Genomic DNA, 115343 nt, shown 5'->3' on the forward strand with positions numbered 1-115343 from the left:
GTGTTCAGCGCCAACAGGATGAGGAAGGAGAACAGCAGCATGCCGCCGGCCAGCCAGTGGGCCTGGGCGTACTCCATGGCTTCGACATGGTCGAAGATCTGCACGGAGACCACGCGGGTCTTCTCCGGGATGTTGCCGCCAATCATCAGCACCACACCAAACTCCCCCACCGTGTGGGCGAATCCGAGGATGGATGCGGTGACGAACCCCGGCCTGGCCAGGGGCAGCACGATAGAAAAGAAAGTGGCCCAGGGGCTGGCACGCAAGGTCGCCGCAACCTCCAGCGGCCGCGCACCGATTGCGGTGAAGGCGTTCTGCAAGGGCTGCACCACGAACGGCATGGAATAGATCACCGACCCCACCACCAAACCGGCGAAGGTGAACGGCAAGGTGCCGAGGCCAAGGCTCTGGGTGAACTGGCCGATGAACCCATGGGGCCCCATGCTCACCAGCAAGTAGAAACCGATGACAGTAGGCGGCAGCACCAGCGGCAGGGCGACGATGGCGGCCACCGGCCCCTTCAGGCGCGAGCGGGTACGTGCCAGCCACCAGGCGATGGGGGTACCCACCACCAGCAATAGCAACGTGGTGAGGGTCGCCAGTTCGAGGGTCAGCCAGATGGCGGCCAGGTCGGTGCGGTCGAGAGGGAAACTCATGGGTTGGCCGATTGATCAGTTTTCGCTGTGTTGCGAACTATATAGCGAAGCCCTGCGGCTAGCCAGAATCCGGCAACCCCTAGCCTGGCCCACTCCGATGCAGCGTGTTGTCCGCTTCGTGCAGCAGTTGTTCAAGGTCCTGGCCACGGGTGGACTCGGCATGGCCAATGCGCAGGGTCAGGCTCTGCTCCGCCGCACGATTGAAAGCCCCCAGACCGGCACGCAGGCGCTGCAGGACAGCCTGTGGATCGCCGTAACCGGTGGTGAGCACGAGAAACTCGCCGCCGCCGAGTCGCGCAAGCAGATCATCTCGCCGGAATTGCGTCCGCAGCATGCGCGCCGCCGTCAACGGCAGGCTCTCGCCCGATCCGCTGTCGTTGCTGCCCACTTGCAGGTGGAGCAGCAGGCAAGGCACATCGCGCTGGCGTGCAGTTTCCAGCGCCTCGGACGCATGGCGCAGGAAACCGAGGCGGTTATGCAGGCCCGTGAGTTCGTCAGTCATGGAGAAGCGCTGGATGTCCTGCTCGACCCGCTCACGCTCGCAGGCTTCGTCATAGAGCAGGCGGTTGGCCGCCACCAGGTCCTGGGTACGGGCGATGACCCGCTGCTCCAGTTCGTTGTAGAGCTGGACATTCTCCATGGCCACCGAGGTGGAATCCGCCAGGGCTTGCAGCAGGCCGACCTCGCGCACACTGGCGAGGCGCGGGGTGGCCCAGTAGGTGCCGATGGCTCCCACCGGGGCCATGCTGCGAATAGGCACCATGACCAGGCTTTTGACGAAGGTGGGGCGATAGGCGTCGTGGGGGATTCGCGGGTCAAGGTAGATGTCTTCGATCACCGCAGGCTCGCGGTTGATCATCGCCCAGCCGCTGATGCAGCTCTCCATGGGGAAGCGCAGGCCCTTCCACAAGGGAGAGATGGCGTCTTCGTCCTTGTAGAAGCAACGGTCGCCGTCGCGCAGGACGAAGGTGGCGCCGTCGGCCCCAACCAGTTCCCGCGCGGCACTGCGGACGATCTCGGCGATACGGTCGAGATCGCGGGCCAGGGACAATTGCTGAATGGCCCAGACCAGGCATTCGAGATTGCGTTCGTAGCTGACAGCGGAACCATCCATAGACCCACGCCTCCGGACCGGGACGACAGCGCCCCGGATTCATATCAGCACAGAGCTTCAGTCGTTGCGAGAGGGCGACAGCAATTCGATCTTGTAACCGTCCGGGTCCTCGACGAATGCCAGGATGCTGGTACCGTGCTTCATCGGGCCCGGTTCGCGGGTGATCTTGCCGCCGCGGGCACGGATGCCCTCGCAAGCCTTGTAGACATCAGCCACTTCCAGGGCGATATGGCCATAGGCGTTGCCCAGCTCGTACTTGTCCACACCCCAGTTGTAGGTGAGTTCGATCACGCTGTTGTGGGCTTCGTCGCCGTAACCGACGAACGCGAGGGTGAACTGGCCGTCCGGGTAATCCTTGCGACGCAGTAGGGTCATGCCTAGCACTTCGGTGTAGAAGGCGATGGATTTGTCCAGGTCGCCAACGCGCAGCATGGTATGCAGCAATCTCATCGTTACTTCCTCATTGGTTGCCCGTTTTTACAGGGCTCAAAATGAAAAACCCCGGCTCATGGCCGGGGTTCGTAGGCTCATGCCGAAAGCTTATCAGAACAGCTTGCGGCCCTTGCCAGCAGCGATGCGCATGCGCAGGGCGTTGAGCTTGATGAAGCCTGCGGCGTCCGCCTGGTTGTAGGCGCCGGCATCGTCCTCGAAGGTGGCGATGTTGGCGTCGAACAGGGAGTCGTCGGACTTGCGGCCAACCACGATGACGTTGCCCTTGTACAGCTTCAGGCGCACCACACCGTTCACGTTGGCCTGGGAGGCGTCGATCATCTGTTGCAGCATCAGACGCTCCGGGCTCCACCAGTAGCCGGTGTAGATCAGGCTGGCGTACTTGGGCATCAGCTCGTCTTTCAGGTGAGCCACTTCGCGGTCCAGGGTGATGGACTCGATGGCGCGGTGGGCCTTGAGCATGATGGTGCCGCCGGGGGTCTCGTAGCAGCCACGGGACTTCATGCCGACATAGCGGTTCTCGACGATGTCGAGGCGGCCGATGCCGTTCTCGCCACCGATGCGGTTCAGTTCGGCGAGCACCTGGGCCGGGGTCATGTCCTTGCCGTCGATGGCAACGATGTCGCCATTACGGTAGGTCAGCTCGATGTAGGTCGGGGTGTTCGGCGCGGCTTCCGGGGATTTGGTCCAGCGCCACATGTCCTCTTCGTGCTCGGTCCAGGTGTCTTCCAGCACGCCACCCTCATAGGAGATGTGTAGCAGGTTGGCGTCCATGGAGTACGGGGACTTCTTCTTGCCGTGACGCTCGATCGGGATGGCGTGCTTCTCGGCGTAGTCCATCAGCTTCTCGCGGGACAGCAGGTCCCACTCACGCCAGGGGGCGATCACTTTCACGCCAGGTTTCAGCGCATAGGCGCCCAGCTCGAAACGCACCTGGTCGTTGCCCTTGCCGGTGGCGCCATGGGAGATGGCGTCGGCGCCGGTCTCGTTGGCGATTTCGATCAGGCGCTTGGCGATCAGCGGACGGGCGATGGAGGTACCCAGCAGGTACTCGCCTTCGTAGACGGTGTTGGCGCGAAACATCGGATAGACGAAGTCACGGACGAACTCTTCGCGCAGGTCATCGATGTAGATTTCCTTGACGCCCATCGCCTGGGCCTTGGCGCGGGCCGGTTCGACCTCCTCGCCCTGGCCGAGGTCAGCGGTGAAGGTCACCACTTCGCAGTTATAGGTATCTTGCAGCCACTTGAGGATTACCGAGGTGTCCAGGCCACCGGAATAAGCCAGGACAACCTTCTTTACGTCCGCCATGCCATCAACTCCACGGGGTTGTACGAAAAACCCGTGATTCTACTGACCTTGGCGGCCAAATTACAGTGGGGCGACAGCTTATGACGACGAGGCGACAGATTCTGTCAGCGGCGCGACGAGCGGCTGGTTCAGGAACCCGCTGGCGGTTACGGCCTGGGGGCCTCGTCCTTGACGCCGGGAGTGGCCGCGGGCACGCCCGGCGCGGTGGCCGGGACACCTGGGGCGACAGCGGGCGTGGGCGTCTCTGCTGGCGCAGGAGCTGATGCCGTTGCGGTGGCTGGTGTATACGCGGGCAGCTCGACACGGGACAGCTGCACGGTGGCGCGCCGGTTCTTCGCACGATTGGCCGAGCTGTTGTTGGGCGCCAGCGGATAGCGCTCGCCGTGGAAGCGCATGACCATCTGCGCCTCGGGGAAGCCGTTGGCCTTCAGGTAGTCGAACACCGTCAGGGCCCGGCGGCGCGAGAGGTCGCGGTTGGTCAGGCGGTTGCCGCTGTTGTCGGAGTGACCGTCGATCTCGATGTGATTGACGCTGGGATCGGCCTTGATGAAGTCGAGGATGATATCCAGCCTGGCCCGAGCCATGTCGTCCAGATCGATACCGCCGCCGGGGAAGCCAACCTGCAGGTGCTTGACTTGGTCGAAGTTCACCGGCAGCAGTTTGGCGGTACAGGCCAGGTAGTCCTGGTAGGCCTGGTTGAACTTCACCGGCAGCAGACGCACTTCAAGGGCGTCACCGCCCTGCCGCGTGCGGTGGCGCACCGCCGGGCTGCGGCCCTCCAGCAAGCCTGTGAGCAGGCGCCCCGCCTGTTGCTGAGAGGTATTGAACGGCACCTCACCGCTGCCGACGCTGACCACGCCCAGATTGATGTCCCCCCTCCCCGGCTGCCAGGGAGCGGCGGCCGCCAGCAGGGTGGCGGAGCCGGTACCCATCCAGCGTTCACGGGCCTTCAGGCGGAAGGTGGCCTGCTCGCCGGCCCGCCGAACGAACTCGCCAGAGCCGAAGTCAGTGATGGGTTGCGACAGGCGGCACTCGAACTTGTCGCCATCGACCTTCCACTCCACCTTCTCCAGACGAGTCTGGAAAGTAATGGCCATGGCCGGCAGGCTGGCGAACAAGCTCAGGACGACGAGGTAGCGCTGGCGCACGGCGGGCTCCACGGGGAATTGCGGCGTTCCTGCTGGATATCGGTGGCGCTCGGCAAAACTTGAGCGCGGAATTGCTGGCGCACCCGCCCGAGGATCAAGCCCTGCGTGCCCCTGTAGGGCTTTTCCGGTAGCATGTCCGCCCAGTTCTGCCCGCCTGGAAGCCCCTCATGTCCGACCGTTTGACCCTCCTGCGTCCCGACGACTGGCACATCCATCTGCGTGATGGTGCCGTCCTGGCCCACACCGTTGCGGATGCTGCCCGTACCTTCGGCCGCGCCATCATCATGCCCAACCTGGTACCCCCGGTTCGCAATGCCGAGGAAGCCGATGCCTATCGCCAGCGCATCCTGGCCGCGCGTCCGGCCGGCAGCCGCTTCGAGCCGCTGATGGTGCTCTACCTCACCGATCGCACCAGCCCGGAGGATATCCGCGCAGCCAAGGCTTCCGGTTTCGTCCATGCGGCCAAGCTCTACCCGGCCGGCGCCACCACCAACTCGGACTCCGGCGTCACCAGCGTCGACAAAATTTTCCCGGCGCTGGAAGCCATGGCCGAAGTGGGCATGCTGCTGCTGGTCCACGGTGAAGTGACCCGCGGCGAGATCGACGTGTTCGACCGCGAGAAGGTGTTCATCGACGAGCACCTGACCCGTGTGGTCGAGCGCTTCCCGACCCTGAAAGTGGTGTTCGAGCACATCACCACCGGCGACGCGGTGCAATTCGTGCAATCGGCCTCAGCCAACGTGGGCGCTACCATCACCGCCCACCACCTGCTGTACAACCGCAACCACATGCTAGTGGGAGGCATCCGCCCACACTTCTATTGCCTGCCGATCCTCAAGCGCAACGTACACCAGGAAGCCCTGCTGGACGCCGCGACCAGTGGCAGTGCCAAGTTCTTCCTCGGCACTGACTCGGCGCCTCACGCCAAGCACGCCAAGGAGGCCGCCTGCGGCTGCGCCGGCTGCTACACCGCCTATGCCGCCATCGAGCTCTACGCCGAAGCCTTCGAGCAGCGCAACGCGCTGGACAAACTGGAAGCCTTCGCCAGCCTCAATGGCCCGGACTTCTACGGCCTGCCACGCAATACCGACCGCATTACCCTGGTGCGCGAGGAATGGACCGCCCCCGCCACCCTGCCGCTGGGCGAGCAAGTGGTCGTACCGCTGCGCGCTGGCGAGAAGCTGCGCTGGCGCCTGCTGGAGGAACAAGCGTGAGCGAGGATCTCTACGACGACGAACTGGATAGCAGCCTGCCTTCCGGCCCGCGCCACCCCATGGCCGCGCGCTTCCGTGGTTACCTGCCGGTAGTGGTGGATGTGGAAACCGGTGGCTTCAACGCCGCCACCGACGCCCTGCTGGAAATCGCCGCGACCACCATTGCGATGGATGAGCAGGGTTTCCTCTATCCGGACCATACCCACTTCTTCCGCGTCGAACCGTTCGAAGGCGCCAACATCGAACAGGCTGCGCTGGAGTTCACCGGGATCAAGCTGGATCACCCCCTGCGCATGGCAGTGAGCGAGGAGCACGCGCTGACGGAAATCTTCCGTGGCCTGCGCAAATCGATCAAAGCCAATGGCTGCAAGCGCGCCATCCTGGTCGGTCACAACTCCAGTTTCGACCTCGGCTTCCTCAATGCCGCGGTGAACCGGACCGCCCTCAAGCGCAATCCCTTCCACCCCTTCTCCAGCTTCGACACCGCGACGCTGGCCGGCCTCGCCTATGGCCAGACCGTGCTGGCCAAGGCCTGCCAGGCCGCTGGCATCGAGTTCGACGGCCGCGAGGCGCACTCGGCGCGCTACGACACCGAGAAGACCGCCGAGCTGTTCTGCGGCATCGTCAACCGCTGGAAGGAAATGGGCGGCTGGATCGACGACGACGATTGAGTCCCCGTCGAAATCCCAGACATGAAAAAGCCCGGCATGCCGGGCTTTTTCTTTGGCTTGAGAACCGCCAAACCTGATTCACGATTTCGCGAGCTAGAGAAGAGCAAGGCGAAATTGGCCGAGGACGCGGAGTTTACGAGCTGTAAATGAGCAGGCCGAAGCCATTTTCAACGCAGCTATTCTGACGCGCAGCAAATCGTGGACAGGTTTTTACAGGGAAGAAGCGTTCTCGGCCAGGTACTGGGCAACGCCTTCCGGAGAAGCGGTCATGCCCTTGTCGCCTTTCTTCCAGTTGGCCGGGCAGACTTCGCCGTGCTCTTCGGTGAACTGCAGGGCATCGACCAGACGCAGCAGCTCGTCCATGTTACGGCCCAGCGGCAGGTCGTTGACGATCTGGGAACGGACAACGCCGTTCTTGTCGATCAGGAACGCGCCACGGTAAGCCACGCCGTCTTCGGACTCGACATCGTAAGCCTTGGCGATTTCGTGCTTCATGTCGGCAGCCAGGGTGTACTTGACCGGGCCGATGCCGCCCTTGTCCACCGGGGTGTTGCGCCAGGCGTTGTGGGTGAAGTGGGAGTCGATCGATACGCCGATCACTTCCACGCCGCGAGCCTGGAACTCAGGAATGCGGTGGTCCAGAGCGATCAGCTCGGACGGGCAAACGAAGGTGAAGTCCAGCGGGTAGAAGAACACCAGACCGTATTTGCCTTTGATGGCCGAGGACAGGTTGAAGCTGTCGACGATTTCGCCATTGCCCAGAACGGCGGCAACGGTGAAGTCCGGAGCCTGCTTGCCTACGAGTACGCTCATTCCATGTCTCCTGGTTGTCATGAGTAAGTCAGTGGGGTCGGGAATCACAGCCTGGCCAGCCAATGTGGCGGCGCCGTGACACCCTCTCCCAAAAGGACGGGCAATCATACACTCGGCCGGAGGACCCGCCCACCGCTTTCGACTAGCGGGTCAACACACGCCGCCCTCCCGTCGAAGCCCCCTGGAAGGCCTCTGTTCCGGGCCTTTCAGACATATCTTTGACAATCATTCTCATTACTATTAGTATCCCTTTCATCCAACCACCCCCCCGAGTCTTGAGTCGCCATGTACGTCTGTCTCTGTCTAGGTGTCACTGACGGTCAAATTCGCGAAGCCATCTACGAAGGCTGCTGCAGCTACCGCGAAGTACGCAACACCCTGGAAGTGGGTACCCAATGTGGCAAGTGCGCTTGCCTAGCCAAGCAGGTCGTCAAGGAAACCCTGGCGGAGGTGCAGAGCAGCCAGGCCGCTCTCGCCTACCCCGCGGCATACGCCATCGCCTGACCGCTCGGCGGAAACTGGAAAACCGGACCTCAGTGTCCGGTTTTTTTGTGTCTATTTTTCAATTATTTAGACTTCAAATGTAGAAGTTAAACATTCTTATTTATATTCAAATTCATTTGCAATTCAAAGACTTAGATTTGACACACCAAGTTGCGAGGATCAGAATTCCTTAGTCATCCACTCTTCCTACGGCAGGACTCACATGAAAGGCGACAAGAAAGTCATACAGCATCTCAACAAGATACTTGGTAACGAGCTTGTTGCGATCAACCAGTACTTCCTGCACGCCCGTATGTATGAAGACTGGGGACTGAAAAAACTGGGCGAACACGAGTACCACGAGTCCATCGACGAGATGAAGCACGCGGACAAGTTGATCAAGCGCATCCTCTTCCTCGAAGGCCTCCCCAACCTGCAAGACCTTGGCAAGCTGATGATCGGCGAGAACACCAAGGAGATGCTAGCCAGCGATCTCAAGCTGGAACTGCACGCTGTTCCAGACCTTAAGACCGCCATCGCCTATTGCGAAAGCGTGGGTGACTATGGCAGCCGCGAACTGCTGGAAGAAATTCTCGAGTCCGAGGAAGAACACATTGACTGGCTGGAAACCCAGTTGGGCCTGATCGAAAAAGTCGGTCTGGAAAACTACCTGCAATCGCAGATGGACGAATAATCCAACCCAAATCAAAAAGCCCCGAAAATCCGGGGCTTTTTCATTTAATAGCGGGACGAAGTTAAAACCTGAAAAACAAGATCGAGCTCAATCAACAAATAGAACGGCGATATATAGCAAAAACTTCCAGCCATAAAAAAGCCCCGTACTCGGCGGGGCTCTTTCATTCAAGGACGGATCAGGCGCTGGCCTTGCTCACGGCTTCCTTGACCAGAGTCTGCAGCTCACCCTTCTCGAACATCTCGGTCATGATGTCGCTACCACCAACCAGTTCGCCGCCCACCCAGAGCTGCGGGAAAGTCGGCCAGTTGGCGTACTTCGGCAGGTTGGCGCGGATTTCCGGGTTCTGCAGGATGTCGACGTAGGCGAACTTCTCGCCGCAGGCCATCAGAACCTGCGCGGCGCGGGACGAGAAGCCGCACTGCGGAGCATTCGGCGAGCCTTTCATGTACAGCAGGACAGTGTTGTTGGCGATCTGCTCTTTGATGGTTTCGATGATATCCATTAGGCACCTCAGCTGAACGTTCCGACTGGCAAGTCGGCTGGATGGCGGCATTGTAACGGAAAGCCGAGCAGTGCGCTCGGGCTTCCCTTGCCTTCAGGCGGCCACAACTTCCACGGGAACGCCATTCAGCGCCGCGTTGCCTGACACCGCGTCCAGCTGGCGCTCGTCGGTCAGGTCGTTTGCGCTGGCGCCGGGCTGCTCGCTGGCAATGCCCATGCGCACCCCCGGCCGCGCATGCCCCCAGCCATGGGGCAGGCTGACCACGCCCGGCATCATGTCCTCGCTGGCGCCCACTTCCACTTCGATCACACCTACCCGTGAGCGCACCCTCACCCGCTGGCCATCCACCAGCCCGCGTGCCTCCAGGTCGCGCGGATGCATCAGCAATTGATGACGTGGTTTGCCCTTCACCAGTCGATGGTAGTTGTGCATCCAGGAATTGTTGCTGCGCACATGCCGGCGCCCGATGAGCACCAATTCGCCTTCGCCCGAAACAGGCTGAGCGACGAAGCGCTCCAGATCAGCGAGCAGGATGGCGGGAGCTGCTTCGACCTTGCCGCTAACCGTCTTGAGACGACCGACGAGATTGGGCTTGAGTGCCCCCAGGTCCACGCCGTGGGGATGCTCGCGCAGGCGCGCCACCGAGAGCTTGCGCTCGGAACGATCACCGTAAGGGCCGGCGCGCAGCCCCAGGTCGATCATCTGCTCCGGCGCCAGCGTAGGTTTCAGTTCGATGCCGGTGCGCGCGGCAAAGGCCTTGGCCAGGCCGACGAATATCTCCCAGTCATGCAGCGCGCCCACCGGCTTGGCTAGCACCGCGTCATTGAAGCGGGTGACGTTGCGCACGGCGAACAGGTTGAAGGTGGTGTCGTAGTGCTCATGCTCCAGGGGCGCGGTGGGCGGCAGGATCAGGTCGGCGTAGCGGGTGGTCTCATTGATGTAGAGATCGACGCTGACCATGAACTCCAAACCATCCAGTGCCTGTTCCAGCTGACGACCGTTGGGCGTGGACAGCACCGGGTTTCCAGCCACGGTCACCAGGGCCCTCACCTGTCCCTCGCCAGGTGTGAGCATCTCTTCGGCCAGCGCTGCCACTGGCAGTTCGCCGCCGTACTCGGGCAGTCCTGATACACGGCTCTGCCAACGGTTGAAATGGCCGCCGGAGGTCGCGGCAACCAGATCCACCGCCGGCTCGGTGCACAGTACGCCCCCTACCCGATCGACGTTGCCGGTGACCAGGTTGATCAACTGGATCAGCCACTGACAGAGGCTGCCGAAGGCTTGCGTCGACACGCCCATGCGGCCGTAGCAGACCGCACTTTCGGCGGAGGCGAAGTCCCGCGCCAACTGACGAATCTGCTCCGCCGGAATGCCGCAACGCTGGCTCATGGCCTCGGGCGTGAAACGAACGATCGCCTCACGCACCTGCTCCAGCCCTTCCATCGGCAGGTGGGTGGCTCGCCCCAGCCCCTCGTCGAACAGGGTATTGAGCAACCCGAACAGCAGCGCTGCGTCTTGCCCCGGGCGCACGAACAGGTGCTGATCGGCCATGGCTGCGGTTTCGCTTCGGCGGGGGTCGACCACCACCAACTTGCCGCCCCTAGCCTGCAAAGCCTTGAGGCGTTTCTCCACGTCCGGCACCGTCATGATGCTGCCGTTGGAGGCCAGCGGGTTGCCACCCAGAATCAGCATGAACTGGGTGTGATCGATGTCCGGGATGGGAATCAGCAATCCATGGCCGTACATCTGCTGGCTGATCAGGTGGTGGGGCAGTTGATCCACCGAAGTCGCGGAGAAGCGCCCACGGGTTCTCAGCAAGCCCAGAAAGTAGTTGCTGTGGGTCATCAGCCCGTAGTTGTGGACACTCGGATTGCCCTGATAGACCGCCACCGCGTTATTGCCATGGCGCGCCTGGATGTCGGCCAGCCGCTCGGCAACCAGCGCGAAGGCCTCATCCCATTCAATGGGCAGCCATTCGTTGCCCGCGCGGCGCATGGGCTGGCGGATGCGGTCAGGATCGTTCTGGATGTCTTGCAGGGCCACGGCCTTGGGGCAGATATGGCCGCGACTGAAGCGGTCCTGGGCGTCGCCCTTGATGGAGAGGATACGGCGGGTGCCGTCTGGCTGATCCTCGGTCTCGATGGTCAGGCCACAGATGGCTTCGCAGAGATGGCACGCACGGTGGTGGAGGGTCTTGGTCATGGCCTGGCCTCTATTCTTGCTCGAGACGACCGGTCGGGTCGCAAGCACAAGACTATGGGGCCAGAATCGCCGCTCGGCCAGCAGCGTCATTGCCGTGAATCGGCAGGCATCAGGCCTGCCGATTCACTGCCATGGCTTAACGGATCGACTTGATGGTGCCCTTGTTGCCAGTCACCTTGGCGGTCACCTTCTTGAACACGAAATAGTCCTGCACGCTGAGTTCATAACGCGGTGCGACGATCAGGTCGGCGCCCGACTCCTTGACAGCCTTGTAGGCAGCTGCGGATTTCACTGCGGAGATGGGGTCCGGACCGAAGGGCAGGCCGCCGCCCGCATCGCCGCCGTAGGCCACGCCGTCAGCGAACTGGGAGTCCCCGCCGAATTGCAGGAAGTGGAACAGGATGTTCACCTCGGACTGTCCAGTGATCTGCTCACCCACAGCTACGTCAGCCTTGAGGTCGGTCTTCACGCTGCCGTTCAGCGGCGAAGTCGGCTGGCTGACGTTGTAGCTGCTGCAGCCGGTCAGGGTAGCAATGGCGGCGGCCAGGGCAGCGGGAACAAGGAACTTCTTCATTGGAATCTCCACGAATCATTGAATGTCTGCGCGGCTCCGCTGGTATTCCGAATGCGGATGCCGGCCCCGGGAATCACCCGATTCCGGGGACGCGACAACCTACCAACCAACGCTGCAAAGCATCAGTTCATGCTTTCCGAAAAGACACTCAGATACTTTCCCGCCGCGATGTTCCTGCAGGTCCGAATGCCGCGCCTCAGTGCGTTGGCTCAGCCAGGCAGACACGGTTCCGACCGCTGTTCTTGGCGCGATAGAGTGCGGCGTCGGCCTGTTCCAGCAGGCGCTCGGGACGGTCGTCCAGCCCCGGCATCTGGCTATGCACCCCCACGCTCACTGTCACCAAACCAAAAGGATTACCGGAATGAACCAGGCCCTGCTCGTAGACGGCCTGGCGAATCCGCTCCGCCACCAGCCGCGCGCCGGTGAGGTCGGTATGCGGCAACAGTACGGCGAACTCCTCGCCGCCATAGCGCGCCACGGTATCGCCGGCACGCACCTTGAAACGTTGCAGCACGTCGCTCACCGCCCGCAGACAAACATCCCCGGCCTGGTGGCCATAGCGATCGTTGTAGGCCTTGAAGAAGTCGACATCGATCATCACCAGCGCCAGGGGAGTACCTACCGTGGCTGCACGATGGAATTCGACTTGCAGGGCCTGGTCGAACTGCCGGCGATTGGAAATCCCGGTCAGACTGTCGCGGTTGGCCAGGTGGAGCAGCTCACGGTTCTCCCGCGCGATACTCTGGGCGGCGACCATGCGCTTGCGTATCCGCGCCACCAACCCGCCACCGACCAGGATCAGGGCCAGCACCAGCACGGCTACCAGACACCCTACCATCGCGGCCTTGCGTCCCCATTCAGCCAGTACTTCGTGCCGGGACATGGAAACCGCCGCCACCAGCGGGAAGTGATCCAGGGCCCGGTAGGCATAGACCCTGTCCACCCCGTCGAGCACCGAAATGCTCGCCCCCACGCCCACGGGCGAGCGCTTGAGGTCGGACTGGAACATGTAGCTTCCGGCCAGGCTGTCGCCGGTTCCACCGGTCAGCTCAGGCCGTCGGTAGATGATGGTGCCGTCGTTCATGGTGATCACGATCGAGCCTTCGTCACCGATGTCGAAGTGCTTGTAGAACTCGCGGAAGTGATCGATGCGGATGCTGGCCAGCACTACACCGGCGAAACGGCCATCCTTGTCATTGAAGCGGCGCGATACCGGCAGTATCCATTCGCCGGTGGAGCGGCTGCGGATCGGGTTGCTCACCTCGGTGTCACGGCTCACCGAATAGCGGTGATGCTGGAAGTAGTCACGATCGGCATTGCTGACATCCAGTGCCGGGGGCGGGCTGGTGTAATGGATCCAGCGACCTTCGGCGTCGTAGACGAAGACCCCGCCCAATTGCGCAGCACGTTGCTTGTAGGTCACCAGCAGCTGATTGATGGCATCAGGGCTGTTCTCGCCCCGCTCCAGCAGGTTCACCAGGCCACTGAGAACGATATCGGCTTCCTTGATGGACTCTTGGGCATGCTGGGCAATGGAATAGGCAAGGTTGGCGTTGGCCTTGTCCGCCTCCCTCAAGTAGAGCTGCTTGGAATCGAGCACCTGCGCCAGGTTCACCAGGATGGCGCCCAACCCCGCGACCAGCAGCAGGGCGTAAGCCAGCCAGAGGGAACGTCGCGTTCCCAGATAACCCTTAGCAGGTTCCGGACCGTTCCCGACCATCCGCACACTCCTCACTGCCCGTGACTGGGAACACCTTAGACAAGCACCTGTGCCGAAACAATCTGGAATGATGGGCAATTGCCACCACCCTGGAAGCCGTTGTAAAACGTCGGGCCCGGCGCGAACGGCAGATTAGAGCGGCCCGCCCGACTGCACGGGAGCGTTGCAACGCATGCCGATCCGTCAGGCGCATAGCCACGAACGACGCGGCTTCCAGCGCATATTGGAAAAGCGCGACATTTCCTTATAAGATCGCGCCTTCCCCCTAAATCGTCGCCCCGTGCGGCTTCAACCGCCCGTCTCGCCAGCTTTGTTCCCGCAATACCCGGCCAGGACACGCGGCCAGTGGCAAAAGAAGAAAGGTAGTAACCATGAGCGCTAGGCATTTTCTCTCCCTGATGGACTGTACTCCCCAGGAGCTGAACAGCCTGATCCGCCGAGGCACCGAGCTGAAGGATCTGCGCAACCGAGGCGTGCGTTACGAGCCCTTGAAAAGCCGCGTGCTGGGCATGATCTTCGAGAAGGCCTCCACCCGTACCCGCCTCTCCTTCGAGGCCGGCATGATCCAGCTCGGCGGCCAGGCGATCTTCCTCTCGCCGCGCGATACCCAACTGGGCCGCGGCGAACCCATCAGCGACAGTGCCATCGTCATGTCGCGCATGCTCGACGCGGTGATGATCCGCACCTTCGCCCACAGCACGCTGACCGAGTTTGCCGCCCATTCGCGAGTGCCGGTGATCAACGGCCTGTCCGACGACCTGCACCCCTGCCAGTTGCTGGCCGACATGCAGACCTTCCTCGAGCACCGCGGCAGCATCCAGGGCAAGACCGTGGCCTGGATCGGCGACGGCAACAACATGTGCAACACCTATATCGAGGCCGCCATCCAGTTCGACTTCAAGCTGAACGTGGCCTGCCCCGAGGGCTACGAGCCCAATGCCCAATTCCTCGCCCAGGCCGGCGACCGCGTGAAGGTCCTGCGCGACCCGCGCGAAGCCGTGGCCGGCGTGCACCTGGTCAGTACCGACGTCTGGACCTCCATGGGCCAGGAAGAAGAAACCGCCAAGCGACTGGCGCTGTTCGCCCCCTACCAGGTGAACAAGGCGCTCCTCGACCTCGCGGCGGAGGACGTGATATTCATGCACTGCCTGCCTGCCCATCGCGGCGAAGAGATCAGCGTCGACCTGCTCGACGATCCGCGCTCTGTTGCCTGGGACCAGGCAGAGAACCGCCTCCACGCCCAGAAGGCCCTGCTCGAACTGCTGGTTGAACACGCCCACCACGCATGAATCGCGAAACTCTGCTCAGCCTGCGCAACCTCAGCTGCGGTTACCACGACCAGCAGGTTGTGCGGGGCCTGAACCTCCATCTCAACGCCGGAGACATCGGCTGCCTGTTGGGCCCCTCGGGCTGCGGCAAGACCACGACCCTGCGTGCCATCGCCGGCTTCGAGCCGGTGCTGGAAGGCGAAATCCAGCTGGCCGACGATGTCATCTCCCGCGCCGGGTTCACCCTGGCTCCGGAGAAACGGCGAATCGGCATGGTCTTCCAGGACTACGCCCTGTTCCCACACCTGACCGTGGCCGACAACGTCGCCTTCGGCATCCGCAAGGCACCAGACTGCGAGCGCACGGTCAGCGAGTTGCTTGAACTGGTGAAGCTGGGCCACCTGGCCAAGCGCTATCCCCACGAGCTGTCCGGCGGCCAGCAGCAACGGGTCTCACTGGCCCGGGCCCTCGCTCCGGAACCGCGCCTGCTGCTGCTCGACGAACCCTTCTCCAACCTCGACGGCGAGCTGCGTCGCCGCCTCAGTCAGGAAGTTCGCGAGATACTCAAGGCGCGCGGAACCAGCGCCATCCTGGTCACCCACGACCAGGAAGAAGCCTTTGCTGTCAGCGACCACGTCGGGGTATTCCGCAATGGCCTGCTGGAGCAGTGGGACACCCCCTACAACCTGTACCACGAGCCCCTGACGCCCTTCGTCGCCAGCTTCGTCGGCCAGGGTTATTTCATCCGCGGCCAGCTGATTTCCGCCGACGCGGTGAACACCGAACTGGGCACCATCCGTGGCAACCGTGCCTACACCTGGCCCCAGGGCTCGGCGGTGGACGTGCTGCTGCGTCCAGACGATATCGTCCACGCGCCGGACAGTGACCTGCGCGCCAAGGTGATCGGCAAGACCTTCCTCGGCGCCGCTACCCTCTATCGCCTGCAACTGGCCACCGGCAGCCAGCTGGAATCGATCTTCCCCAGCCATGCCGACCACCAGCCCGGACAAGAGGTCGGCATCCGCATTGCCGCCGACCACCTGGTGGTCTTCCCGGCACAAGGCAGCGTCGCCGCGCACTTCACGCCCCAGGAGTCCGGCGTACGCCGCATCAGCGGCGCGCTCTGAAACGAAGGAGGCCGCGTGATGCGGCCCCTTTTCGCTCATCCTGTCGGACTTCGAGCCGGTGGGCTGAAGCCCACAGCGCTGCCTCCAGCTACACCCACAACCGCCCGCTGGCCACCAGCACCGAGTGCCCCGCGATACTCACCCGGTCGCCATCCAGACGGCACCAGAGGTCGCCACTGCGGGCGGAGCACTGCTCGGCTCGCAGTACGCGCTTGCCGAGACGATTCGCCCAGTACGGGATCAGCGCACAGTGCGCTGCGCCGGTTACCGGGTCTTCGTCGATGCCGATCACCGGGGCGAAAAAGCGCGAGACGAAGTCATGCTTCATGCCCGGCGCGGTAACGATCACCCCCGACCAGGGCAGCTTCGCCAACGCCTTGAAATCCGGTTTGCACTCACGCACCGCCTGCTCCGACTCCAGCACCACCAGCAGGAAGTTGGCACCGAGCGCGTCCACCGGGGCGACGCCCAGGGCATGCTCCAGTTCCAGGGTCACTCCTACTTCCTGTGGCACCTGCACTGGGAAGTCCAGCGCCAGCCGCCCCTCCTCCTCACGGGTCACGCGCAGCTCACCCGACTTGCTGGTGAATTCCAGGCGATCACCCGGTTCCTGGTAGAGCTCGAACAGCACATGGGCGCTGGCCAGGGTGGCATGGCCGCAGAGTGGAACCTCCGCCTTGGGCGTGAACCAGCGAATGTGCCAGGCACTGCCCTCCTTCACCAGGAAGGCGGTCTCCGACAGGTTGTGCTCGGCGGCAATGCGTTGCATGAGCTGGTCGTCGAGCCAGGCGTCGAGGCGATAGACAATCGCCGGGTTGCCACCAAAGGCGCGTTGGGTAAAGGCATCGACCTGATGGAATTCCAGCTGCATGACAAACTCCTTGAAGTGGGAACGAGGCAATTCAGCCAGCCACCGGCGCCCCGCACCCCCGGAAGCGGCCAACGGTTATCAGGTATACAGCCCAGGTCAGTCTAGCGGAGGTAAGCCGTAGCGATGCGGCAGTTCGCTCATCCGGCCGGCCCCACGCAGGCGCTTGATTCCGTCTTCGAACATGGCCGAATGGCGGGCGCTGGTCGCTCGTGCTGACGCGAATGCCAGGCAGATCGGGATATCCGGCGAACGGCAGCCAGCCTTTACCAGCTTGCCCCTTCCCGAAGCGTTCCTTCAGGCGCCGCTGCGCACGCGCTGCACGGCATCCAGCCAGCCATCGTAGAGTTTCTGCCGATGGCCCTCGGCCATGCGTGGCACAAATCGCTGCTGACGATGCCAGTGGCTGGCCACTTCGTCCAGATCGCGGTACAGCCCGACCTGCAAACCTGCGAGATAGGCCACGCCCAATGCGGTGGTCTCGGTCACTTCCGGGCGCTCCACTGGCACCCCGAGGATGTCGGAAAGGAACTGCATCACCCAGTTGTTCTCCACCATGCCCCCATCCACGCGCAAGGCACTGGGCGCCGCGGCGCCATCCTGGGCCATAGCCTCCAGCAGATCGCGGGTCTGATAGCAGACCGATTGCAGCCCGGCGGTGACGATTTCCTTGATGCCGGTGTCGCGGGTCAGGCCGAAGATGGCGCCACGGGCGCGGGGGTCCCAATAGGGTGCGCCAAGGCCGGTGAACGCCGGAACCAGGTACACGCCACAAGCATCGCCGGTCTGTTCGGCCAGGGCTTCGGTATCGCGGGCGTGGCTGATCAGCTTGATGCCGTCGCGCAGCCACTGCACGGCGGCACCGGCCACGAAGATGCTGCCTTCCACCGCGTAGCTCACCTTGCCATTGAGGCGGTAGCCGACCGTGGTCAGCAAACGGTTGCGGGAAACCACCGGCTGGTCGCCGGTGTTCTGGATCATGAAGCAGCCGGTGCCATAGGTGCTTTTCACCATCCCGGGCTGGAAGCAGGCCTGGCCGATCAGCGCCGCCTGCTGGTCACCGGCCATGCCACGAACGGGAATGCTGGCGCCGAGCAGGCTCGCCTCGGTATCGCCGAACTCGGCGGCGCAATCGAGGACTTCCGGCAACAGGCTTGCCGGGATGTCGAACAGCCGCAGCAACTCTCCATCCCACTGTTGACTATGGATATTGAACAGCAGGGTGCGCGAGGCATTGGTGGCATCGGTGCGGTGCACCTTGCCGCCGGTCAGGCGCCAGAGCAGGAAGCAATCCACCGTGCCAAAACGCAGCTCGCCGCGCTCGGCACGCTCCCGGGCACCTGGCACGTTTTCCAGCACCCAGCGCAGCTTGGTGGCGGAGAAATAGGGGTCGATCAACAGGCCCGTACGATTGGCCACGTCCGCTTCCTGGCCGGCAGCCTTCAATTCGGCGCAATAGTCGGCGGTGCGGCGGTCCTGCCAGACGATGGCCGGATGGATCGGGGTCCCCGTCAGCGCATCCCAGACCAGGGTCGTCTCACGCTGGTTAGTGATGCCGATGGCGGCGATATCGCCTGGATTCAGGCCACTCTGTTCGATGGCTTCGCGGCAGACCTTGAGGGTCGTCAGCCAGATTTCCTCGCCGTCGTGCTCCACCCAGCCGTCCTTGGGAAAGTACTGCTTGAACTCCTGCTGGGCACGCGCCACCGGCAGGCCCTGGGCGCTGAAAACGATGGCGCGGCTGCTGGTGGTGCCCTGGTCGATGGCGAGCAGGTATTGGGCCATGGCAATGCTTCCTTGTTCTTGTTCCGGGCTTCTTATGGACGACCTATATCGGCGAAAACGCCTTGAGTATGGGCGGCCAGGGTATCGGCTGAGAGTTCCGCCTCCAGCCCGCGCCGGCCGGCGCTGACGTGGATGCTGTCGAAATTGCGCGCGGTGCTGTCGATGAAGGTACGCAGGCGCTTCTTCTGCCCCAGCGGGCTGATACCGCCCACCAGGTAGCCAGTGGTGCGCTGGGCCTGGTTGGGGTCGGCCATCTCAGCCTTCTTCGCGCCGGCGGCATGGGCCAGGGCCTTGAGGTCCAGGCTGCCCGCCACCGGCACCACCGCCACCAGCAGTTCACCTTTCTCCGTGGCGGCGAGCAGCGTCTTGAATACCCGTGCCGGGTCGAGATTGAGCTTCTCGGCGGCTTCCAGGCCGTAGGATGGCGCCTTGGGGTCGTGGTGGTAACTGTGCACCTTGTGCTCAGCCTTGGCTTTCTTCAGCAGATCGATGGCGGGCGTCATGTTCGATTGTGAAAATCCTACGACAGATTCGGCGTACCTTAACGGGAAAAGCCGTCGTTCGACAGCCCGCCGCTATAATGCCGCGCAAAACAAGGAGCCAGTATGAACCTGGGCCCACGGCAACAAGACATCCTCCACCTCGCCCGCGAGCGCGGTTACGTCAGCATCGACGAACTGGCCCAGGCCTTCGCCGTCACGCCGCAGACCATCCGCCGCGACATCAACCAGCTTGCTGAGCACGGCCTGCTGCGACGCACCCATGGCGGCGCAGCCAGCGAAGCCTCGAGCATCCAGAACACCGCCTACGCCATGCGCGCCGGACAGAACCGTGACGAGAAGCAGCGAATCGCCGACGCCGTGGCGGAGTACATCCCCGATCACGCCTCGCTCTTCATCAACATCGGCACCACCACAGAGGCTATCGCCCGCGCCCTCATGGGCCACAAGGGCCTGAAGGTGATCACCAACAACCTGCACGTGGCCGCGCAACTGGCCGACAAGCCGGACTTCGAGGTACTGGTGGCCGGCGGCACGGTGCGCAGCGACGGCGGGATTGTCGGCCAGGCAGCGGTGGACTTCATCCAGCAGTTCAAGGTGGATTACGCCCTGGTAGGCATCAGCGGCATCGACGAAGACGGCAGCCTGCTGGACTTCGACTACCAGGAAGTACGCGTGTCCCAGGCAATCATCGAGAACGCCCGCCAGGTCTTCCTTGCCGCCGATTCCAGCAAGTTCGGCCGCAACGCCGTGGTGCGCCTGGGCTCCATAACCGCCGTCGACCGGCTGTTCACCGACCACCAGCCCTCCCCTGCGCTGACCCGTCTGCTGGCCGAGCACAAGGTGCACGTCGAGCGCGTCTGACCCGCCTTCCCCTGTGTGAATTTTCCATGACCACCTGGCGCGAACTCGCGCATCGGGCTGGTCATATTGCGTTCGCTCATCTAGGCTATTTTCGAAAATGAACATTATAAGTTCGGTTTCGACCTTGGTGCCTGCCATGAACCACACCCACTCCCCCATTGCCGAGGTCTACGACCTCGCCGTCGTCGGCGGCGGCATCAATGGCGTCGGCATTGCCGCCGATGCGGCTGGCCGGGGCCTGTCGGTATTTCTCTGCGAGAAGGACGACCTCGCCCAGCACACGTCTTCGGCCAGCAGCAAGCTGATTCACGGCGGCCTGCGCTACCTGGAACACCACGAATTCCGTCTGGTGCGCGAGGCCCTGGCCGAGCGCGAAGTGCTGCTCGCGAAGGCGCCACATATCGTCAAGCCATTGCGCTTCGTCCTGCCGCACAGGCCACATCTCCGTCCGGCCTGGATGATCCGCGCAGGGCTGTTCCTCTACGATCATCTCGGCAAGCGCAAACGACTGCCCGCATCCCGCAGCTTGCGATTCGGTGCCGGCAGCCCATTGCGAGCGGAAATGACCCAGGGCTTCGAATACTCCGATTGCTGGGTGGACGACGCCCGCCTGGTGGTACTGAACGCCATGGCGGCCCGCGAGCGCGGCGCCCATGTTCACACCCGCACCCGTTGCGTCAGCGCCCGTCGCAGCAAAGGGCTCTGGCATATCCACCTGGAGCGTGCCGACGGCAGCCTGCTGTCGATCCGTGCCCGCGCCCTGGTCAACGCCGCCGGCCCCTGGGTGGCCCGCTTCATCGAGCAGGATTTGAAGCAAGTGACGCCCTATGGCATCCGCCTGATCCAGGGCAGCCACATCATCGTGCCGCGCCTGCATGACGGTGAGCAGGCGTACATCCTGCAGAACGAGGACCGCCGCATCGTCTTCGCCATCCCTTACCTGGAGCGCTTCACGCTGATCGGCACCACCGACCGCGAGTATCACGGCGACCCGGCCGAGGTGGCGATTACGCCGGAAGAAACCCGTTACCTGCTGGAGGTGGTCAACCGCCACTTCAAACGCCAGTTGACCGAGCAGGACATCCTCCACAGCTACTCCGGCGTACGCCCGCTGTGCAATGACGAATCGACCGATCCGTCGGCAGTGACCCGTGACTACACCCTCGCCCTCTCCGCCCATCCCGGCGACGCCCCGCTGCTCTCGGTGTTCGGCGGCAAGCTCACCACCTACCGCAAACTGGCCGAAGCCGCCCTGCAACAACTGGCGCCCTGGTTCCCCCTCGCCAGGGGCCCCTGGACGGCCACTGCCCCGCTACCCGGCGGCGAACAGATGGAAAGCCGCAGCGCCCTGGTGGAAGCGCTCTGCGCCAGCTTTGGCTGGTTGCCCACCCACATCGCCCGACGCTGGGCCAACCTCTACGGCAGCCGCAGTTGGCAGATCCTGCGTGGCGTGCACGAACTGGCCGACCTCGGCGAACACCTGGGTGCCGGCCTCCACACCCGCGAGGTGGACTATCTCTGCAAGGAAGAATGGGCGGTCAGCGCCGAAGACATTCTCTGGCGCCGCACCAAGCTCGGCCTCTTCATGAGCGCCAGCCAGCAGGCGCGCCTGGCCCACTACCTGAACCGGTCGCGGGCTGATGCGGCGTAGGCGGTACCGGGAAATCGCCCCGTGCACAAGGCCGATATCTTCAGCTCGATCCGGATCGTAGGGTGCGCTGTGCGCACCGATTCCGGGATCGGCTTCGGCACCCCGTCAAACCTCCGGTGCGCGCGGCGCACCCTACCGGATCGGCTTCATCCTGCTGCCCGGGCATTTGAATCGTCACAGATTGAAGGCACCCCGGTCACAGCTGCGCCACATGCCCCTCGGCGCGATGGGCCATCAGGTGCGGCAACACCGCCGACAACAGCGTCTCCTTGAAGGCTTCCTGGAAGCGATGGGCCAATCCGGGAATCAGCTTCAGTTCCGAACCCTTGATATGCGCCGCCACATGCACGCCGTGCATCACCGGCAGCAGCGGATCGGCCGTGCCGTGCACCACCAGGGTGGGCACCTGCAGGCGGTTGAGCAGGTCGACACGGCTGGGCTCGGCGAGGATCGCCAGCATCTGCCGCTGCACCCCTTCGGGGTTGAATGAGCGATCGTAGGCCTTGGCCGCCTGTTCCAGCAGCTGCTGCCGGTCATCGCTGACGTCGGGGCTACCGAGGGCAGCCAGCAGGTCGGCCTGCTGCTGGATGGCCACCGTCCGACTCGGCGCTTCGCGCCGGGACAGCAGTTCCAGCAAGGCCGGGCTCGGCGCCGGCAGGCCCTGGGCGCCGGAGCTGGTCATCACCAGGGTCAGGCTGAGTACCCGTTCCGGTGCCAGGTCGGCCAGGTGCTGGGCGATCATCCCGCCCATGCTGGCACCCAGTACATGGGCCTGCTGAATGTTCAGGGCATCCAGCAGGTGCAACGAATCGCGGGCCATGTCGCGCAGGCTGTAAGGCGCTGAAACCGCCAGCCCCAGGCGATAGCGCACCACGTCGTAGGGCAGGTTCGCCGAGGGTGCGGGGCCAGTCCAGGCCGACAGCCCGACATCGCGATTGTCGAAGCGAATCACTCGGAATCCACTCTCGCAGAGGCGCTGCACCACCTCGTCGGGCCAGTGGATCAGTTGGCCACCCAGCCCCATGATCAGCAGCAGCGCCGGGTCCTGTTCGCGCCCAACGCTCTGGTAGGCCAGACGCACCTCGCCCAGGTCGACGGTCTCTGTCGGCACGGCAACATCGCAGCGAGCGTTGGCGATAGCAAAGGAAGGCAGGCCGCAGATGAGCGCGGCGAGCAGGATCAGCACACGCATGATGGAAATCCAGAACGCAAAACCCCAGTTGAACGCGATTCTGATGAATTCCATCGCATCGCTCTGCCACAGAACCGTGACAATTTCATGACGAGCGCTGAACGGTCGTTGTCCCGCTCGGCTTCAGGCCAGTGAGAGCTTCAGGATGACCTGTGCCTCGCCGGCGCGAGTCACCCCTCGCCCTCTGGGAGAGGGGCGGGGGGAGAGGGTTGCGTCAGCGGGCATAGAGGTTTTGGGATGAACAGAGCGGCTTTCGCGCTACGCCTCAAACACCCACCTGACGCGCTGGCGCGTGGCTGCGCTGGGCACTTTCCCAGTTGGCGGCCAGCCCCACCGGCATATCCTCGGGCGCCATCGGCCGGCGGCCGCGCACCAGGTCCGAGGCGCGTTCGGCGAGCATGATGGTCGGTGCGTTGAGGTTGCCGTTGGGCTCGGTGGGGAAGACCGACGAATCGATCACCCGCAGGCCCTGGATGCCCCGCACGCGCAACTCGGAATCCACCACGGCCATGTCGTCCTCACCCATGCGGCAGGAGCCGCAAGGGTGCATGGTGCTTTCCATGTTGGCGCGCACGAAGGCGTCGATTTCCTCATCGGTCTGCACCTTGGGACCGGGCGCCAGTTCCTCGCCGCGGTAACGGTCCATGGCCGGCTGGCCGATGATTTCGCGGGTCAGGCGTACGCAGCGGCGGAAACCTTCGCGGTCCTCCTCGCTTTCCAGGTAGTTGAAGCGGATTTCCGGGTGCTGGTACGGGTCCGCCGACAAGGCGCGGACGTGGCCACGGCTCTTCGGCTTGTTGGGGCCGGTGAGCACCATGAAGCCATCCCCCTTGAACGGTTTGTCGCCGTCGTAGCGCATCGCCGCCGGCAGGAAGTGGAACTGAATGTCCGGCCAGCGCAGCCCCTGCTCCGAGCGGATGAAACCGCCGGCTTCGAAGTGGTTGCTGGCGCCCAGGCCATCCTTGAACAGCAGCCAGCGCAGCCCGATCAGCGCCTTGCCCAGCAGCCCCATCTTGCCGTTGAGGGTGATGGGCTGCTTGCATTCGTACTGGATGTAGATTTCCGAGTGGTCCTGAAGGTTTTCACCGACGCCCGGCAGATCGTGGCGAACCTCGATACCGGCCTTCTTCAGCACCGCCTGCGGGCCGATGCCGGAACGCTGCAGCAAGTGCGGCGAGCCAATGGGACCGGAGGACACCAGTACCTCGCGGTTGCAGCGCACGGTCTGGGTCTGGCCGCCCTGGTCGTACTCCACGCCGACGACCCGTTTTCCGTCGAGGAGCAGGCGCCGGGTCATGGCGTGGGTGACCACGGTCAGATTGGGCCGCTCCATCGCCGGACGCAGATAGGCGTTGGCGGTGGACCAGCGCACACCGTTCTTCACGGTCATGTGCATGGCGCCGAAGCCTTCCTGCATGTAGCCGTTGCAGTCTTCGGTTTTGATGTACCCGGCCTCGAAACCCGCCTCCACCCAGGCCCCGTACAGCGGGTTCTGCATGTTGTTGCCGTTGTTGGTAGCCAGGGGGCCACTGGCACCCCGGTAATCATCGCCGCCGAACTTGAAGGACTCCGCACGCTTGAAGTACGGCAGGCAGTTCCGGTAGCTCCAGTTCTTCGCCCCCAAGTTTTCCCATTCGTCGAAGTCATAGGCGTGGCCACGGATGTAGACCAGGCCGTTGATCGAAGACGATCCGCCGAGCACCTTGCCCCGTGGGCAGTGCAGGCGACGACCGTCCAGATGCGGCTCGGCCACCGTCTCGTAGCGCCAGTTGTACTTCTTGGTGTTCATCGGGATGGAAAAGGCGCTGGGCATCTGGATCAGCACGCTGCGGTCGCTGCCGCCGAACTCCAGGACCAGCACGGAGGTGCCGGCATCCTCGGTCAGGCGGTTGGCCAGGACGCAGCCAGCCGAGCCCGCACCAATGATGATGTAGTCGTATCTGTTAGCCATGATTTTTCTCACATTGAAGCTGGACGAGACCGTGGCGATTACCAGGCTTTACCCGTCGTGAAATGAGGCGCCTCTTTCTCGATCTGGCGAATGAGGGTTTCCTCCTTCGTCAGGTCGAGCGACAGGCACAGCAGGTAGTAGGCGACGCCGGAAACGATCAGGCCGACCAGCCACGCCATGTCCACACTGCCGATCATCCGGGCCAGCGGGCCGACGTAGACTTCCTCGGGACCGCTGAAGATGGTGAAGAAGGGAATCATCACCACGAAGCCGATCAGGTAGGCGATCAGCCCGCGGCTGCCCCAGCGGCCGTAGATGTTGTCGTGCGGCAGGAAGAAGTGCGGGATGGCATAGCGGCCCTTGCGCACGAAGAAGTAGTCGGTGAGGTTGACGGCGGTCCAGGGCACGAGGAAGTACAGCATCACCACCAGGTACATGTTGAGCATCGACAGGCCCGAGCCGGAGGCGTTGATGCTGATCGCCACGCCCAACTGCAACAGCACGACGAAGATGATCGCCAGGATGCGTACCCTCGCCGTGGGCTTGATCTTCCTGAACGAGTCCACGCCGGTGATGGTGGTGAGCTTGGCGCTGTAGATGTTCATCGCGATCACCGGCAGGAAGGCCAGGATGGTGACCGCCACCACCGCCGTCCCCAGCTGCGGGGCGAAACTGGCGCCGACACTGTTGAGCGCGACGAGTACATCGGTGGTACGCAGGTGCTCCGCCAGCCAGCCGCCGACCGAGATCATCCATGCCCCCGAGAGCGAGGCGCCAACGAACACCGCCGTGATCAGTTTTCCGCTCGAGGTGTTCTTCGGCAGGTAACGGGAGTAGTCCGAGACGTACGGCGCGTAGGCGATGTTGTAGCTGGCGGCCGCCGCGAACTGCGCGACGAAACCGGTCAGGGTGAATCCGAGCTTGACCGCTTCAGCGCCATCGTCCGGCAGCGGTGCGGACGGAACCCAGCCCAGCAGTACCGCCAGCGTCACCAGCCCGTAGAGCGGCAGCGAGAGGAACAGCGACCACTTGAAGGTCTTGTGCATCCAGTCATGGCCGAGGATGGCCAGGACCGTGGCGGGTACCGAAACGACCAGGGCGACGGTCATCGGGTCCCAGTGAAACAGGGCCTCCAGCCCCTGCATCATCAGCACCAGGTTGACGATGTTGAAGCCGGCGAAGACGAACAGTGTCGCCAGCAAGACCAGCACCACGCCGCGATAGCCGAACTGGGCACGCGACTGGATCATCTGCGGCAGGCCGAGATGCGGCCCTTGCGAGCCATGGAACGCCATGAACAAGGTGCCGAACATGATGCCCAGCGTACCGGCGATCATGGTCCAGAACGCGCTCAAACCCACGCTCGGGCCCACGAAGCCGATGGTCATGGTGAAGAAGGTGAAATTGCCGACGAACCAGAAGGGGCCCTGGGCGGACAACTTGTCGGTTCTCTCGTTTTCCTGGATGAAATCGATGGAATGCCCTTCGATTTCCAACCCGCGTTGTCCCTCGGTCGCGGACAGGCTTTGTGATGCTGATTTCATGGTATCTCCGCTCTTGTTTTCATATGGAGTATCACCAGGCTCCGCACCCAGGCAGCCCGTACGAGACGGCCTGGCAAGGCGGGTGCGGATCGATCATGCGGCGGCAGCGGGGACTGCCGACGCCTCAGCTGAAATCACTTAAGGAAGTGTGATCCACACCGCCTTGGTTTCCAGCAGGTAATCCAGCTGTTCCGACCCAAGGTCCTTGCCGTAGCCCGACTGCTTGTAGCCGCCGAAGGGCATGGAGGGATCGAGGGTGCTGTGGGCATTGACGTAGACGGTGCCCGCGCGCAGGCGCGGGATCAGGTTGTGGACCCGCCCGAGGTCGTTGGAATAGAGCGCTGCGGCCAGGCCGAACAGCGAGTCGTTGGCCAGCGCCAGGGCTTCGTCTTCGGTGTCGAAGGGCGCGGTGACCAGCACCGGGCCGAAGATCTCTTCCTGGACGATGCGCATGTCGTTGCGGCAGTTGGCGAAGACGGTTGGCTGGACGAAATATCCGGGACCTTCGACCGGCTCGCCGCCGTAATACAGCTCCGCGCCTTCCGCTTTGCCGACCTCGATGTACTCCAGCACCCGTTGCTGTTGCTGACGCGAAACCATCGGGCTGATGAAGCAGTCCGGGTCCAGGCCGGGGGCGATCTTCAGGGTTGCGGTGTAGGCGGCCAGTTCGCGCAGGAACTCGGCGTAGACGCTGCGATGGACATAAGCACGGGTACCCGCGTCGCAGACCTGTCCGGAGTTGAAGAACACCCCGTTGGCCACCGCCTGGGCCGCGGCCTTGATGTCGGCATCGGCGAAGACGATCACCGGCGACTTGCCGCCCAGTTCCAGGGTCAGGCGCTTCATCTGGTCCATCGCCGCCTTGCCCACGCCGCAGCCCACGGGGGTCGATCCGGTGAAGCTGAGCTTGTCGATACCTAGGTGGCTGGACATGGCCGCACCGACCACGCTGCCGCGCCCGGTGACGATGTTCACCACGCCATCCGGGATGCCCGCTTCCTGTAACAGCTCGGCGAAACGCAGGGCCGAAAGGGAGGTCAGCTCAGCCGGTTTCACTACCACCGTGCAGCCCACCGCCAGCGCCGCGCCCAGCTTCCAGGCCATGGTCTGCAGCGGGAAGTTCCAGGGCACGATGACGCCCACCACGCCCACCGGCTCCTTGCGCGTATAGGCCAGGTAGTTGCCCGGCAGCGAAGGCTCGACGGTGCGGCCATGGATCTTGCTGGCCCAGCCGGCGAAGTAGCGGAAGGTGTCGACGGTGCCCTGGATATCCACGGCCCGCGCCTGGGCGACCGACTTGCCCATGTCGATGGATTCGATTTCCGCCAGCTCATCGGCGTTGGCTTCGATCAGGTCGGCCAGGCCATGCAACAGGCGCTCGCGCTCCAGCGGCTTGAGTTGGCTCCAGGCGCCGCCATCGAACTGTGTGCGCGCGGCCTGCACCGCGTGGTCCAGGTCCTCTGGCGTACCCATGGGAATGCGGGTGAGCACGGCGCCGGTAGACGGCTCGATCACTTCGGCGGTGTCAGCCGATTCCAGCCAGGCGCCGCCCACGAACATTTTCTGCGCCTTGCCGAGGAAGCGCTGGGTGGCTTCGGATACGCCGAACTGCTGCAGATAGTCTTTTACTTTGATGTCCACGCTCTGTTCCTCCTGGCCTGTCAGCGGTTGCGGGCGCGTTCGTGGAAGATGAAGCCGATGCTGTTCATCAGCAGCTGCGCCGCGAGGATCGAGGTGGCGCCGGTGGGGTCGTAAGCCGGTGCGACCTCCACCAGGTCGATGCCGACCACCCGGCCCTGGCTGCGTTTGGCCAGCGCCTGGATGATTTCCAGCACCTCGTAGTAGAGGAAGCCGCCGTGGCTGGGCGTGCCGGTGCCGGGAGCGATGGACGGGTCGAAACCGTCGATGTCGATGGTGATGTAGTAATCCAGGCCTTCCGGGATCTTCGCCATGACGCCTTCAGTACCCAGCCGGCGCACGTCGCGCACCGAAAGGATCTGCGAGCCGGCAGCGCGGGCGGCGTCGTAGTCATCGCGGTTGGAGGACGACACGTTGCGAATGCCCATCTGGGTCATGCCGACGATGTGGTCCAGCTCGGAGGCGCGGCGCAGTGGGTTGCCGTGTCCGTAGCGCACACCGTGCCGCTCGTCGACGAAGTCCAGGTGCGCATCGAAGTGCACGATATGGATGGGGGCGTGACCCTCGAAGGCCTTGATCACCGGGGCGTGGATCGAATGGTCGCCACCCAGCACCACCGGCATGGCACCGGATTCGAGAATCTTGCGTACGGCGAATTCGATGTTGTCGTTACTGGAGGCCATGTCGGTGTGGACGATGTCCGCATCGCCGACATCCACCATGCGTACCTGGTCCTGGGTCAGGTAGAGGGCGTCGTCCTCGTGGTCGTAGGCGCCGGAATGGCCGAAGGAAAACAGCGTGGAGGCTTCGCGAATACTGCGCGGTCCGAAGCGTGCCCCGGAGCGCCACTGCGTACCCATGTCATTGGGCGCGCCGAGAACGGCGACGTCCGCGTTTATGGCATCCCAGTCGGTGCAGATCGGGGACTTGGCAAACGTACAGTGACCTACGAAAGGCAGGTTCAACCGCCCGGACTCATAAGCATTCTTCGACATCGTCGTGCGCCTCGCTTCTTGTTTTCAGTAGTCGGCGAACCGGCTTCGAATTCGCCGTTGCAGGCACTATGGGCGCAGGATTATTTTGTAAAAATGCAAAACATCAGATGCTCATATCGCTGAATCCGAAGTAGCCATCGACTGGGAGGTTCGCGTGATCCAGTTGCACGATGTCGACCTGAAACTCCTCAGGGTTTTCGCCACTATCGTCAAATGCGGCGGCTTCTCCGCCGCCCAGGCCGCGCTCAATGCGGGCCAGTCCACCATCAGCGAACAGATGAACCACCTGGAGACGCGACTGGGGGTCAAGCTCTGCCAGCGCGGACGCAGCGGCTTCCGCCTGACCGAGCAGGGCGTGGCCATCCATGAGGCGACCCAGCGGCTGCTTTCGGCGGTGGAAACCTTCTGCATGGACGCCGACGTACTCAAGCAGCGCATCAGCGGCAAGCTCAACCTCGGCATCATCGACAGCACCATCACCGACCGCGACTCTCCCCTGCCCCGCGCCACGCAGCGTTTCGTCTCCCGCGGGCACGACGTGCACCTCAGTGTCTACGTCGGCACTCCCGCGGAACTGGAAGAACGGGTCCTGGACAATCGCCTGCATCTGGCCATCGGTCACTTCCCGGCACGTATTCCCGGCATCCACTACTCGCCGCTGTACCGCGAGGCACTGGGACTCTATTGCGGACGCCACCACCCGTTGTTCGAGACCAGGCTGGAGGGGGCCGAACTGGGCAAGGCCATCGGCGCCAGCCGCATCGTGGTGCGCGGCTACATGCAGCAGTACGACCTCGACGTGCTTGGCGTGAGCAAGGCGGCGGCCACTGTGGATAACATCGAGGCCCTGGCCATCCTAATCATCTCCGGCGCTTACCTCGGCCTGCTGCCGATGCATGTCGCCGAACAATGGGTACGCACCGGCGAAATGCGCCGCCTGCCCATCACCGATTCGCAGCTCGAATCGCCCTTCGACGTGATCACCCGTCGCGGGGCGATGCCGCCGATCCTCCATGCCTTCCTCGAAGACCTGACCCAGTGCTCCGGCAGCTCGGGCAAGGCTTGAGCCCTCCGCAGGCGAACATTTCATGCGCATCCACGTGACCTTCATCGACCGTGTCGGCATCACCCAGGAAGTCCTGGCCTTGCTCGGTGGCCGCAATCTCAACCTGGAAGCGGTGGAGATGATTCCGCCGAATGTCTACATCGACGCCCCCAGCCTCGGCCCGGAGGTGCTGGAAGAACTGCGTGAAGCCCTGCATGGCGTGCAGGGCGTGCAGGCGGTGACAGTGGTGGACATCCTGCCCGGCCAGCGCCGACGCCTGCAGCTCGATGCATTGCTGGAGTTCGTCAGCGACCCGGTGCTGGCGGTGGACGACAGCGGCCACGTGCTGCTGGCCAACCCCTCGCTGACCAACCTCTACGGTCGCGAGCCTGCCGGGGAGCCACTGTCGAACCTGTTCGACGATCCCGCCCTGGCGCAAACCCTGATCGACCGTGGATTTCGCCTGCCCATGTGCGAAGTGGCCTTCAGGGGGCAGTCGCTGCTGCTGGACGCCACGCCAATCAGTAGCACCACGGATAGCGGACCGGGCGATCTGGCCGGCGGCCTGCTGACCCTCTATCCGCCGAGCCGCATCGGTGAGCGGCTGGCCTCGCTGCGCCATGACGGCGGCGAGGGCATGGAGGCCTTGCTCGGCAAGTCGCCGCCGTTGAAGCAGCTCAAGGCACGACTGCGCAAGGTCGCCGGCCTGGACGCGCACCTGCTGATCCGTGGCGAGACCGGCACCGGCAAGGAACTGGTGGCCCGCGCCTGCCACGCCCTGAGTGAGCGACGCGACGCGCCATTCTTGGCGTTGAACTGCGCGGCACTGCCGGAAAGCCTGGCCGAAAGCGAACTCTTCGGTTACTCGGCGGGCGCCTTCACCGGCGCCCAGCGCGGCGGCAAGCCCGGCCTCCTGGAAATGGCCGACGGCGGCACTGTATTCCTCGATGAAGTCGGCGAGATGTCTCCCTACCTGCAAGCCAAGCTGTTGCGCTTTCTCAGCGACGGTTGCTTCCGCCGGGTCGGCGGCGACCGGGAAGTGCATGTGAACGTCCGCGTGCTCGGCGCCACTCACCGGGACCTGGAAGGCATGGTCGGCGCCGGCACTTTCCGTGAGGACCTGTTCTACCGCCTCAACGTGCTGAACCTGGACGTCCCGCCCCTGCGCGACCGTGGCCAGGACATCCTCCTGCTCGCCGGGCATTTCCTCGACCAGGCCTGTGCGCAGATCCAGCGGCCGCCCTGCCAACTGGCCCCTGGCACCTACCCGCTGCTGCTGGGCAATCGCTGGTCGGGCAACGTGCGCCAGCTGCAGAACGTGATTTTCCGAGCCGCCGCCATCAGCGAAGGCGACCTGATCGACTGCGACGACCTCGAGCTTGCCGGCACCGCCCTCAGCCCCCAGCAGGCCGACTCCCTGGAGGTCACCAGCCTGGAAGACGCGGTGCAAGGCTTCGAAAAGAACCTGCTGCAACAGCTCTACGCCGTCTACCCGTCCACGCGGCAACTGGCGGCGCGATTGAATACCTCCCATACCGCCATCGGACAGCGGCTGCGCAAGTACGGCATTTCCCGCTAGGGCGGGCGTGGGTCCACCTCTCCTGTAGGGTCGAATTCATTCGACAAGCAGGACGTAGTCCTGCCCTTCGAGTTGTCGGGGGCAGCTGCGCTGCTCTTGGCGAATGAATTCGCCCCTACACGGCACCAGGCATGGCACCGGTTCGAATACGTTCCACTGGAGCGATTTCGCTCCAATCTTCCTCAAGCCCCGGTTTCCGGGGCTTTCCTCGTTCAGGGCGATTGAAAGACGCTTTTCGGAGTGGAGCGATATCGCTCCAAAGATTACCAGCCGGGAACGAAAAAACCTCTCAATTCATTGATATATAAGACTTTTAAATAGATGGCACCTCAATTGCTTTTGTTCCATCAGCCGAGCCAAGCGCTCGGGCCCCAACCTGATAACAAGAGGACGTTCCATGACCACGCTGCGTTTTACTCCCGAGCACGAATGGCTGCGCGTCGAAGCCTCCGGTGACGTGACCGTCGGCATCACCAGCTTCGCCCAGGAAGCCCTGGGCGATGTGGTGTTCGTGCAGTTGCCGGATGCCGGCCGCTATGACGAAGGGCAGGAGGTCGCGGTGCTGGAGTCGGTGAAGGCCGCCAGCAACATCACCATGCCGCTGACCGGCGAAGTGCTGGAGGTGAACCAGGCCCTGGCCGACAATCCCGAGCTGGTCAACGAGGCACCCATGGGTGACGGCTGGTTCTTCCGCATCCGCCCGGACAACCCCGAAGCCGTCGCCAGCCTGATGGATCAGGCCGCCTACGATCGCTTCCTCGCCGACCACGCCTGACGGAGGAGCCACCATGAGCCTCGCCCAATTCCCCCTGGACACGCGCAACGAGTTCGTCCCGCGCCATATCGGCCCGCGCGAAGCGGACATCGCCGCCATGCTGGCGCTGACCGGCCATGAATCCCTGGAGGCGCTGATCGCCAGCGTCATCCCCGACAGCATCAAGGGCACCAGCGTGCTCGACCTGCCGGCCGGCCAGGGCGAGGCTGAAGCCCTCGCCGCGATCAAGGCCATCGCCGCCAAGAACCAGCTGTTCAGGAACCACATCGGCCAGGGCTACTACCCCTGCCACACCCCCAGCCCGATCCTGCGCAACCTGCTGGAGAATCCGGCCTGGTACACCGCCTATACGCCGTACCAGCCGGAAATCTCCCAGGGTCGCCTGGAAGCCCTGCTGAACTTCCAGACCCTGGTCAGCGACCTCAGCGGCATGGAGATCGCCAACGCCTCCCTGCTGGACGAGGCCACCGCCGCCGCCGAGGCCATGACCTTCTGTAAGCGCCTGGCGAAGAACAAGGCGCCGGCCTTCTTCGTCTCCGTGCACTGCCACCCGCAGACCCTCGAGGTGCTGCGCACCCGCGCCGAACCCCTGGGGATCGAGGTGGTGATCGGTGAAGAGGCCGAGCTGGGCGACCTGTCCGGCTACTTCGGCCTGCTACTGCAATACCCGGCCAGTACCGGTGATGTGCCCGACCATCGCGCCCTGGTGCAGCGCGCCCATGCCGCCGGCGCCCTGGTCGCCGTCGCCGCCGACCTGCTGGCCCTGACCCTGCTGACCCCGCCCGGCGAGTTCGGCGCCGACGTGGTGCTGGGCAGCGCCCAGCGCTTCGGTGTGCCGCTGGGCTTCGGTGGCCCGCACGCGGCCTACTTCGCCACCCGCGACGCGTTCAAGCGCGACATGCCGGGTCGCCTGGTGGGCATATCCGTCGACCGACATGGCAAGCCGGCCCTGCGCCTGGCCATGCAAACCCGCGAGCAGCACATCCGCCGCGAGAAGGCCACTAGCAACATCTGCACCGCCCAGGTGCTGCTGGCCAACATCGCCAGCATGTACGCCGTCTACCACGGCCCGCAGGGCCTGGCCTGTATAGCCCGGCGTGTGCACCGACTGACCGCGATCCTGGCCCAGGGCCTGGCGCAGCTCGGCCACCAGGTGGAGCAGTACCACTTCTTCGACACACTGAGCCTGGTCACCGCTCGCCCGGTGGACGAGGTGCACGCCGCCGCCCGCGAGGCGCGCATCAACCTGCGGCCACTGGACGAGGTGCGCGTGGGCCTGTCCCTGGACGAAACCACCACCCAGGCCGACGTCGAACAGCTCTGGGCGGTGTTCGCCGACCAGCGCCAGGTGCTGCCGGACTTCGTCGAACTGGCGGCGCGCACCGGTGACTGCCTGCCCCTGGAGCTGCTGCGCGAAACGCCCTTCCTGCAGCACGAGGTGTTCAACCGCTACCACTCGGAAACCGAGCTGATGCGCTACCTGCGCAAGCTGGCGGACAAGGACCTGGCCCTGGACAGGACCATGATCCCGCTGGGTTCCTGCACCATGAAGCTGAACGCCGCCAGCGAGATGATTCCCATCACCTGGGCCGAGTTCGGTGCCCTGCACCCCTTCGCGCCCGCCGAGCAGAGCGCCGGCTACCAGGAGCTGACCACCGAACTGGAAGCCATGCTGTGCAAGGCCACCGGTTATGACGCGGTGTCCCTGCAGCCCAACGCCGGCTCCCAGGGCGAATACGCCGGCCTGCTGGCCATCCGCGCCTACCACCTGAGCCGGGGCGACGACCAGCGCGACATCTGCCTGATCCCGCAGTCGGCCCACGGCACCAACCCGGCCACCGCCAGCATGGTCGGCATGCGCGTGGTGGTGACCGCCTGCGACGCCCGTGGCAACGTCGACATCGCCGACCTCAAGGCCAAGGCCGAAGAGCACCAGGAGCGCCTCGCCGCGCTGATGATCACCTACCCGTCCACCCACGGCGTGTTCGAGGAAGGCATCCGCGAAATCTGCGACATCATCCACGCCAACGGCGGCCAGGTGTACATCGACGGCGCCAACATGAACGCCATGGTCGGCCTCTGCGCCCCGGGCCAGTTCGGCGGCGACGTCTCGCACCTGAACCTGCACAAGACCTTCTGTATCCCCCACGGCGGCGGCGGCCCGGGCGTCGGCCCGATCGGCGTGAAGGCGCACCTGGCGCCCTTCCTGCCCGGCCACGGCCACGGCCACGGCCACCTGGAGCGCAAGCATGGGGCAGTCAGCGCCGCGCCCTTCGGCAGCGCCAGCATCCTGCCGATCACCTGGATGTACATCCGCATGATGGGTGGCGAAGGCCTCAAGCGTGCCTCGCAGCTGGCGATCCTCAGCGCCAACTACATCGCCCGCCGCCTGGAGGAGCACTACCCGGTGCTCTACACCGGCGAGAACGGCCTGGTGGCCCACGAGTGCATCCTCGACCTGCGCCCGCTCAAGGACAGTAGCGGCATCAGCGTCGACGACGTCGCCAAGCGCCTGATCGACTTCGGCTTCCATGCCCCGACCATGTCCTTCCCGGTGCCGGGCACGCTGATGATCGAGCCCACCGAGAGCGAGTCGAAGGAAGAGCTGGACCGCTTCTGCGAGGCCATGATCCGCATCCGCGAGGAAATCCGCGCGGTGGAGAACGGCGAACTGGACGCCGAGGACAACCCGCTGAAGAACGCCCCGCACACCGCCCAGGAACTGGTCGGCGAGTGGACCCACCGCTACAGCCGCGAACTGGCCGTGTACCCCAGCGCCAGCCTGGTGGACGGCAAGTACTGGCCGCCGGTGGGTCGCGTGGACAACGTCTACGGCGACCGCAACCTGGTCTGCGCCTGCCCGTCCATCGAGGCCTATCAGGACGCCTGATCCGCGACCCCCTGTAGGAGCCAGCTTGCTGGCGAAGCCCTGCATCAGGGCCATTCGCGAGCAAGCTCGCTCCTACAGCCAGACCCTTTGCGCTGCATTCAACCGAACAAGAAGGAAACCGACCATGTTCCACAAGAGCCTGACCCTCTCCGATTTCGACCCTGCCCTGTTCGACGCCATCCACCGTGAGGCTCAGCGCCAGGAAGACCATATCGAGCTGATCGCCTCGGAAAACTACACCAGCCCGCAGGTGATGCAGGCCCAGGGCAGCGAGCTGACCAACAAGTACGCCGAGGGTTATCCGGGCAAGCGCTACTACGGTGGCTGCGAGTTCGTCGACAAGGTCGAGCAGTTGGCCATCGACCGCGCCAAGCAACTGTTCGGTGCCGATTACGCCAACGTCCAGCCGCACTCCGGCTCCCAGGCCAACAGCGCCGTCTACCTGGCCCTGCTGAACGCCGGTGACACCATCCTCGGCATGAGCCTGGCCCACGGCGGCCACCTGACCCACGGCGCCAAGGTGTCGTCCTCGGGCAAGCTGTACAACGCGGTGCAGTATGGCATCGATGGCAATGGCCTGATCGACTACGACGAGGTCGAGCGCCTGGCCGTGGAGCACCAGCCGAAGATGATCGTCGCCGGCTTCTCTGCCTACTCCAAGACCCTGGACTTCCCGCGCTTCCGCGCCATCGCCGACAAGGTGGGTGCGCTGCTGTTCGTCGACATGGCCCACGTGGCTGGTCTGGTGGCTGCCGGTCTGTACCCGAACCCACTGCCCTACGCCGACGTGGTCACCACCACCACCCACAAGACCCTGCGCGGTCCGCGCGGCGGCCTGATCCTGGCCAAGTCCAACGACGAGATCGAGAAGAAGCTGAACTCCGCCGTCTTCCCCGGCGCCCAGGGCGGCCCGCTGATGCACGTGATCGCCGCCAAGGCGGTGTGCTTCAAGGAGGCGCTGGAGCCTGGCTTCAAGGACTACCAGGCCCAGGTGATCCAGAACGCCCAGGCGATGGCCAAGGTGTTCATCGAGCGCGGCTACGACGTGGTCTCCGGCGGCACCGACAACCACCTGTTCCTGGTCAGCCTGATCAAGCAGGGCAAGACCGGCAAGGAAGCGGACGCCGCCCTCGGCCGCGCCGGCATCACCGTGAACAAGAACGCCGTACCGAACGACCCGCAGTCGCCCTTCGTAACCTCGGGCCTGCGCATCGGCACCCCGGCAGCCACCACCCGGGGCTTCGGCGAGCAGGAATGCACGGCACTGGCGGGCTGGATCTGCGACATCCTCGACCACCTCGGCGATGCTGATGTCGAAGCCCAGGTGGCCCACCAGGTAGCGGCGCTCTGCGCGCGCTTCCCGGTCTATTCGGCCTGACCGGGAGACGGCACATGTCCCTCAGCGTCTTCGACCTGTTCAAGATCGGTATCGGCCCCTCCAGCTCCCACACGGTCGGCCCGATGCGTGCCGCCGCGCGCTTCGCCCAGGGGCTGGAGGCCGACGGGCTGCTGGAGCGGACGGCTGGCGTCCGGGCGGAGCTCTACGGCTCCCTCGGCGCAACCGGCAAGGGCCACGGCAGCGACAAGGCCGTGCTGCTGGGGCTGGAGGGTGAGCAGCCGGACCTGGTGGACACCGGCACGGTGGACCTGCGCCTGGCGATCATTCGCGAGAGCGGGCGCCTGCGGCTGCTGGGTGAGCGGGAGATCCATTTCGTGGAAAAGGAGCACCTGGCGCTGATTCGCAAACCGCTCCCCTACCACCCCAACGGCATGATCTTCCGCGCCTTCGACGCCGCCGGCATCCAGATCCGTTCGCGCGAGTACTACTCGGTGGGCGGTGGCTTCGTGGTGGATGAAGAAGCCGCCGGCCTGGACCGCATCGTCGAAGACCGCACGCCGCTCGCCTATCCCTTCAAGACCGCCAGGGACATACTCGCCCACTGCACCGCCAGCGGGCTTTCCATCAGCGGCCTGATGCGCGAGAACGAGCAGGCCTGGCGCACCCCTGAGGAAACCAGCGCGGGCCTGATGAAGATCTGGCAAGTGATGCAGGACTGCGTGACCACTGGCTGCCGCAAGGAAGGCATCATGCCCGGCGGGCTCAAGGTGAAACGCCGTGCCGCCGCGCTCTATCGCCAGCTCAGCGAACACCCGGAGGCCAACCTCAAGGACAGCCTCAGCGTGCTGGACTGGGTGAACCTCTACGCCCTGGCGGTGAACGAGGAAAACGCCACCGGCGGCCGCGTGGTCACCGCGCCCACCAACGGCGCGGCGGGCATCGTCCCGGCCGTGCTGCACTACTACAGCCGCTTCGTGCCCGGCGCCAACGACGACGGCGTCGAGCGTTTCCTGCTCACCGCCGCCGCCATCGGCATCCTCTATAAGGAGAACGCCTCCATCTCCGGCGCCGAAGTGGGCTGCCAGGGCGAGGTCGGCGTGGCCTGCTCCATGGCTGCCGGCGCGCTGTGCGAAGTCCTCGGCGGCACCCCGCAGCAAGTGGAGAACGCCGCCGAGATCGGCATGGAACACAACCTCGGGCTGACCTGCGACCCGGTCGGCGGCCTGGTCCAGGTGCCCTGCATCGAGCGCAACGCCATGGGCTCGGTGAAGGCCATCAATGCCGCACGCATGGCGCTACGTGGAGATGGCCAGCACTTCATCTCCCTGGACAAGGTGATCCGCACCATGCGCCAGACCGGTGCCGACATGAAGAGCAAGTACAAGGAAACCGCCCGCGGCGGCCTCGCCGTGAACATCATCGAATGCTGAAGAGCGCCCTCTCCCCAGCCCTCTCCCGCACGCGGGAGAGGGAGCTTGTCTCCCCTCGCCCTTCAGGGAGAGGGGCCGGGGGAGAGGGGCGCCCCAACCCGCACCGACTCTCGCTTTGGAGCCTTACATGACCGACCTCGCCAAAACCCCGCTGCACGCCCTGCACCTCGAACTCGGCGCGCGCATGGTGCCTTTCGCCGGCTACGACATGCCGGTGCAGTACCCCCTCGGCGTGCTCAAGGAGCACCTGCACACCCGTGAACAGGCTGGCCTGTTCGACGTGTCCCACATGGGCCAGATCGTCCTGCGTGGCGCGAACGCCGCCCGCGCCCTGGAAAGCCTGGTGCCGGTCGATATCCTCGACCTGCCGGTGGGCCTGCAGCGCTATGCGATGTTCACTGATGAAAATGGCGGCATCCTCGACGACCTGATGGTCGCCCGCCTGGCCGAAGACCAGCTGTTCCTGGTGGTCAACGCCGCCTGCAAGGAGCAGGACCTGGCCCACCTCCAGCAGCACCTCGCCGAGCAATGCGCAATCGAGTCGCTGTTCGACTCCCGCGCCCTGCTCGCCCTGCAAGGCCCGGCCGCCGCCGAGGTGCTCGGCCGCCTCGCCCCGGAGGTGAAGAACATGACCTTCATGCAGTTCGCCAGCGTGCGCCTGGACGGCGTGGACTGCTACGTCAGCCGCTCCGGCTACACCGGCGAGGACGGCTACGAGATTTCCGTGCCCGTGGCCCAGGCCGAAGCCCTGGCGCGCAGCCTGCTGGCCCAGCCGGAAGTCCAGCCCATTGGCCTCGGCGCGCGCGACTCGCTGCGCCTGGAAGCCGGCCTGTGCCTCTATGGCCACGACATGACCGGCGAAACCACCCCGATCGAAGCGAGCCTGACCTGGGCCATTTCCAAGGCCCGCCGCGCCGACGGCCTGCGCGCCGGCAACTTCCCCGGCGCCGAGCGCATCTACGCCCAGCAGCATGACGGCGTGACCAAGAAGCGCGTCGGCCTGCTGCCGCAAGAGCGCGTGCCGGTGCGCGAAGGCGCGGAAATCGTCGACGCCGACGGCACCGCCATCGGCTGCGTCACCAGCGGCGGCTTCGGCCCCAGCCTGGGCGCGCCGGTGGCCATGGGCTACGTCGCCGCCAGCCACGCCGCGCTGGACAGCGAGGTCTGGGCCCTGGTACGTGGCAAGCGCGTCGCTATGAAAGTCGCCAAGGCCCCCTTCGTGCCGCAGCGCTACTACCGCGGCTGAAGGCGCACGCCTTCCTTGAACGGGTAGGAGCGAGCTCTGCTCGCAAACAGCTTCGCGAGCAGAGCTCGCTCCTACGAAAAACGCCGAGCCTTCGGAGCAATAACATGACCGAACCTCAGATCACCCCGCGTCCGCAGCCGTTGCAGGCCGGTGTAAAACTGCGCGGCGCCGAGAAGGTGGCGCGCATCCCGGTGAAGATCATTCCCACCGATGAAGTGCCACGCAAACCCGACTGGATCCGCGTGCCCATCAGCGCATCGCCCGAGGTGGCGCGCATCAAGCAACTGCTGCGCAAGCACAAATTGCACAGCGTCTGTGAGGAAGCCTCCTGCCCGAACCTGGGCGAGTGCTTCTCCGGCGGCACCGCCACCTTCATGATCATGGGCGACATCTGCACCCGTCGCTGCCCCTTCTGCGACGTCGGCCATGGCCGGCCCAAGCCGCTGGATGTCGATGAGCCGAAGAACCTCGCCATCGCCATTGCCGACCTGCGCCTGAAGTACGTGGTGATCACTTCGGTAGACCGCGACGACCTGCGCGACGGCGGTGCCCGGCACTTCGCCGACTGCCTGCGGGAAATCCGCAAGCTGTCGCCGGGCATCCAGCTGGAAACCCTGGTGCCGGACTACCGCGGGCGCATGGACGTGGCACTCGCCATCACCGAGCAGGAGCCGCCGGATGTGTTCAACCACAACCTGGAAACCGTACCGCGCCTGTACAAGGCCGCGCGTCCAGGCTCGGACTTCGAGTGGTCGCTGGACCTGTTGCAGAAGTTCAAGCAACGGGTGCCGGGGGTTCCGACCAAGTCCGGCCTGATGCTGGGCCTGGGTGAGACAGACGACGAAGTGATCGAGGTCATGCAGCGCATGCGCGAGCACGAGATCGACATGCTCACCCTCGGCCAGTACCTGCAGCCGTCGCGCAGCCACATGCCGGTGCAGCGCTTCGTCCACCCGGACACCTTCGCCTGGTTCGCCGAGCAGGGCGCCGCGATGGGCTTCAAGAATGTGGCTGCAGGCCCCTTGGTACGCTCCTCTTACCACGCCGACCAGCAGGCCTACGGCACCAAGATCGACTGAGCCGCACGGATGCGGGTTGGGCCAAGCACAGCGCGGCCCAATGGCTGTCCGTGCCGGACTCCGCTGTTGGGCTTCGCCGAGCTCAGCCCAACCTACCTGTGTCGTGTGGCCTCAAGCGAACTCCACCCGGAGCTGCCGTGCCGCCGCCACCATGTTCACCAGCGCTGCCTCGGTTTCCGGCCAAGCACGGGTCTTCAGGCCGCAATCGGGGTTGACCCAAAGCCGCTCGGCGGGAATGCGCCTGGCCGCCTTGCGCAGCAGCGAGGCCATCTCGGCGCTGTCCGGCACCCGCGGCGAGTGGATGTCATACACGCCGGGACCGATCTCGTTCGGATAGGCGAAGGTCTCGAAGGTGTCCAGCAGCTCCATGTCAGAGCGCGAGGTCTCGATGGTGATGACGTCGGCATCCATGGCAGCGATGGACTCGATCACGTCGTTGAACTCGCTGTAGCACATGTGAGTATGAATCTGGGTGTCGTCCTGCACACCACTGGCGCTCAGGCGGAAGGCTTCGGTGGCCCAGTCCAGATAGGGCTGCCAATCGGCCCGGCGTAGCGGCAACCCCTCGCGGAAGGCCGCCTCGTCGATCTGTACGATGTGGATGCCCGCCGCCTCCAGGTCAGCCACTTCATCGCGGATGGCCAGCGCCAGTTGCCGTGCCTGCACCTCGCGAGCGACGTCCTCGCGCGGGAAGGACCACATCAGCATAGTCACCGGTCCGGTCAGCATGCCCTTCATCCACTTGGCGGTCAGGCCCTGCGCATAGCGGATCCACTCCACCGTCATCGCCTTGGGACGACTCAGGTCGCCATAGATGATGGCGGGTTTGACGCAGCGTGACCCGTAGCTCTGCACCCAGCCGAAGCGGGTGAAGGCATAGCCGTCCATCTGCTCGGCGAAGTACTCCACCATGTCATTGCGCTCCGCCTCGCCATGCACCAGCACATCCAGGCCCAGGCGCTCCTGCACCTCCACCGCGTGGCGGATTTCACTGTGCATGGCCTCGGTGTATTGCGCCTCCGACAAACGACCCTGCTTGAACGCCTGGCGTGCCAGTCGAATCGCCGGGGTCTGGGGGAAGGAGCCAATGGTGGTGGTCGGGAACGCCGGCAGGTAAAGACGCGCACGCTGCTTCTCGATGCGCTCGGCAAACGGCGTTGTGCGCTGGCTGTCTTCCGGGCGGAGGGCCGCCAGGCGGGCCTGTACGTCCGGCTTGTGGATACGCGGTGACGCTGCACGGCTGGCCTGCACGGCGCGGCTCAAAGCCAGGGCCTCCAGCACCGCCGGGGCTTCCGGCTCGGTCAGGGCGCGGGACAGCACGGCGACTTCCTCGCACTTCTGCACGGCAAAGGCCAGCCAGCCCTTCAGCTCGGCGTCCAGTTGGTCTTCGCGAGCCAGGTCCACCGGGCTATGCAGCAGCGAGCAGGAGGGCGCCACCCAAAGACGCTCGCCCAGCCGCTCGTGGGCATGGCTCAGCACATCGAGGGCCTTGTCCAGGTCGCAGCGCCAGACGTTGCGGCCATTCACCACACCCAGCGACAGCACCTTGTAGGCCGGCAGGCGGTCGAGGATGGTCGGATACTGCTCCGGGGCACGCACCAGGTCGATGTGCAGGCCGTCCAGCGGCAGGCTGGCCGCCAGGCCGAGGTTGTCCTCCAGGCCACCGAAGTAGGTGGCGATCAGCTTCTTCAGCGGATCGCGCTGGATCAGGTTGTAAGCACGTTCGAACGCATTCTTCCAGTCCTGGGGCAAGTCCAGCACCAGGATCGGCTCATCGATCTGCACCCACTCCACCCCCTGGGCGGCCAGACGCTGGAAGATTTCGCCATAGACTGGCAGCAGGCGGTCCAGCAGGTCGAGCTTGTCAAACTCGCCACCCTTGGCCTTGCCCAACCAGAGGTAGGTCAGCGGGCCGATCAGTACGGGCTTGACGCTGTGACCCAGCGCGTGGGCCTCTCCCACTTCCTCGAACAGTTGTTCCCAGCCCAGGGCGAACTGTTGGTCGGCGGAAAATTCGGGCACCAGGTAGTGATAGTTGGTATCGAACCACTTGGTCATCTCTTGCGCGTGGGCACCACCGCAGCAGCCTTTGCTGACGCCACGCGCCATGCTGAACAGCGTCTCCAGGCCTGGCTTGCCTGTGTGGGGACGGAAGCGTTCGGGGATGACGCCAAAGGTCAGGGAATGGGTCAGCACCTGGTCGTACCAGGCGAAGTCGCCCACCGGCAGCAGTTCGATACCGGCGTCCTTCTGCAATTGCCAGTGCTCGGCCCTCAGCCGGCGGCCTACGGCGCGCAGGCCGGTTTCATCGAGTTCGCCCTTCCAGAAGGTTTCCAGTGCCTTCTTCAGTTCACGGTCGCGGCCAATGCGCGGGAAGCCGAGTGAGTGGGAAAGCGCCATGTTGTCGAATCTCCATGCAAATGATGGAGGCCATTGTCGACAGTCCTGACAACTTGAGACAAACTCAACAAATTCGTGTTCATCTCAAATTTCACTCATGGAGCGCCACCATGCTTGAGCTGCGCCATCTCAGAACCCTGCACGCCTTGCGCGAAGCCGACAGCCTGGTGGAAGCCGCCGAACGCCTGCACCTGACCCAGTCCGCGCTCTCCCACCAGTTCAAGGAACTGGAAGAGCGCCTCGGCATGCAGCTGTTCGTGCGCAAGACCAAGCCAGTGCGCTTCACCAGTGCCGGCCTTCGTCTGCTGCAGCTGGCCGACAGCCTCCTGCCGCAGCTGCGCAGCGCCGAGCGCGACCTGGCACGCCTGGCGGGCGGCACTGCCGGCCGCCTGCACATGGCCATCGAGTGCCACAGCTGTTTCCAGTGGTTGATGCCCACCATCGACCAGTTCCGCGATGCCTGGCCGGAAGTGGAGCTGGACCTGGCGTCCGGCTTTTCCTTCGCCCCCCTACCCGCCTTGGCTCGTGGCGACCTGGACCTGGTGGTGACCTCAGACCCGGTGGACCTGGCCGGCATCACCTATGTGCCGCTCTTTACCTACGAAGCGCTGCTGGCGGTGGACAACCAGCACACCCTGGCGAGCAGACCCTTCATCGTGCCCGATGACCTGGCCAGCCTGACGCTGATCACCTACCCGGTGGAACGCGACCGCCTGGATATCTTCACCCGCTTCCTCGAACCGGCGGACGTGGAACCCGCCCAGGTGCGCACCTCGGAACTCACGGTGATGATGATGCAACTGGTGGCCAGCGGCCGTGGCGTCTGCTGCCTGCCCAACTGGGCACTGCACGAGTACAGCTCGCGGGGCTATGTCACTGCCAAGCGCCTGGGTGAGAAAGGCCTGTATTGCACCCTGTTCGCGGCGATCCGCGCCGACATGCTGGACGCGCCCTTCATGCGCGACTTCCTGCTGACCGCCAAGGACACCTCGTTTGCGACGCTGGAAGGGGTGAGTGCGGCGCGGTGAGCCTGTTGCGCAACCCCATTTCCCTCTCCCCCATCCCCTCTCCCTGAAGAGGAGAGGGGTGACTCGCGCCGGCGAGGTACAAGCCGTCCTGAAGCCAACAGCGGCCTGAAAACTGCTGCAAGCTGGCGCGGAGCACAACCGTAGGTTGGGTAGAGGAACGAAACCCAACGTGCCCATGCCCGGCACCGTGCGGGCTGACACTACCCTCTCCCCCGCCAATCATCACGGATGCATCGGCAGCGGCGGCCCCAGATAGGCATTGGCCTGCTGGATATCGTCCTCGCCCAGGGCCCCTACCGACGCCGCCAGGCGCAGTCGCGAGAGCAGATACCGCAGCTTGGCTTCCAGCAGGTCGCGCCGGGCGATGAAGGCCTGTTCCTCGGCATTGAGGATGTCCAGGTTGGTGCTGGTACCCGCCTGGAAGCCCTTGCGCGCAGAGTCTTGTGCCCGTTCGCTGGACACCACCGCCGTCTCCAGCGCCCGTACCCGCTGCTCACCGCTCTGCACGCCACGGAACTCGCGGGTGGTTCCGGACAGCACTTCTTCACGGCTGGAATTGAGCTGGTCGTTGGCCAGTTCGCGATTCGCCGACGCCTGGCGCACCTGGGCGCTGGTGGCTCCCCCGGTGAAGATCGGCATGCGGAACTCCACGCCCACCGAACCGTACTTGTTCGCCTGGTTCTGGGTGGAGACCGAGTCACTTTCCGAGTCGTTGTAGGCCGCGACGAAATCCAGGGTTGGCCAGTGCCCGGCCTTGGCACGGTTAACCTCTTCCTCCGATGCATCCAAGCTGCGGCTGCGAGCAATGATGGTGGGGTTGTTGGCCCGCGCGTCATTGATCCAGTCCTGCAAGCTTGGCGGCTCCAGCGGCGGCGTGGGGAACTCGGTGCGCAGGGTAGACATCTCCTCCGGCACCACGCCAAGCAACTCCTGCAGCAGGCGCCGCGCCACCAGCAGGTTGTCCTCGGCTTCGATCAGCTCGGCCTGGGCCAGGTCGCGCCGTGCGGAGGCCTGGTCGACGTCGATCACGGTGCCGTCACCCAGCTCGAAACGCCGTTTGGCGGACATCACCTGCTGGTCCAGGTTTTTCAGCTTGACCTTGGCCAGGTCAATGGTTTCCAGCGCCAGCAGCACAGAGAAATAACGGCTGGCCAGGCTGATCGCCGATTCCTGGGTCTTGACGTCGAACACGGCATCACTGAACAGGGTGCGCTGCTTTCCCTGGCGGTACTCGGCCATGCGTTGCTTGTTGAACAGTGGCTGGCGCAACTCCACCACCGCGCCCCTGGAGTCGTACTCCAGGTCGCTCTCCACACTGCGGCCGAGAATGTTGTCCTGTTCGCTGGTGCCATCCACCCGCCTCCAGTACGCAGTCGCGTTGATGCTCGGCAGCAGGCCCGCCTTGCCCAGTTCCTTGTATTCCTGACCGGCCTGGCGCTCATGCACCGAAGCCAGGTAGGTCGGCCCCTGGCTCTGGTAGGTATTCCAGGCTTCGCTGAGGTCCATGGCCGACACAGGCAGGGTGACGGCTCCGACGAGTCCAGCTGCGAACTTCCAGGTTCTCATGTCACTGCTCCTTGAATGCGCCGCCGACGCGACCCAGCAGAGGCTTCATCAGGTAGCTCATCAGGCTGCGCTCACCGGTCTTGATAGTCACTGTGGCTGGCATGCCCGCCCGGATATTGTTCGGCCCGAGCAGTTTCATGCCCTCTTCGGTCACTTCTACCTGGGTCAAGTAATAGGGCTGTTTACTGGCTTCGTCCACCAGGCGGTCGGCGGCGACCGTCAGCACGCGGCCGGGGATGTTCGGCGTCTGCGCATGGTTGAAGGCCGGGAAGGTGATATCCACCGGCAATCCAGGCACCATCTTGTCGATGGCCTGCACCGGCACCTGGGCGTCCACCTGCAGCGGCTCCTTGTCTGGAATCACGTCCATGATCCGCGCCCCCGGCTGGATGATGCCGCCCACGGTGGCGATGTTCAGGCCGAGGACGATGCCGTCGATGGGCGAACGGATCACGGTGTTGTCCACCTGGTAGTCCACCGAACGCAGGCGCTCGCCCAGGGAGGTGGCCTCCTTCTGCACATCCGTCAGCTGGGATTCCACTTCTTTCTGGAAGTCCTGCTCACGCTGGAGGATGCGCAGCTTGAGCTCGGCAATCTGGTTCCGGGTGCGGCCGATATCGGCGATGTTCTGCGCCATGGAGCCATTCAGTTCCGAGGCACTGCGCTCCAGTTCCAGCATGCGGTTACGCGGGATGTAGCCCTCGGCGGCCAGGCTGCGCACGCCTTCCAGCTCCTGGCCCAGCAGGCTCGACTGACTGGCGCGGGTGGCCTGGACCTGGCGCAGGCCCTTGAGCTGCTCTTCGGCGCCGTTGAGGTTCTCATGGAGGATGCTGATCTCACCCAGCAGCGCCTTGCGCCGGGTATGGAACAGCCGCTGCTGCAAGGCGATGGACTCTATCAGGCGCGGGTCGCCGCTGAAGCGCTCCAGCAGGTCCGGGGCGAAGGTCACGGTGTCGGCGCCATCGCGCTCGGCAACCAGGCGATCTTCCACGGTCTTGGCGACGATGTACTGGGAGCTCAGGGCACCCTGCTCGGCGATCGCCTGGGTTGGATCCAGACGCACCAGTTCCTGGCCGGTGCGCACCTTGTCGCCTTCGCGCACGAGGATGGCGTCCACTTCACCGCCGGTGAGGTGCTGAACCGTCTTGCGGGCGTTGGTGACGTTGACCGTGGCGTTGGCCACTACACCTGCATCCAGTGGGGCCCATATGGCCCAGACCAGGAAACCGCCGAACCCGGCCAACACCATCCAGACGCCCCAACGGGCAGGGCGGGCGTCATCCATGTCCACGTGTGTTGGTTGATCGACCCGGACCAGGGCCTTGCTTTCGCTTGCCTGTTGCATGATCGATTACTCCTTTGCCCGCATCGACGACAGGTTGGGCGTGCCCACCGAGGGCATGACGCTGGCCTGTCGCAGCGCCGCGAAGACTTCTTCGCGGGGACCGAACAACTGCATGCCGCCATCGCGCAGCAGCAGGACCTTGTCCACCGTGCTGAGCACACTGGGGCGGTGGGAAATCAGAATCAGCGTCTTGCCGCGCTTCTTCAGGTCGAGGATGGCCTCGACCAGTGCCGCTTCGCCCACGTCGTCGAGGTTGGCGTTGGGCTCGTCGAGGATGATCATCGAGGGGTCGCCATAGATGGCCCGGGCCAGTGCAATACGCTGCTTCTGGCCACCGGACAACGGGCTGCCGTCCACGCCCAGCGGTGTGTCGTAGCCCTTCTCGAAGCGCAGGACCATCTCGTGTACCCCGGCGCGCTTGGCGGCCAAGATCACTTCCTCGCTGTTCACCTGGCCAAAGCGGGCGATGTTGTCGGCGATGGTGCCTTCGAACAGCTCCACGTCCTGGGGCAGGTAGCCGATCCAGGGGCCCAATTCATCCTTGTTCCACTGGAAGATATCGGCGCCGTCCAGACGGATCTTGCCCCCCTGCGCCGGCCAGACGCCGACCAGCAGGCGGGCCAGGGTGGATTTACCCGCCGCCGACGGTCCGATGATGCCAAGCGCCTCACCCGGCGACAGGCTGAAATTGATCCCGCGCAGGATGGTCGCTACGCCGCCGGGCGCGGCGGTCATGGCCTGCTCCACCGACAGCGCGCCTTGGGGCTTGGGCAGCGCCATGGCGTCTTTGCGCGCAGGGAAGTCCTGCAGCAACTTGGACAGACGCTCCCAGGAACCACGGGCGGACAGCAATTGCTTCCACACGCCGATGGCCTGTTCCACCGGCGCCATGGCACGACCGCTGAGGATCGAACTGGCAATCATCATCCCCGCGGTGATCTCGCCCTTGATCGCCAGCAGTGCCCCCGCACCGAGGATCAGCGACTGCAACGTGATCCGCACGAAACGGCTGGCGCCGCTGATGTAGGCGGCGCGGTCCGACGCCTGGGTCTGCTTCTCGAGGATGCGCTGATAGCCACCGTACCAGCGCTCGCGAATCGCCGGCAGCATGCCCATGGCCTCGATCACTTCGGTATTGCGCAGGTTGTTGTTGGCGAAGGAGCCGGACGACATGGCCGCCTGATTGGCCTCCATCAGCGGGCCGCGGGTGACCATCTCGGTCAGCAGCGCCAGGCCGAAGAGGATCACCGACCCCACCAGGGTGATGATGCCCAGCAGCGGGTGCACGAGGAAGATCACCAGCAGGTAGATGGGCGTCCAGGGCGCATCGAAGAAGGCGAACAGCCCATTGCCGGTGAGGAACTGGCGAACCTGCGACAGGTCCTGCAGGGCCTGGGCCGGGTTGCCGCCGGCACGCCGCAGGTTGCGCTCGAAGGACGCGTTGAAGACACGCTTGTTCAGGCCCATGTCCAACCGGTTGCCAAGGCGGATCAGCACCGTCGAACGCACCACTTCCAGCAATGACATGAGCACATAGAGTCCGACCATCAGGACCGTCAGCATCACCAGGGTGGTGATGTTGCTGCTGGCCAGTACGCGGTCGTAAACCTGCAGCATGTACAACGCGGGGGCCAGCATCATCAGGTTGATGACACCGCTGAAACCGCCAACCACATAGAAGGTTCGGCGCAAGCCGCTAAGAGCCTCGGATAACTCGGTACGGGGCTGCGAGAAATTCTTCATCCCGGCGCTCCACTGGCTGAGTGATGGGTTCGGCCTAGGTCCGGCCGTATTCTTGTAGTTCAAGCCCCAGGAGCGGAACGGCGCTGCCCCCGACAGAAGCCTACAAACATGCTTAGCCAAGAGTCCCGCACGTCGCCAGTGCGGACCCCCGCCCGCCAGACGGCTGCGGGATTAACCCCGACCAGCGACACAGCCGGCCAGGCGAGAGCTGTTCGCATCAAGGCCGAAATACCCGTCCTAGAGGGATTCATGGCTGATTTGCATGGAGAAAAGCGAGTTGCGACAGGCGTCCGCACGACCGGATTGGCGCCGGATAAATGACGTATAGCGTCTGCGCAGGCCAAACCCCGGCTGCCAACGTGCCTTGTCAGGTGCTGAAAGCGCCGCTGGTGCGCGCGGCGCACCCTACCCCGGATGGCGCCAATCGTAGGGTGTGCCATGCGCACCGCTTTTTCAGCGTGCGGGCCGAGGTCCCTCAGACGGCCCTCACCCGCAGTGCCGGGCTGAAGCGCAGCATATCCATCAGGCTGTTGACCAGGCACTCCGCCTCCGCCGCCAGGGAATAGCCATCCGGCACCAGCAGCCAGTTGGTCTGGATGCCTTCGATATAGGCATGCAGGCTGATGGCCGCGCGGCCACAGTCCAGGTCCGCCGGTAACTGGCCCCGGCTCACGGCATTGCGCAGGGCCTTGGCGATTCGCAGATCGCATTCGGTGCTGTGGTCCTGCATCTTCTGCCGCAGATCGCCCAGCTCCTCCGTGTACTCCACCTTGTGTCGAAGGATCTCGTGGATGCGCCGGCTCTGCGGGTCCAGCTCCACGCGCTTGAGCAGACGCACCAGCAACTGGTGCATACGTCCCAGGGGGTCGGGCTCATCTTCGCTCTCACTGGCGCGGGCCAGCTCTTCCAACGGCATGTGGATGCGCTCGAGCATGGCCTGGAACAGGTCGGTCTTGTTCTCGAAATGCCAGTAGATGGCGCCGCGGCTCACGCCGGCGGCAGCGGCGATCTCTGCCAGGGAGGCGCGCGAAACCCCCTTCTCGTGAAATACCCGCTCGGTGGCGTCGAGTATCTGCACGCGGGTTTCTTCGGCTTCCTCTTTGGTACGTCTGGCCATTCGCCGCTAGGACCTATCTGATTGCTTACAAAGGAAAAATCATCACAAATCCGAAACAATTTCTGACATCGGCACAGGAAGATTCGTTTTACAAACATACACGCATGTACGTATATTCGTACACCTCCGCAAGAATCCAGAACCTGTCCTGCGCCCAGCCCTCTGCCCGAGAGCTGTCCCCCAGAAAGAATGAGGTCCCTTCAGATGCCCATGAAGCCAGCCTTTGCCGCCTTGGTTTCCGCCATCGCACTGGCCACGCTCACCCTGACTGGTTGTCAGGAAGCCTCGGCTCCCCCGCCCGCCCAGACGCCCAGCGTCGGCGTTGTCACCCTCCAGCCCCAGAGCTTCACGCTCACCACCGAACTCCCCGGCCGCACGGCGGCATTCCGCATTGCCGAAGTGCGCCCGCAGGTAGACGGCATCATCCAGAAGCGCCTGTTCACCGAAGGCAGCGAGGTCAAGGCCGGGCAGCAGCTCTACCAGATAGACCCGTCCGTCTACTCCGCCACCTACAAGAGCGCCCAGGCCAGCCTGGCTTCGGCGCAGTCGCTGGCGGACCGCTACAAGGACCTGGTCAGCGACCAGGCCGTGAGCAAGCAGGCCTACGACGAATCCCAGGCCGCCCGCCTGCAGGCCGAAGCCGCGCTGGAGAAGGCAAGGATCGACCTGCGCTACACCAAGGTGCTGGCGCCCATTTCCGGCCGCGTCGGCCGCTCGGCCGTCACTGAAGGCGCGCTGGTGAGCAACGGCCAGACCACAGCCATGGCCACCATCCAGCAGCTCGACCCGATCTACGTCGACGTCACCCAGTCCACCAAGGACCTGCTGCGCCTGCGCCGGGAAATGGCCGAAGGCCAGCTTGAGAAGGCGGGAGCCAGTGGCGCCAAGGTGTCCCTGCTGCTCGAAGACGGTAGCGAATACCCGCACAAGGGCAGCCTGGAGTTTTCCGAAGTGTCGGTGGACGAAGGCACCGGCTCGGTGACGGTACGCGCGGTGTTCCCCAACCCGGAACACAACCTGCTGCCCGGCATGTTCGTCCACGCCCGCCTGGGCTCGGCGGTGAAGCAGGAAGCCATCCTCGCCCCGCAGCAAGGCGTGACCCGCGACCTCAAGGGCCAGGCCACCGCCCTGGTGGTGAACGCCGAGAACAAGGTGGAACTGCGCCAGCTGAAGGCCGAACGCACCGTCGGCGACCGCTGGCTGGTCAGCGAAGGCCTCAACCCCGGCGACCGCCTGATTACCGAAGGCCTGCAGTTCGTGCGCCCTGGCGTCGAAGTGAACGCAGCGCCAGCAACCAATGTGGCCGCCCAGCAACCGGCGGGTGACAACTTGGCCAAGAGCCACTGAGGAGCCCGCTGATGTCGAGATTCTTCATTGATCGCCCCATCTTCGCCTGGGTGATCGCGCTGGTGATCATGCTCGCCGGCGGCCTGTCCATCCTCAAGTTGCCGATCAACCAGTACCCTAGCATCGCCGCGCCTGCGGTCGGTATCCAGGTCAGCTACCCCGGCGCCTCCGCGCAAACGGTGCAGGACACCGTGGTGCAGATCATCGAGCAGCAGCTCAATGGCATCGACGGCCTGCGCTACATCTCCTCGGAGAGCAACTCCGACGGCAGCATGACCATCACTGCCACCTTCGAGCAGGGCACCAACCCGGACATCGCCCAGGTGCAGGTGCAGAACAAACTCCAGCTGGCCACCCCGCTGCTGCCCCAGGAAGTCCAGCAGCAAGGCATCCGCGTGACCAAGGCGGTGAAGAACTTCCTGCTGGTCATCGGCGTCGTCTCCGAAGACGGCAGCATGGACAAGAACGACCTGGCCAACTACATCGTCTCCAACATCCAGGACCCAATCTCGCGGACCAAGGGTGTGGGTGACTTTCAGGTGTTCGGCGCCCAGTACGCCATGCGCATCTGGCTGGACCCGGCGCGGCTGAACAACTACCAGCTGACGCCGGTGGACGTGAAGACCGCGATCCAGGCGCAGAACGTGCAGATCTCCTCCGGCCAGCTCGGCGGCCTGCCCGCCTCGCCCGGTACCCAGCTCAACGCCACCATCATCGGCAAGACCCGCCTGCAGACCCCCGAGCAGTTCGGCCAGATCCTCCTGAAGGTGAATCGCGACGGCTCCCAGGTGCGCCTGCGTGACGTCGCCAAGATCGAGCTGGGTGGCGAGAACTACAGCATCAGTGCCCAGTTCAACGGCAAGCCGGCTTCCGGCATGGCGATCAAGTTGGCCACCGGCGCCAACGCCCTGGACACCGCCAAGGCGATCCGCGCCACCATGAAGGAACTGGAGCCCTTCTTCCCCGCCGGGATGAAAGTGGTCTTCCCCTACGACACCACCCCGGTGGTTTCCGCCTCCATCGAAGGCGTTATCCACACCCTGGGCGAAGCCATCGTCCTGGTGTTCCTGGTGATGTTCCTGTTCCTGCAGAACCTGCGTGCCACCATCATTCCGACCCTTGCCGTGCCCGTGGTACTGCTTGGCACCTTCGGCGTGCTGGCGATGTTCGGCTTCACCATCAACACCCTGACCATGTTCGCCATGGTGCTCGCCATCGGCCTGTTGGTGGACGACGCCATCGTGGTCGTGGAGAACGTCGAACGGGTGATGGCCGAGGAAGGCCTGTCGCCCCTGGAAGCCACCCGCAAATCCATGGGCCAGATCCAGGGCGCGCTGGTGGGCATCGCCCTGGTGCTTTCGGCGGTGTTCCTGCCGATGGCCTTCTTCGGCGGTTCCACCGGCGTGATCTACAAGCAGTTCTCCATCACCATCGTCTCGGCCATGGCCTTGTCGGTGCTGGTGGCGCTGATCTTCACCCCGGCCCTCTGCGCCACCCTGCTCAAGCCTGTCGCCAAGGGCCATGCTGAGAAGCGCGGCTTCTTCGGCTGGTTCAACCGCACCTTCGACCGCAGCGTGCAGAGCTACGAGCGTGGCGTGCGCGGCGTGCTCAAGCGCAAAGCGCCCTACCTGATGCTCTACGTGGTGATCCTGGTCGCCATGGGCTGGCTGTTCACCCGCATTCCCACCGCCTTCCTCCCCGAGGAAGACCAGGGCGTGCTCTTCGCCCAGGTGCAGACCCCGTCCGGCGCCAGTGCCGAGCGTACCCAGGTGGTCGTGGACCAGATGCGCGAATACCTGCTGGAGCAGGAGAAGGACACCGTCCAGTCCGTGTTCACCGTGACCGGCTTCAACTTCGCCGGCCGCGGCCAGAGCTCGGGCATGGCCTTCATCATGCTCAAGCCGTGGGAAGAGCGCACGGCCGAAGGCCAGAGCGTGTTCGACCTGGCCCAGCGTGCCCAGCGGCACTTCTTCAGCTTCCGCGATGCGATGGTCTTCGCCTTCGCCCCGCCGGCAGTGATGGAGCTGGGTAACGCCACCGGCTTCAACCTGTTCCTGCAGGACCGCGCCGGCATCGGCCACGAAGCGCTGAACGCCGCCCGCGACCAGTTCGTCGAACTGGCGGCAAAGAACCCGGTGCTCAACCGCGTTCGCGCCAACGGCCTGCGCGACGAGCCGCAATACCAGTTGCAGATCGACGACGAGAAAGCCCGTGCCCACGGTCTTTCCCTGTCCGACATCAACAGCACCGTGTCCATCGCTTGGGGCGCCAGCTACGTCAACGACTTCATCGACCGTGGCCGGGTGAAGAAGGTCTACCTGCAGGGTGAGTCCGAAGCACGGATGAACCCGGAAGACCTGAACAAGTGGTACGTGCGCAACGACCAGGGCCAGATGGTGCCATTCAGCGCCTTCGCCAGCGGCGAATGGACCTACGGCGCGCCCAAGCTCGCCCGTTACAACGGCGTGCCGGCGGTGGAAATCCTCGGCGAGGCGGCTCCGGGCCACAGCTCGGGTGAAGCCATGGCCGCCGTGGAAGAAATCGCCAAGCAACTGCCCGCCGGGGTCGGCTACTCCTGGACCGGTCTGTCCTACGAGGAACGCCTGTCCGGCTCCCAGGCTCCGGCGCTCTACGCGCTGTCGCTGCTGGTGGTGTTCCTCTGCCTGGCGGCGCTGTACGAGAGCTGGTCGATTCCGTTCTCGGTGATGCTGGTGGTTCCGCTGGGTGTGATCGGTGCGCTGATGTTCACCAGCCTGCGCGGCCTGTCCAACGACGTGTTCTTCCAGGTCGGCCTGCTCACCACCATTGGCCTGTCGGCGAAGAACGCGATCCTCATCGTCGAGTTCGCCAAGGAGCTGCACGAGCAGGGCAAGAGTCTGTTCGAAGCGGCCGTGGAAGCCTGCCGCATGCGCCTGCGCCCGATCATCATGACCTCTCTGGCGTTCATCCTCGGCGTGGTACCCCTGGCCATCTCCAATGGCGCCGGCTCCGGCAGCCAGCACGCCATCGGTACCGGCGTGATCGGCGGCATGCTCACCGCAACCGTCCTGGCCATCTTCTGGGTGCCGCTGTTCTACGTGCTGGTCTGCTCGCTGTTCAAAGACAAGGCGAGCAAGGCTGCGATCAAGAAGGAGGCCCTGCAGTGAGGCGTTCCCTGATATCCCTGGCCATCGCCGCGACCCTGCTCGGTGGCTGCTCCATGATTCCCGACTACCAGCGCCCGGAGGCGCCGGTAGACGCTGCCTGGCCCCAGGGCGAGGCTTACAGCCAGGGCGCGGCGCAAGTATCCAGCGCCGCCGCCGACCTGGACTGGCGCGAGTTCTTCCAGGACCCGGCGCTACGCCAGCTGGTGCAGCTCGCCCTGGACAACAACCGTGACCTGCGCACTGCCGCGCTGAACGTCGAGGCCTACCGCGCGCTTCACCGCATCCAGCGTTCCGAGCTGTTCCCCAGCCTTTCGGCCGACGGCGGCGCTACCCGCCAACGGCTGCCCGGCTCCTTGAGCCAGAGCGGCCAGGCCACCACCAGCGGCCAGTACAGCGCCACCCTGGGCACCAACGCCTGGGAGCTGGACTTCTTCGGTCGCCTGCGCAGCCTCAACGAACAGGCCCTGGAGCAGTACTTCGCCACCGAACAGGCGCGCCGCAGCACCCAGATCAGCCTGGCGGCCTCGGTGGCCACCGCCTACCTCGACTGGCAAGCCGACCAGGCCCTGCTGCAACTGACCCAGGACACCCTCAAGACCTACCAGGAAAGCTACGCCCTCACCCAGCGCAGCTTCGACGTGGGCATCGCCGACGCCCTGGCCCTGAGCCAGGCGCGCACCGCGGTGGAAAGCGCCCAGGTCAGCCTGGCGCAGTACAGCCGCCTGGTGGCCCAGGACCGCAACGCCCTGACCCAACTGGTGGGCATCGGCCTGCCAGCGGACCTGCCAAAAGGCCTGGCGCTGGACGCCGACCTGCTGGCCGAGGTGCCGCCGGGCCTGCCGTCCGACCTGCTGCAGCGTCGCCCGGACGTGGTCCGGGCCGAACACCTGCTCAAGTCGGCCAACGCCAACATCGGCGCGGCGCGCGCGGCCTTCTTCCCCAGTGTCAGCCTGACCGCCAACGCCGGCAGCATGAGCAACGAGCTGTCCGGTCTGTTCGACGCCGGCTCCGGCAGCTGGCTGTTCCAGCCGAGCATCAGCCTGCCGATATTCACCGCCGGCCGCCTGAAGGCGAACCTCGACTACACCGAGCTGCAGAAAGACATCCAGGTGGCGCAGTACGAGAAAGCCATCCAGGTCGCCTTCCAGGAAGTCGCCGACGGCCTCGCCGCGCGCACCACCTACCAGCAGCAACTGGGCTCCCAGCGCGCCCTGGTGAAAACCACCGAGGAGTACTACCGCCTCGCCGAACGCCGCTACCGCACCGGCGTCGACAGCTACCTGACCCTGCTCGACGCCCAGCGCCAGCTGTTCAGCGCCCGCCAGCAACTGATCGGCGACCGCCTCAATCAATTGGCCAGCGAGGTGAACCTGTACAAGGCCCTCGGCGGCGGCTGGAAAGAACAGGGAGAAACCTCCCCGAACGCTTGACCCGCGACTCCCCAATCCTCACGGACGAGGAATCCACGCGGCGCCCCTGCCCTGATTGGCGGGGGCGTTTTTTGTGCAGGACGCCCCGCGAGAAACTCCCTCGCCTGCCCTGCAACAGGGCGCCCGGAACGGGCAGAGAGCTCGGAAATTCCCATGCCACTCAGTGGCTTGCAGTGGCCCGCCGGTCCTTTTTTGCACCATCTGTCAGGCCGTCTCCACGGGCTGTAACAATGGCCGATGCTGATCATCCAACTCGTGGGAAGGCGAGTGGGAAACAAGAGGACACGACGATGAAATCGACATTCAACATGACGACCCTCAGCGGCCTGCTATTGGCCCTGGCGGTGACAACGGGACCGGGCACGGCCCTCGCGGAGAACGGAAGCGACCGCCTGGACGAGTACCGGATTCACAACCAACAACTGCTGCAAATGAGAGAGGACTCCAGCGAGAGCTTCACTCGGATGGTCGAGGAACAGCCGACTGCAGCCGGACGGCAGTATCAGGATGAGGACATGAGCCCCGGTGGACGGCAACCGCCGAAGTACCAGTCGCTGATCCATCAACAGAAGGTCGAATTCGGTAAGTGACCCGAAGTGGCCACCCGTCGGATGCGCCCGACCTCCGCGCACCCGGCGGGCAGTGGAGCACCGCCCTTTCCGATAACTGGTCACCCCCTCCCAGGCCCGTTCCAGAGCCTCCATAACGTTGGCATTCCATTGCCTGCCAGGCCGTACGTCCGCTGCCTGTTGCAGCGCCAGGCGCGCCGGCCCTAGTGTGCGCACATCCCCAAACCGGTTGAGGGTCAGCCTTTCGCCGGTCATTCGCTCAACGGATTGATCCACCGCTGAACCCGGCCCCGGCCGCTTTCCCCTGGAGCATCAACCCGTTGCAGAAGCCTGCCTCCCGCCGCTTCGGCGCATCCCTGTTCTGGCAAGTACTGGCCATCACCCTGTGCGGCGGCAGCCTGCTGCTGGGCGCCGAAACCGTCGACGCAGCCTGGGGCCTCGACCCGGTCCTGCGCAAGGCGGAAAAGCGCTACGGCCGCAGCGGCCCGGCCAAGGACCGACTGCATGCCTGGCGTGACCTGCTGGATAGCGGTCGCCGGATGACCGAGCACGAGCAGCTGCACGCCATCAATCGCCAGATCAATCGCCAGGTGCGCTTCACCGACGACAGTGCGCTATGGCAGCGCCGCGATTACTGGGCCACGCCGCTGGAAACCCTGGCCAAGGGTGCCGGCGACTGCGAAGACTTCGCCCTGGCCAAATACTTCAGCCTGTTGCAGCTGGGCGTCGCCCAGGAAAAGCTGCGCATCACCTACGCGCAGGCCCTGGAGCTGAACCAGGCACACATGGTGGTGACCTACTACGAAACGCCGGACTCCGAGCCGCTGGTGCTGGACAACCTGGTGGACGACATCCTCCCCGCCTCCCGACGCAACGACCTGGCCCTGCGCTACGCCTTCGATGCCGATGGGCTCTACAGGGTGAAAGGCGCCGCGCTCAAGCGCGTCGGCAGCACCGCCGAACTGCCGGTCTGGCAGGGCTTGCTGGCGCGGATGGAGCGGGAAGGCTTTGTGCTCTGACACGCTCCTGCGCCTTTTCCTGCGGGAGAATCCATGTCAACGCCGCAGCTCTCAAGGGTGGATGGCGTTTTTCCATCCACCAGCGGCGCTATGCCGTGCCTCGAATGGTGGACCGGTGAAGCGTGGTCCACCCGGCTGAATCGAGGTCCTGTGGGAGCGAATTCATTCGCAAAACGCCCGCACAACGGACTGCCGTGCTACGACACCATCCTGCGCAACGCATCCTTGGTCACCTTGCCCGCCGCATTCAGCGGCATGGCATCCACCAGTTGCACGCGGCGCGGCACCTTGTAGTTGGCCATCTGCTCACGGCACCAGGCGAGGAACTCGCCGGTATCCAGTTCCTGGCCAGCCGCAGGCAGCAGGAAAGCCATGGCCACTTCGCCCAGTCGCTCATCGGGAATGCCGATCACCGCAGTCTGGGCCACGCCGGGATAACGCAGGATCACCTGCTCGATTTCCGCCGGGTACACATTGAAGCCACCGGTGATGAACATGTCCTTGATCCGGTCGGTGATGCGCAGGTAGCCGTCTTCGTCGAGCACGCCGACATCGCCCGTGTGCAGCCAGCCGTCGGCGTCTATGGCTTCGGCCGTGGCCTCGGGATTGTTGAAATAGCCCTGCATCAAGTTGTAGCCGCGCACCAGCAGCTCGCCGGGCTCGCCCGGCGCGACCGGGTGGCCGGCCGCGTCAACGCAGCGCACTTCCACGTCTGGGAAAGCCCGTCCTGAAGTGGTGGCCACCCGTTCGGCAGAATCCCCCGGACGGCAGATGGTGACAAAGCCACAGGCCTCGGTGAGGCCATAGGCGGTGACGATGGTTTCGAAACCCAATTCGCTGCCCATGCGCCGTACCATCTCCACTGGCACCGAGGCTGCGCCGGTGACGGCCACCCGCAGGCTGGACAGGTCGTAACGCTCGCGGCCGGGGAAGGCCAGGATCGACTGGTACAACGTCGGCGGACCAGGCAGCACGCTGACCCGCTCGCGGGAAACCCGCTCCAGCATCACCGGCACATCGAATACCTGTTGCGGCAGGATGCAGCAGCCACGCATCAGCGCCGCCAGCCAGCCGGCCTTGTAGCCGAAGCTGTGGAAGAACGGGTTGACGATCAGGTAGCGGTCGCCCGGGCGCAGACCGACCATGGCGCTCCAGTCACGCACGATGCGCAGGTTCTGGCCGTGGGCACTCATCACGCCCTTGGGCTTGCCCGTGGTGCCGGAGGTGAACAGCAGGTCCAGGAGGCTGTCTTCGTCGACCTGGCTTTCACGCACCACCAGCTCGGCCGGAGAAACGTCGGCACCCAGCGCCAGGAAGGCGTCCCAGCCCAGGCAGCCGTCAGCCGCACCACGCAGGCAGATGCGGGTTCGCAGCGCTGGCAGCGCCTCGCTGGCCAGCAGTGCCGGGTAGTCCGTGCCGAGGAATTCGCCGACAACGAACAGCAGGCTCGCGCCGCTTTCGCGCAGGATGTAGCCCGCCTCGGCGCCTTTCATCCGCGTATTCAGCGGCACCAGCACCGCGCCGACGCTCTGCAGGGCGATGGCGGCAACTATCCATTCATGGATGTTCGGCGCCCAGATGGCCACCCGTTCGCCGGCCCGCACCTCCAGCGCCAGCAGCGCGCGAGCGGCCTGGCGGCGCAACTGGTCGAGCTGGTGATAACTGAGGCGGGTGCTGTCGTCCTCGATGGCCGTGGATTCGCCATAGCGAATGGCGGCGGCGGCCAGCAGTTCAGGGATGGTCAGGGCGCTTTCCAGGTTGGGCATGGGCGTTTCTCGGGCGCGACGGGGCAGCGGCCGGGTACACCCGGCCGTGGTCAGAGCAAGGAAATCAGGCTTGCGGCGGAGCGAAGCGGCGGCCGGCGGAGAAGCCGCCATCGACACCGATCATCTGCCCACTGACGAAGGAGGCATCGTCCGAGGCGAGGAACAGCGCCACACTGGCCACCTCTTCCGGGCGCCCGGCACGGCAGAGCATGTGCTGCGAAGCGAAGAAGGCGTGGAAGGCTTCCTGCTCCTTGACCATCTGGGTCATCGGCGTGTCGATCAGGCCGGGGCACAGGCCGTTGACGCGGATATTGGCGTGGCCGTAGTCGATGGCCAGGGAGCGGGTGAGCTGGCTGATGCCGCCCTTGGAGACGTTATAGGCGGTGTTGTTGTCGCAGCCCTGCTCGCCGAAGATTGAGCCGACGTTGATGATCGAGCCGCTCTTCTGCGCCAGCATCGGCACCAGTGCGTACTTGCTGGTGAGCATGCTGCCGGTGAGGTTGATGTCCAGTACCCGCTGCCACTCGCTGGTGGGTGCGCTGGTGATATTGCCCTGGCTGGCCACCCCGGCGGCATTGACCAGCGCATCGAGCCGACCAAAGCGCTGCACCACTTCTTCCATCACTGCCTGCACCCGCGCTTCATCGCGCACATCGAGGCTCATGAACAGCGGCGCCGGATTCAGACCTTCGAGGCTCGCGGCAATATCCGCGCGCGGCTCGCCCACATCCAGTCCGATTACCTGTGCGCCTTCGGCGGCGAAACGGCGAACGCAGGCCAGACCGATACCCGACGCCGCTCCGGTGATGACCGCGACCTTGCTAGACAGACGTGCCATGGGAAACCTCGTTGCTTGTTCTTGGAATGGGGGTTTCGGCGGAGTCTACCGCTGGTACGGGCGGGAGTGATCGTCCGTTGGGACTAACTCGACATGGCACTACCCTTCGTAGGTTGTGGCTGAGCTGCGCGAAGCCCAACAGCGGGGCTGAACCGGGCTACGTTGGACTTCGCTGCGCTCAGACCAACCTATGCGGCTGCTGCGCAGCCGATCGCGAATGAATTTGCCCCGACAAGAAAAAACCCGGCCGAAGCCGGGTGTAAAGGCACAGACATACACGCTCAATACCACCCGCAAGGGCGGTAGCCCCCGGCTGTCACCCCGGAAACTTCAGTTTCAGCCGCGCGCTTGCAGGGCGGCCCTGGCAGGTCAGGGTCCAGCCTTCGGCGAGTTCCGCGGGGCTGAGGATATCGTTGCGCGAGAGCATCACTTCACCCTCTTCGACCTTGCACATGCAGGCGCCGCAGAAGCCCTCCTCGCAGGAATAGGGCGCATCGAGGCCGGCATTGCGCAGGCTCTGCAACAAGGTCTCGCCGGGCTGGACCGGCACCTCGCTGAGTTGGCCGTCGAGCTCCACCAGCAGTTCTTCCGCCGCGATCCCGGCCACAGCGGGAATGCCCGCCTGCTCATCGTGATCGGACGGCGAAACGAAACGCTCCACATGGATGCGCTCGCGCGCCTCGCCCAAGCCCAGCAGCGCCCGTTCCACCGTGTCCATGAACGGCCCTGGCCCGCAGATGTAGAACTCCGCGCCGGTGTGGGCACGCACCAGTTGGCGAACCTCGCCGTCGGTGAGGAAGCCCTGCACCGAGTCCAGCACGTGAACTACTTCCAGCTGCTCCACATGGGCCTTGGCCAGTGCCTTGAGCTCATCGCGGAAGATCACCGAAGCCTCGTCGCGATTGGCGTATACCAGCTTGATTCGGCGCCTCGTGGTGCGCAGTGCCGACTTGAGAATGGAGAACACCGGGGTGATCCCCGAACCGCCACCGAACAGCACCAGGTCGTGCTCGCCGGGGCGCAGGTGGAAGTGGCCGGCGGGCGGCAGCACCTCCAGCCGGTCGCCGGGACGTACCTGGTCGTTGAACCAGTTGGACACTCGGCCGCCATCCACGCGCTTGATGGTGACCTTGGGCAAGGCATCGCAATCCGGTGAGCTGGACATGGAATAGCAGCGCGTCAGCCGCTTGCCACCGAGCACCACGCGAAACCCCAGGTACTGCCCCGCCTTGTAGTGGAAGCGCGCTTCGAGCCCTGCGGGAATCCGCAGCACCAGCGAGCGGCTATCGTGAGTCTCGCTGATCACCTCGGCCACTTCCAGCTGGAAGGCGCCGGACTGCTGGGGCTCGATCACAAGCGGCTGCACGCTACCCATCGCTATCTCCGGATCAAAGCAGGCCGCTGACGGTCTGCGCGTTGTCGATGCGCAGCTCGCTGCCGTTGATGAAGCGCGACTCGTCGGAGGCGAGGAAGAGCACCAGGTTGGCGATGTCGCGCGGCGCGCACATACGGTTCTTAGGGTCCTGGTCCAGCACCTCCTGAGGCACCGCCTGGCCGCCCATCAGGGCCTGGGTCATGGGCGTGTTGATGCCGTCCGGGTGCACGCTGTTGCAGCGGATGCGATAGCCCTGCTCCTTGCAGTGCAGTGCCACCGAGCGGGTCAGCGCGGCCACCGCCCCTTTGGACGCGGAGTAGGCGCAGAAGGCCGGCATGCCGCCCAGCGCCGCCACCGAGGACATGTTGACGATGGAACCGCCGCCGCTGTCCTTCATCGCCGCGATGGCGTACTTGCAGCCGAGGAAGTAACCGTCGCTGTTGATGCGCTGGACCTTCTGCCACAGCTCCAGGCTGGTGTCCTCGACACTGGCCATGGCCAGGATGGCGGCGTTGTTCACCAGTACGTCGAGGCGGCCGAATTTTTCCAGGGTGACCTTGATGACGTTCTGCCAATCCGCCTGGCTGGCGATGTCCTGGCGGACGAAGATCGCATTGGCGCCGATCTCGGCGGCCACCTGGCGGCCGGCTTCTTCATTGAGGTCGGTGAGCACCACCTTCGCCCCTTCGCTGGCCAGCAGCAGCGCGTCTTCGCGCCCTACCCCGCTGGCGGCGCCAGTGACGATGCAGACCTTGCCTTCGACTCGTTTCATTGTTGTTCTCCTTGGGAAGAAGCCAGAACGGCACGAACCAGGCCCGCCACATGAGCACCGACGCGGCGTCCGGAGTGGACGCAGTCGGCCAGGGACAGGCCGGACACATAGAAATTGGACGCCACGCCCACCGCGTTGCGGCCGGCACTGAACAGGCCGGGGACGGGCTGGCCGTCCTGCCCCAGCACCTGGCCGCTGCGCTCGCACACCGTCAGGCCGCCAAGGGTGATCACCGGGCAGAGGAAAAGCTTGCTGGAAAAAGACAGGTCCAGGGCGTACCAGGGGCCCTCTTCCAGCGAGGCAAGAAAACCGCGCGACTTGCCCAGCTCGTCCTCGCGCTCGCCACGAGCTGCAGCGTTGTAAGTGGCGACCGTGCGTTCGAGATTCGCCTGCGGCAGGCCGATACGCTCGGCGAGTTGCGCCAGACTGCTGGCGCGGCGGGCGTTGAACAGCATGTTCAGCACGGCCGGCAGTCGCTGGAAGCTCCAGACCTTGCCCGGCCCTACCTGGGCGAAGGCGTCCTTCATCAGCGCACGGTTGAGGATGAGGATGGCGCGGCCGCCCTGTTCCTCCACCATGGCGTGACCGAGCTTGGCGCCGTAGGCCTCTTCGTTGCAGTAGCGCCGGCCTTCGGCATTGACGATCAACCCCCGGGCCCAGGCCAGCGGCGGATTGATGAAACGCCAGGCGCTGGCCCGTTCCATGCGCGCGGTGCATCCGCCGGCACTCTGGCCGAGGCGGATGCCGCTGCCGTCGCAACCACTGGTCCCCAGTGGCAGGCCATCGAGGTAGCGCGGCGCATGCAGCGTGAGCATCGCGCGGTTGAACACGAAGCCACCGGCGCTGAGCAGCACGCCGTGCAGGGCGCGGATCAGCCGGCGCTCGGCATGGGCCAGTTCCAGCGCACGCAGCTTGCGTCGCCAGCGATCGGCAAGCGCTGGAGCATAGGGATGGAGGGCATCGGTCCAGCGGGCGAGGCGTGCATGACGCTTCGCAGCCCGGCTGCCGACCGGCAACGCCCAGGCTTCGACGCCGAGCACGGCGCCGTCATCGCCCACCACCAGCCGTCGTGCCTCGCACTGGCGTTGCACGCGTACACCCAGGCGCTGCGCACTGGCTGCCAGCGGGCGAAACAGGTTGATGCCGGACATGCCCGAGCCCAGGGCGCGATGACCACGGGGCGCCGGACGGGCCTGGGCGGCGTAGCTCGGCACCGCCTCGTTGCCGGAGTAGTAGAGAAAATACTGGTCGCTGGGGTAGGAGGATTTCAGCGGCGGCACGCTGCCCTGGAAGGCCGCGCCGTGGCGCTCCAGCCAGGCCAGGTTGGCGCGGCTGTTTTCGCAGAACCCGCGCAGGGTCTCGGCAGAAACGGCATCCCCCACCTCCTGGCGCAGGTAGTCGTACATCGACTCGGGCGAATCCTCGAGACCGGCCTCAGCCTGTTGCAGCGTTCCGCCACCGGCATAGACCACGCCACCGCTGCGCGCCGTGGCGCCACCGCCGGCAAAGCGTTCCAGGGCCAGCACGGAAACACCCTGGCTCGCGGCCTCGATGGCGGCGCAGGCACCGGCGCCGCCGAAGCCCACCACCAGCAGGTCGGCGCTGTCATCCCAGGCCAGCTGCGCGGCGTCACGCACCCGCAGCGGCGCTTCGGGGCTCTGCTCCATGGCGGTCATGGCGTGCCCTCAGTTCGCTACGGCAAGGGACGATGCCGTGGTGGTGTAGGCGCCATTGAGATAGACCAGCGGGCTGATCTCTGCGCTGTTGTGAATCTCAACGATGCGGCCGATGAAGATGGTGTGGGTGCCATAGCTGAACTTGCCATCCTGGCGGCAGAGGATGGCCGACTGGGCATCCCCCAGGTACGGGACGCCGCCCTCGCTGTTGCGCCAGTCACCGCGCTGAAAGCGCGCCTCGCCCTTCACCGGGCCACTGCACAGGTGGGAAAGCTCCTCCTGTTCCAGGCCGAGGATGTTCACGCAGAAGTCCGCACCGGCATCCAGCACGTTGTGCAGGGAAGCAGTCTTGTTCACGCAGATGAGCAGTGACGGCGGCTCGGTGGACAGCGAATCCACCGCCGTGGCGGACATGGCGAACCGCTCCTGGCCATTGCTGGTGGTGATGATGGTCACGGACTTGGCCAGACGACGCATCGCCTGGAGCATCTCGCCTTTCAGATCGGCCTGGCTCATCGCACTGCCCTCTTGTTGTTCTCAAGTGGAGCCGATTCTTCGCCAGGGCCGGACGGGCAACATCGTCCGAGGGGACTAGTCGCCCATGTCGCCGATGCTCTTGTTTCTTGTGGGAGCGAATTCATTCGCGAAAGGGCTGCGCAGCAGACCCGATGGGGACCGGAGGGCAGGCCTGCGGCCTGCATCGCGATTGAAATCGCTCCTACAGCATATGGTCCGTTTGAGGGATGCCCGCCCCCCTTGCCCGTTGTTTGAATGCCCGGCGATAGGTGGAAAAGCCTTCAACAGGAGAACAACAACATGCTCGACCACGACCTGATCCGCCAACGCCTGAAACAAAGTGCCCGTGAGCTGGTGCCAGTGCTGCGCGAACGCGCGCCACTGGCCGCGAAGAATGGCCAGCTCCCCGAGGAAACCATCCGCGACTTCCAGGAAGCGGGCTTCTTCCGCATCCTCCAGCCGGCACGTTGGGAGGGTTACGAACTGGAGCCGCGTGACTTCTTCGAGGTGCAGATGACCCTCGCCGAAGGCTGCATGTCCTCGGCCTGGGTATTGGGCGTCGTGGCCATCCACAACTGGCAACTGGCACTGTTCGACGACCGCGCGGCGCAGGATGTGTGGGGGCAGGACTCGAGCGTGCTGATCTCCTCCTCCTACATGCCGGTGGGCAAGGTCACCCGCGTCGATGGCGGCTTCCGCCTCAGCGGTCGCTGGGGGTTCTCTTCCGGCAGCAAGCACTGCCAGTGGGCCTTCCTCGGCGCCATGGTGCCGCCGGAGAAGGACGGCGACGGGCCGGACTACCGCACCTTCCTGGTGCCGCGCCACGACTACAGCATCCTCGACAACTGGGACGTGATGGGCCTGGAAGCCACCGGTTCCCACGACGTGCTGGTGGAAGATGTGTTCGTGCCCGAGCACCGCACCCACCGCTCCATCGACGGCTTCCTGCAGAACAGCCCAGGCAATGCCGTGAACACGGCGCCACTGTTCCGCCTGCCCTTCGGGCAGATCTTCGTGCGCGCGGTGTCCTCATCCACCATCGGCGCGCTGCAGGGCGCCATCGACCTGTTCATCGAGGCCAACAAGGGCCGCGTAGGCGTGAACGATGGGCGCAAGATCATCCAGGACCCCGGCGCCCAGACTGCGCTGGCCAATGCCATGGTGACGGTCGACGAATGCCGCACCGTGCTGCTGCGCAACTTCGACCTGATGATGCAGCGCGCCAAGGCAGGCGAGCCGCTGACCATGGCCGAACGGGTGAAGATGCGCTACGACTCGGCCATCGTCCCCGACAAATGCGCCCAGGCGGTGGAAACGCTGATGTACAACAGCGGCGCCTCCACCATCTTCCGCCACCACGGCATCAACCGCACCTTCCGCGATATCCACACCGGCCGCGCCCACGTAGCCAACTGCCCGGGCAAGTACGCCCTCAACCTGGGTGGCGTGGGGATGGGGCTGGACAGCAGCGACTTCTTCCTCTGAGCACCGTTCCCCGTAGGATGGTGTGGAGCGGAGCGATACCCATCACCGCGGAGCGATGGGTATCGCAAGCTCCACCCATCCTACGAATCGGCCTCGCCACGACGCCCGCCCCGCGCGGGCGTCGTGCTTTGCGGGGCACCAAGATGACTAGTCCCTTTGGAGGATTCACGCCGATTTTCGATCCCACACCATGCGCTCAAGACCCGGCACCTGCGGGTTGACCGAACGAAGAACAAGAAGGGCCAAGCGCATGAAATTTTCCCTGATCTACGAGGCACAGACGATCGACTCCAGCCGTGAAGGCGACCGTCGCATCTTCGACGAAACCGTCGAGCAGGCCGTGCTCGCCGACAAGCTCGGCTTCGACAATTTCTGGTGCGTGGAACACACCGCGCTGACCAACTACTCGCACATGTCGGCACCGGAAACCATGCTCGCCTTCGTCGCCGGCAAGACCGAGCGCATTGGCATCGGCCACGGCGTGGTCTGCCTGCCGCCAGCGATGAACCACCCGGTGAAGGTGGCCGAGCGCATCGCCACCCTCGACCTGCTGTCCAAGGGCCGCGTGCACTTCGGCGTGGGCAAGGGCGGCACCCAGCAGGAAGCCGGTACCTTCGGCTACGACCTGGCCACCCTGCAGCCGCAGATCGACGAAGCCATGTACCTGATCCCGAAGATGTTCGTGCAGGACGAGATCGAACATAACGGCGACTTCGTGAAGATCCCGAAACGCCCGATCCACCCCAAGCCCTACCAGGACCCGCACCCGCCGATGTACCTGGCCTGCACCAACACCGAGTCGCTGAAGAATGCCGGCGGCCGTGGCATGGGCGCCCTGGTGCTGGGCTTCGGCGGCCCCGAGGAAATCGCCAAGAAGGTTGCCGTGTACCACGAAGCCTGGGACAACCGTGATGAGAAGAACCAGGTGGGCTTCCGTCCCAACCGCCACATCGCCGCGCTGTGCCCGGCCATCGTCCTCGACGACAACGAGCAGGCCCGCCACATCGGCATCCGCGGCCAGCGCTACTTCATGGAATCCCTGGCCTACTGGTACGCCGGCGGCGAGCGCCCGGACCCGGAGAAGTGGAAGGAAGACACCTTCGTCGACGGCAACGGCCAGGCGGTGATCAAGTCGCGCTTCGCTTCCGAGGAAGTCACCGTGGACTTCTCCGACCCGACCATGGCGATGATGAACCCCAACCATGCCTATGGCACCGTGAAGGACTGCATCGGCTACGTGCAGCGCCTGATCGACGCCGGCGCCGACGAAATTCTCTTCATCTGCCAGATGGGCACCGTGCCGCAGTGGGCGCAGATCGAGACGCTGAAGAACATCGGCGAACACGTGATTCCCTACTTCCGCAAACAGAAGGACTGACCTGAGCAGCGGAGTGAGGAATGGAAAACGGGCCTTCAGGCCCGTTTTTCTTTTGGGATGGCACAACGGTGGTTGGGCTCTTCCTGTGGGGGCGAATTTATTCGCCATGCAGATCGAAGATCTGCCGTAGGTTGGTCCGAGGAACGAGGCCCAACATTGCGGTCTCGATCGTTGGGTTTCGCTTCGCTCTACCACAACCTACATGACCCGCAGACTCCACAGTGTTTCCTCGCTGCTCCTCATCCCGACTTCTTCACGATGGCCTCGGCAATGCTCGCCGGCGCTTCGGCGTAACGGGCGAATTCCATGGAGAAACTCGCCCGCCCCTGGGACATGGAGCGCACGTCGGTGGCGTAGCCGAACATCTCGCCCAGGGGTACTTCGGCGCGGATGATCTTGCCGGAGACGCCGTCGTCCATACCGTGGATCAGGCCCCGCCGGCGGTTGAGGTCGCCCATGATGTCGCCCATGTAGTCTTCCGGCGTCACCACCTCCAGCTTCATCACCGGTTCCAGCAAGACCGCGCCGCCCTTCTGCGAGAGCTGCTTGGTAGCCATGGAGGCGGCGATCTTGAACGCCATCTCGCTGGAGTCCACGTCGTGGTACGAACCGTCGAACACAGCGGCCTTCAGGCCCAGCAGCGGGTAGCCGGCGAGCACGCCGTTCTTCATCTGCTCCTCGATGCCTTTCTGGATGGCCGGGACGAATTCGCGGGGAACGGCGCCACCCACGACCTCGTTGATGAATTCCAGCCCCTCCTTGCCTTCGTCCGCCGGCGCGAAGCGGATCCAGCAGTGGCCGTACTGGCCGCGACCACCAGACTGGCGAACGAACTTGCCTTCGATCTCGCAGGTCTTGCGGATGGTCTCGCGGTAAGCCACCTGCGGCTTGCCGGTGTTGGCCTCGACGTTGAACTCGCGCTTCATGCGGTCGACGATGATGTCCAGGTGCAGCTCACCCATGCCGGAAATGATGGTCTGCCCGGTTTCTTCGTCTGTCCTCACCCGGAATGAAGGGTCTTCCTGGGCCAGCCTGCCAAGGGCGATGCCCATTTTTTCCTGGTCGGCCTTGGTCTTGGGTTCGACGGCGATGGAGATCACCGGCTCGGGGAAGTCCATGCGCTCGAGGACGATCGGTTTGTTCAGGTCGCAGAGGGTGTCGCCGGTGGTGACGTCCTTCATGCCGATCAGCGCGGCGATGTCGCCGGCACGCACTTCCTTGATCTCCGCGCGGTGGTTGGCGTGCATCTGCACCATGCGGCCGACGCGCTCCTTCTTGCCTTTCACCGAGTTGAGCACGGCGTCGCCCGAGTTCAATACACCGGAGTAGACGCGAACGAAGGTCAGGGTGCCGACGAAGGGGTCGGTGGCGATCTTGAACGCCAGGGACGAGAAAGGCTCGTTGTCGTCGGCGTGACGTTCGTCTTCCTTCTCAGGATGGTCCGGATGGGTTCCCCGAATCGAGGGAATCTCGGTAGGCGCCGGCAGCAGTTCGACCACGGCATCCAGCACCAGGGGCACGCCCTTGTTCTTGAAGGAGGAGCCGCACACCGCCGGCACCACGTCGCAGGCCAGGGTGCGGACGCGCAAGCCGGTCTTGATGTCCTCCTCGCTGAGCACGCCCTCGTCGAGGTACTTGGTCATCAGCTCTTCATTGGCTTCGGCCGCCGCTTCCAGCATCACGTTGCGCCAGTGATTGGCCTGCTCTTGCAGTGCGGCGGGAATCTCCTCCTCGCGGAAGCTGGCGCCCTGGTCGACATCGTTCCAGTAGATGGCCTTCATGCGGATCAGGTCGATCTGCCCGTTGAAGTTTTCTTCCTGGCCGATAGGCAGCTGGATCGGTACCGGGGTATGACCGAGGCGCTTCTTGATCTGCTCCACCACCCGCAGAAAATCGGCGCCGGCGCGGTCCATCTTGTTCACGTAGGCAATGCGCGGCACATGGTACTTGTCGGCCTGGCGCCAGACGGTTTCCGACTGCGGTTCTACGCCGTCGGCCCCGCTGAACACCACCACCGCGCCGTCGAGCACACGCAGGGAACGCTCCACCTCGATGGTGAAGTCGACATGGCCGGGGGTGTCGATGATATTGATGCGGTACTTGTCGAGCTGCTTGCGCGAACCGTTCCAGAACGCCGTGGTGGCTGCCGAGGTGATGGTGATGCCGCGCTCCTGCTCCTGCACCATCCAGTCCATGGTCGCGGCGCCGTCGTGCACCTCGCCCATCTTGTGGTTGACCCCGGTGTAGTAGAGAACCCGCTCGGTGGTGGTGGTCTTGCCGGCGTCCACGTGGGCCACTATGCCGATATTGCGGTAGTGGCTGATGGGGGTTGTACGGGCCATGGCAATCACCTCCGTGCGGGTTTGTGGATTACGGCAAGGCCGCACGCCTTCCGGCGGTGCCTGTGGACACCTGGCTCGGGAACTCAAGGTTGTGAGCGGCTGGCCTTGCTGCAAGGGCATGGCGCAGCCCCCAGGCCGGCACCTCCCCTCCTTTAACGCTAGCACCGCCATCGCCGGGGCATCGGCCGCTCATCTGCCCGCCCGACCGGACGCCTTCCTGAAACGGCAAGGGGGAAGCCAAGACATGGCCGCCCCCTTGCCGGTGGCCGCTCAGATGTTCTTCAGGAACTGCCGGAACTCCTGCTCCGTGAAGCCACGCAGCGTCTGCGTCTTCACGTTGCCGAGTGAGGCGGTTTTCAGAAGCAGCGTAGTGGCGGCTTCTTCCGAGCCTTCGACAACCAGAACGAGGTCGTAGTGGCCGACCGTCCAGTAGGCCGCCTTGACCGAAACCCCGTGCTGCTCGGCCAACGACTTGAAGGCGGCGAATCGATCGGGGGAATCCTTGACGTTGCGAATGCCCTGGTCGGTAAAGCTTGCCAGCGTGATGTAAGTAGCCATGTGATCGCTCCTGTCGAGTTGCAGGGCGACGGTCCGATTCCCGGAAGCCAATGCATCGGAAGAAGGCCGCCACTCTCCCGGCCATGCATGCCCACAAGGCGTAACCGCCAGGGGCCCTGTCGACAAACATGCTTCCGACGACCTCCACCTGATAGGAATAGCACTCCTTGAAATGAATGCCTGACCGTTGATCCCCCCTCCTCCGGGCAGGCTCGGGACGCCGACCTATACTGAAAGGCCCGACAGGCCCACAGACCTGTCGAGAACCTTGCCGCCCACGCGGCATCCCTCAGCAGCCAGCAGAAAGGAGGATGTACATGGCAATCCGCATTGGTGACGAAGCGCCGGATTTCACCGCCGACAGCACCGAAGGCACCCTCAACTTCCACCAGTGGATCGGTGACCAGTGGGCCATCCTGTTCTCCCACCCCAAGGACTTCACTCCGGTCTGCACCACTGAATTGGGCTACATGGCCCGGCTCAAGCCCGAGTTCGACAAGCGCAACACCAAGGTAGTGGGCCTTTCCGTGGACCCGGTAAGCGACCACCGCAAATGGGTCGGCGATATCGAGGAAACCCAGGGCCACGCGGTGAACTACCCGATGATCGGCGACGAGAACCTGGTGGTCGCCAAGCTCTACGACATGATCCACCCCAACGCCAGCGCCGGCCCGCGCACCGCCGTGGACAACGCCACGGTGCGCTCGGTGTTCATCATCGGCCCGGACAAGAAGGTCAAGGCCATGCTGGTCTACCCCATGAGCGCCGGCCGCAACTTCGACGAAGTGCTGCGCCTGCTGGATTCGCTGCAGCTCAATGCCAAGCACACGGTAGCGACGCCGGTGAACTGGCGCCCGGGAGATGACGTGATCATTCCCACATCGGTGTCGGACGAGGATGCGAAGAAGAAATACCCCGAAGGCTTCAAGACCCTGAAGCCGTACCTGCGGGTGGTCGCCCAGCCGAAATGACCGTCTGCGCACCCTCCTCCGGGAGGGTGCGCGTGGGCTGCCATACTGTCCTGCATGGTCAGGGCAACGTTCCGTTTCTACGAAGAGCTCAATGATTTCCTGCCCGCCGAGCGGCGCCGGCAGGCGTTCACCTGTGCCTGTGCACGAGCGGCCACGGTCAAGCACATGATCGAGGCCCTGGGCGTGCCCCACACTGAAGTGGAACTGGTGCTGCTCAACGGCGAGTCGGCGAGCTTCGACCGGGTGATACTCGATGGCGACCGGGTGGCGGTCTATCCCAAGTTCGAAACCCTGGATATCAGCCCCCTGCTCAAGGTCCGCACCCGTCCACTGCGGGTACTGCGCTTCATTGCCGACGCCCACCTCGGCGGGCTGGCCAGCCTGCTGCGCATGAGCGGCTTCGACACCTTGTACGACAACGCTTTCGAGGACGGCCAGATCGCCGAGATCGCCGCTCACGAAGGACGCATCGTGCTGACCCGTGATCGAGAACTGCTCAAGCGCCGCATCATCACTCACGGCTGTTACGTACATGCGTTGAAGCCGTCCTTGCAGCTGCGTGAGCTCTTCGAGCGCCTGGACCTGGCCCGCAGCGCCAATCCCTTCAGCCTCTGCCTGCACTGCAACCGCCCCCTGCGGGAAATCGCCCCAGAACTCGCCCGCCCGCGCCTGCCCCCGCGCATCGGCGCGCTCTATTCGCGTTTCCTCAGCTGCGACGTCTGCGAACGCCTGTATTGGGAAGGCTCCCACTGGCGCAGCATGTGCGCCCTCCTCGACCCCCTGTTGTCTGTGGATAAGTCCGGCGAAGCCTGACGGATGCTTACCCACAAAGGCAGTGGATGAAGCTGTGGATAAGCTGTCGGGAGATGGCCAGCGGCCAGGCGTGACGGGGGCCCCTTGGATTGGGTCAATTTCTGAGCGGTTTCAAGTGGTTAGGCCATGGCCATGTCCCTGCGGGCTGATGCTGCCCTCACCCCCGGCCCCTCTCCCGAAGGGAGAGGGTTGGGGTGAGGGAAGTTGAGCCAGACTCGGACTCTCCCCCTCACCCCGGCATCCGCACCCGTCTCGACTGCTGCCCTATCGGCGTCGCCGCCGGCTGGCGGATCAGCGCCGCGCGCCATTCGTTGGCCGTGGCCGGGTCGCACGCTTGCAGCAGGTTTACCTTGTTCGCCACCAGCGTCGCCACCGGCACGCCGTCGCGGAACAGCAAGCGATTGCCCGCTACCGCCGGCACCTTGGCGCCGCCCAGCAGGGTTCCCAGCAGGTTCAACGGATCGCAGGCAGACAGGCTGGTGAGGCTGCCTTGCAGCGGACGCTTGCGCACCTCCCGCAGCAGGCCGACGGCCTCCGGTAGAGCGAACTGTTCGCCGGAAATGCCAGACACGAAACGCCCGCCACGAATCTCGCCGCGTGCCTCCAGGCGGTGGTAGACCCGCAGCAGGTCGCGCCAGGGCGGCAGCCAGTTCGCTTCCCGCTCCAGCATTCGCCAGCCCACCACGCCGTAGCGGCGCAGCAAGGTGCGTGCCACGTGCTCCAGGGCTTCGGCCGATACCTTGCCGCCAACCGCCTCCGGCTTGCCGCGCAACAGCGCCCAGCGTCCGGCGTCCTGCATGTTGGCCAGCGCCAGCCGCGCCCGACGGTCGTGGCGGCTACGGCGGGCGGCCGGCAACAGCAGCGAGCGTAAGCCGGCAAAGCTGTCGGCATTGGCCAGTCCCAGCGCCACCAGTTCGCCGAGGCAGTCTTCCAGCTCGCTGCGCAGCAGGCGGGCTTCGTCCATCAGCTCGTCGAAGAACAACGCGCCCTGGCTGGCCAGCACCTGACGTACCCGCTCAGCGCGCAGGGACGGCTCAGGCGCGGAGGCGTCCAGCAGACACGCGCGCCAAAGGCCCAGGCTATTGCGCGGCGACAACAGGATCGGCGTGCCGCGCACCGGTCCTGCCGCTGCCTTGCAGCGTCCGCCCAGCCGGCACCAGACGATGCGCCCGGCGCGGCACAGGTCGTCCAGCCAGTTGATGCCGTAGTCGGCCACCCGGCTCGGGAGGATGTCACTCTCCCAAGCCCCGGCAGCCGCCTCGAACCCCTCCAGCTGCCCCAGCACGCCAGCCAGTGCTTCGGCGCCGCGCACCTGGGCATTGGGCGCCACGCGCTGCCAGTCGAACAAAAAGCGCATGAAATCGGCCCGCTCCACCGGCTCGATCTCCCGGCGCAAGCGCTTGACCGTGTAGCGATGGATACGCGCCAGCAAGTGGCGTTCGCACCACTCTTGCTCCACCGCACCCGGCGTGAAACGGCCCCGCAGCACCTGCCCTTCGCGCTCCAGACTGGCCAGCGCAAAGGACAGCGTGGCGGGTGCCTGGCGCAAATCGGCAGAGAGCTTGCCCAGGGTCATTGGGCCAAAACCGCCCATCCGCGAACGCACCACCTCCACCCGCGCCGCGTCAGCATCCCATTCGGACGGGAACCCCGCCGGTACGGCGGTGGCCGGTTTGAGTACGGCACTCGGATAAAGGGCCCGTAAAGGTGCCAGGCGCTCAGCCGCCAGCCACAGCGCAGGCTTGCCCTCCAGCTGCAGGCAGGCAGCGCGGCGGGCCTTGGCCAGTTGGGTGAGCCAGGCGGGCCATCCGTCGTTGGCGTCCACCTCGGACTGGGTGATGCAGGCCAGGCTCAGCAGCGCTTCATGCATTTCGTCGGCATCGCGCACCTGAGGCCAGGCTTCCTCCACCACGGCGGCGATGGCGTCCAGGTCCAGGGCACCAAGGTCGTCGGCGGATTCCGGATCGCTCCAGCGGCGCTGCTGCACGGCCTGGGTGCGGCGCTCTTCCAGCGGCGCGTCATCGAGGAAGGCGTAGGGCCGCGCGCCGAGGATTTCCGCCGCCAGGGACGAGGGCGCCGGCAGGTCGCGGGCAATCAGTTCCACCTCTCCGCCCTCCATGCGCCGCAACAACGCCAGCCAGCCTTCGGTATCCATGGCCTCATGCAGGCAATCGTCCAGGGTCTGGGCCACCAGCGGGTGGTCGGGAATCTCGCGCTCGCCCACCAGGTTTTCCTGGCACGCCACCTGGTCGGGGAAGACGCTGGCCAGCAGGTCTTCGCTGCGCATGCGCTGGATCTGCGGCGCCACCTTGCGGCCGCCGGAAAATCTCGGCAGCGCCAGGGCGGCCGACGCGTTCCAGCGCCAGCGCACGCCGAACAAAGGCGCATCGAGAACCGCCTGGATCAGCACAGGCTCGGCGTTGTTGGAATGCAGATAACGCCAGACTTCATCCAGCGGGAAGCTGTGGCTGGTGGAGAGCGACAGGATCAACGCATCTTCGGTGGCCGCCGCCTGCAGTTCGAAGTTGAAACTGCGGCAGAAGCGCTTGCGCAGCGCCAGGCCCCAGGCGCGGTTGAGCCGGCTGCCGAAGGGCGAATGGATGATCAGCTGCATCCCACCGGATTCATCGAAGAAGCGCTCCATCACCAACCGCTGCTGGGTCGGCAAGGCCCCCAGCGAAGCCTTTGCCCGCGCCAGGTACTCGACTATCTGCCGCGCTGCCGCTTCGCCGAGGCCGATCTCCTCGCGCAGCCTCTCGATCGCCCGCTCGAACGGCTCCCCTCTCCCTCCGGGGGTGGGGGTGGGGGTGGGGGATGTCAGGTTCAGCTCGGTCTCCCTCAACAACTCTTCAACACGCGCCCGCAACCTCGCCACCCCCGCCGACAACTCATCCGTCCGCCCCGGCGCCTCCCCCAGCCAGAACGGAATGTTCGGCGGCTGCCCTTGGGCGTCCTCCACCCGCACCCGCCCCGGCTCCACCCGGAGGATGCGATAGGACTGGTTGCCCAGCTGGAACACGTCGCCGGCCAGACTCTCCACGGCGAAATCTTCATGCACACTGCCCACCGGCACGCCCTGGGGCTCCAGTACCACGGCATAGTCGGCGGTTTCGGGAATGGCGCCCCCGGAGGTGATGGCGGTCAGGCGCGCTGAGCGGCGGCCACGCAGGCGGCGATTGACCGCGTCGCGGTGCAGGTAGGCGCCACGCACGCCCTGGCGGCCGTTGTAGCCCTCGGAAAGCATCCTCACCAGAGCATCGAACTGCACCCGCGTCAGGTCCGCATAGGGCATGGCGCGGGTCATCAGCCGATACAGTTCGTCCTCGCCCCACTCCTGACTGGCCACTTCGGCCACCATCTGTTGCGCCAGCACATCCAGCGGCGCATGGGGAATGACCAGGGCATCAAGTTCGTCGCGGCGCGCGCAATCCAGCAGCGCCGCACATTCGATCAGGTCATCCCGCGATTGCGGGAACAATCGCCCCTTGGGCGTGCCGCCGACGCTGTGGCCGGACCGCCCGACCCGCTGCAGGAAAGCGGCGATGCTGCGGGGTGAGCCGAGCTGGCAGACCAGTTCCACATCGCCAATGTCGATGCCCAGTTCCAGCGAGGCCGTCGCCACCAGCACCTTGAGTTCACCGCGCTTGAGGCGTTGCTCGGCATCCAGGCGCAGGTCCCGCGCGAGGCTGCCGTGGTGGGCCGCCACTGCCGCGTTGCCGAGGCGCTCGGAGAGATGGCGGCTGGCGCGCTCGGCCAGGCGCCGGGTGTTGACGAAAACCAGGGTGGTGCGGTGCTCGGCCACCAGCTCAGCCAGGCGGTCGTAGACCTTTTCCCAGGCCTCATGGCTCAGCACCGCTTCCAGCGGCACGGGAGGCACTTCGATGGAGAGGTCGCGTTCGCAGCTGTAGCCCACATCGACCACAGCACAGGCGTCACGCCCCTGCCCCATGAGGAACGCCGCCACCCGCTCGATGGGCTTCTGGGTAGCAGACAGGCCGATACGCAGCAGCGGCCGGCCACACAGCGCCTCCAGCCGCTCGGCGCTGAGCATCAGGTGGCTGCCGCGCTTGCTTCCGGCGATGGCATGGATTTCGTCGATGATCAGGCTGCGGCAGCCGGCCAGCATGGCGCGGCCGGAGTCGGAGCCCAGCAGGATGTAGAGGGATTCGGGGGTGGTTACCAGGATGTGTGGTGGGCGCTTGCGCATGGCATCGCGCTCGGCCTGGGGCGTATCGCCGGTCCGCACCGCGGTGCGGATATCCACATCCGCCAGCCCCTGGCGCGCCAGCTCGGCACGAATCCCCGCCAGCGGCTCTTCGAGGTTGATGCGGATGTCGTTGGACAGTGCCTTGAGCGGCGAGACATAAACCACGCTGCAGCGATCCGGCAGGCCGACTTGCTTGAGGCCCTCGTGGACCAGCTCATCGATGGCGGAGAGGAAGGCCGTGAGGGTTTTGCCCGAGCCGGTGGGCGCCGCCACCAGGGTGCTTTGCCCGCCACGAATCGCCGGCCAGGCAAGGTCCTGGGCCGCCGTGGGTGCGGCGAAACGTGCGCGAAACCAGGCGACGACAGCGGGATGGAAGCCCTCCAGCGCAGCCGGGATGGATTGGCGGGTCGAGGTCATGACACCCACTATGGTTGCCACCGGGCAGCGGCTCAAGGGGGACGGACCGATGGTCGCCATGCCGCTTATCGGCTGCACGCGTTCCGCCAGTCGTGGCCACTGGCGGGCCACTAAACTGAAAGTGTCCCGCGATTGCGGGACACGGAAGGAGCCTCTCCAGCTCCGCACGACTCGGCTGCCGCGGCTCCTTCCACAACCCCCTCCCGTTTCCCCGCCGCCGCATTTCGCAGTCGCCCCGGCCAGCTGAATGCCCCCTTTCCAAAGGAGGAGAGGCAGTGGACGAATCCAGACTCAATGAGTTCATGGGCAAGCTGGTCGCTGATATGGGCGGCGCGGCCATGCTGGCCAACATCATCGTCGGCGACGAACTCGGCCTGTATCGCGCCATGGCCGATAGCCAGCCGGTCAGCCCGGAAGACCTGGCTGCGAAAACGGGCTGCAATGCGCGTTTGCTACGGGAATGGCTGAGCGCCCATGCGGCCTCCGGTTACATGGAGCACGACAACGGACGCTTCCGCCTGCCCGAAGAACAGGCGCTGGCCCTAGCCATTGAAGACTCGCCGGTGTACGTGGCCGGCGGTGCCTCGGTGATCGCCGCCCTGTTCCACGACAAGGACAAACTGGTCACGGCGATGCGCGGCGATGGCGGGCTGGCCTGGGGCGATCACCATCCCTGCATGTTCAGCGGCACCGAGCGCTTCTTCCGCCCCGGCTACCGCGCCCACCTGGTGACCGAGTGGCTACCGGCCCTGGACGGCGTAGTGGACAAACTGAAGGCCGGCGCCAAGGTCGCCGATGTCGGCTGCGGCCACGGTGCTTCTACCGTGATCCTGGCCGAGGCCTTTCCGGCCTCGCGCTTCATCGGCTTCGACTACCACGGCCCGTCTGTCGAAACCGCGACCCAGCGCGCCAAGGACGGCGGCGTGGCGGATCGCGCCAGCTTCATCCAGGCCAGTGCCAAGGACTACCCCGGCGACGGCTTCGACCTGATCTGCTACTTCGACTGCCTGCACGACATGGGCGACCCGGTGGGTGCCGCCAGGCACGCCTGGCAGACGCTGAAACCCGATGGCACCGTGCTGCTGGTGGAACCCTTCGCCAACGACGACCTCGACAGCAACGCAACCCCGGTCGGCCGCCTGTTCTACTCGGCCTCCACCTTCATCTGCACGCCCAACTCCCTGTCCCAGGAGGTGGGGCTCGGCCTCGGCGCCCAGGCTGGCGAGGCACGCCTGCGCAAGGTGTTCGAAGAAGCCGGGTTCACGCAGTTCCGCCGGGCCACGGAAACGCCATTCAACCTGATCCTGGAAGCACGCAAGTGAGGCACCCGGTGGGCGGCAATCCGGCCGCCCACTTCTCCTCGGGCTTGAACATCTCCAAGAAAGTCCTTGTCAGACAGACGGTAATCTCGCTATTACGCTGAATCATGACTGCCGAATCCATCCTGCAATAAATCCTTAACGTCGTAATGCCCAGATAAGAAACACCGCCTCAACCTGCGCCATGGATCACGGCGCCCCGCATTCCGCCGCGTCGGCCGACCGGCCTTCCGGCATCGTTGCAAGGAAATTCCGAATGCCCAGAAGACAAGTCATCAATGCCCAGGTCAGCCCCAAGGGCGCCCTCGACACCCTCTCCCAGCTGGAAGTGCATCAGCTCAGCGAAGCCGGTTCCGGTCGCATGTACCAGCTCTTCCGCCAGTGCGCCCTGGCCATCCTCAATACCGGCGCGCATAGCGACAACGCCAAGACCATCCTTGACGCCTACAAGGACTTCGAAGTACGCATCCACCAGCAGGACCGCGGCGTGCGCCTGGAGCTGATCAACGCCCCGGCTGACGCCTTCGTCGACGGTGAGATGATCGCCAGCACCCGCGAGATGCTGTTCAGCGCCCTGCGCGACATCGTCCACACCGAGAACGAACTGAAGAGCCGCCGCTTCGACCTGGACAGCTCGGAGGGCATCACCGACTACGTCTTCCACCTGCTGCGCAACGCCCGCACCCTGCGTGCCGGGGTGGAGCCGAAGATCGTCGTGTGCTGGGGCGGCCACTCCATCAGCACCGACGAATACAAGTACACCAAGAAGGTCGGCCACGAACTGGGCCTGCGCAGCCTGGACGTCTGCACTGGTTGCGGCCCCGGCGTGATGAAGGGCCCGATGAAGGGCGCCACCATCGGCCACGCCAAGCAGCGCACCCACGGTGGCCGCTACCTGGGCCTGACCGAGCCGGGCATCATCGCAGCCGAAGCGCCCAACCCTATCGTCAACGAGCTGGTGATCCTGCCGGATATCGAGAAGCGTCTGGAGTCCTTCGTCCGCGTTGGCCACGGCATCGTCATCTTCCCGGGCGGCGTGGGCACGGCGGAGGAGTTCCTCTACCTGCTCGGCATCCTGATGCACCCGGACAACCACGACCTGCCCTTCCCCCTGGTGCTCACCGGGCCGAAGAGTGCCGCCGCCTACCTGGAGCAGTTGCACGCCTTCGTCGGTGCCACCCTGGGCGAGGCTGCGCAGCGTCGCTACAAGATCATCATCGACAACCCGGCGGAAGTGGCCATCGAAATGGCCCAGGGCCTGAAGACGGTGAAGCAGTTCCGCCGCGAGCGCGCGGATGCCTTCCACTTCAATTGGCTGCTGAAGATCGACGAACACTTCCAACGCCCGTTCGAACCCACCCACGAGAACATGGCCAGCCTCGACCTGAGCCGCAGCCTGCCGCCACACGAACTGGCCGCCAACCTGCGCCGGGCGTTTTCCGGCATCGTGGCTGGCAACGTGAAAGACAAGGGCATTCGCCTGATCGAGCAGCACGGTCCTTATGAAATCCACGGCGATGCCGCGGTGATGCAGCCGCTGGACGAGTTGCTCCAGGCATTCGTGCGCCAGCACCGCATGAAGTTGCCGGGCGGCGCGGCCTATGTGCCCTGCTACCAGGTGGTGCAGAGCGCGGCGGCTGAGCTGGCGGGCTGAGGTCCCACAGGAACGAAATTTCGGGCCGAACACTTGTAGAAGCGAATTTATTCGCCAAGGGCGACGCAGTTGCCCCTAGCTCCATTGGGCAGGCCGTTGGCCTGCCTGGCGAATGAATTCGCCCCTACAGAAAACGCCCAGCGTGCCCCATCACAGGATTTCCGGACACAAGGGTGGATGGCGCTTTTTCATCCACCATCGGCGCAATGCCAGGCCTCGAATGGTGGACCGGTGAAGCGTGGTCCCCCTACGGCAGGAGCCCATCATTCGCCCAAGGCGTGGCACGAGGCACCACAGTCGCGGGATGGCGCTGACGGGGCTAGTCTCTCCGGGACGTTCGACAGGGGGAAAAGCGCCATGCGATCCAGCCTTGCCTCCGGCGTGACACGCCGGGAAATCTGGGCCTGGGCGATGTTCGACTTCGCCAACTCCGGCTACACCACAGTGATCATCACCGCCGTCTTCAATGCCTACTTCGTCGCCGTCGTGGCCGAAGGCAAACCCTGGGGCACCCTGGCCTGGACCAGCACCCTCGCCGTGTCCTATGCACTGGTGATCTTCACCGCGCCGCTGATCGGCGCCTATGCCGACGCTACCGCCGGCAAGAAGCGCCTGCTGCTGTTCAGCACCCTCGGCTGCGTGGTGTTTACCGCCGCGCTAGCCCTGGCCGGACCGGGCGCCCTGGCCCTGGCGGTACTCTTCGTGGTGCTGTCGAACTTCTGCTTCGGCACCGGGGAGAACCTGATCGCCGCCTTCCTCCCCGAACTCGCCCGCGACGATGCCCTGGGCCGGGTGTCCGGCTGGGGTTGGGGACTGGGCTACATTGGCGGACTGGTCAGCCTGGGCGCCTGCCTGGGGTACGTCAGCTGGGCGCAAGGCCAGGGACAAACGGCAGCGCAGTTCGTACCGGTATGCGTGATCATCACCGCGCTGCTCTTCGCCCTCGCCAGCACCCCGACCTTCCTCTACCTGAAAGAACGCAGCCAGCCGCAACCGGCCACGGCGGACGGCGCCTGGGCACGCTTCGCCCAGACCCTGCGCGAGGCGGGCCGCTTCCGCGACCTGCTGCGCTTTCTTGCCTGCACCGTCTGTTACCAGGCAGGGATTGCCGCAGTGATCAGCCTGGCGGCCATCTACGCCAATCAGGTAATGGGCTTCTCTACCCAGGACACCCTGCTGCTGATCTTCATCGTCAACATCACCGCCTCGATCGGCGCCGTGCTGTTCGGCTGGTTGCAGGACCGCATCGGCCACCGCCCCACGCTGGCGCTGACCCTGCTGGGCTGGATGGCCATGGTGGGGATGATCTGGCTGGCCAGCGGTCCGGGGCTGTTCTGGGTCGCCGCCAACATTGCCGGCCTGTGCATGGGCGCCAGCCAGTCGGCGGGACGCGCCATCGTCGGCCTGCTCGCCCCGCCCACCCGGCTGGCGGAGTTCTATGGGCTCTGGGGCCAGGCGGTGAAGCTCTCCGCCATCCTCGGTCCCATGACCTACGGCCTGGCCAGTTGGCTGTCCGGCGGCGACCACCGCCTGGCCATGCTGATCACCGGCAGCTACTTCGTGATCGGCCTGCTGCTGCTCGCCAGCGTGCGCCTGGAACGCGGGCGGCGCGCGGCGCTGGCCGGTTGAGGCGTCAGACACCGAACCAGTTCAGGGCTTCCGGGCGGGTATTAAGATAGAGGTGCTTCACCTCGCTGAACTCATCCAGCCCAGCCCGCGACAGCTCGCGGCCAATCCCGCTGGACTTGTAGCCGCCCCAGGGCGCCTGGGGGAAGGCCGCGTTGTAATCGTTGATCCACACCGTGCCGGCCCGTAGCCGACGGGCCACGCGATGGGCCGTGGCGAGGTCGCGGGTCCAGACGCCGGCGGCGAGGCCGAAGGGCGTGTCGTTGGCCAATTGCAGCGCCTCGGCTTCGCCCTCGAAACGCTCGACGGTGATCACCGGACCAAAGATTTCCTCGCGGGCGATGCGCATGGACGCACGCACGTTGCCCAGCAGGGTGGGTTCCAGCCAGTACCCCCGCTCGAATTCGCTGCCCTGCGGAATCCGCCCGCCAGCCAATAGACGGGCGCCTTCTTCCAGCGCGACGTTCACCATGCCCAGCACCTGATCGCGCTGGCCAGCGGAGATCACCGGGCCCATCTGCGTGCCGTCGGCCAGCCCATCGCCCAGGCGAATGCGTCGCACGCGGTCGGCCAGCGCCTGGACGAACTCATCGTGGATACCGGCTTCCACCAGCAGCCGCGAGCCCGCCGAACAGACCTGGCCGGCGTTGAAGTAAACGGCGTTGAGCGCCTGGTCCAGCGCCACCTCGAAATCGGTATCGGCGAAGACGATGTTGGGGTTCTTGCCCCCCAGCTCCAGCGCCACCCGCTTGAAGTTGCCGCTGGCCGCGCGCATCACCTTGCCGCCAGCGGTAGCGCCTCCAGTCAGGGACACCAAGTCCACATCCGCGCTGGCGGCCAGTTGCTCGCCGATATCACCCGGCCCGGTGAGCAGGTTGAATACGCCTTCCGGCAGGCCGACCCGCTCGATCAGTTCGCACAGACGCAAGGCCGTCAGCGGCGTCATGCTGCTGGGCTTGACCACCAGCGTGTTGCCAGCGGCCAGTGCCGGGGCAACCTTCCAGGCCAGTTGCAGCAACGGATAGTTCCAGGGCGCGATCAGCGCGCAGACGCCCACCGGCTCGCGCTGGTTATAGCTGATGACATGGGCCGGTGCATGGGTGTTGAGCGTGCCCCCCTCACCTTCCAGCAAGGCCGCGTAGAAGCGGAAAGTGGCGACTACATTGGCTACGTCGCCCAGGCTTTCGCCCAGGGTCTTGCCGGCGTTGAGGGTTTCCAGCCGCGCCAGCTGCTCGCAATCGGCCTCGATGGATTCGGCGATACGCCGCAGAATCGCGGCCCGCGCGCGCACGCCCAGCCACGGCCAGTCGCCCTGGTCGAAGGCCTTGCGTGCAGCGCTGATGGCCGCGTTGGCATCCACTGCACCCGCCACCGCCACCTGTGCCAACACCGCCTCGTTGGCCGGGTTGATCACCGGCCGCAGTCGGGGTTCGACGGGGTCGCGCCAGTGGCCGTCGATGAAGAGTTGATGGGTCGCCATGGAGCATCTCCTGAGTTAGTGCTGAAGGTGGCGTCACTGTCGGTCAGCCCGAGTGCCTGCAGTTGATGGAATGCGGCGAATCGCTGGCGCATTGCGTCGGTTGAACGAACGCGCCAATGAAGGTCGCACTGCATCAAGTCGCCAGGGTTCGGCGGCCTAGACTCGACTCCAGCCACCCACCCCACATGGAGCCCCCATGGACACGCACGAACACTGGCAGGCGCGAGTCGATCTCGCCTGCGCCTTCCGCTGGGCCGCCCGCCTGGGCCTGCACGAAGCCATCGCCAACCACTTCAGCCTGGCGGTGTCCGCCGATGGCCGGCAGTTCCTGATCAACCCGTATGGCAAGCACTTCGCGGAGATCCGCGCCAGCGACCTGATACTGGTCGACGCCGACGACCCGAGCACCCTCGACCGTCCCGACGCCCCGGACATCACGGCCTGGGCCCTGCACGGCGCCCTGCACCGCAACCAGCCGCAGGCCCGCTGCGTACTGCATACCCACTCGAAGTACGCCACCGCCCTGGCCTGCCTGGCCGACTCGCGGCTGCCGCCCATCGAGCAGAACTGCATGCGCTTCTTCGAGCGCGTGGCAATCGATGGGGGTTTCGATGGCATGGGCCTGGGCGATGAAGCCGAACGGGTCAGCCGGCTGCTGGATGGCAAGCCGGTGCTGCTGATGGGCAACCACGGCGTGATGGTCGCCGCCACCAGCGTGGCCCAGGCCTTCGACGACCTCTACTACTTCGAGCGCGCCTGCGAGACCTACATCACCGCCCTGGCCACCGGCCGGCCACTGCGCATCGCCAGCGACGAGGTGGCGCGCAAGACGGCACGGCAGTGGCTGGATTATCCGGACTTCGCCGAAAAGCATTTCGCCGCGCTCAGGCGAATGCTGGATCGGGACGAGGTGGAGTATCGGTTGTGAGGGGAGGAGCTCCCTGTGCAACGGTTCCCTGTAGGAGCGACTTCAGTCGCGAAAGCAGATCGCAGATCTGCCATTGGAAATTCGAGCCGGCCCGGCCCGCTCCCCTCACCCCAACCCCGCTCTGCGCCCCGGCCAGTTCACTTCGCGCCCTGGCGCTCATCGGCACCGAAAGCGGTGCTTTCGAAAGCGTGCCTCTTCGCCCCAGAGGGAGAGGGGGCTGTCCGTGCGGATTTCCATTTTGGGGTTTTCCCTGTGGGGGCGATTTCAATCGCTGAGCAGATCGAAGATCTGCCCGTCCCTACGCCCCTTGCCGCGTCAGCGGCTGGCGCATCACCGGGGCGGTCCAGGTCTGGCTGCGGTCTTCGCTGGGCGGGCAGCCGAAGCGGGCGCGGTAGGCACGGGAAAAATGCTCCAGGGAACCGAAACCGGAGCTGGCGGCGACCTGGGCGACACTGAGGTTGGTCTGTTGCAGCAGGTTATGGGCACGGGCCAGGCGCAGGGCGATGTAGTACTTCAGCGGCGAGAGCCCGGTGTGCTGCTTGAACTGGCGCTCCAGTTGCCGGCGCGACAGGCCGACGCGACTGGCGATGGCCTCGCAGTCCAGGGGTTCTTCCAGCGTCTGTTCCATCAGCCGGACGGCGCGGCGCAGCTTGCCTTCGTGCAGCGGCTCGCCCTTCTGGCCATCGTCCAGCTGACGCTCGGTGGGCGCCCGCACTTGCCCCACCAGCAGGTGCATGCCGATCTCCCGCGCCAGGTCGGCATCCACGCTGTTACCCAGCCAGGTGAGCATCATGTCGAGGGTGGCGGCGGCACCGGCGCAGGTCAGGCGCTGGCGATCCTGGCAATAGAGCTGAGCACGGGAGCGCACCTTGGGGTAGCTCTCCTGGAAGCCCGGCAGGTTGTCCCAGTGCACCGCCGCGTCGTAGCCATCCAGCACGCCGGCAGCGGCTAGTAGTTCAGTGCCGGTTTCCACCCCCACCAGCACGGCACCGAACAACGCCTGCTTGCGCAGCCAGCTCTTCAGCAGGTTGTTGCGGCGGTGCCGGTGTACGTCAAAGCTGGCGATGACGAAGCAGAGGTCGAACTCCTGCTCCGGGCTGATGCAGGCCTGCACCTGACTCGACAGGCCATTGCTGGCCTGCACCGGCTGGCCATCGAGGGACAGCAGCGTCCACTCGAACAGCGGCTTCTGGCTCAGCCAGTTGGCGATGGCCAGCGGTTCGGCGACCGCCGCCAGCCCCAGGCTGGGGAATGACGGCAACAACAACAGGCCAACGCGCAGCGTGCAGTCGTCGGTCAGGGAGCGCTCCCTGGAGTTCAGGCCTTCCACGTTCGGCACCTCTCGTCAGTGCTCTGGTTATCGTTGCTGTCCACGCCAGTCCGGATGGCTCCACACCGGAACCCCGGCCCGGGACAGGGGCGCCAAGCCACGGATCATATCGCTGGCCTTCTCGGCAATCATAACGGTCGGTGCATTGGTGTTGCCGCTGACGATGACCGGCATGATCGACGCGTCCACGACCCGCAGCCCCTCCAGCCCATGCACCCGCAGTTCAGGGTCGACCACCGCCTCGGGGTCGGAAGCCAGACCCATCTTGCACGTGCCGCTGGCGTGGTAGCCGGTTTCGGTCACGCGCCGGGCCCAGGCATCCAGGGCCTGGTCGCTGAGGCTTTCCGGCCCCGGCACCAGCTCCTTGCCTTTCAGCGCGCGCATGGCCGGCTGCTCGATGATCTCCCGCACCAACCGCGCACCGGCACGCATGTCGGCGCGGTCCTGCTCGGTCTTCAGGTAGTTGAACTGGATGCGCGGCGACAGATGTGGGTCGGCGCCGCGCAGGGTGACGCTGCCGAGGCTGGTGGGGCGCATCAGGTCTATATGGATCTGGAAGGCGTGCGACGGCACCAGGTCGACGCTGCCCGGCTGCACCGCGAGCGGCATGAAGGTGAGCTGCAGGTCCGGGTGCTCCACGCCCGCCCGCGAGCGGATGAAGGCGCCGGCCTCGAAGTGGTTGCTGGCCGCCAGGCCGTCGTGGCTGACGAACCAGCGAGCACCTATCCACCATTTGCCCGGTGCACGGGTCCAGGGGTAGATGGACACCGGCTGCTTGCACAGGTACTGCACGACGGTGTCCGGGTGGTCGTTTAGGCGCCGGCCGACGCCGGGCAGGTCGTGCACCAGCGGCAGGCCATGGGCACGGATTTCCTCCGCCGGACCGACGCCCGACAGCAACAGCAACTGCGGCGAGTTGATCGCCCCGGCGGCAAGGATGACTTCGCGGCGGGCGCGGGCCTGATGCACCTGGCCGTTTTGCTCGTACTCGATGCCGCAGGCGCGGCGCCCCTCGAAGAGGATGCGCAGGCTTAGCGCGCCGGTAGCGACCGTGACATTGCCGCGTTGCAGCGCTTCGGCCAGATAGCCACGGGCGGTGCTCCAGCGCCGGCCTTTGCGGGTGGTGCGATCCACTGGGCCAAAGCCTTCCTGGCGGAAGCCATTGAGGTCACGACTCTGCCCATAGCCCGCTTCCACTCCAGCCTGGACGAAGGCGGAACAGAGCGGCGTATCGATGTTGCCCGCAGTCACGTGCAGGTGCCCGGCGTCGCCGTGGTAGGCATCTGCGCCGTGTTCGTGGTTTTCCGCGCGGATGAAGTAGGGCAGCACTTCCTGGTAGCTCCAGCCGTGGCAGCCCTGCTCCGCCCAGCTGTCATAGTCGCGGGCATGGCCACGGATGTAGACCATGCCGTTGATGGATGACGAGCCACCCAGGGTACGCCCGCGAGGGGTGCCGATGCGGCGATTGTCCAGCCAGGGCTCGGGCTCGGTGCTGTAGCTCCAGTTGTAGCGGCTGCCACCGACCACGATGCCCACGGCCGAAGGCATGTCGATGGTCCAGCTCTGATCCGGTGGACCGGCTTCCAGCACCAGCACCTTCACCCCCGGCTCGGCGCCCAGACGGTTGGCCAGCACGCAGCCGGCCGAACCGGCGCCGACGATCAGGTAGTCGAACTCATGTGCGGACATGGCACCTCCTCCGGAAACGGGCTCAGGCCCGCTCCTCGCCGTGGATGCCCTGGAACACCAGGCGATGGAAGTGATGCACCAGGTGCTCGCTCTCGTTGCTGCGCTGGGCGTCGATCATGTAGCGGCCCTGGTCGTAACCGAGGGAATGCAGGCCCTTCTGCACGGTGATGTTGAGTTCGATGTCCTCCGGCCCCAGCTCTTCGTTCATCCAGCGCATGCAGGCCTTGCTGACTTCCGCCGTCTCCTCGTTCGAGCTGTAGTAGCCGAAGCGCAGCAGGGAGCGCTCGGCATCCAGCGGAATCATGATGAAGGTGCCGAGGAACTCGGAGAACGGGAAGGTGTAGAAGGTGTTGTTCGGCCACATGCCGATGTTGAAGAAGCACTCGTCCGGGTTCAGCTCGTTCTTCAGTTTCACCCCGTAGGCTTCGCCGGCCTGGAGGTTGGCCGGGGCGATGTAGGTCCACCAGTTGTCGCGCTTGGTCAGGCGGTAGCCCTTGAAGTCGATCAGCTTGGCCAGGTCGATGTGGCAGGGGCCGGACAGCTTGAAGTGATAGCCCTCGATGGAGTTGTCCATGATCACCTTCCAGTTGGCCGGCACGATCACGTCCTGCTCCTCGATCAGGCGCATGCGCTCGAGGTTGGGGAACACCCGGTGCATCTCCTCGTTGGCGCCGGGGAACAGCTCGGCCAGGGACGGCGCGTTAGGGTCGAGGTTGAAGTAGATGAAGCCGCCCAGCTCCTCCACCCGCACTTGCGGAATGCTGAACTGCTGCTGGTCGAAGTCCTTCATGCGCTCGCAACGCGGTGCGCTGCGCAGGCTGCCGTCCATCTCGTAGCACCAGGAGTGGTAGGCGCAGCGCACCACGCCGCCGGTGGTGCCGCGACGACCTTCCAGCAGGCGGTTGCCGCGGTGCTGGCAGACGTTATGGAAGGCGCGGATCTCGCCCTTCATGCTGCGCGCCACCACCACGCTCTGGTCGAACAGGTCCACCACCACGTACTGGCCCGGCTCGTGGAACTCGCTCTTGTGCCCGGCCACATGCCAGGCGTGCATGAAAATGCGGTCGCGCTCGGCCTTGAACAGGCTCTCATCGAAGAAATAGCGGGACGGCAGGGTGAAGGCGGTTTCGGGGTCCTGCTGGTCCCAGCCTTCGACGGAAGTTTGCAGCTTGATGGCTTCGACGGATTGCATGATCGGTACTCCTCCCAGGTGATCTTCGTGCGGCTCGACGGCCTGCTTCGGAAGCCAATCTAGGGGAGCGGAAATCGGCGGAGTTGACGTCAAGCGACGAGTTGCCAGCGCAAAAGATCAACGCCCTCCCCCGCCGTTTCTGGCTGCGGCAGAAGATGTCGTTTCCCATCAAGTCGCCGGTTCAGGCCCCCCTATGCTCGGGCAGGCGAAGGGGCCTTGAGAGCCCCGCTGCATCCCGCCGACTTCTGCCGTAGCCGCCCGATAGGAGCGTCAACCATGTCGAAGAAAGTCCTGTGCCTGCTCGCTGCATCCCTGTTCACCACCACCTCGCTCAACGCCCTGGCGGCCGAACCCGCCAGTTGCCAGACCGTGCGCCTGGCGGAAGTCGGCTGGGCCGATATCTCTGCCACCACCGGCCTGGCCACCACTGTGCTCAAGGGCCTGGGCTACAAGCCGCAAACTCAACTGGCCTCAATTCCCATGGCCTACATGGGCATGGAGAAGCGCAACATCGACGTCTATCTGGGCGCCTGGATGCCCTCGATGGAAGTGATTGCCAAGCCCTTCCTGGACAAGGGCAGCGTGGAGAAGGTGCGCACCAACCTGCTGGGCGCCAAGTACACCTTGGCGGTACCGGAATACACCTTCAATGCCGGGCTGAAGGACTTCAAGGACATCGGCCGCTTTCGTCAGCAGCTGGAAGGGCGCATCTACGGCATCGAGCCGGGCAATGATGGCAACCTCCTGATCCAGGGACTGATCGACAAAGGCCAGTTCGGCCTGAACGGCTTCAAGCTGGTGGAGTCTAGCGAGGCCGGCATGCTGGTGCAGGTGCGCCGTGCCGTGCAGGCGCAGAAGCCCGTGGTGTTCCTGGCCTGGGCGCCACACCCGATGAACACGAAATTCGCCATCCGCTACCTCAGCGGCGGCGACGCCAGCTTCGGCCCCGACTATGGCAGCGCGGTGGTGGATACCCATACCCGCAAGGGCTACAGCGAGCAATGCGGCAACGTTGGAACCCTGCTGAAGAACCTGGAGTTCAGCCTGACCATGGAAAACCAGATCATGGGCGCCATCCTTGACGACAAGGAACAACCCGAGGCTGCTGCAAAGGCCTGGTTGAAGGCCAATCCGCAAGTGCTGGAGCAGTGGCTGGCGGGGGTGACCACCTTTGACGGCGAGGCGGCGCTGCCGGCAGTGAGAGGTAACCTCGGGTTGTAGGCATGACGCTCGTGGCATTCTCGTAGGGTGCGCTGCGCGCACCGCATCGGCGCGCGCAGCAACGCCCGCTTCGCGAATGAATTCGCAAACAAGGTGCGCACGGTGTTCAGCCGGGGGACATAGGTAACGGGTGTCGGGAGACATGGGTAACGCATTTAGGCTTACGGAATCCTTCGACTCTGGAGTTCGAGCGATGCCGTGGCAGGAGTGCACCACCATGTCGATTCGACGCGAGTTTGTGCGGTTGGCCGAACAACCGCAGAGCAACGTGCGGGAGCTGTGTCGGCGCTACGGCATCAGCCCGAAAACCGCCTACAAATGGTTACAGCGCCACCGCGAGCACGGCGATGCGGGGTTGCAGGAGCGCTCACGCCGGCCGTTGCACAGCCCTGGGCGCAGCGACCCGGACTTGGAACAGGCGGTGGTGCAGTTGCACCACCGTTTCCCGTATTGGGGCGCCCGCAAGCTGCGCGGCCTGCTGCCGGCCGCGTTCGAGCGTCCCCACCACAGCACCCTCGACGCCATCCTCCGCCGCCATGGTTGCCGGGTGCGCTACCACGCCGAGGAGGCCGAAGCTCCGGCCACGCAGCGCTTCGAGCACTGCCAGCCGAACGAGCTCTGGCAGATGGACTTCAAGGGCCACTTCCCGCTCGCCGACGGCCGCTCGTCGCGCTGCCACCCGTTGACGCTGTTGGATGATCACTCACGCTTTGCCCTCTGCCTGGAGGCCTGCGAGGGCGAGCGCCTCGAACTGGTTCGACCGCACCTGATCCAGGTCTTTCGCCGCTATGGCCTACCGCGCCGGATCACCGCCGACAACGGTCCGCCCTGGGGCTCGAACATCGCGGGCGGCCTGTCCGCCCTGGAGGTCTGGCTGATGCGGCTCGGCATCGAGGTCAGCCACAGCCGCCCTCATCATCCGCAGACCCAGGGCAAGCTGGAACGCTTCCACCAGACACTCAAGCGCGAGTTACTGCAGCGCTCGTTTCGCGACTTGGCGCACTGCCAGCAGGCGATGGCGCACTGGCGGGAGCAGTACAACCACGACCGCCCGCATGAGGCGCTGGGCCAACTGCCACCGATCACGCGCTACCAGCCAAGCCGGCGCAGCTACCCGGAGCAATTGCCTGAACTGGACTACGAACCGGGCGACCGGGTGCTCAAGGTCGGCCGCGTCGGCCAGGTCAGTTTCCAGGGACGCAGCCTGTTCGTCGGCGGGGGGCTGTACGGGGAACGCGTCGCTCTCCGCCCCACCGCCGTCGATGGCGTCTACGATGTGGTGTTCATCCACAAGACCCTGCGCCAAGTCGACTTGAGACCGGGCAAAACATGATCATCAACCCGTTACCCATGTCTCCCGACAAGCGTTACCCATCTATCCCGGCTGAACACACCGCACCCTACAGATGCGGGATGCGCCTTAAGGACGCCGCCGATCTAGACTGCTTCCATTCCCTCCGAAAGGAAGCGCCATGCCTGACGCCACGGAAGTCCTGCTCGATTTCGCCAGCGCGCTGGCCGCCGGCCTGCTATAGGTGCCGAGCGCGGCTGGCGCGAGCGCAACAAGGAAGCCCTGCGGCTGGTGGCGGGCATTCGTTCTTTCGGCCTGACCGGGCTGATCGGCGGGTTTGCTGCCTTTCTCGGCGAGCAGTTCGGCACGGCGGTGTGGGTGGCGATCTTCGCCGGCTTCGCGGTGCTGGTGATCGCCTCCTACTTCGGCGAGCTGGTCTACATTGGCGACCTCGGCCTTTCCACCGAGCTGGCGCTGCTGATCACCTTCCTCCTCGGCAGCCTGGCGGTGGCCGGCCACCATGTGCTGTCCGCCTCCGGCGCGGTCGTCGTCGCCCTGCTGTTGAGCCTCAAGGACACCCTGCATCACGCTCTGGAGCGGCTCAGCGAAGAAGAACTGCTGGCCGCCCTGAAGCTGCTGTTCATTTCTGTAGTGATGCTGCCGGTGCTGCCGAACAAGGGCTACGGCCCCTGGGAGGTGTTCAACCCCTATGCCACCTGGTGGATGGTGGTGCTGATTGCCGCGTTGGGCTTCGCCGCCTACTTCGCCATCCGCCTGGTAGGCACCCAGCGCGGGCTGCTGCTGACGGCGTTGCTCGGCGGGACCGTGTCGTCCACCGCCATGACCATCACCCTTTCCCACCTGCAGGAACACCGTGCCCTGCGTCCGCTGCTGGCGGCGGGCCTGCTGGCCACCTCGGCACTGATGTTCCCCCGCGTACTGCTGGAAGTCGGGCTGGTGAATCCGGCGCTGCTGCCGCGTCTGGCCTGGCCCCTGGGGCTTGCGGCGCTGATCTATGCCGGCGGTGCGCTGTTCTACTGGCGGGTGGCGGCCAACGCCGAATCGCCCAATGCCGAACCGCCGCTGAAAAACCCCTTCGAGCTGGGCCCGGCCCTGCGCTTCGCCGCGCTGCTGGCACTGATCCTGCTGCTGGTGGAGGCGGCGCGTCGCTACCTGGGGGATGTGGGCGTCTACCTGGTCTCGCTGCTCTCAGGGCTCACCGATGTGGATGCCATCACCCTGTCGCTGGCCGGAGGCGCGAACCGGGAACTGGGGGCGGAAGTGGCGGTGCGCGGCATCTTCCTCGCGGTGCTGAGCAACAGTCTGGTGAAGGCCGGCCTGATTGCGGTGATCGGTGGCAAAGGGCTGGCGCTGCGCACCTTTCCCTTCATCGGCGGGGGCCTGTTGCTGGGGACGGTTGCCTTGCTGATGGTGTGACCTCGAAGTTGAAGGTTCAGCGCTTCAGGAAGCCCTTCAGCAACTCACCGACCCGCTCCCCCAGCTCCTGATTGGCCGAGAGCTGCAGCCCGCGCGCCAGCTCGCTGTCCACCACCTGCTCCACCAGCGGACGCAGCGCCAGCAACTGGCGATTGAGGTCATTCAGTTCGCTGACATGGGGCAGGCTGCTGGAGAGCAGCGGGTTGACCAGGTGCTCGACGATCATCCGCACGATGCCGGCCGACACCGGTTCCACCTGGCGACGGATGGCGGCGAACTGCTCCAACAGCGCGTCCAGCGGAATCCCTGAGCGGTAGAGCTGCACCCCGGCGCTGAACACCCGCGGGTTGAGCACGCGCAGGTGGTCGCCAGCGAACTCGATCAGGCCCAGTTCGCGGGCACGGTCCATGTTGTCGTCGGTGAGGTCGGCGCCGAACAGCACCTGCACTTCATCGAAGCCCAGGCGCGTCGGCTCGACCAGGTTCCAGGCGCCGACGATGGCCTGCTCCAGCCCCAGCACATGAGCGAGATCCCGGCCCTGCTCCCAGGCCTCCAGCAGCTCGCGAATGCTGGCGATGCTGTAGCCGCGCTCCAGCAGTTGGCCGATCAGCCGCAACCGCGCCAGGTGCTCACCGTTGTAGATGCCCACCCGCCCGCGACGCTCGGGCGGCGGCAGCAGGCCACGATCCTGATAGGCGCGCAGGTTGCGCACGGTGGTGCCGGCCTCGACGGCCAGTTCATCCACCGTGTATTCGGCATCTGGCATCGCCGGAGCCTCGGCGGCCTGGTTGAACAGCTTGTGGAGAAAGGAGGGGACGTTTTTCATGGGCCGGATCATATCGCCGCCCCTCTTCCGCCAACAACAGCGCCCGGATTGGCCCAACCATTGGCTGGACTTGCCGCACAAAGCGACCCGCCGCGCCGCAAAAAACTCGTCACAGGCGCTCTATCCTGCGCCTTGCAGCCCTTCGGTAACGCAGTAACAGCGCACCTGTCGAGCACAGCGACGCTATGGCCAGGCCCGGATTTCCTGTTCAAGAATAACCGTGACATTGACTGATGTAACAGTTGCAACACGGAGATCGCCATGCCAGCCCCAGCCCTCAGCGCCCACGACCTGTCCGGTTCGGCACTGCGCCCGCAAATCGCCACCCAGCAGGTGGCCGCATGAACGCCCCGCTGCCTCGGGAACCACAGCGCTTTGCCGTGAAAGGCGATGGCGTGGAGCTGGCCGCCTACCGCTGGGGCAATGCCGCCGGCCCAACCTTGTTGCTGGTGCATGGCTACCCTGACAACCATCAGGTCTGGCTGCCGCTGATCCGCGAACTGGCCGCCGACTACCAGATCATCGCCTACGACGTGCGCGGCGCCGGCGCCTCGGACATCCCGCGCAAGACCCGCGACTACCGGCTGGAACAACTGGCCAATGACCTGGAAGCGGTGATCGAGGCCGCCAGCCCGAACCGCCCGGTGCACCTGATAGCCCATGACTGGGGCTCGATCCAGTCCTGGGAGGCGGTGACCGAGCCGCGCATCCAGCCGCTGCTGGCCTCCTACACCACGGTTTCAGGCCCCTGCCTCGATCACGTCGGCCATTGGATGCGTGCCCGTCTGAAGGAGAAACGCCCGCGCGCCATCGGCCAAGTGATCGGGCAACTGCTCAGTTCCTGGTACATCGGCTTCTTCCACACCCCATTGCTGCCGGAACTGCTCTGGCGTGCGGGGCTCGCCCGCGCCTGGCCGACCGTGCTGCAGCGCCTGGAAGGCGTGCGCGAATCGCGTCCCAACCCGACTCAGGCATCCGATGGCCAGCATGGCGTGAAGCTCTACCGCGCCAACTTCATCACCAGCCTGTTCCGCCCACGCCAACGACCGACCGGGGTGCCGGTGCAACTGATCGTCCCCACCCGCGACCGTTTCGTGCGTCCACAACTGTTCCAGGACCTGGATCGGTGGGTGCCGCGTCTGTGGCGTCGTGAAGTGGCCGCCGGGCATTGGCAACTGATGGCCGACCCGAGCCGCCTGGCCGCCTGGATCCGGGAGTTCGTTGACCATCTGGAGGCCTGCCGTGACTGAAGGAAACCGCCTGGAGCAACGCAAGGTACGCTTCGACTTCACCGACACACCGCTGCACTGGGTGCCCGGCGAGCCGGAGGCCTCGCACATCATGAACACCCTGCACCTGATCCTGCCAGCCGGGGAGTTCTGGTTCTGCCGGGTCTACAACAAGGCCCTGCCGCTGATCACCGATGAGCGCCTGCGCGATGATGTGCGCGGCTTCGTGCGCCAGGAAGCGCAGCATGCCCGCGCCCATGACAGTGCGCTGGTGCCCTATCTGGAACGCTATGGCATCGACCCCACGCCGTTCACCAGGGGCATCTACTGGCTGTTCGAGAAGGTGCTGTGCGACTACCCCCTGGGCGAAAGCGCCATCACGCGCTGGCTGCAACCCTGGTGGTTGCGCCAGCGGGTTGGGCTGATCGCGGCGGTGGAGCATTTCACCTGCGTGCTGGGCAACTGGATCATCACCACCCGCGGCCTGGACAATGCCGACCCGGTGATGCTCGACCTGCTGCGCTGGCACGGCGCCGAGGAGGTGGAGCATCGCTGCGTGGCCCACGACCTGCACGTACACCTGAAAGGCAGCCTGCTGATGCGCTGGTTCTACATGCTGGTGGCCAGCGGTGCGCTGATCTTTCTGTTCAGCCGCGCCATGCGCACGCTGATGCGCCAGGACCCGGCCACGCGCTATCGCCCGGGGTTCCTCCGCCTCTGGCATGCCCTGGGCAAACGCGACCTGCTGCCGCCCATGGGCAGTATCGGTATGGCGGTGCTGCGCTACTTCCGACCGGACTTCCATCCGCGCACTGAAGGGGACCTGCAGGTGGCGCTGGATTACCTCGCCAGTTCACCGGCCGCACAACGGGCTGCGGCGGAGGTGACGGGTTGAACTGGAGAGGCGAATTCATTCGCCAAGCAGGCCGCAGGGCTGCCCTCTGGAATTCGCGCAAAGCATCACCGCCCTCACCCCAACCCTCTCCCAGAGGGAGAGGGGGCTGCATGCGCATGCCTCTGGCCAGGAGATCATCCTGTAGGAGCGAATTCATTCGCGATGCAGCCCGCAGGGCAGCGTAGGTTGGCGCTGAGCTTGCGAAGCCCAACAATCGGGGCCACCCGCGAGGTTTCAACCCTCTATCTGCTCATCCAGCAACGGCAAACCGGCCGCTCGCTCAAGCAGATCATTGGGAATGCTCTTGCTGGCGCGGGCGCCGAGCAGCTTGAGGTTTTCCACCCGGCTGATCAGGTTGCCACGGCCCTCCACCAGCTTGTTGCGGGCGTTGGCGTAGGCCTTGTCCAGTTGTTGCAGGCGGCTGCCCATCTCGTCCAGATCCTGGACGAAGGCGACGAACTTGTCGTACAGCGCCCCTGCCCGCTCAGCGATTTCACGGGCGTTCTGGCTTTGCCGCTCCTGGCGCCAGAGGCTGTCGATTACTCGCAGGGTGGCCAGCAAGGTGGTCGGGCTGACGATCACAATGTGCTGCTCAAAAGCTTCCTGGAACAGCCCCGGATCTGCCTGCAAGGCGGCCGCGAACGCAGCTTCGATAGGCACGAAGAGCAGCACGAAGTCGAGACTGTGCAGCCCTTCCAGGCGCTGGTAGTCCTTCACCGACAGCCCCTTGAGGTGGCTGCGCAGGGACAACACATGCTGCTTCAGGGCCTGGCTGCGGGCGGCCTCGTCGTCGGCGGCGATCAGCGCCTGGTAGGCCGTGAGACTGACCTTGGCGTCCACCACCACCTGCTTGTCCCCCGGCAGCTGGATCAGCACGTCGGGCTGGAAGCGCTCGCCCTCGGCGCTCTTCAGGCTGACCTGGGTCTGGTACTCCCGGCCCTTCTCCAGGCCGGCATGCTCCAGTACCCGCTCCAGCACCAGCTCGCCCCAGTTGCCCTGGGTCTTCTGGCCTTTCAAGGCGCGAGTGAGGTTGGTGGCCTCATCGCCCAGGCGCTGGTTGAGCTGCTGCAGACGCTCCAGTTCCTTGCCGAGGGAGAAGCGCTCTCGGGCTTCCTGTTGATAGCTTTCCTCCACACGCTTCTCGAACGCCTGGATGCGCTCCTTCAGCGGGTCGAGCAACTGGCCCAGGCGCTGCTGGCTGGTTTCGGCGAAACGCTGCTCGCGCTCGTCAAAGATTTTCCCGGCCAGTTCGGCGAACTGTGCGCGCAGGTCGTCACGGGCCGCCTGCAGGTCACCCAGGCGCTGTTCATGGGCCTCACGCTGCTCGCGCAGTTCGGCTTCAAGGCCCGCGCGGTCGGCGTCCAGGCGGCGCAACTCGGCATCCTTGCGTTCGCGTTCCTGGTTCCACGCCAGCAGGGCTTCGCGAGCACTCTGGCGCTCGAAGCCAAGCAGCTCGGCCTCGCGGCGCAGGGCTGCCAGTTCGGCCTGCTGCGCGGCGTTGAGCTGACTGAGTTCGCGATTTTCGTCACGGCTATCGTCCAGCTGCACCGCCAGGCCGTCCTGAGCCAATTGGGCGTTGGCCAGACGTTCTTCGAGCAGAGTCTGCCCGGCTTGCAGGGCAGTGAGCTTGCGCTGCTGTTGCCAGGCCAAGCCCAGCAGGGGCACGGCGGCGGCCAGCAGGCCGATCAACAGGTTGGCGATATCTAGTGGCATGAGCGGCTCCGCGCTGGAATGCCGGGAGTATACCCAGCGGCGCGCGGCGCGATTAGGGTTGCAGCGGAAGGCGGTTGAGCAGCCGCTTGGCTTCGTGGGAGCCCTGGGCGGCGGCCTGTTCCAGCCAGTGACGGGCCTGCTCCGGTTCGTTGATGCGTGGCTGGCTGCAGAAACGCCCCAGCTCAAGCTGTGCGCGGCGGTCGCCGGCGCGGGCGGCCTGGCGCAGCATGTCCAGGCCGATGCGGCGGTCACGCTGGTTGCCGCAATCGCGGCAGAGCATCTGGCCGAGGCGGCTCTGCGCAGCCACGACGCCCTCGCGCGCGGGCTGCTTGAGCAGCTTGCCGGCGAACCGCTTCACGCTCGGCGCCTGACCCAGGCGCGGGTTATCCAGCAGCCAGAGAGCGACTCGGGTCGGCAGCGTTTGCGGATTGGAAACGGACTCGGCGGGGACGCGGTACTTCATGAAACAGGGGCTGATGGCCGGAAAGGCGCGCAACTCTACTCCTTTTTCGTAGCAGGTAAAGTCTTGTAATTTCCGCAGGTCGCGTTCTAGAGCAAGTGCTTGGGACAATCCACAGAAGCTGTGGATAACTCTGTGAAGAAGATGCTCGAAACATCACCAAGTGCTTGTGGATCGGGGCCTCCACTCAAACTGATGATTTTTTCACCAATTATAAAATTCCTTATTTTTCATGTGGTTACGAAATCAGCACTGATAATCAAGCGCTTACAGGGGATTTCGCCAGCCTTTTGCGAGGCTGCTTCGCGGCTGTGCACAACTTGAAGTTGTCAATACCCTGCGCGCCCCGTTGCGGAGCATTTACCCCGAAAAACCCGCTGGAAGCTGTGTTGTACGGGCGTTCCAGTCGATGGCGAATGGCATGAGAAAGGGCCTCCAGGGACCTTCTCCGAGCGGGTACGAGCGTCCTTCTGCGCCAACTCTGTGCACAGGTTCGTCCTCTCCTTGCACAGACCTGTTTTCCGCAACCATGCCTGGCCCCTTAGAATGGTCCGCCTGGCCCTCCGACCCTGCCCTCGCCATGAACAAAGCCCGTATCCACCGCCTGATTCTCGACAAGCTCGCCGCTGACCTGCAGTTGCTGCAACGCGCGGCGCAGACCGCCTACGAAGCGGCGACCCACCAGGAGAATATCGCGGAGAACAAGTACGACACCCTCGGACTGGAGGCCTCCTACCTGGCCACCGGCCAGGCCCGACGCGCGGCCGAGATCAAGCAGGCGCTGGGCCTGTTCGAGAACCTCAACCTGCGCCCGTTCGACCCTGAGCGCGGCATCCAGCTTAGCGCCCTGGTGCTGCTGGCCGCCGAAGATGGCAGCGAACAGCGGCTGTTCCTCGGCCCGGAAGCCGCCGGCCTGAAGGTGGTGGACGAAGGCGAGGAAATCACCGTGATCAGCCCCCGCTCGCCTCTGGGCCAGGCGCTGCTGGGCAAGGTCGAAGGCGCCGAGGTGACGCTGACTATTGGCAATGGCCGGCAGACCTTCGAGGTACTGGAGGTACACTGATTCTGCCGCCCACCGCTCCGGAGGCTCCATGGTCCGTCCTCGCCGCGTCCTGCGTATCAGCTTCAATCCCCTGATCCTGACCCTGAGCGTCGCCCTCGGGGTCTGGCTCGGCTTCATCGCCATCGGCCTGACCACCTATATCGGCTACCAGTTCTATACGACCGAGAGCGAGGCCCCGGTGGCCCAGGTCTTCACCCCACCGCCCTTCCCACCGCAACCGGCGCCGGCGCCAACGCCACCGAGCACGGGCGAAGAGCGTCTGCAGAAGTACGAGGAGAACTACAACGCCGCCCAGCGCGCAGACAACGAGCGCCTGGAACGGCTGGAGGAACAACGCCGACTGAACGACGCCAAGTGCCAGTTCTGGACCGAGCAGTATCGCAATGCGCCTACCGAGAAGGCCAAGCGCAACATGGGCCAGGAGTGCGGATAGTCGTCTCGTCTGATTCCTTCGTGCCAGCCGACCAAAGGCAGCCGGCTTCAAGTGGCCGTCACAATGGCGCGGCTAGACTCAGGGCGTGCGTCCTTCACTTTGGCGCCAGAGGCGGTCTGCAATGGGTCCCGAAATCTTCATAGCCCTGATGATCATGGGCTGGCTGCTGGCAGCGGTCGCGTTGCTGTGGGCCATGCTCAGGATCTCCCACCATCACCACCATCATCACAGCCGGCCTTCGCCGCCCCACTCCTCCCGCTCGTTCCGACGGCACAAGGCGAAAGGTTCTCCGGTTACTCCGCACTGACGGCAATTCCGCAATCACCTGATGGCACCTTGTGGGAGCGAGTTCATTCGCGAATGAATTCGCTCCCACGAGAATGCTCAGCATTGAGCAGCGATCTTCGCCGATCTAATGGAAATCTCGGCTTTTCACGTCAAGCCCGGCCAGCAGCGGCGTCAGGTCCTGCAGGCGTCGGGCAATGAGATGGCGCACGCCGTCCACCGACTCCAGGCGGCCCTCCACCTGCAGCAGTTGCGAGCCCACCAGTACCCGGCGCTGGCGTTCAGCCAGGTCGTGCCAGACCACCACATTGACCATGCCGTGTTCGTCTTCCAGGGTGACGAAAATCACCCCGCTGGCGGTCTGCGGGCGCTGCCGTCCCACCACCAGGCCAGCGACGCTGACCTGCCGCCCGTGTTCCACCGCCAGCAGTTCCCGCGAACTGCGGCAACGCCGCTTGCGCAGCGCACTCCGCAGCAACGCGATGGGGTGCGGCCCGAGGGTAGTGCCCAGCGTGGCGTAGTCAGTGAGCATGTCTTCGCCCACGCTGGGCAGCGGCAAGGCCACCTGTGCCTCCTCCTGTTCCGCCAGGCCGGCGAAGAGTGGCGCCTGCACTTCCACGCCGGCCACCGCCCAGCGTGCCCGATAACGGTGCCCGGCCAAGCCGCGCAGGGCACCGGAGTCGGCCAGCTGTTCGCGGGCGCGGGCATCCAGGCGGGCGCGCTGGATGAGGTCGCTGACGCTGTTGAAAGGCGCAGCTTGCCGCGTCGCCTCGATGCGTCGTGCATCGTCCTCACGAAAACCTCGCACCATGCGCAGCCCAAGGCGGATGGCCGGTTCGCTTTCCTGTTCCAACGGTTCCAGGGAGCAGTCCCACGCGGAATGCCGCACATCTACAGGACGCACTTCGATGCCATGGCGCCGGGCATCCTGCAACACCTGGTCAGGGCTGTAGAAGCCCATGGGCCAGCTGTTGATAAGGGCGCAGGCATAGGCGGCTGGCTCGTGGCATTTCAGCCAGCAGCTGGCGTAGGTGAGCAGGGCGAAACTGGCCGCGTGGGATTCAGGGAAGCCATAGCTGCCGAAGCCTTTGATCTGCTCGAAGATCTGCTCGATGAAGGCCTGTTCATACCCCTTGGCGAGCATTCGCGAAGTCAGGCGCTGGCGATGGTGTTCCAGGCCGCCATGGCGCTTCCAGGCGGCCATGTTACGGCGCAGTTCATCGGCTTCTCCAGGCGTGTAGTCGGCGGCAACCATGGCCAGTTGCATCACCTGCTCCTGGAACAGCGGCACGCCCAGGGTGCGTTCGAAGACCGGGATGAGCTCGTCCTTCGGATAGGTCACCGGCTCTTCCTTGTTGCGCCGGCGCAGGTAGGGATGGACCATGTTGCCCTGGATGGGCCCCGGCCGGACGATGGCCACCTGGATCACCAAGTCGTAGAAATTTCTGGGTTTCAGGCGCGGCAGCATGGACATCTGCGCCCGCGACTCGATCTGGAATACACCGATAGTGTCAGCGCGGCTGATCATGTCGTAGGTGGCGGTGTCTCCCTGGGGCAAGGTGGCCAGCGTCCACCGCCTGCCCCGGTAGCGCTCGATCAGGGCGAAGCAGCGGCGCAGCGCGCTGAGCATGCCGAGAGCCAGCACATCCACCTTGAGCAGGCCGACAAGGTCGAGGTCGTCTTTGTCCCACTGGATCACGGTGCGCTCGGCCATGCTGGCGTTTTCCACCGGCACCAGGCTGTCCAGCGGCGCGTCGGAAATCACGAAGCCGCCGGGGTGCTGGGACAGGTGCCGGGGAAAGCCGATCAGCTCGTTGGTCAGCGCTAGTACCCGGCGCAACACCGGGCTTTCGGGGTCGAAGCCGACCTCGCGCAGACGCTCCGCCGAGGGCGCTGCATCGCTCCAGCCACCGCAGCAGTCGGCCAGGGCATTGACCTGGTCCGGGGGCAGGCCCAGGGCCTTGGCCACATCGCGTATGGCGCCGGCGCCATGGTAAGTGCTGACCACCGCTGTGAGGGCGGCCCTGGCCCTCCCATAGCGGTGGAACACGTACTGGATGACTTCCTCGCGGCGCTCGTGCTCGAAATCGACGTCGATATCCGGCGGCTCGTTGCGCTCCCGGGACATGAACCGCTCGAACAGGAGTTCGGTGGCATTGCACGGGTTCAATTCGGTGATGCCCAGGGCGAAGCAGACCACCGAGTTGGCCGCCGAGCCGCGCCCCTGGCAGAGGATGCTCTCTCGGCGGGCGAATTCGACGATGTCGTACACCGTGAGGAAGTAGCTCTCGTAGCCCAGCTCGGCGATCAACGCGAGCTCCTTCTCCACCAGTGTCCGCGCCTTCTGCGGCACGCCATCCGGCCAGCGCCTGCGCATGCCCTTTTCGGTCTCGCTACGCAGCCAACTGCTGGGGCTGTGCCCTTCCGGCACCACTTCGCGTGGGTACTGGTAGCGCAGTTGCGCCAGGTTGAAACCGCAACGGCGCGCGATGCACACCGACTCAGCGAGGAGTTCCGGCGGGTAAAGGCTGGCCAGCACCTCGCGGCGGCGCAGGTGACGCTCGCCGTTGGGAAACAGCCGGTGCCCGGCCTCCGCCACCGCGCAGTGGTGACGCACAGCCGTCATGCAGTCCTGCAGGGCACGGCGGCCACGGGCATGCATATGCACATCGCCAGACGCCACGGGCGGGATTCCGAGGCGCTCGGCCAGGGTCTGCAGGCGCGCCAGACGCCCGGCGTCGTCCGGGCCCTGGTGCAGCTCCACGGCCAGCCATAGCCGCTCGGGGAAGCACTGGCGCAGCCAGGGACCTTCGTGGTCATCGCTTTCCTGATCAGGTACCCAGAGGGCCAACAGGCCATCGGTGGACTCCGCGAGGTCGTCACGCAACAGGCGGTACTCGCCTTTCTTCGCCCGCCTCCGCGCTTGGGTTACCAGGCGACAGAGACGCTGGTAACCGGTCAGGTTTTCCACCAGCAACACCAGCTTGGGCCCGCCGTCGACACGTACCTCGCTGCCGATCACCAGGGGCAGTTCAGCCCGCTTGGCCGCCTGCCAGGCGCGGACGATACCGGCCAGGCTGCATTCATCGGTGATCGCCAGGGCTTCGTAGCCGTGACATGCAGCGCGCTGGAACAATTCATTGGCACTGGAAGCTCCGCGCTGGAAACTGAAGTTGGACAGGCAGTGCAACTCGGCGTAGGCGCTCATGCGAACCAGCCGTGCAACAGCAACGGCCCCTCCCCGTTCACCGTGCGAAAAGCCCAGCCGCGTTGGCCGCTGCGGGTTTCCACCAGGTAGTAGTCGCGGCGGATATCGCCGCCGTCCCACCAGCCGGACTCGATGCGCTCGGGGCCGGCCAGGATGCGGATGGACGACTCCCGCAGGGGCATGGGCTCGCGCAACAGCCAACCAGGGCGTGGCGGGCCAGGCAGGAGCGGCACGTGCGGACCGTCTGCATCCAGTTGCCAGGCGTACTCGGGACGGTGATCGGCACGGGCCGCCAGGCTGTACACCGCATCGTCCCCCAACCGTGCCCGCAGGCGTTCGCGCAATTGCTCCCAAGGCAGGAATTGCTGCGGGCGCTCGTCGAACAGCTCACGCCGCTCCGGTACGAAGGCCGGCAGGTCCCGCGCCTGCAGGCGGAAGGCCTGCACCGGCGCCGGCAGTTGCAACTGCTCCAGGCGCCCACGGGCCAGCTCGAAGAGCATGGCCGCGTCACGCTCGGCACTGAGCAGCCCCACCGGCACCTGGGTTTCAGGAAGGTCACGGTGCTCCAGATGGAGGGTGAAACGCTGCACGCCGCTATCACGCCCAGCGAGGAAGGCAGCCAGATCCGCAGTCAGGCGGCGCAGAGGGAAGAGCAACGCCTGGTGGGATTCCACCTCGAAATTCAGCTCGATGCGCAGGTCGAACTCATCCGGCGGCCGGTAATACTCCAGCGCCAGGGGACGCTCGCCGAGCAGGGTGTCGAGGTGCAGCAGCACTTCGCTGGGAAAGCGCTGGGCCACGGTGTCCCGAGGCAACGCCAGCACCTGTTCCAGATTACGCAGGCCCATGCGGGAGAACGCAGTGGCGGCCTCCCGCGACAGTCCAGCACGATCCACCGGCATGCGCCCAAGGGCCTGACGCAACTCATCCTGGCTCGCCAGCGCCAAACCATCGTAGGCATTGGCGAGAACCCGCGCCGCCGCCGGGTTGGGCGCGGCCACGATACGGTGGCGGAACCCCAGGGCCGCCAGCTCCTGCCGCAGCCGCGCTTCGAAGCGTGGCCACGGGCCGAACAGGGCGAAGCTGGACTCCACCTCCAACAACAGGCAACGCGGATAGCGCAGGCTGACCTGGGAGCTGAAGCCATAGGCCCAGGCGGCGAGCAACTGCTGCCAGCGCTCGATGGACGTCGGGTCGTATTCCACCAGGGCGAAGTCACGGGTCAGGGCATGGGCAGCGGTCAATGACTGGCCAGGACGCAGGCCCAGGTCCCTGGCTGCCAGGTTGAGCGCACGCAGCACGCGGCGCTGGGGTGTGCCGGTCACCAGAGCAAGGGGCGCCGCGGGATCGGGGTGACCGCGCAGCACGCCATCCAGCGCCAATTGCGGCAGCAATATACAGGCCCAGCGCATGACGGTTTCACCGGGCCAGGGCGATGGGCGCGGCCGGTGGCAGCCCACCCCGGCACTTGAGCACCCGCAACTGCGCCGGCCGTCCATCGACGGCGATGCGCAAGGCCGCTGGCGAGGGGTTGAGGGCGGCATCGAGCGGACGGTAGGCAAAGGCCAGGGTCTGGCCGGTCTCGGCGGCCACCTGCAAGCGACGCAGGGCGCGGTCATCGGCCTGCTGCGGCCAGCAGAGCACCGCACCGCAACTACCGGAGCGCAGGCACTGTTCGGCGGCCCAGAGCGCATCGCGGCCGCTGGCCTCCACCAGCGCCAGCCAGCGCAGGTCCACGCCAGCCGCCTGCCAGGCCTGGGGATAAGGGATATGCGGCGGTGCCACCAGCACCACACGCTCGGCACTGGCGGTCAGCCGCGCCAGTGTGTGCCAGAGCAGGCGCAGTTCACCCAGGCCCGCGGCTGGAACCAGGATTTCGCTGAGAGCGGCTTCAGGCCAGCCACCGCCCGGCAGCACGCTGTCCAGAACGCTATGGCCGGTGGGCTGCTCGCTGCCGGCCGACGGCGCACCGGACTGGCCTTTCCAGACCCGCCGCTCGTTGAGCAGGGCGTCGAGGGCAACGACAGCGCCCATCAGGCGCGCCCATTGCCGGAAGAGAAAAACGGCAGCCCCGGGGAGGGACTGCCGAAAGGGCCAGGAAATATCGCCAAGGCCATTGGGGGAAATCCTACGAATACTGTATTTATATACAGTAAATCGCAGAGGCTTCTCCCCGTCAATCAAGGAAAGACAGGAGGTTCAACCCAAGGCCGCCTCGGCGTCTTCCAGTTGCGCCAGCAATGCCGCCCGCGTCTCGTTCCGCAGCCTGATCGCCTCCAGCCAGCCCGCTCCGCCGGGCCGCAAGGGCGCACAGATGCGGACCTGCAAAGATCGCCATTGCGGGAGCCACTGGCCGTCACGCAGTACCTCGCGGGTGCCGCGAATGGCGACCGGCAGCAAGGGCACGCCGGCACTCGCGGCCAGCACGAAGGCCCCCATGTGGAAGGGGCGCAGGCCCGGTTCGCGGGTGAAGGTGCCCTCCGGGAAGAACACCAGGGATTGTCCGCCCCGCAGCGCCTGGGCCAGGTCTGCGCTGTCGGCGACGCTTCGTTGCAGGTCGAAGCGTTCGACGAACCGGGCACCCAGCCTGCGCAGGAACAGGCCGGCCACCCACTGGCCAGCCAGTTCGCGCTTGGCGACGAAGGCGAAGTGGGGCGGCAGCGCCGCGCAGAGCACGACGCCATCCAGATAGCTGGCATGGTTGGCGGCCAGTACGCTCGCCCCCACTCCGGGCAGATTGCCCAGCCCCTCGACACTGAACGGAACCCCGGCCAGGCGCAGGAAGGTGCCTGCGGACAGGTGGGCGATGGTACGGCACCACGTCTGGTGCGGCAGGGCAGCGACAACCAGCCAGGTCAGCACGGCGAATGGCCAGAACAACAACCCGACACGGGCAGCAAACAGCAGCGTCCGCCCCCTGCGCCCGGCACGTCCGAGGTAGCCGCGCAGCGCGTGCACCGACAGCCGCAGTATCTGGCGCCAGGGTGCGAGACGCGGCAGCCCCACCTCGCCCCGCTCATAGAGTTCACGGCAGGCTGCGCGGCGGATCTTGCCACTGGAGGTCTTCAGCACGCTGCGCGGCGGCGCCAGCACAATGTCATCGGGCGGCACGCCGGTCAGCTCGACCACGAGGCGATTGATCTCCTGGCGCAGGTGCTGTTGCCTGGCCAGGTCCCTCTCGGGGCTTTCCGCCATTACCACCAGGCGGTCGGTGCCGGTAGCCGGATTGCGGCTGCCGAAAGCCGCAATACAGCCTTTGCGCAAGCCAGGCAGGCGCCCCACCGCCGCCTCCACGTCATAGGGGTAGATATTGCGCCCGGCGCGGATGATCAGGTCCTTGGCACGGCCAGTGAGATAGACCTCGCCAGCGGCCATGTAGGCGAGGTCGAGCGAGTCCATCCAGCCGTCCTGCAGCACCTTGCGGGTCTCTTCCGGCGCGTGGAAATAGCCCGAGGTGGTGGAGGGTCCGCTGAATTGCAGGCGGCCTTCCCGACGTTCGGGAAGCTCTACACCGTTGCCGTCGACGATGCGCATCTGGTGGCCAGGCAGCGGCCGGCCGCAGGCGACGAAACTCAGCGCGGCCGGGTCATCCGGGCCAGCGGGCAACGCCTCGCCACGCGTCTGGAACGCTTCGCGCTGCACCCGGTCCAGCAGCGGCCCGCGCCCCAGGGGCGGGAAGGCCACGCCCAGGGTGGCTTCGGCCAGGCCATAGACCGGCGCCAGCGCGCCGGAGTCCAGGCCATAAGGTGCAAAGCGTTCCGCAAAGCGCCGCAAAGTATCAGGGCTGACCGGTTCGGCGCCATTGAGTGCCAGGCGCCAGGTACTCAGGTCCAGGCCTGCCAGGTCGCTTTCGGGAATCTTGCTCAGGCACAGCTCGTAGGCGAAGTTGGGTGCCGCCGACAGGGTCCCGCGGAAGCGGTGGATCGTCCACAGCCAGTTCTTCGGCCTGGCGAGGAACGCCAGAGGCGACATCAGCACCAGGCTGAAACCGTAATACAGGCTGCCCAGCCAGGCGCCGATAAGGCCCATGTCGTGGTACATCGGCAGCCAACTGACGAAAACGTCTCGCGACCCGACCTTCAGCGCAGCCCCCATGGCGCGCAGGTTGGCCAGCAGGTTGGCGTGGCTGACCATCACCCCCTTGGGCTGCCCGGTACTGCCCGAGGTGTACTGGAGAAAGGCGATGTCCTCCGGCTGCCGTGCTGGAGGTGTGCCTTCCACCCCGCCTCGGCTCAGCTCCGCCACGCTGGCGATACGACCCAGGCTCGGCACCTGGGGCTGGAGCAGGCGGGCGAGCAGTTTCGCCTCCGCCACCGTGATCAGCACCCTGGCCCCGGCATTGCGCAGAATGCCGGCCTGGCGCTGCAGGTGCTCCTCAATCTGTGTCAGGCGCAGCGGCGGATAGATGGGCACCGGCACCCCGCCGGCCAGGAGGATGCCGAAGAATCCCACGAGGAAATCGCGCCCAGTGGGCAGCATCAGCGCCACGGCATGCCCCGCCCGCAGGCCGCCGTCCTGCAATCCGCCAGCTACCGCCAACGCGCCACGCTGCAGGGCGCCGTAGCTGATGTCGTCCGGCTGCTCGTCGTCGCCCAGCAGGCGCACGTGGATATGCCCCGGATGCTGACGCACATGCCAGTCCAACACCTCGATCAGCGTCCGCGCACTGTCGGGGGCCTGCAGCGAGTCGTCCTCCTGCACGCGTTCGCTGACCCGCTCCGCCGCACCCTCCGGCCGGCTCACGCCGCCAGCGCGCAGTACCTGCAGCACATCGGCTGGGGTGCTGGCCGAGGCGAACAGTTGCTGCGGCAGACGCACCCCGAACACCGCCTCGATCCGCGACCAGAGCTCGACACGGGCCAGGCTGTCCACGCCCAGGTCCCGGTCCAGCACGCTGTTCAGGCTGACCCGCAGCCCAGGTGCCGCCTCGGGCCGCAGCTCGATCACGGTGCGCCGGACGATCTCCAGCAGCTTCTCCGCATCCCGGTCGCAATCAGGAACGCTGCGGGTTTCCGGGGGTGAAGGTGACATGGGTGCCCTCCCGGTCAGCGGTACTCACCTCCGTCATTATGGCCCCGCCCTGCCGCCACCACACTCGGGCAGGACGAACGCGTCGGCGGCGTGGCAGCCGTCACGGAACTTTGCTGAAAGCCTCCCTCGCCGCAGGAACCCGCCATGTGCGGCCGTTACGTCAGCCCCACGGAACGCGCCATCCATGGCCGCATGCCGGTCATCCTCGCCCCGGAGCAGTTCAAACTCTGGCCGTCACCCCGCACATCCGCCGACCGGGTCCAGCTGGCCATCGCCGACGCGCGCGACGACTTCACCGGGCATGCGATGACCACGCAGGTCAATGACGTGCGCAATGATGATGAGGGGTTGATCGAGAGGGTGGACTGAAATTCGAACCACTGGACAGCAGGGAATATGAGGGGCTGCTCCGCTCCGCCGTTGACCGCTTGAAGGACGCCCATAACCCGGCGTCGCCCTTCTCCAGCCGCCTCGACCTCGCCTGCAACGCCACGCATGCACTAGCCCTGACGGCCCTGCGTCTACGTGGATATCGTTCGGACCGGCGCTACTTGGTGTTCCAATCCTTGCCACCTGCCCTGGAACCAGGCAAGACACAGGTCAGACTGTTCACCTTGTGCCACAAACGACGAAACCTGGCGGAGTACGAAGGCTATATGGAAGTGGACGAGCGACTGCTGGCTGAATTGTTGACAGGCGTGGACGCCCTGCTACCAACCGTCAAGACGACGCTGTCCGAACTGGCGGCGACCTGACCTCATATCGAAAGCACCAGACCTAAAACCCAAGGTCCTTTTTGGGAATCGGGGTTTTGATAGGTTCGAAGTTTTTTCGAAGCCGTTGCGGGTGGATTACTCGCCCCCAGCCAGTCGCAATCGGACCGGCGTCAACGTTCGACTCGCAAGGAGTGAGCAGGAAGTTGCGTATGCGCTGATGGCTATCTGCTCAGCCAACACGAGCCGCTCAAACTCCGCCATCTGGTCATCCGACCAAGGGACTGTCGCTTCTTCCAGGAAGGCCACCATGGCGATGTGTGCGGCAGATACGTTGAGCGAGAGCTGACGTAGCTCTGCCCAGTAAGCTGGTACGATCACGAATCGCTCCTGGTGCATCACGCCATCAGATGCACTTGATTAGCAATAGCGTAACAAGTGGAAGAGCGCCAGCCAGAGAAACAAAATGTGGCGGACCGCAAACAATCGGGAAGGCAGCAAACTCCAGGGTCACGGGCCAGATGAATTTGGCACCAGACCAACTGGCTGCGCCACGTGTTCACCAATCGCACGATCAGCCCTTGCGCCACACCCAACAGCTGGTGCGCGCGGTGCGCCCTACCTGCACTTCGCAGTTTGTCCGACGGAGACTTTTCCGACGCGCAAAGACAAACCCCCGATACGCGTTGGCGTATCGGGGGTTTGGGATAGAAGCTTGACGATGACCTACTCTCACATGGAGAAGCTCCACACTACCATCGGCGATGCGTCGTTTCACTGCTGAGTTCGGGATGGGATCAGGTGGTTCCAACGCTCTATGGTCGTCAAGCAATTCGGTTGGGATCTCGTCGCGAAACGCGATCCCGAATCAGCTATATGACAGTCTATTTCCTGCGGGTTCAGACCAGCTTTCGGTCTGTCGACTCTACTGCCCGCTACCTTGAACTGGCTCCATCAGGGATTCAGCTCTGCAGTACCTTTCGGTTACCGCTCGAAGCAATCATTTCGATAGCTTTCACTAAAAGACAAACCCCCGAACCGCGTGAGCGGATCGGGGGTTTGGGATAGAAGCTTGACGATGACCTACTCTCACATGGAGAAGCTCCACACTACCATCGGCGATGCGTCGTTTCACTGCTGAGTTCGGGATGGGATCAGGTGGTTCCAACGCTCTATGGTCGTCAAGCAATTCGGTAGGGATCTCGTCGCGAGACGCGATCCCGAATCAGGTATGTGACAGTCTGGTTTTGCGGTTCAGGCCAATTTTCGGTCTGTCGACTTCACCCATCGCACCCACAATCACCAGATTGTTTGGGTGTTATATGGTCAAGCCTCACGGGCAATTAGTATGGGTTAGCTCAACGCCTCACAGCGCTTACACACCCCACCTATCAACGTCGTAGTCTTCGACGGCCCTTCAGGGGATTCAAGATCCCAGTGAGATCTCATCTTGAGGCGAGTTTCCCGCTTAGATGCTTTCAGCGGTTATCTCTTCCGAACATAGCTACCCGGCAATGCCACTGGCGTGACAACCGGAACACCAGAGGTTCGTCCACTCCGGTCCTCTCGTACTAGGAGCAGCCCCTCTCAAATCTCAAACGTCCACGGCAGATAGGGACCGAACTGTCTCACGACGTTCTAAACCCAGCTCGCGTACCACTTTAAATGGCGAACAGCCATACCCTTGGGACCGGCTTCAGCCCCAGGATGTGATGAGCCGACATCGAGGTGCCAAACACCGCCGTCGATATGAACTCTTGGGCGGTATCAGCCTGTTATCCCCGGAGTACCTTTTATCCGTTGAGCGATGGCCCTTCCATACAGAACCACCGGATCACTAAGACCTACTTTCGTACCTGCTCGACGTGTCTGTCTCGCAGTCAAGCGCGCTTTTGCCTTTATACTCTACGACCGATTTCCGACCGGTCTGAGCGCACCTTCGTACTCCTCCGTTACTCTTTAGGAGGAGACCGCCCCAGTCAAACTGCCCACCATACACTGTCCTCGATCCGGATGACGGACCAGAGTTAGAACCTCAAGCATGCCAGGGTGGTATTTCAAGGATGGCTCCACGAGAACTGGCGTCCTCGCTTCACAGCCTCCCACCTATCCTACACAAGCAGGCTCAAAGTCCAGTGCAAAGCTACAGTAAAGGTTCACGGGGTCTTTCCGTCTAGCCGCGGATACACTGCATCTTCACAGCGATTTCAATTTCACTGAGTCTCGGGTGGAGACAGCGCCGCCATCGTTACGCCATTCGTGCAGGTCGGAACTTACCCGACAAGGAATTTCGCTACCTTAGGACCGTTATAGTTACGGCCGCCGTTTACCGGGGCTTCGATCAAGAGCTTCGCTTGCGCTAACCCCATCAATTAACCTTCCGGCACCGGGCAGGCGTCACACCCTATACGTCCACTTTCGTGTTTGCAGAGTGCTGTGTTTTTAATAAACAGTCGCAGCGGCCTGGTATCTTCGACCGGCATGGGCTTACGCAGTAAATGCTTCACCCTCACCGGCGCACCTTCTCCCGAAGTTACGGTGCCATTTTGCCTAGTTCCTTCACCCGAGTTCTCTCAAGCGCCTTGGTATTCTCTACCCAACCACCTGTGTCGGTTTGGGGTACGGTTCCTAGTTACCTGAAGCTTAGAAGCTTTTCCTGGAAGCATGGCATCAACCACTTCGTGTTCTAAAAGAACACTCGTCATCAGCTCTCGGCCTTGAACACCCGGATTTGCCTAAGTGTTCGGCCTACCACCTTAAACTTGGACAACCAACGCCAAGCTGGCCTAGCCTTCTCCGTCCCTCCATCGCAGTAACTAGAAGTGCGGGAATATTAACCCGCTTCCCATCGACTACGCATTTCTGCCTCGCCTTAGGGGCCGACTCACCCTGCGTCGATTAACGTTGCGCAGGAACCCTTGGTCTTTCGGCGTGCGAGTTTTTCACTCGCATTGTCGTTACTCATGTCAGCATTCGCACTTCTGATACCTCCAGCAAGCTTCTCAACTCACCTTCACAGGCTTACAGAACGCTCCTCTACCGCTCGTCTTACGACGAACCCGTAGCTTCGGTGTCTAGTTTGAGCCCCGTTACATCTTCCGCGCAGGCCGACTCGACTAGTGAGCTATTACGCTTTCTTTAAAGGGTGGCTGCTTCTAAGCCAACCTCCTAGCTGTCTAAGCCTTCCCACATCGTTTCCCACTTAACTAGAACTTTGGGACCTTAGCTGACGGTCTGGGTTGTTTCCCTTTTCACGACGGACGTTAGCACCCGCCGTGTGTCTCCCACGCTGACACTTCCAGGTATTCGGAGTTTGCATCGGTTTGGTAAGTCGGGATGACCCCCTAGCCGAAACAGTGCTCTACCCCCTGGAGTGATACGTGAGGCGCTACCTAAATAGCTTTCGAGGAGAACCAGCTATCTCCGAGCTTGATTAGCCTTTCACTCCGATCCACAGGTCATCCGCTAACTTTTCAACGGTAGTCGGTTCGGTCCTCCAGTCAGTGTTACCTAACCTTCAACCTGCCCATGGATAGATCGCCCGGTTTCGGGTCTATACCCAGCGACTAAACGCCCTATTAAGACTCGCTTTCGCTACGCCTCCCCTATTCGGTTAAGCTCGCCACTGAATATAAGTCGCTGACCCATTATACAAAAGGTACGCAGTCACCTAACAATGTAGGCTCCCACTGCTTGTACGCATACGGTTTCAGGTTCTATTTCACTCCCCTCTCCGGGGTTCTTTTCGCCTTTCCCTCACGGTACTGGTTCACTATCGGTCAGTCAGTAGTATTTAGCCTTGGAGGATGGTCCCCCCATATTCAGACAAAGTTTCACGTGCTCCGTCCTACTCGATTTCACTTCCTGGACCCTTTCGCGTACGGGGCTATCACCCACTATGGCCGCACTTTCCAGAGCGTTCCGCTAAAATCCAAGAAGCTTAAGGGCTAATCCCCGTTCGCTCGCCACTACTAAGGGAATCTCGGTTGATTTCTATTCCTCAGGGTACTTAGATGTTTCAGTTCCCCTGGTTCGCCTCTTGCACCTATGGATTCAGTACAAGATACCTAGGTTATCCTAGGTGGGTTCCCCCATTCAGAGATCTCCGGATCAAAGTCTGTTTGCCGACTCCCCGAAGCTTATCGCAGGCTACCACGTCTTTCATCGCCTCTGACTGCCAAGGCATCCACCGTATGCGCTTCTTCACTTGACCATATAACCCCAAGCAATCTGCCTGTGAGCATGGCGGTGAAGACGACATTCGCCGAAAATTCGCGCTTGAACTCGCAAATTTTACCTTGAATCATTGAGTGCAGTGAAACACTCAACAAGTCACTTCTATCACATACCCGAATTTTTAAAGAACGATTCTGAAACAAAGTCCAGAATTCAATATCCCACAACGGATATTCAATTCTGAGCTCTTGGTCAGCCTGGAGATGGTGGAGCCAAGGAGGATCGAACTCCTGACCTCCTGCGTGCAAAGCAGGCGCTCTCCCAGCTGAGCTATGGCCCCAATGTCCAGCGGTCAGTCGACCCCGCGACAATTGGTGGGTCTGGGCAGATTCGAACTGCCGACCTCACCCTTATCAGGGGTGCGCTCTAACCAACTGAGCTACAGACCCAATCGCCTTCGCAATTGAATCAAGCAATTCGTGTGGGAACTTATGAAGAAGCTGATGTCTTCGATTAAGGAGGTGATCCAGCCGCAGGTTCCCCTACGGCTACCTTGTTACGACTTCACCCCAGTCATGAATCACTCCGTGGTAACCGTCCCCCTTGCGGTTAGACTAGCTACTTCTGGAGCAACCCACTCCCATGGTGTGACGGGCGGTGTGTACAAGGCCCGGGAACGTATTCACCGTGACATTCTGATTCACGATTACTAGCGATTCCGACTTCACGCAGTCGAGTTGCAGACTGCGATCCGGACTACGATCGGTTTTATGGGATTAGCTCCACCTCGCGGCTTGGCAACCCTTTGTACCGACCATTGTAGCACGTGTGTAGCCCTGGCCGTAAGGGCCATGATGACTTGACGTCATCCCCACCTTCCTCCGGTTTGTCACCGGCAGTCTCCTTAGAGTGCCCACCATAACGTGCTGGTAACTAAGGACAAGGGTTGCGCTCGTTACGGGACTTAACCCAACATCTCACGACACGAGCTGACGACAGCCATGCAGCACCTGTGTCTGAGTTCCCGAAGGCACCAATCCATCTCTGGAAAGTTCTCAGCATGTCAAGGCCAGGTAAGGTTCTTCGCGTTGCTTCGAATTAAACCACATGCTCCACCGCTTGTGCGGGCCCCCGTCAATTCATTTGAGTTTTAACCTTGCGGCCGTACTCCCCAGGCGGTCGACTTATCGCGTTAGCTGCGCCACTAAGATCTCAAGGATCCCAACGGCTAGTCGACATCGTTTACGGCGTGGACTACCAGGGTATCTAATCCTGTTTGCTCCCCACGCTTTCGCACCTCAGTGTCAGTATCAGTCCAGGTAGTCGCCTTCGCCACTGGTGTTCCTTCCTATATCTACGCATTTCACCGCTACACAGGAAATTCCACTACCCTCTACCGTACTCTAGCTCAGTAGTTTTGGAGGCAGTTCCCAGGTTGAGCCCGGGGATTTCACCTCCAACTTGCTGAACCACCTACGCGCGCTTTACGCCCAGTAATTCCGATTAACGCTTGCACCCTTCGTATTACCGCGGCTGCTGGCACGAAGTTAGCCGGTGCTTATTCTGTTGGTAACGTCAAAACAACCAGGTATTAACTGACTGCCCTTCCTCCCAACTTAAAGTGCTTTACAATCCGAAGACCTTCTTCACACACGCGGCATGGCTGGATCAGGCTTTCGCCCATTGTCCAATATTCCCCACTGCTGCCTCCCGTAGGAGTCTGGACCGTGTCTCAGTTCCAGTGTGACTGATCATCCTCTCAGACCAGTTACGGATCGTCGCCTTGGTGAGCCATTACCCCACCAACTAGCTAATCCGACCTAGGCTCATCTGATAGCGTGAGGTCCGAAGATCCCCCACTTTCTCCCGTAGGACGTATGCGGTATTAGCGTCCGTTTCCGAACGTTATCCCCCACTACCAGGCAGATTCCTAGGCATTACTCACCCGTCCGCCGCTCGCCGGCATCCCGAAGGACCCGCTGCCGCTCGACTTGCATGTGTTAGGCCTGCCGCCAGCGTTCAATCTGAGCCATGATCAAACTCTTCAGTTCAATACTGCTTGGGTTTTGAGAAAACCCTAAACTTGGCTCAGCAATCGCAAATAAACTCTCGAATTCACGAGTGTTACTTGTGATGCTGATAATCAGTTGACTATCAGGCTTACCTCACAAGCACCCACACGAATTGCTTGATTCAGTTGTTAAAGAGCGTTTCGATCAAGCCTTTCGTCTCAACCGAGGCCGCGCATTCTACCGCAGCCCTCCTTCCTGTCAAGCTGTTTTTCGAAAATTTCTTTTCTACTCAACCGCTTGCGCTGCCGATCCGAATCACTCTTCTCGTCAGCGGGAGGCGCATTCTACAGCGTTCAAACCCGCTGTCAACGCCTCCGCTCCCACTTCATTCGCCTGCGGCGATCTTGCGAAGCGGAACCTCCCGCCACCTTCACCAAACATTCAACTCATTGTTTTACAATGAGTTTTTCTTGGCAACTGCGCCGGAAGTGGGGCGCATTATAGGGATGCAGAATCTGCCGTCAACACTTATTTGAAACTTTTCGGTCATCCCTCATCTTCTATATAGAGGAATGTCCTTGCATGGCGCCGAGTCCGATGGGGTGATGCCCAGGCACTGATGCCTGAATGCACAATAGCCGCCTGCCCAGTCAACTCAAGCCGAACCGGTGTAGCCGAGTTCCGACAGAATCTACCAGGCCAATCGCCGCATACGTCACGACACATTCTTGCCATACGGATAGCAACGAACTGGGTGACACCCTACCCGACGCTCTACTGGATGAGCTGAAGGCGGGCCATACCGATGACTCTCGACACTTGCTCGGCCCAGAAACGCAAAAGCCCCTGAAACTCCAGAAGTCTCAGGGGCTTTCGTATTGAATATGGCGGGAAGATAGGGACTCTCAGATTAACTGCCGCCACCCTTGAAAGCCTTGATTTACAGGGATATAGCCACCTAGAGTAGTGAAATCGAGTAGTGAAATCAGGGACTCATAGATGGCCAGAAAGCACGAACGCGACCACCTGTATCAGAAGGCAGGTGAGTCCACTTGGTATGTTCGAATTGTAGTACCTGCTGACGTACGACCTGCGTTCGGGAATCGACGCACGCTCACCAAGACCACAGGCACCAGCAACAAGGCCGAAGCGCTGGTAGCGCGCTTGCCCATCCTTGCAGCCTGGAAACACGAGATTCAGCTAGCACGCCAGCAGAAGCTAGAGAACGCAGACCGCTGGAGAGAATCGCTTCACAACGAAGCTAAACGATCCGAGAGGTCACTTACTAAAAATGTAATGAGCGTGGTAAACGGACGACGCCGTAACTACACCGAGGAAGACGTAGACAAAATCATGGCCGCATTTGCTCCCTTTATGGCTGAAAGCGCAGAAAGCCTTAAAAATTCTGGTGCAGATGCCGAGCTTGTGGATCAGATATCTAGACTTGTGCGTGAAAAGTTTTTGGCTACAGGCAATGAAGCAATCAGCAAGGCCCAGGAGCTAAATTCCTTACTCCGTCAAACTGCACTGCAAACGACCAGCCATGAATATCAGCTTTCCATCGCGGAGCAAGCTGAAGCAGCAATAATTCTAGCAAACCCCAAGAGCTACAAGCCTCGCTCTCCAATCACCAAGGGCATGCTTGACCAGTGGTCTACTCACCTCGAAAGTCAGATTGCTACAGCAAAAACGAGGGACATGCACCGCAACCGGGTGCAACGGTTATCTGACTGGCTCACAAAAGAAGGTAGAAAATTGGACTTCGATAGCGTGCATGCGTTTATTGAATCGGTTTCGTCCTCACGCACCACCCGCCAAAACTACCTATGGTCAGGCAGAGATTTCTGGAAATGGGCCTGCAAATACCACCAAGTATTTCGTGATCAGTTCAGCAGCAAGCCCTGCCCCTTCGACGGCCACGCCCTTCCAAGAGCCGGAAAAGCTGCTGGGGAATCCTATGTAGCCTTTACGAAGGAGCAAGTTGAAG

Annotated in this window: 82 protein-coding genes, 2 tRNA genes, 4 rRNA genes and 1 pseudogene (2 of these 89 cut by a window edge); 40 read left to right on the plus strand and 49 right to left on the minus strand. The window is 64.3% G+C overall.

The window, feature by feature from the left end:
* The 5 genes from modB to THL1_RS21570 form a co-directional block, all read right to left on the minus strand.
* Positions 1-656, minus strand: the 5' portion of a protein-coding gene (gene modB / locus THL1_RS21550) for a molybdate ABC transporter permease subunit (protein WP_069085139.1). Its footprint begins 31 nt before the window's first position; the window shows 656 of its 687 coding nt (coding positions 1-656); its start codon is at positions 654-656; its stop codon lies beyond the left edge, outside the window.
* Positions 657-735: 79 nt separating this feature from the next.
* Positions 736-1770: a GGDEF domain-containing protein gene (locus THL1_RS21555; protein ID WP_069085140.1), complete on the minus strand. Its 1035-nt coding sequence runs from the start codon at positions 1768-1770 to the stop codon at positions 736-738.
* A gap of 57 nt (positions 1771-1827) precedes the next feature.
* Positions 1828-2220, minus strand: a complete 393-nt coding sequence (gloA, locus tag THL1_RS21560; protein WP_069085141.1) for a lactoylglutathione lyase — start codon at positions 2218-2220, stop codon at positions 1828-1830.
* Between the two features lie 93 nt (positions 2221-2313).
* Positions 2314-3531, minus strand: coding sequence for an argininosuccinate synthase (locus tag THL1_RS21565; RefSeq protein ID WP_069085142.1), 1218 nt, complete (start codon positions 3529-3531; stop codon positions 2314-2316).
* Positions 3532-3677: 146 nt separating this feature from the next.
* On the minus strand, positions 3678-4679 hold the full coding sequence (locus THL1_RS21570; RefSeq protein ID WP_069086597.1) for a flagellar protein MotY: 1002 nt from the start codon (positions 4677-4679) through the stop codon (positions 3678-3680).
* Between the two features lie 167 nt (positions 4680-4846).
* Between THL1_RS21570 and pyrC the strand changes: the two genes are divergently transcribed.
* Positions 4847-5893, plus strand: coding sequence for a dihydroorotase (gene pyrC, locus THL1_RS21575; RefSeq protein ID WP_069085143.1), 1047 nt, complete (start codon positions 4847-4849; stop codon positions 5891-5893).
* Positions 5890-6564, plus strand: a complete 675-nt coding sequence (gene rnt, locus THL1_RS21580; RefSeq protein ID WP_069085144.1) for a ribonuclease T — start codon at positions 5890-5892, stop codon at positions 6562-6564. Before pyrC ends, rnt begins: the two co-directional genes overlap by 4 nt.
* A gap of 210 nt (positions 6565-6774) precedes the next feature.
* Here the strand turns inward: rnt and THL1_RS21585 are convergent, their stop codons facing one another.
* Positions 6775-7377: a peroxiredoxin gene (locus tag THL1_RS21585; RefSeq protein ID WP_028626298.1), complete on the minus strand. Its 603-nt coding sequence runs from the start codon at positions 7375-7377 to the stop codon at positions 6775-6777.
* A gap of 285 nt (positions 7378-7662) precedes the next feature.
* Here THL1_RS21585 and THL1_RS21590 point away from each other — a divergent pair, with 285 nt between their 5' ends.
* Together THL1_RS21590 and bfr are read left to right on the plus strand one after the other, a co-directional pair.
* Entirely contained in the window at positions 7663-7881 is a 219-nt protein-coding gene (locus THL1_RS21590) for a bacterioferritin-associated ferredoxin (protein WP_069085145.1), read from the plus strand.
* 202 nt (positions 7882-8083) lie between these two features.
* Positions 8084-8554: a bacterioferritin gene (bfr, locus tag THL1_RS21595; RefSeq protein ID WP_069085146.1), complete on the plus strand. Its 471-nt coding sequence runs from the start codon at positions 8084-8086 to the stop codon at positions 8552-8554.
* 178 nt (positions 8555-8732) lie between these two features.
* Here the strand turns inward: bfr and grxD are convergent, their stop codons facing one another.
* The 4 genes from grxD to THL1_RS21615 form a co-directional block, all read right to left on the minus strand.
* The gene (gene grxD, locus THL1_RS21600) at positions 8733-9059 is read right to left on the minus strand and encodes a Grx4 family monothiol glutaredoxin (protein ID WP_069085147.1); all 327 of its coding nucleotides are present in this window, start codon (positions 9057-9059) and stop codon (positions 8733-8735) included.
* Positions 9060-9152: 93 nt separating this feature from the next.
* Positions 9153-11261, minus strand: a complete 2109-nt coding sequence (locus THL1_RS21605; protein WP_069085148.1) for a molybdopterin-dependent oxidoreductase — start codon at positions 11259-11261, stop codon at positions 9153-9155.
* Between the two features lie 136 nt (positions 11262-11397).
* On the minus strand, positions 11398-11835 hold the full coding sequence (locus THL1_RS21610) for a hypothetical protein (RefSeq protein WP_069085149.1): 438 nt from the start codon (positions 11833-11835) through the stop codon (positions 11398-11400).
* A 196-nt stretch (positions 11836-12031) separates the two neighbouring features.
* On the minus strand, positions 12032-13555 hold the full coding sequence (locus THL1_RS21615) for a sensor domain-containing diguanylate cyclase (protein WP_069085150.1): 1524 nt from the start codon (positions 13553-13555) through the stop codon (positions 12032-12034).
* A gap of 371 nt (positions 13556-13926) precedes the next feature.
* Here THL1_RS21615 and argF point away from each other — a divergent pair, with 371 nt between their 5' ends.
* Positions 13927-14844, plus strand: a complete 918-nt coding sequence (gene argF / locus THL1_RS21620) for an ornithine carbamoyltransferase (protein ID WP_069085151.1) — start codon at positions 13927-13929, stop codon at positions 14842-14844.
* Positions 14841-15950 carry an ABC transporter ATP-binding protein gene (locus tag THL1_RS21625; protein WP_069085152.1) on the plus strand — a complete coding sequence of 370 codons (1110 nt, stop codon included), beginning with the start codon at positions 14841-14843 and terminating at the stop codon, positions 15948-15950. The genes argF and THL1_RS21625 overlap by 4 nt, the downstream gene beginning before the upstream one ends.
* Positions 15951-16038: 88 nt before the next feature.
* Here the strand turns inward: THL1_RS21625 and THL1_RS21630 are convergent, their stop codons facing one another.
* From THL1_RS21630 to ybaK, 3 genes are all read right to left on the minus strand, one after another.
* Positions 16039-16821 carry a PhzF family phenazine biosynthesis protein gene (locus tag THL1_RS21630; protein ID WP_069085153.1) on the minus strand — a complete coding sequence of 261 codons (783 nt, stop codon included), beginning with the start codon at positions 16819-16821 and terminating at the stop codon, positions 16039-16041.
* A 294-nt stretch (positions 16822-17115) separates the two neighbouring features.
* The gene (glpK, locus tag THL1_RS21635) at positions 17116-18603 is read right to left on the minus strand and encodes a glycerol kinase GlpK (protein WP_069085154.1); all 1488 of its coding nucleotides are present in this window, start codon (positions 18601-18603) and stop codon (positions 17116-17118) included.
* A gap of 32 nt (positions 18604-18635) precedes the next feature.
* Entirely contained in the window at positions 18636-19106 is a 471-nt protein-coding gene (ybaK, locus tag THL1_RS21640; RefSeq protein WP_069085155.1) for a Cys-tRNA(Pro) deacylase, read from the minus strand.
* Between the two features lie 102 nt (positions 19107-19208).
* Between ybaK and THL1_RS21645 the strand changes: the two genes are divergently transcribed.
* Both THL1_RS21645 and glpD read left to right on the plus strand, forming a co-directional pair.
* A complete protein-coding gene (locus THL1_RS21645; protein ID WP_069085156.1) occupies positions 19209-19967 on the plus strand; it encodes a DeoR/GlpR family DNA-binding transcription regulator in 759 nt (252 codons plus the stop codon).
* Positions 19968-20103: 136 nt separating this feature from the next.
* Entirely contained in the window at positions 20104-21618 is a 1515-nt protein-coding gene (gene glpD, locus THL1_RS21650; RefSeq protein WP_069085157.1) for a glycerol-3-phosphate dehydrogenase, read from the plus strand.
* A gap of 196 nt (positions 21619-21814) precedes the next feature.
* Here the strand turns inward: glpD and THL1_RS21655 are convergent, their stop codons facing one another.
* The 5 genes from THL1_RS21655 to speB all read right to left on the minus strand — a co-directional run bounded on the left by THL1_RS21655 (position 21815) and on the right by speB (position 28938).
* Positions 21815-22810, minus strand: coding sequence for an alpha/beta fold hydrolase (locus tag THL1_RS21655; RefSeq protein WP_069086598.1), 996 nt, complete (start codon positions 22808-22810; stop codon positions 21815-21817).
* Positions 22811-23075: 265 nt separating this feature from the next.
* A complete protein-coding gene (gene betA / locus THL1_RS21660) occupies positions 23076-24761 on the minus strand; it encodes a choline dehydrogenase (protein WP_069085158.1) in 1686 nt (561 codons plus the stop codon).
* Positions 24762-24799: 38 nt separating this feature from the next.
* Positions 24800-26305, minus strand: coding sequence for a purine-cytosine permease family protein (locus THL1_RS21665; protein ID WP_069085159.1), 1506 nt, complete (start codon positions 26303-26305; stop codon positions 24800-24802).
* 138 nt (positions 26306-26443) lie between these two features.
* The gene (locus tag THL1_RS21670) at positions 26444-27946 is read right to left on the minus strand and encodes an aldehyde dehydrogenase family protein (RefSeq protein WP_069085160.1); all 1503 of its coding nucleotides are present in this window, start codon (positions 27944-27946) and stop codon (positions 26444-26446) included.
* Between the two features lie 20 nt (positions 27947-27966).
* Positions 27967-28938, minus strand: a complete 972-nt coding sequence (speB, locus tag THL1_RS21675) for an agmatinase (RefSeq protein ID WP_069085161.1) — start codon at positions 28936-28938, stop codon at positions 27967-27969.
* A gap of 154 nt (positions 28939-29092) precedes the next feature.
* Here speB and THL1_RS21680 point away from each other — a divergent pair, with 154 nt between their 5' ends.
* From THL1_RS21680 to lipA, 8 genes are all read left to right on the plus strand, one after another.
* A complete protein-coding gene (locus THL1_RS21680) occupies positions 29093-30004 on the plus strand; it encodes a LysR family transcriptional regulator (protein ID WP_069085162.1) in 912 nt (303 codons plus the stop codon).
* Positions 30005-30026: 22 nt separating this feature from the next.
* Positions 30027-31562, plus strand: a complete 1536-nt coding sequence (locus THL1_RS21685) for a sigma-54-dependent transcriptional regulator (RefSeq protein WP_069085163.1) — start codon at positions 30027-30029, stop codon at positions 31560-31562.
* A 397-nt stretch (positions 31563-31959) separates the two neighbouring features.
* Positions 31960-32337 (plus strand): glycine cleavage system protein GcvH, encoded by a 378-nt coding sequence (gcvH, locus tag THL1_RS21690; protein ID WP_069085164.1) that lies wholly within the window; start codon positions 31960-31962, stop codon positions 32335-32337.
* A gap of 13 nt (positions 32338-32350) precedes the next feature.
* Positions 32351-35227 (plus strand): aminomethyl-transferring glycine dehydrogenase, encoded by a 2877-nt coding sequence (gcvP, locus tag THL1_RS21695; RefSeq protein WP_069085165.1) that lies wholly within the window; start codon positions 32351-32353, stop codon positions 35225-35227.
* Between the two features lie 124 nt (positions 35228-35351).
* Entirely contained in the window at positions 35352-36605 is a 1254-nt protein-coding gene (glyA, locus tag THL1_RS21700) for a serine hydroxymethyltransferase (RefSeq protein WP_069085166.1), read from the plus strand.
* A 14-nt stretch (positions 36606-36619) separates the two neighbouring features.
* Positions 36620-37996 (plus strand): L-serine ammonia-lyase, encoded by a 1377-nt coding sequence (locus THL1_RS21705; protein WP_069085167.1) that lies wholly within the window; start codon positions 36620-36622, stop codon positions 37994-37996.
* A gap of 127 nt (positions 37997-38123) precedes the next feature.
* On the plus strand, positions 38124-39242 hold the full coding sequence (gcvT, locus tag THL1_RS21710) for a glycine cleavage system aminomethyltransferase GcvT (protein ID WP_069085168.1): 1119 nt from the start codon (positions 38124-38126) through the stop codon (positions 39240-39242).
* 104 nt (positions 39243-39346) lie between these two features.
* The gene (lipA, locus tag THL1_RS21715) at positions 39347-40321 is read left to right on the plus strand and encodes a lipoyl synthase (protein WP_069085169.1); all 975 of its coding nucleotides are present in this window, start codon (positions 39347-39349) and stop codon (positions 40319-40321) included.
* Positions 40322-40432: 111 nt separating this feature from the next.
* Here the strand turns inward: lipA and metE are convergent, their stop codons facing one another.
* Complete coding sequence (gene metE, locus THL1_RS21720; protein WP_069085170.1) at positions 40433-42721, minus strand: 5-methyltetrahydropteroyltriglutamate--homocysteine S-methyltransferase; 2289 nt, start codon at positions 42719-42721, stop codon at positions 40433-40435.
* A 110-nt stretch (positions 42722-42831) separates the two neighbouring features.
* Here metE and metR point away from each other — a divergent pair, with 110 nt between their 5' ends.
* Complete coding sequence (gene metR, locus THL1_RS21725; protein ID WP_069085171.1) at positions 42832-43749, plus strand: transcriptional regulator MetR; 918 nt, start codon at positions 42832-42834, stop codon at positions 43747-43749.
* Between the two features lie 222 nt (positions 43750-43971).
* Here metR and THL1_RS21730 read toward each other — a convergent pair whose 3' ends face one another.
* The 4 genes from THL1_RS21730 to THL1_RS21745 all read right to left on the minus strand — a co-directional run bounded on the left by THL1_RS21730 (position 43972) and on the right by THL1_RS21745 (position 49520).
* A complete protein-coding gene (locus THL1_RS21730) occupies positions 43972-45315 on the minus strand; it encodes a TolC family outer membrane protein (RefSeq protein WP_069085172.1) in 1344 nt (447 codons plus the stop codon).
* A 1-nt stretch (position 45316) separates the two neighbouring features.
* A complete protein-coding gene (locus THL1_RS21735) occupies positions 45317-46600 on the minus strand; it encodes an HlyD family type I secretion periplasmic adaptor subunit (protein WP_414703763.1) in 1284 nt (427 codons plus the stop codon).
* A 66-nt stretch (positions 46601-46666) separates the two neighbouring features.
* A complete protein-coding gene (locus THL1_RS21740) occupies positions 46667-48403 on the minus strand; it encodes a type I secretion system permease/ATPase (protein WP_069085174.1) in 1737 nt (578 codons plus the stop codon).
* A 475-nt stretch (positions 48404-48878) separates the two neighbouring features.
* On the minus strand, positions 48879-49520 hold the full coding sequence (locus THL1_RS21745) for a TetR family transcriptional regulator (protein WP_069085175.1): 642 nt from the start codon (positions 49518-49520) through the stop codon (positions 48879-48881).
* Between the two features lie 204 nt (positions 49521-49724).
* Here THL1_RS21745 and THL1_RS21750 point away from each other — a divergent pair, with 204 nt between their 5' ends.
* The 5 genes from THL1_RS21750 to THL1_RS21770 all read left to right on the plus strand — a co-directional run bounded on the left by THL1_RS21750 (position 49725) and on the right by THL1_RS21770 (position 57031).
* The gene (locus THL1_RS21750; RefSeq protein ID WP_069085176.1) at positions 49725-50867 is read left to right on the plus strand and encodes an efflux RND transporter periplasmic adaptor subunit; all 1143 of its coding nucleotides are present in this window, start codon (positions 49725-49727) and stop codon (positions 50865-50867) included.
* A gap of 11 nt (positions 50868-50878) precedes the next feature.
* The gene (locus tag THL1_RS21755) at positions 50879-54013 is read left to right on the plus strand and encodes an efflux RND transporter permease subunit (protein WP_069085177.1); all 3135 of its coding nucleotides are present in this window, start codon (positions 50879-50881) and stop codon (positions 54011-54013) included.
* Positions 54010-55443: an AdeC/AdeK/OprM family multidrug efflux complex outer membrane factor gene (adeC, locus tag THL1_RS21760; protein WP_069085178.1), complete on the plus strand. Its 1434-nt coding sequence runs from the start codon at positions 54010-54012 to the stop codon at positions 55441-55443. Before THL1_RS21755 ends, adeC begins: the two co-directional genes overlap by 4 nt.
* Before the next feature lie 290 nt (positions 55444-55733).
* Entirely contained in the window at positions 55734-56033 is a 300-nt protein-coding gene (locus THL1_RS21765; protein ID WP_069085179.1) for a hypothetical protein, read from the plus strand.
* 299 nt (positions 56034-56332) lie between these two features.
* Positions 56333-57031, plus strand: coding sequence for a transglutaminase-like cysteine peptidase (locus THL1_RS21770; protein WP_083245990.1), 699 nt, complete (start codon positions 56333-56335; stop codon positions 57029-57031).
* 197 nt (positions 57032-57228) lie between these two features.
* Here THL1_RS21770 and THL1_RS21775 read toward each other — a convergent pair whose 3' ends face one another.
* The 6 genes from THL1_RS21775 to THL1_RS21800 form a co-directional block, all read right to left on the minus strand.
* On the minus strand, positions 57229-58797 hold the full coding sequence (locus THL1_RS21775) for a FadD3 family acyl-CoA ligase (RefSeq protein ID WP_069085180.1): 1569 nt from the start codon (positions 58795-58797) through the stop codon (positions 57229-57231).
* A gap of 64 nt (positions 58798-58861) precedes the next feature.
* Complete coding sequence (locus THL1_RS21780; RefSeq protein WP_069085181.1) at positions 58862-59635, minus strand: SDR family NAD(P)-dependent oxidoreductase; 774 nt, start codon at positions 59633-59635, stop codon at positions 58862-58864.
* Between the two features lie 316 nt (positions 59636-59951).
* Positions 59952-61010, minus strand: coding sequence for a ferredoxin--NADP reductase (locus THL1_RS21785; protein ID WP_069085182.1), 1059 nt, complete (start codon positions 61008-61010; stop codon positions 59952-59954).
* 13 nt (positions 61011-61023) lie between these two features.
* Complete coding sequence (locus THL1_RS21790; RefSeq protein ID WP_069085183.1) at positions 61024-61782, minus strand: glucose 1-dehydrogenase; 759 nt, start codon at positions 61780-61782, stop codon at positions 61024-61026.
* Positions 61779-63458 carry an FAD-binding protein gene (locus THL1_RS21795; RefSeq protein WP_069085184.1) on the minus strand — a complete coding sequence of 560 codons (1680 nt, stop codon included), beginning with the start codon at positions 63456-63458 and terminating at the stop codon, positions 61779-61781. The genes THL1_RS21790 and THL1_RS21795 overlap by 4 nt, the downstream gene beginning before the upstream one ends.
* A gap of 9 nt (positions 63459-63467) precedes the next feature.
* Complete coding sequence (locus tag THL1_RS21800) at positions 63468-63974, minus strand: flavin reductase family protein (RefSeq protein ID WP_069085185.1); 507 nt, start codon at positions 63972-63974, stop codon at positions 63468-63470.
* 300 nt (positions 63975-64274) lie between these two features.
* On the opposite strand from THL1_RS21800, the gene THL1_RS21805 reads away from it, so the two are divergent.
* Positions 64275-65459: a flavin-dependent monooxygenase gene (locus THL1_RS21805; protein WP_069085186.1), complete on the plus strand. Its 1185-nt coding sequence runs from the start codon at positions 64275-64277 to the stop codon at positions 65457-65459.
* A gap of 250 nt (positions 65460-65709) precedes the next feature.
* Positions 65710-66837 carry an LLM class flavin-dependent oxidoreductase gene (locus tag THL1_RS21810; RefSeq protein WP_069085187.1) on the plus strand — a complete coding sequence of 376 codons (1128 nt, stop codon included), beginning with the start codon at positions 65710-65712 and terminating at the stop codon, positions 66835-66837.
* A 239-nt stretch (positions 66838-67076) separates the two neighbouring features.
* Here THL1_RS21810 and fusA read toward each other — a convergent pair whose 3' ends face one another.
* Together fusA and THL1_RS21820 are read right to left on the minus strand one after the other, a co-directional pair.
* Positions 67077-69179, minus strand: coding sequence for an elongation factor G (fusA, locus tag THL1_RS21815; RefSeq protein ID WP_069085188.1), 2103 nt, complete (start codon positions 69177-69179; stop codon positions 67077-67079).
* Positions 69180-69449: 270 nt separating this feature from the next.
* Positions 69450-69737 (minus strand): GYD domain-containing protein, encoded by a 288-nt coding sequence (locus THL1_RS21820; protein WP_069085189.1) that lies wholly within the window; start codon positions 69735-69737, stop codon positions 69450-69452.
* Between the two features lie 317 nt (positions 69738-70054).
* On the opposite strand from THL1_RS21820, the gene THL1_RS21825 reads away from it, so the two are divergent.
* Together THL1_RS21825 and THL1_RS21830 are read left to right on the plus strand one after the other, a co-directional pair.
* Complete coding sequence (locus THL1_RS21825) at positions 70055-70708, plus strand: peroxiredoxin (protein ID WP_069085190.1); 654 nt, start codon at positions 70055-70057, stop codon at positions 70706-70708.
* A gap of 54 nt (positions 70709-70762) precedes the next feature.
* Positions 70763-71521, plus strand: a complete 759-nt coding sequence (locus tag THL1_RS21830) for a Mut7-C RNAse domain-containing protein (protein WP_069085191.1) — start codon at positions 70763-70765, stop codon at positions 71519-71521.
* A 229-nt stretch (positions 71522-71750) separates the two neighbouring features.
* Here THL1_RS21830 and THL1_RS21835 read toward each other — a convergent pair whose 3' ends face one another.
* Positions 71751-76145 carry a DEAD/DEAH box helicase gene (locus THL1_RS21835; protein WP_069085192.1) on the minus strand — a complete coding sequence of 1465 codons (4395 nt, stop codon included), beginning with the start codon at positions 76143-76145 and terminating at the stop codon, positions 71751-71753.
* 275 nt (positions 76146-76420) lie between these two features.
* Here THL1_RS21835 and THL1_RS21840 point away from each other — a divergent pair, with 275 nt between their 5' ends.
* The 3 genes from THL1_RS21840 to THL1_RS21850 all read left to right on the plus strand — a co-directional run bounded on the left by THL1_RS21840 (position 76421) and on the right by THL1_RS21850 (position 80747).
* A complete protein-coding gene (locus THL1_RS21840) occupies positions 76421-77467 on the plus strand; it encodes a class I SAM-dependent methyltransferase (RefSeq protein ID WP_069085193.1) in 1047 nt (348 codons plus the stop codon).
* Between the two features lie 253 nt (positions 77468-77720).
* A complete protein-coding gene (gene ppnN, locus THL1_RS21845) occupies positions 77721-79118 on the plus strand; it encodes a nucleotide 5'-monophosphate nucleosidase PpnN (protein WP_069085194.1) in 1398 nt (465 codons plus the stop codon).
* 357 nt (positions 79119-79475) lie between these two features.
* Positions 79476-80747 carry an MFS transporter gene (locus THL1_RS21850; RefSeq protein WP_069085195.1) on the plus strand — a complete coding sequence of 424 codons (1272 nt, stop codon included), beginning with the start codon at positions 79476-79478 and terminating at the stop codon, positions 80745-80747.
* Positions 80748-80751: 4 nt separating this feature from the next.
* On the opposite strand, the gene THL1_RS21855 is transcribed toward THL1_RS21850, so the two are convergent.
* Positions 80752-82224 (minus strand): aldehyde dehydrogenase family protein, encoded by a 1473-nt coding sequence (locus THL1_RS21855; protein ID WP_069085196.1) that lies wholly within the window; start codon positions 82222-82224, stop codon positions 80752-80754.
* Positions 82225-82420: 196 nt separating this feature from the next.
* On the opposite strand from THL1_RS21855, the gene THL1_RS21860 reads away from it, so the two are divergent.
* Positions 82421-83152 carry a class II aldolase and adducin N-terminal domain-containing protein gene (locus THL1_RS21860; RefSeq protein WP_069085197.1) on the plus strand — a complete coding sequence of 244 codons (732 nt, stop codon included), beginning with the start codon at positions 82421-82423 and terminating at the stop codon, positions 83150-83152.
* A gap of 298 nt (positions 83153-83450) precedes the next feature.
* On the opposite strand, the gene THL1_RS21865 is transcribed toward THL1_RS21860, so the two are convergent.
* The 3 genes from THL1_RS21865 to THL1_RS21875 are packed head-to-tail and all read right to left on the minus strand — an operon-like array spanning position 83451 to position 87363.
* Positions 83451-84482 carry a GlxA family transcriptional regulator gene (locus THL1_RS21865; RefSeq protein ID WP_069085198.1) on the minus strand — a complete coding sequence of 344 codons (1032 nt, stop codon included), beginning with the start codon at positions 84480-84482 and terminating at the stop codon, positions 83451-83453.
* Positions 84483-84509: 27 nt separating this feature from the next.
* The gene (locus THL1_RS21870) at positions 84510-86171 is read right to left on the minus strand and encodes a choline dehydrogenase (RefSeq protein WP_069085199.1); all 1662 of its coding nucleotides are present in this window, start codon (positions 86169-86171) and stop codon (positions 84510-84512) included.
* Positions 86172-86193: 22 nt separating this feature from the next.
* Entirely contained in the window at positions 86194-87363 is a 1170-nt protein-coding gene (locus THL1_RS21875) for an aromatic ring-hydroxylating oxygenase subunit alpha (RefSeq protein ID WP_069085200.1), read from the minus strand.
* A 276-nt stretch (positions 87364-87639) separates the two neighbouring features.
* On the opposite strand from THL1_RS21875, the gene THL1_RS21880 reads away from it, so the two are divergent.
* The 3 genes and pseudogenes from THL1_RS21880 (at position 87640) to THL1_RS21890 (ending at position 91312) form a co-directional block, all read left to right on the plus strand.
* A complete protein-coding gene (locus THL1_RS21880; protein ID WP_069085201.1) occupies positions 87640-88584 on the plus strand; it encodes a choline ABC transporter substrate-binding protein in 945 nt (314 codons plus the stop codon).
* A 193-nt stretch (positions 88585-88777) separates the two neighbouring features.
* Positions 88778-89917 (plus strand): IS481 family transposase, encoded by a 1140-nt coding sequence (locus THL1_RS21885; protein ID WP_069081451.1) that lies wholly within the window; start codon positions 88778-88780, stop codon positions 89915-89917.
* A 139-nt stretch (positions 89918-90056) separates the two neighbouring features.
* Positions 90057-91312 (plus strand): annotated as a pseudogene (locus tag THL1_RS21890) (MgtC/SapB family protein).
* Positions 91313-91328: 16 nt separating this feature from the next.
* Here THL1_RS21890 and THL1_RS21895 read toward each other — a convergent pair.
* Positions 91329-92138, minus strand: a complete 810-nt coding sequence (locus THL1_RS21895; protein ID WP_069086600.1) for a MerR family transcriptional regulator — start codon at positions 92136-92138, stop codon at positions 91329-91331.
* Positions 92139-92479: 341 nt separating this feature from the next.
* Here THL1_RS21895 and THL1_RS21900 point away from each other — a divergent pair, with 341 nt between their 5' ends.
* Both THL1_RS21900 and THL1_RS21905 read left to right on the plus strand, forming a co-directional pair.
* A complete protein-coding gene (locus tag THL1_RS21900; protein WP_069085202.1) occupies positions 92480-93388 on the plus strand; it encodes an alpha/beta fold hydrolase in 909 nt (302 codons plus the stop codon).
* Positions 93381-94262 carry a metal-dependent hydrolase gene (locus tag THL1_RS21905; RefSeq protein WP_069085203.1) on the plus strand — a complete coding sequence of 294 codons (882 nt, stop codon included), beginning with the start codon at positions 93381-93383 and terminating at the stop codon, positions 94260-94262. Before THL1_RS21900 ends, THL1_RS21905 begins: the two co-directional genes overlap by 8 nt.
* A gap of 234 nt (positions 94263-94496) precedes the next feature.
* On the opposite strand, the gene rmuC is transcribed toward THL1_RS21905, so the two are convergent.
* Together rmuC and THL1_RS21915 are read right to left on the minus strand one after the other, a co-directional pair.
* Positions 94497-95861: a DNA recombination protein RmuC gene (rmuC, locus tag THL1_RS21910; protein ID WP_162493753.1), complete on the minus strand. Its 1365-nt coding sequence runs from the start codon at positions 95859-95861 to the stop codon at positions 94497-94499.
* A 166-nt stretch (positions 95862-96027) separates the two neighbouring features.
* Positions 96028-96438, minus strand: a complete 411-nt coding sequence (locus THL1_RS21915) for a tetratricopeptide repeat protein (protein WP_069086601.1) — start codon at positions 96436-96438, stop codon at positions 96028-96030.
* Between the two features lie 577 nt (positions 96439-97015).
* Here THL1_RS21915 and THL1_RS21920 point away from each other — a divergent pair.
* Together THL1_RS21920 and THL1_RS21925 are read left to right on the plus strand one after the other, a co-directional pair.
* Complete coding sequence (locus THL1_RS21920) at positions 97016-97498, plus strand: GreA/GreB family elongation factor (RefSeq protein ID WP_069085205.1); 483 nt, start codon at positions 97016-97018, stop codon at positions 97496-97498.
* Positions 97499-97526: 28 nt separating this feature from the next.
* Positions 97527-97931, plus strand: coding sequence for a hypothetical protein (locus THL1_RS21925; RefSeq protein ID WP_069085206.1), 405 nt, complete (start codon positions 97527-97529; stop codon positions 97929-97931).
* A 412-nt stretch (positions 97932-98343) separates the two neighbouring features.
* On the opposite strand, the gene THL1_RS21930 is transcribed toward THL1_RS21925, so the two are convergent.
* From THL1_RS21930 to THL1_RS21945, 4 genes are all read right to left on the minus strand, one after another.
* The gene (locus THL1_RS21930; protein WP_069085207.1) at positions 98344-101424 is read right to left on the minus strand and encodes an error-prone DNA polymerase; all 3081 of its coding nucleotides are present in this window, start codon (positions 101422-101424) and stop codon (positions 98344-98346) included.
* On the minus strand, positions 101421-102836 hold the full coding sequence (locus THL1_RS21935; protein WP_069085208.1) for a Y-family DNA polymerase: 1416 nt from the start codon (positions 102834-102836) through the stop codon (positions 101421-101423). Before THL1_RS21935 ends, THL1_RS21930 begins: the two co-directional genes overlap by 4 nt.
* A 7-nt stretch (positions 102837-102843) precedes the next feature.
* On the minus strand, positions 102844-103458 hold the full coding sequence (imuA, locus tag THL1_RS21940; protein WP_069085209.1) for a translesion DNA synthesis-associated protein ImuA: 615 nt from the start codon (positions 103456-103458) through the stop codon (positions 102844-102846).
* Positions 103459-103623: 165 nt separating this feature from the next.
* Entirely contained in the window at positions 103624-106455 is a 2832-nt protein-coding gene (locus THL1_RS21945) for an AMP-binding protein (RefSeq protein WP_069085210.1), read from the minus strand.
* 144 nt (positions 106456-106599) lie between these two features.
* On the opposite strand from THL1_RS21945, the gene THL1_RS21950 reads away from it, so the two are divergent.
* Positions 106600-106824: a hypothetical protein gene (locus THL1_RS21950; RefSeq protein WP_069085211.1), complete on the plus strand. Its 225-nt coding sequence runs from the start codon at positions 106600-106602 to the stop codon at positions 106822-106824.
* Positions 106821-107210 carry a hypothetical protein gene (locus tag THL1_RS21955; RefSeq protein WP_069085212.1) on the plus strand — a complete coding sequence of 130 codons (390 nt, stop codon included), beginning with the start codon at positions 106821-106823 and terminating at the stop codon, positions 107208-107210. The genes THL1_RS21950 and THL1_RS21955 overlap by 4 nt, the downstream gene beginning before the upstream one ends.
* 671 nt (positions 107211-107881) lie before the next feature.
* Here THL1_RS21955 and rrf (THL1_RS21965) read toward each other — a convergent pair.
* From rrf (THL1_RS21965) to THL1_RS21990, 6 genes are all read right to left on the minus strand, one after another.
* Positions 107882-107997, minus strand: a 5S ribosomal RNA gene (gene rrf / locus THL1_RS21965).
* 241 nt (positions 107998-108238) lie between these two features.
* Positions 108239-108354: ribosomal RNA gene (gene rrf / locus THL1_RS21970) — 5S ribosomal RNA — on the minus strand.
* 136 nt (positions 108355-108490) lie between these two features.
* A 23S ribosomal RNA gene (locus tag THL1_RS21975) occupies positions 108491-111381 on the minus strand.
* 227 nt (positions 111382-111608) lie between these two features.
* Positions 111609-111684: transfer RNA gene (locus THL1_RS21980), tRNA-Ala, on the minus strand.
* A gap of 32 nt (positions 111685-111716) precedes the next feature.
* Positions 111717-111793: transfer RNA gene (locus THL1_RS21985), tRNA-Ile, on the minus strand.
* 65 nt (positions 111794-111858) lie between these two features.
* Positions 111859-113395, minus strand: a 16S ribosomal RNA gene (locus THL1_RS21990).
* The 16S, 23S and 5S rRNA genes sit together here with 2 tRNA genes alongside, the layout of an rRNA operon.
* A gap of 960 nt (positions 113396-114355) precedes the next feature.
* On the opposite strand from THL1_RS21990, the gene THL1_RS21995 reads away from it, so the two are divergent.
* A protein-coding gene (locus tag THL1_RS21995; RefSeq protein WP_069085214.1) for a tyrosine-type recombinase/integrase crosses the window boundary here: on the plus strand, positions 114356-115343 show its 5' portion. Its footprint extends 551 nt past the window's final position; only the first 988 of its 1539 coding nucleotides appear in the window; it begins with the start codon at positions 114356-114358; the stop codon falls past the right edge of the window.

The organism is Pseudomonas sp. TCU-HL1 (genome assembly GCF_001708505.1).
Classification (GTDB): Bacteria; Pseudomonadota; Gammaproteobacteria; order Pseudomonadales; family Pseudomonadaceae; genus Metapseudomonas.

Excerpts from the sequence above, each read along its gene's own strand:
- THL1_RS21555 (WP_069085140.1), bottom strand. The coding sequence starts at position 1,770 with ATGGATGGTTCCGCTGTCAGCTACGAACGCAATCTCGAATGCCTGGTC.
- gloA (WP_069085141.1), bottom strand. The coding sequence starts at position 2,220 with ATGAGATTGCTGCATACCATGCTGCGCGTTGGCGACCTGGACAAATCC.
- THL1_RS21565 (WP_069085142.1), bottom strand. The coding sequence starts at position 3,531 with ATGGCGGACGTAAAGAAGGTTGTCCTGGCTTATTCCGGTGGCCTGGAC.
- pyrC (WP_069085143.1), top strand. The coding sequence starts at position 4,847 with ATGTCCGACCGTTTGACCCTCCTGCGTCCCGACGACTGGCACATCCAT.
- THL1_RS21585 (WP_028626298.1), bottom strand. The coding sequence starts at position 7,377 with ATGAGCGTACTCGTAGGCAAGCAGGCTCCGGACTTCACCGTTGCCGCC.
- THL1_RS21590 (WP_069085145.1), top strand. The coding sequence starts at position 7,663 with ATGTACGTCTGTCTCTGTCTAGGTGTCACTGACGGTCAAATTCGCGAA.
- bfr (WP_069085146.1), top strand. The coding sequence starts at position 8,084 with ATGAAAGGCGACAAGAAAGTCATACAGCATCTCAACAAGATACTTGGT.
- grxD (WP_069085147.1), bottom strand. The coding sequence starts at position 9,059 with ATGGATATCATCGAAACCATCAAAGAGCAGATCGCCAACAACACTGTC.
- THL1_RS21605 (WP_069085148.1), bottom strand. The coding sequence starts at position 11,261 with ATGACCAAGACCCTCCACCACCGTGCGTGCCATCTCTGCGAAGCCATC.
- THL1_RS21610 (WP_069085149.1), bottom strand. The coding sequence starts at position 11,835 with ATGAAGAAGTTCCTTGTTCCCGCTGCCCTGGCCGCCGCCATTGCTACC.
- THL1_RS21615 (WP_069085150.1), bottom strand. The coding sequence starts at position 13,555 with ATGGTCGGGAACGGTCCGGAACCTGCTAAGGGTTATCTGGGAACGCGA.
- argF (WP_069085151.1), top strand. The coding sequence starts at position 13,927 with ATGAGCGCTAGGCATTTTCTCTCCCTGATGGACTGTACTCCCCAGGAG.
- THL1_RS21625 (WP_069085152.1), top strand. The coding sequence starts at position 14,841 with ATGAATCGCGAAACTCTGCTCAGCCTGCGCAACCTCAGCTGCGGTTAC.
- THL1_RS21630 (WP_069085153.1), bottom strand. The coding sequence starts at position 16,821 with ATGCAGCTGGAATTCCATCAGGTCGATGCCTTTACCCAACGCGCCTTT.
- glpK (WP_069085154.1), bottom strand. The coding sequence starts at position 18,603 with ATGGCCCAATACCTGCTCGCCATCGACCAGGGCACCACCAGCAGCCGC.
- ybaK (WP_069085155.1), bottom strand. The coding sequence starts at position 19,106 with ATGACGCCCGCCATCGATCTGCTGAAGAAAGCCAAGGCTGAGCACAAG.
- THL1_RS21645 (WP_069085156.1), top strand. The coding sequence starts at position 19,209 with ATGAACCTGGGCCCACGGCAACAAGACATCCTCCACCTCGCCCGCGAG.
- glpD (WP_069085157.1), top strand. The coding sequence starts at position 20,104 with ATGAACCACACCCACTCCCCCATTGCCGAGGTCTACGACCTCGCCGTC.
- THL1_RS21655 (WP_069086598.1), bottom strand. The coding sequence starts at position 22,810 with ATGCGTGTGCTGATCCTGCTCGCCGCGCTCATCTGCGGCCTGCCTTCC.
- betA (WP_069085158.1), bottom strand. The coding sequence starts at position 24,761 with ATGGCTAACAGATACGACTACATCATCATTGGTGCGGGCTCGGCTGGC.
- THL1_RS21665 (WP_069085159.1), bottom strand. The coding sequence starts at position 26,305 with ATGAAATCAGCATCACAAAGCCTGTCCGCGACCGAGGGACAACGCGGG.
- speB (WP_069085161.1), bottom strand. The coding sequence starts at position 28,938 with ATGTCGAAGAATGCTTATGAGTCCGGGCGGTTGAACCTGCCTTTCGTA.
- THL1_RS21685 (WP_069085163.1), top strand. The coding sequence starts at position 30,027 with ATGCGCATCCACGTGACCTTCATCGACCGTGTCGGCATCACCCAGGAA.
- gcvH (WP_069085164.1), top strand. The coding sequence starts at position 31,960 with ATGACCACGCTGCGTTTTACTCCCGAGCACGAATGGCTGCGCGTCGAA.
- gcvP (WP_069085165.1), top strand. The coding sequence starts at position 32,351 with ATGAGCCTCGCCCAATTCCCCCTGGACACGCGCAACGAGTTCGTCCCG.
- glyA (WP_069085166.1), top strand. The coding sequence starts at position 35,352 with ATGTTCCACAAGAGCCTGACCCTCTCCGATTTCGACCCTGCCCTGTTC.
- THL1_RS21705 (WP_069085167.1), top strand. The coding sequence starts at position 36,620 with ATGTCCCTCAGCGTCTTCGACCTGTTCAAGATCGGTATCGGCCCCTCC.
- gcvT (WP_069085168.1), top strand. The coding sequence starts at position 38,124 with ATGACCGACCTCGCCAAAACCCCGCTGCACGCCCTGCACCTCGAACTC.
- lipA (WP_069085169.1), top strand. The coding sequence starts at position 39,347 with ATGACCGAACCTCAGATCACCCCGCGTCCGCAGCCGTTGCAGGCCGGT.
- metE (WP_069085170.1), bottom strand. The coding sequence starts at position 42,721 with ATGGCGCTTTCCCACTCACTCGGCTTCCCGCGCATTGGCCGCGACCGT.
- metR (WP_069085171.1), top strand. The coding sequence starts at position 42,832 with ATGCTTGAGCTGCGCCATCTCAGAACCCTGCACGCCTTGCGCGAAGCC.
- THL1_RS21730 (WP_069085172.1), bottom strand. The coding sequence starts at position 45,315 with ATGAGAACCTGGAAGTTCGCAGCTGGACTCGTCGGAGCCGTCACCCTG.
- THL1_RS21735 (WP_414703763.1), bottom strand. The coding sequence starts at position 46,600 with ATGGATGACGCCCGCCCTGCCCGTTGGGGCGTCTGGATGGTGTTGGCC.
- THL1_RS21740 (WP_069085174.1), bottom strand. The coding sequence starts at position 48,403 with ATGAAGAATTTCTCGCAGCCCCGTACCGAGTTATCCGAGGCTCTTAGC.
- THL1_RS21745 (WP_069085175.1), bottom strand. The coding sequence starts at position 49,520 with ATGGCCAGACGTACCAAAGAGGAAGCCGAAGAAACCCGCGTGCAGATA.
- THL1_RS21750 (WP_069085176.1), top strand. The coding sequence starts at position 49,725 with ATGCCCATGAAGCCAGCCTTTGCCGCCTTGGTTTCCGCCATCGCACTG.
- THL1_RS21755 (WP_069085177.1), top strand. The coding sequence starts at position 50,879 with ATGTCGAGATTCTTCATTGATCGCCCCATCTTCGCCTGGGTGATCGCG.
- THL1_RS21765 (WP_069085179.1), top strand. The coding sequence starts at position 55,734 with ATGAAATCGACATTCAACATGACGACCCTCAGCGGCCTGCTATTGGCC.
- THL1_RS21775 (WP_069085180.1), bottom strand. The coding sequence starts at position 58,797 with ATGCCCAACCTGGAAAGCGCCCTGACCATCCCTGAACTGCTGGCCGCC.
- THL1_RS21780 (WP_069085181.1), bottom strand. The coding sequence starts at position 59,635 with ATGGCACGTCTGTCTAGCAAGGTCGCGGTCATCACCGGAGCGGCGTCG.
- THL1_RS21785 (WP_069085182.1), bottom strand. The coding sequence starts at position 61,010 with ATGGGTAGCGTGCAGCCGCTTGTGATCGAGCCCCAGCAGTCCGGCGCC.
- THL1_RS21790 (WP_069085183.1), bottom strand. The coding sequence starts at position 61,782 with ATGAAACGAGTCGAAGGCAAGGTCTGCATCGTCACTGGCGCCGCCAGC.
- THL1_RS21795 (WP_069085184.1), bottom strand. The coding sequence starts at position 63,458 with ATGACCGCCATGGAGCAGAGCCCCGAAGCGCCGCTGCGGGTGCGTGAC.
- THL1_RS21800 (WP_069085185.1), bottom strand. The coding sequence starts at position 63,974 with ATGAGCCAGGCCGATCTGAAAGGCGAGATGCTCCAGGCGATGCGTCGT.
- THL1_RS21805 (WP_069085186.1), top strand. The coding sequence starts at position 64,275 with ATGCTCGACCACGACCTGATCCGCCAACGCCTGAAACAAAGTGCCCGT.
- THL1_RS21810 (WP_069085187.1), top strand. The coding sequence starts at position 65,710 with ATGAAATTTTCCCTGATCTACGAGGCACAGACGATCGACTCCAGCCGT.
- fusA (WP_069085188.1), bottom strand. The coding sequence starts at position 69,179 with ATGGCCCGTACAACCCCCATCAGCCACTACCGCAATATCGGCATAGTG.
- THL1_RS21820 (WP_069085189.1), bottom strand. The coding sequence starts at position 69,737 with ATGGCTACTTACATCACGCTGGCAAGCTTTACCGACCAGGGCATTCGC.
- THL1_RS21825 (WP_069085190.1), top strand. The coding sequence starts at position 70,055 with ATGGCAATCCGCATTGGTGACGAAGCGCCGGATTTCACCGCCGACAGC.
- THL1_RS21830 (WP_069085191.1), top strand. The coding sequence starts at position 70,763 with ATGGTCAGGGCAACGTTCCGTTTCTACGAAGAGCTCAATGATTTCCTG.
- THL1_RS21835 (WP_069085192.1), bottom strand. The coding sequence starts at position 76,145 with ATGACCTCGACCCGCCAATCCATCCCGGCTGCGCTGGAGGGCTTCCAT.
- ppnN (WP_069085194.1), top strand. The coding sequence starts at position 77,721 with ATGCCCAGAAGACAAGTCATCAATGCCCAGGTCAGCCCCAAGGGCGCC.
- THL1_RS21850 (WP_069085195.1), top strand. The coding sequence starts at position 79,476 with ATGCGATCCAGCCTTGCCTCCGGCGTGACACGCCGGGAAATCTGGGCC.
- THL1_RS21855 (WP_069085196.1), bottom strand. The coding sequence starts at position 82,224 with ATGGCGACCCATCAACTCTTCATCGACGGCCACTGGCGCGACCCCGTC.
- THL1_RS21860 (WP_069085197.1), top strand. The coding sequence starts at position 82,421 with ATGGACACGCACGAACACTGGCAGGCGCGAGTCGATCTCGCCTGCGCC.
- THL1_RS21870 (WP_069085199.1), bottom strand. The coding sequence starts at position 86,171 with ATGTCCGCACATGAGTTCGACTACCTGATCGTCGGCGCCGGTTCGGCC.
- THL1_RS21875 (WP_069085200.1), bottom strand. The coding sequence starts at position 87,363 with ATGCAATCCGTCGAAGCCATCAAGCTGCAAACTTCCGTCGAAGGCTGG.
- THL1_RS21880 (WP_069085201.1), top strand. The coding sequence starts at position 87,640 with ATGTCGAAGAAAGTCCTGTGCCTGCTCGCTGCATCCCTGTTCACCACC.
- THL1_RS21885 (WP_069081451.1), top strand. The coding sequence starts at position 88,778 with ATGCCGTGGCAGGAGTGCACCACCATGTCGATTCGACGCGAGTTTGTG.
- THL1_RS21895 (WP_069086600.1), bottom strand. The coding sequence starts at position 92,138 with ATGAAAAACGTCCCCTCCTTTCTCCACAAGCTGTTCAACCAGGCCGCC.
- THL1_RS21900 (WP_069085202.1), top strand. The coding sequence starts at position 92,480 with ATGAACGCCCCGCTGCCTCGGGAACCACAGCGCTTTGCCGTGAAAGGC.
- THL1_RS21915 (WP_069086601.1), bottom strand. The coding sequence starts at position 96,438 with ATGAAGTACCGCGTCCCCGCCGAGTCCGTTTCCAATCCGCAAACGCTG.
- THL1_RS21920 (WP_069085205.1), top strand. The coding sequence starts at position 97,016 with ATGAACAAAGCCCGTATCCACCGCCTGATTCTCGACAAGCTCGCCGCT.
- THL1_RS21925 (WP_069085206.1), top strand. The coding sequence starts at position 97,527 with ATGGTCCGTCCTCGCCGCGTCCTGCGTATCAGCTTCAATCCCCTGATC.
- THL1_RS21930 (WP_069085207.1), bottom strand. The coding sequence starts at position 101,424 with ATGAGCGCCTACGCCGAGTTGCACTGCCTGTCCAACTTCAGTTTCCAG.
- THL1_RS21935 (WP_069085208.1), bottom strand. The coding sequence starts at position 102,836 with ATGCGCTGGGCCTGTATATTGCTGCCGCAATTGGCGCTGGATGGCGTG.
- imuA (WP_069085209.1), bottom strand. The coding sequence starts at position 103,458 with ATGGGCGCTGTCGTTGCCCTCGACGCCCTGCTCAACGAGCGGCGGGTC.
- THL1_RS21945 (WP_069085210.1), bottom strand. The coding sequence starts at position 106,455 with ATGTCACCTTCACCCCCGGAAACCCGCAGCGTTCCTGATTGCGACCGG.
- THL1_RS21950 (WP_069085211.1), top strand. The coding sequence starts at position 106,600 with ATGTGCGGCCGTTACGTCAGCCCCACGGAACGCGCCATCCATGGCCGC.